General features: G+C 62.8%; 108 protein-coding genes (2 of these 108 running past the window's edge). 49 read left to right on the top strand and 59 right to left on the bottom strand.

The window, feature by feature from the left end:
- From CI15_RS24765 to CI15_RS24745, 5 genes are all read right to left on the bottom strand, one after another.
- Positions 1–912, bottom strand: the 5' portion of a protein-coding gene (locus tag CI15_RS24765; protein ID WP_062132593.1) for an acyl-CoA dehydrogenase family protein. The gene continues 339 nt to the left of window position 1, outside the view; only the first 912 of its 1251 coding nucleotides appear in the window; the start codon lies at positions 910–912; its stop codon lies off the left edge, out of view.
- Positions 913–936: 24 nt separating this feature from the next.
- Entirely contained in the window at positions 937–1701 is a 765-nt protein-coding gene (locus CI15_RS24760; protein WP_062132590.1) for an SDR family oxidoreductase, read from the bottom strand.
- 82 nt (positions 1702–1783) lie between these two features.
- On the bottom strand, positions 1784–2812 hold the full coding sequence (locus CI15_RS24755) for a phosphotransferase (RefSeq protein ID WP_062132587.1): 1029 nt from the start codon (positions 2810–2812) through the stop codon (positions 1784–1786).
- A gap of 58 nt (positions 2813–2870) precedes the next feature.
- Positions 2871–3545 (bottom strand): histidine phosphatase family protein, encoded by a 675-nt coding sequence (locus CI15_RS24750; protein WP_062132584.1) that lies wholly within the window; start codon positions 3543–3545, stop codon positions 2871–2873.
- A 164-nt stretch (positions 3546–3709) separates the two neighbouring features.
- The gene (locus CI15_RS24745) at positions 3710–4609 is read right to left on the bottom strand and encodes a LysR family transcriptional regulator (protein ID WP_062132581.1); all 900 of its coding nucleotides are present in this window, start codon (positions 4607–4609) and stop codon (positions 3710–3712) included.
- Between the two features lie 151 nt (positions 4610–4760).
- On the opposite strand from CI15_RS24745, the gene CI15_RS24740 reads away from it, so the two are divergent.
- On the top strand, positions 4761–5792 hold the full coding sequence (locus tag CI15_RS24740; protein WP_062132578.1) for an NAD(P)H-quinone oxidoreductase: 1032 nt from the start codon (positions 4761–4763) through the stop codon (positions 5790–5792).
- Positions 5793–6033: 241 nt separating this feature from the next.
- On the opposite strand, the gene CI15_RS24735 is transcribed toward CI15_RS24740, so the two are convergent.
- From CI15_RS24735 to CI15_RS24720, 4 genes are all read right to left on the bottom strand, one after another.
- Positions 6034–6744, bottom strand: a complete 711-nt coding sequence (locus tag CI15_RS24735; RefSeq protein WP_062132575.1) for an HD-GYP domain-containing protein — start codon at positions 6742–6744, stop codon at positions 6034–6036.
- 2 nt (positions 6745–6746) lie between these two features.
- A complete protein-coding gene (locus CI15_RS24730; protein WP_062132572.1) occupies positions 6747–9332 on the bottom strand; it encodes an autotransporter outer membrane beta-barrel domain-containing protein in 2586 nt (861 codons plus the stop codon).
- A gap of 139 nt (positions 9333–9471) precedes the next feature.
- Positions 9472–11190 carry a LuxR C-terminal-related transcriptional regulator gene (locus CI15_RS24725; protein ID WP_161950060.1) on the bottom strand — a complete coding sequence of 573 codons (1719 nt, stop codon included), beginning with the start codon at positions 11188–11190 and terminating at the stop codon, positions 9472–9474.
- Between the two features lie 622 nt (positions 11191–11812).
- The gene (locus CI15_RS24720; RefSeq protein WP_062132566.1) at positions 11813–12730 is read right to left on the bottom strand and encodes a LysR family transcriptional regulator; all 918 of its coding nucleotides are present in this window, start codon (positions 12728–12730) and stop codon (positions 11813–11815) included.
- 341 nt (positions 12731–13071) lie between these two features.
- Here CI15_RS24720 and CI15_RS24715 point away from each other — a divergent pair, with 341 nt between their 5' ends.
- Positions 13072–13890, top strand: coding sequence for an alpha/beta fold hydrolase (locus tag CI15_RS24715; RefSeq protein ID WP_062132562.1), 819 nt, complete (start codon positions 13072–13074; stop codon positions 13888–13890).
- Between the two features lie 178 nt (positions 13891–14068).
- On the opposite strand, the gene CI15_RS24710 is transcribed toward CI15_RS24715, so the two are convergent.
- A complete protein-coding gene (locus tag CI15_RS24710; protein WP_062132559.1) occupies positions 14069–14902 on the bottom strand; it encodes an oxidoreductase in 834 nt (277 codons plus the stop codon).
- 94 nt (positions 14903–14996) lie between these two features.
- Between CI15_RS24710 and CI15_RS24705 the strand changes: the two genes are divergently transcribed.
- Both CI15_RS24705 and CI15_RS24700 read left to right on the top strand, forming a co-directional pair.
- Positions 14997–15968 carry an AraC family transcriptional regulator gene (locus CI15_RS24705; protein ID WP_062132556.1) on the top strand — a complete coding sequence of 324 codons (972 nt, stop codon included), beginning with the start codon at positions 14997–14999 and terminating at the stop codon, positions 15966–15968.
- Positions 15969–16118: 150 nt separating this feature from the next.
- The gene (locus tag CI15_RS24700) at positions 16119–16499 is read left to right on the top strand and encodes a BON domain-containing protein (protein ID WP_062132553.1); all 381 of its coding nucleotides are present in this window, start codon (positions 16119–16121) and stop codon (positions 16497–16499) included.
- A 60-nt stretch (positions 16500–16559) separates the two neighbouring features.
- On the opposite strand, the gene CI15_RS24695 is transcribed toward CI15_RS24700, so the two are convergent.
- Positions 16560–17390 carry an anti-sigma factor family protein gene (locus tag CI15_RS24695; protein ID WP_062132550.1) on the bottom strand — a complete coding sequence of 277 codons (831 nt, stop codon included), beginning with the start codon at positions 17388–17390 and terminating at the stop codon, positions 16560–16562.
- Positions 17387–17920, bottom strand: coding sequence for an RNA polymerase sigma factor (locus CI15_RS24690; RefSeq protein ID WP_062132547.1), 534 nt, complete (start codon positions 17918–17920; stop codon positions 17387–17389). Before CI15_RS24690 ends, CI15_RS24695 begins: the two co-directional genes overlap by 4 nt.
- 168 nt (positions 17921–18088) lie before the next feature.
- Here CI15_RS24690 and CI15_RS37185 point away from each other — a divergent pair, with 168 nt between their 5' ends.
- The 16 genes from CI15_RS37185 to tagF all read left to right on the top strand — a co-directional run bounded on the left by CI15_RS37185 (position 18089) and on the right by tagF (position 39107).
- Positions 18089–18337 (top strand): hypothetical protein, encoded by a 249-nt coding sequence (locus CI15_RS37185; protein ID WP_153041187.1) that lies wholly within the window; start codon positions 18089–18091, stop codon positions 18335–18337.
- 165 nt (positions 18338–18502) lie between these two features.
- The gene (locus CI15_RS24680) at positions 18503–18988 is read left to right on the top strand and encodes an Hcp family type VI secretion system effector (RefSeq protein ID WP_062132541.1); all 486 of its coding nucleotides are present in this window, start codon (positions 18503–18505) and stop codon (positions 18986–18988) included.
- 116 nt (positions 18989–19104) lie between these two features.
- Positions 19105–20160, top strand: coding sequence for a type VI secretion system protein TssA (gene tssA / locus CI15_RS24675; RefSeq protein WP_063910581.1), 1056 nt, complete (start codon positions 19105–19107; stop codon positions 20158–20160).
- Between the two features lie 34 nt (positions 20161–20194).
- Positions 20195–20737: a type VI secretion system contractile sheath small subunit gene (gene tssB / locus CI15_RS24670; protein ID WP_062134119.1), complete on the top strand. Its 543-nt coding sequence runs from the start codon at positions 20195–20197 to the stop codon at positions 20735–20737.
- Positions 20738–20741: 4 nt separating this feature from the next.
- A complete protein-coding gene (tssC, locus tag CI15_RS24665) occupies positions 20742–22244 on the top strand; it encodes a type VI secretion system contractile sheath large subunit (RefSeq protein WP_062132535.1) in 1503 nt (500 codons plus the stop codon).
- Between the two features lie 60 nt (positions 22245–22304).
- Positions 22305–22871: a type VI secretion system baseplate subunit TssE gene (gene tssE / locus CI15_RS24660; protein WP_062132531.1), complete on the top strand. Its 567-nt coding sequence runs from the start codon at positions 22305–22307 to the stop codon at positions 22869–22871.
- Entirely contained in the window at positions 22868–24763 is a 1896-nt protein-coding gene (tssF, locus tag CI15_RS24655) for a type VI secretion system baseplate subunit TssF (RefSeq protein ID WP_062132528.1), read from the top strand. Before tssE ends, tssF begins: the two co-directional genes overlap by 4 nt.
- Positions 24748–25818, top strand: a complete 1071-nt coding sequence (gene tssG, locus CI15_RS24650) for a type VI secretion system baseplate subunit TssG (protein WP_062132525.1) — start codon at positions 24748–24750, stop codon at positions 25816–25818. Before tssF ends, tssG begins: the two co-directional genes overlap by 16 nt.
- Positions 25811–28417: a type VI secretion system ATPase TssH gene (gene tssH / locus CI15_RS24645; RefSeq protein ID WP_062132522.1), complete on the top strand. Its 2607-nt coding sequence runs from the start codon at positions 25811–25813 to the stop codon at positions 28415–28417. Before tssG ends, tssH begins: the two co-directional genes overlap by 8 nt.
- Positions 28418–28437: 20 nt before the next feature.
- Entirely contained in the window at positions 28438–28827 is a 390-nt protein-coding gene (locus CI15_RS24640) for a DUF4280 domain-containing protein (RefSeq protein ID WP_062132519.1), read from the top strand.
- Positions 28828–28841: 14 nt separating this feature from the next.
- Positions 28842–30848, top strand: coding sequence for a type VI secretion system Vgr family protein (locus tag CI15_RS24635; protein WP_062132516.1), 2007 nt, complete (start codon positions 28842–28844; stop codon positions 30846–30848).
- Positions 30849–30868: 20 nt separating this feature from the next.
- Positions 30869–32293, top strand: a complete 1425-nt coding sequence (tagH, locus tag CI15_RS24630; protein ID WP_062132513.1) for a type VI secretion system-associated FHA domain protein TagH — start codon at positions 30869–30871, stop codon at positions 32291–32293.
- A 10-nt stretch (positions 32294–32303) separates the two neighbouring features.
- Entirely contained in the window at positions 32304–33656 is a 1353-nt protein-coding gene (tssK, locus tag CI15_RS24625) for a type VI secretion system baseplate subunit TssK (RefSeq protein ID WP_062132511.1), read from the top strand.
- A 35-nt stretch (positions 33657–33691) separates the two neighbouring features.
- Complete coding sequence (tssL, locus tag CI15_RS24620) at positions 33692–35050, top strand: type VI secretion system protein TssL, long form (protein ID WP_082814314.1); 1359 nt, start codon at positions 33692–33694, stop codon at positions 35048–35050.
- A gap of 50 nt (positions 35051–35100) precedes the next feature.
- Entirely contained in the window at positions 35101–38523 is a 3423-nt protein-coding gene (gene tssM, locus CI15_RS24615) for a type VI secretion system membrane subunit TssM (protein ID WP_062132505.1), read from the top strand.
- A complete protein-coding gene (tagF, locus tag CI15_RS24610) occupies positions 38523–39107 on the top strand; it encodes a type VI secretion system-associated protein TagF (RefSeq protein WP_062132502.1) in 585 nt (194 codons plus the stop codon). The genes tssM and tagF overlap by 1 nt, the downstream gene beginning before the upstream one ends.
- On the opposite strand, the gene CI15_RS24605 is transcribed toward tagF, so the two are convergent.
- From CI15_RS24605 to CI15_RS38090, 6 genes are all read right to left on the bottom strand, one after another.
- The gene (locus tag CI15_RS24605; protein ID WP_062132498.1) at positions 39104–39931 is read right to left on the bottom strand and encodes a PP2C family protein-serine/threonine phosphatase; all 828 of its coding nucleotides are present in this window, start codon (positions 39929–39931) and stop codon (positions 39104–39106) included. The genes tagF and CI15_RS24605 overlap by 4 nt on opposite strands.
- A gap of 27 nt (positions 39932–39958) precedes the next feature.
- On the bottom strand, positions 39959–41398 hold the full coding sequence (locus CI15_RS24600) for a serine/threonine-protein kinase (protein WP_206597782.1): 1440 nt from the start codon (positions 41396–41398) through the stop codon (positions 39959–39961).
- Position 41399: 1 nt separating this feature from the next.
- Complete coding sequence (locus tag CI15_RS24595; protein ID WP_062132495.1) at positions 41400–42278, bottom strand: Tll0287-like domain-containing protein; 879 nt, start codon at positions 42276–42278, stop codon at positions 41400–41402.
- The gene (locus tag CI15_RS24590) at positions 42275–43162 is read right to left on the bottom strand and encodes a FecR domain-containing protein (protein WP_161950059.1); all 888 of its coding nucleotides are present in this window, start codon (positions 43160–43162) and stop codon (positions 42275–42277) included. Before CI15_RS24590 ends, CI15_RS24595 begins: the two co-directional genes overlap by 4 nt.
- Before the next feature lie 153 nt (positions 43163–43315).
- Positions 43316–44851 carry a phage tail family protein gene (locus CI15_RS24585; RefSeq protein ID WP_062132490.1) on the bottom strand — a complete coding sequence of 512 codons (1536 nt, stop codon included), beginning with the start codon at positions 44849–44851 and terminating at the stop codon, positions 43316–43318.
- Positions 44852–44901: 50 nt separating this feature from the next.
- The gene (locus CI15_RS38090) at positions 44902–45036 is read right to left on the bottom strand and encodes a hypothetical protein (protein WP_268991462.1); all 135 of its coding nucleotides are present in this window, start codon (positions 45034–45036) and stop codon (positions 44902–44904) included.
- 838 nt (positions 45037–45874) lie between these two features.
- Between CI15_RS38090 and CI15_RS24580 the strand changes: the two genes are divergently transcribed.
- Positions 45875–46669: an SDR family NAD(P)-dependent oxidoreductase gene (locus CI15_RS24580; RefSeq protein WP_062132487.1), complete on the top strand. Its 795-nt coding sequence runs from the start codon at positions 45875–45877 to the stop codon at positions 46667–46669.
- A 557-nt stretch (positions 46670–47226) separates the two neighbouring features.
- On the opposite strand, the gene CI15_RS36175 is transcribed toward CI15_RS24580, so the two are convergent.
- From CI15_RS36175 to CI15_RS35680, 3 genes are all read right to left on the bottom strand, one after another.
- A complete protein-coding gene (locus CI15_RS36175) occupies positions 47227–47439 on the bottom strand; it encodes a hypothetical protein (protein ID WP_062132484.1) in 213 nt (70 codons plus the stop codon).
- Positions 47436–47747, bottom strand: a complete 312-nt coding sequence (locus CI15_RS36695; RefSeq protein ID WP_075643773.1) for a DUF6966 domain-containing protein — start codon at positions 47745–47747, stop codon at positions 47436–47438. Before CI15_RS36695 ends, CI15_RS36175 begins: the two co-directional genes overlap by 4 nt.
- 222 nt (positions 47748–47969) lie before the next feature.
- Entirely contained in the window at positions 47970–48656 is a 687-nt protein-coding gene (locus CI15_RS35680; protein WP_075643772.1) for a tetratricopeptide repeat protein, read from the bottom strand.
- A gap of 1022 nt (positions 48657–49678) precedes the next feature.
- Between CI15_RS35680 and CI15_RS24565 the strand changes: the two genes are divergently transcribed.
- Positions 49679–50041, top strand: coding sequence for a BON domain-containing protein (locus CI15_RS24565; protein WP_062132477.1), 363 nt, complete (start codon positions 49679–49681; stop codon positions 50039–50041).
- Between the two features lie 26 nt (positions 50042–50067).
- Here CI15_RS24565 and CI15_RS24560 read toward each other — a convergent pair whose 3' ends face one another.
- From CI15_RS24560 to CI15_RS24535, 7 genes are all read right to left on the bottom strand, one after another.
- Positions 50068–50904: an alkyl hydroperoxide reductase subunit F family protein gene (locus CI15_RS24560; protein WP_241495918.1), complete on the bottom strand. Its 837-nt coding sequence runs from the start codon at positions 50902–50904 to the stop codon at positions 50068–50070.
- Positions 50905–51039: 135 nt separating this feature from the next.
- Positions 51040–51414 (bottom strand): VOC family protein, encoded by a 375-nt coding sequence (locus CI15_RS24555; protein WP_062132474.1) that lies wholly within the window; start codon positions 51412–51414, stop codon positions 51040–51042.
- A gap of 32 nt (positions 51415–51446) precedes the next feature.
- Positions 51447–52169 (bottom strand): helix-turn-helix transcriptional regulator, encoded by a 723-nt coding sequence (locus tag CI15_RS24550; protein ID WP_062132471.1) that lies wholly within the window; start codon positions 52167–52169, stop codon positions 51447–51449.
- A gap of 372 nt (positions 52170–52541) precedes the next feature.
- Positions 52542–53186, bottom strand: coding sequence for a glutathione S-transferase family protein (locus CI15_RS24545; protein WP_062132467.1), 645 nt, complete (start codon positions 53184–53186; stop codon positions 52542–52544).
- 100 nt (positions 53187–53286) lie between these two features.
- A complete protein-coding gene (locus CI15_RS37360) occupies positions 53287–53445 on the bottom strand; it encodes a hypothetical protein (RefSeq protein WP_162842060.1) in 159 nt (52 codons plus the stop codon).
- Between the two features lie 195 nt (positions 53446–53640).
- On the bottom strand, positions 53641–54099 hold the full coding sequence (locus CI15_RS24540) for an SRPBCC family protein (protein WP_062132465.1): 459 nt from the start codon (positions 54097–54099) through the stop codon (positions 53641–53643).
- Positions 54096–54494 carry an ArsR/SmtB family transcription factor gene (locus CI15_RS24535; RefSeq protein ID WP_241495917.1) on the bottom strand — a complete coding sequence of 133 codons (399 nt, stop codon included), beginning with the start codon at positions 54492–54494 and terminating at the stop codon, positions 54096–54098. Before CI15_RS24535 ends, CI15_RS24540 begins: the two co-directional genes overlap by 4 nt.
- Before the next feature lie 200 nt (positions 54495–54694).
- Between CI15_RS24535 and CI15_RS24530 the strand changes: the two genes are divergently transcribed.
- Positions 54695–56140: an IS1182 family transposase gene (locus CI15_RS24530; RefSeq protein WP_062132458.1), complete on the top strand. Its 1446-nt coding sequence runs from the start codon at positions 54695–54697 to the stop codon at positions 56138–56140.
- 650 nt (positions 56141–56790) lie between these two features.
- Here the strand turns inward: CI15_RS24530 and CI15_RS24525 are convergent.
- Positions 56791–57489 (bottom strand): GntR family transcriptional regulator, encoded by a 699-nt coding sequence (locus tag CI15_RS24525; protein WP_075643771.1) that lies wholly within the window; start codon positions 57487–57489, stop codon positions 56791–56793.
- A 216-nt stretch (positions 57490–57705) separates the two neighbouring features.
- Here CI15_RS24525 and CI15_RS24520 point away from each other — a divergent pair, with 216 nt between their 5' ends.
- From CI15_RS24520 to CI15_RS24485, 8 genes are all read left to right on the top strand, one after another.
- Complete coding sequence (locus CI15_RS24520) at positions 57706–59004, top strand: MFS transporter (protein WP_062132455.1); 1299 nt, start codon at positions 57706–57708, stop codon at positions 59002–59004.
- 43 nt (positions 59005–59047) lie between these two features.
- Entirely contained in the window at positions 59048–59776 is a 729-nt protein-coding gene (locus tag CI15_RS24515; protein WP_062132453.1) for a maleate cis-trans isomerase family protein, read from the top strand.
- 10 nt (positions 59777–59786) lie between these two features.
- On the top strand, positions 59787–61202 hold the full coding sequence (gene hydA, locus CI15_RS24510; RefSeq protein ID WP_062132450.1) for a dihydropyrimidinase: 1416 nt from the start codon (positions 59787–59789) through the stop codon (positions 61200–61202).
- A gap of 14 nt (positions 61203–61216) precedes the next feature.
- On the top strand, positions 61217–61969 hold the full coding sequence (locus tag CI15_RS24505; protein WP_062132447.1) for an aspartate/glutamate racemase family protein: 753 nt from the start codon (positions 61217–61219) through the stop codon (positions 61967–61969).
- Positions 61970–62153: 184 nt separating this feature from the next.
- Positions 62154–63629 carry an NCS1 family nucleobase:cation symporter-1 gene (locus tag CI15_RS24500; protein ID WP_206597781.1) on the top strand — a complete coding sequence of 492 codons (1476 nt, stop codon included), beginning with the start codon at positions 62154–62156 and terminating at the stop codon, positions 63627–63629.
- 241 nt (positions 63630–63870) lie between these two features.
- Complete coding sequence (locus tag CI15_RS24495; RefSeq protein WP_241495916.1) at positions 63871–64626, top strand: substrate-binding domain-containing protein; 756 nt, start codon at positions 63871–63873, stop codon at positions 64624–64626.
- Positions 64627–64790: 164 nt separating this feature from the next.
- The gene (locus CI15_RS24490) at positions 64791–66560 is read left to right on the top strand and encodes an ABC transporter ATP-binding protein/permease (protein WP_062132438.1); all 1770 of its coding nucleotides are present in this window, start codon (positions 64791–64793) and stop codon (positions 66558–66560) included.
- 593 nt (positions 66561–67153) lie between these two features.
- The gene (locus tag CI15_RS24485) at positions 67154–68947 is read left to right on the top strand and encodes a B12-binding domain-containing radical SAM protein (protein WP_062132435.1); all 1794 of its coding nucleotides are present in this window, start codon (positions 67154–67156) and stop codon (positions 68945–68947) included.
- A 148-nt stretch (positions 68948–69095) separates the two neighbouring features.
- Here the strand turns inward: CI15_RS24485 and CI15_RS24480 are convergent, their stop codons facing one another.
- The 8 genes from CI15_RS24480 to CI15_RS24445 form a co-directional block, all read right to left on the bottom strand.
- The gene (locus tag CI15_RS24480) at positions 69096–69380 is read right to left on the bottom strand and encodes a hypothetical protein (protein ID WP_062134106.1); all 285 of its coding nucleotides are present in this window, start codon (positions 69378–69380) and stop codon (positions 69096–69098) included.
- Positions 69381–69626: 246 nt separating this feature from the next.
- Positions 69627–70454: an alpha/beta fold hydrolase gene (locus tag CI15_RS24475; protein WP_153041185.1), complete on the bottom strand. Its 828-nt coding sequence runs from the start codon at positions 70452–70454 to the stop codon at positions 69627–69629.
- A 96-nt stretch (positions 70455–70550) separates the two neighbouring features.
- The gene (locus tag CI15_RS24470) at positions 70551–71384 is read right to left on the bottom strand and encodes a class I SAM-dependent methyltransferase (protein WP_062132432.1); all 834 of its coding nucleotides are present in this window, start codon (positions 71382–71384) and stop codon (positions 70551–70553) included.
- Between the two features lie 356 nt (positions 71385–71740).
- The gene (locus CI15_RS24465) at positions 71741–72412 is read right to left on the bottom strand and encodes a response regulator transcription factor (RefSeq protein WP_062132429.1); all 672 of its coding nucleotides are present in this window, start codon (positions 72410–72412) and stop codon (positions 71741–71743) included.
- A 192-nt stretch (positions 72413–72604) separates the two neighbouring features.
- A complete protein-coding gene (locus CI15_RS24460) occupies positions 72605–73915 on the bottom strand; it encodes an ATP-binding protein (protein WP_062132428.1) in 1311 nt (436 codons plus the stop codon).
- A 207-nt stretch (positions 73916–74122) separates the two neighbouring features.
- Complete coding sequence (locus CI15_RS24455) at positions 74123–74320, bottom strand: DUF4148 domain-containing protein (protein WP_062132425.1); 198 nt, start codon at positions 74318–74320, stop codon at positions 74123–74125.
- A 116-nt stretch (positions 74321–74436) separates the two neighbouring features.
- Positions 74437–74706 (bottom strand): hypothetical protein, encoded by a 270-nt coding sequence (locus tag CI15_RS24450; protein ID WP_153041184.1) that lies wholly within the window; start codon positions 74704–74706, stop codon positions 74437–74439.
- A 90-nt stretch (positions 74707–74796) separates the two neighbouring features.
- A complete protein-coding gene (locus tag CI15_RS24445) occupies positions 74797–75081 on the bottom strand; it encodes a hypothetical protein (protein WP_062132419.1) in 285 nt (94 codons plus the stop codon).
- 269 nt (positions 75082–75350) lie between these two features.
- Between CI15_RS24445 and CI15_RS24440 the strand changes: the two genes are divergently transcribed.
- From CI15_RS24440 to CI15_RS35665, 4 genes are all read left to right on the top strand, one after another.
- On the top strand, positions 75351–75536 hold the full coding sequence (locus CI15_RS24440; protein WP_062134100.1) for a DUF3563 family protein: 186 nt from the start codon (positions 75351–75353) through the stop codon (positions 75534–75536).
- 26 nt (positions 75537–75562) lie between these two features.
- Positions 75563–76009 (top strand): tellurite resistance TerB family protein, encoded by a 447-nt coding sequence (locus CI15_RS35670; protein WP_075643769.1) that lies wholly within the window; start codon positions 75563–75565, stop codon positions 76007–76009.
- 129 nt (positions 76010–76138) lie between these two features.
- A complete protein-coding gene (locus tag CI15_RS37035; RefSeq protein WP_161950058.1) occupies positions 76139–76300 on the top strand; it encodes a hypothetical protein in 162 nt (53 codons plus the stop codon).
- A 50-nt stretch (positions 76301–76350) separates the two neighbouring features.
- Entirely contained in the window at positions 76351–76902 is a 552-nt protein-coding gene (locus CI15_RS35665; protein ID WP_075643768.1) for a universal stress protein, read from the top strand.
- On the opposite strand, the gene CI15_RS24430 is transcribed toward CI15_RS35665, so the two are convergent.
- The 4 genes from CI15_RS24430 to CI15_RS24415 all read right to left on the bottom strand — a co-directional run bounded on the left by CI15_RS24430 (position 76816) and on the right by CI15_RS24415 (position 83481).
- Positions 76816–77481, bottom strand: coding sequence for a MarC family protein (locus CI15_RS24430; RefSeq protein ID WP_062132413.1), 666 nt, complete (start codon positions 77479–77481; stop codon positions 76816–76818). The two genes, CI15_RS35665 and CI15_RS24430, sit on opposite strands and share 87 nt — an antisense overlap.
- 83 nt (positions 77482–77564) lie before the next feature.
- Positions 77565–81197, bottom strand: coding sequence for a hydantoinase B/oxoprolinase family protein (locus tag CI15_RS24425; protein WP_062132410.1), 3633 nt, complete (start codon positions 81195–81197; stop codon positions 77565–77567).
- A 50-nt stretch (positions 81198–81247) separates the two neighbouring features.
- Positions 81248–82555: an MFS transporter gene (locus CI15_RS24420; protein ID WP_062132407.1), complete on the bottom strand. Its 1308-nt coding sequence runs from the start codon at positions 82553–82555 to the stop codon at positions 81248–81250.
- Between the two features lie 152 nt (positions 82556–82707).
- Positions 82708–83481 carry a putative hydro-lyase gene (locus CI15_RS24415; RefSeq protein ID WP_062134097.1) on the bottom strand — a complete coding sequence of 258 codons (774 nt, stop codon included), beginning with the start codon at positions 83479–83481 and terminating at the stop codon, positions 82708–82710.
- Positions 83482–83701: 220 nt separating this feature from the next.
- Between CI15_RS24415 and CI15_RS24410 the strand changes: the two genes are divergently transcribed.
- On the top strand, positions 83702–84640 hold the full coding sequence (locus CI15_RS24410; protein WP_062132404.1) for a LysR family transcriptional regulator: 939 nt from the start codon (positions 83702–83704) through the stop codon (positions 84638–84640).
- Positions 84641–84770: 130 nt separating this feature from the next.
- Here CI15_RS24410 and CI15_RS24405 read toward each other — a convergent pair whose 3' ends face one another.
- The 4 genes from CI15_RS24405 to CI15_RS24390 all read right to left on the bottom strand — a co-directional run bounded on the left by CI15_RS24405 (position 84771) and on the right by CI15_RS24390 (position 87530).
- Positions 84771–85334, bottom strand: a complete 564-nt coding sequence (locus CI15_RS24405) for a hypothetical protein (protein WP_062132401.1) — start codon at positions 85332–85334, stop codon at positions 84771–84773.
- 299 nt (positions 85335–85633) lie between these two features.
- Complete coding sequence (locus CI15_RS36165; RefSeq protein WP_062132398.1) at positions 85634–85816, bottom strand: SHOCT domain-containing protein; 183 nt, start codon at positions 85814–85816, stop codon at positions 85634–85636.
- A 152-nt stretch (positions 85817–85968) separates the two neighbouring features.
- Positions 85969–87069 carry an extracellular catalytic domain type 1 short-chain-length polyhydroxyalkanoate depolymerase gene (locus CI15_RS24395; protein ID WP_062132395.1) on the bottom strand — a complete coding sequence of 367 codons (1101 nt, stop codon included), beginning with the start codon at positions 87067–87069 and terminating at the stop codon, positions 85969–85971.
- 35 nt (positions 87070–87104) lie between these two features.
- On the bottom strand, positions 87105–87530 hold the full coding sequence (locus CI15_RS24390; protein ID WP_062132391.1) for a hypothetical protein: 426 nt from the start codon (positions 87528–87530) through the stop codon (positions 87105–87107).
- Between the two features lie 32 nt (positions 87531–87562).
- On the opposite strand from CI15_RS24390, the gene CI15_RS24385 reads away from it, so the two are divergent.
- From CI15_RS24385 to CI15_RS37180, 3 genes are all read left to right on the top strand, one after another.
- On the top strand, positions 87563–88021 hold the full coding sequence (locus CI15_RS24385; RefSeq protein ID WP_082814284.1) for a divalent metal cation transporter: 459 nt from the start codon (positions 87563–87565) through the stop codon (positions 88019–88021).
- Between the two features lie 349 nt (positions 88022–88370).
- Positions 88371–88688, top strand: coding sequence for a hypothetical protein (locus CI15_RS24380; RefSeq protein ID WP_062132385.1), 318 nt, complete (start codon positions 88371–88373; stop codon positions 88686–88688).
- 726 nt (positions 88689–89414) lie between these two features.
- Entirely contained in the window at positions 89415–89609 is a 195-nt protein-coding gene (locus CI15_RS37180; protein ID WP_153041183.1) for a hypothetical protein, read from the top strand.
- A 421-nt stretch (positions 89610–90030) separates the two neighbouring features.
- Here the strand turns inward: CI15_RS37180 and CI15_RS24375 are convergent, their stop codons facing one another.
- The 4 genes from CI15_RS24375 to CI15_RS24360 all read right to left on the bottom strand — a co-directional run bounded on the left by CI15_RS24375 (position 90031) and on the right by CI15_RS24360 (position 92735).
- Positions 90031–90444, bottom strand: a complete 414-nt coding sequence (locus CI15_RS24375) for a type II toxin-antitoxin system HicB family antitoxin (RefSeq protein WP_062134094.1) — start codon at positions 90442–90444, stop codon at positions 90031–90033.
- Between the two features lie 37 nt (positions 90445–90481).
- Complete coding sequence (locus CI15_RS24370; protein ID WP_062132382.1) at positions 90482–90754, bottom strand: hypothetical protein; 273 nt, start codon at positions 90752–90754, stop codon at positions 90482–90484.
- A 262-nt stretch (positions 90755–91016) separates the two neighbouring features.
- Positions 91017–91820 (bottom strand): transglutaminase-like domain-containing protein, encoded by an 804-nt coding sequence (locus tag CI15_RS24365; protein ID WP_062132378.1) that lies wholly within the window; start codon positions 91818–91820, stop codon positions 91017–91019.
- Between the two features lie 42 nt (positions 91821–91862).
- Entirely contained in the window at positions 91863–92735 is an 873-nt protein-coding gene (locus CI15_RS24360) for a transglutaminase family protein (RefSeq protein ID WP_062132375.1), read from the bottom strand.
- A gap of 143 nt (positions 92736–92878) precedes the next feature.
- Here CI15_RS24360 and CI15_RS37030 point away from each other — a divergent pair, with 143 nt between their 5' ends.
- Positions 92879–93208, top strand: a complete 330-nt coding sequence (locus tag CI15_RS37030; protein ID WP_161950057.1) for a hypothetical protein — start codon at positions 92879–92881, stop codon at positions 93206–93208.
- Positions 93209–93652: 444 nt separating this feature from the next.
- Entirely contained in the window at positions 93653–93919 is a 267-nt protein-coding gene (locus tag CI15_RS24350) for a DUF1488 family protein (RefSeq protein WP_062132372.1), read from the top strand.
- A 97-nt stretch (positions 93920–94016) separates the two neighbouring features.
- On the opposite strand, the gene CI15_RS24345 is transcribed toward CI15_RS24350, so the two are convergent.
- From CI15_RS24345 to CI15_RS24335, 3 genes are all read right to left on the bottom strand, one after another.
- Positions 94017–96275 (bottom strand): SLC26A/SulP transporter family protein, encoded by a 2259-nt coding sequence (locus CI15_RS24345; protein ID WP_062132368.1) that lies wholly within the window; start codon positions 96273–96275, stop codon positions 94017–94019.
- Positions 96276–96381: 106 nt separating this feature from the next.
- Positions 96382–96639 carry a DUF4242 domain-containing protein gene (locus tag CI15_RS24340; protein WP_062132365.1) on the bottom strand — a complete coding sequence of 86 codons (258 nt, stop codon included), beginning with the start codon at positions 96637–96639 and terminating at the stop codon, positions 96382–96384.
- A 61-nt stretch (positions 96640–96700) separates the two neighbouring features.
- Positions 96701–100324 (bottom strand): adenylate/guanylate cyclase domain-containing protein, encoded by a 3624-nt coding sequence (locus CI15_RS24335; RefSeq protein WP_062132362.1) that lies wholly within the window; start codon positions 100322–100324, stop codon positions 96701–96703.
- Between the two features lie 403 nt (positions 100325–100727).
- On the opposite strand from CI15_RS24335, the gene CI15_RS24330 reads away from it, so the two are divergent.
- The 6 genes from CI15_RS24330 (at position 100728) to CI15_RS24305 (ending at position 107041) form a co-directional block, all read left to right on the top strand.
- Positions 100728–101036, top strand: a complete 309-nt coding sequence (locus CI15_RS24330) for an EthD family reductase (protein WP_062132359.1) — start codon at positions 100728–100730, stop codon at positions 101034–101036.
- 366 nt (positions 101037–101402) lie between these two features.
- Positions 101403–102530: a sugar ABC transporter substrate-binding protein gene (locus CI15_RS24325; protein ID WP_062132356.1), complete on the top strand. Its 1128-nt coding sequence runs from the start codon at positions 101403–101405 to the stop codon at positions 102528–102530.
- A gap of 36 nt (positions 102531–102566) precedes the next feature.
- Positions 102567–104165: a sugar ABC transporter ATP-binding protein gene (locus CI15_RS24320; RefSeq protein WP_062132354.1), complete on the top strand. Its 1599-nt coding sequence runs from the start codon at positions 102567–102569 to the stop codon at positions 104163–104165.
- Positions 104162–105142 (top strand): ABC transporter permease, encoded by a 981-nt coding sequence (locus CI15_RS24315; protein ID WP_062132351.1) that lies wholly within the window; start codon positions 104162–104164, stop codon positions 105140–105142. Before CI15_RS24320 ends, CI15_RS24315 begins: the two co-directional genes overlap by 4 nt.
- A complete protein-coding gene (locus CI15_RS24310) occupies positions 105139–106125 on the top strand; it encodes an ABC transporter permease (protein WP_062132348.1) in 987 nt (328 codons plus the stop codon). The genes CI15_RS24315 and CI15_RS24310 overlap by 4 nt, the downstream gene beginning before the upstream one ends.
- Positions 106126–106195: 70 nt before the next feature.
- On the top strand, positions 106196–107041 hold the full coding sequence (locus CI15_RS24305; RefSeq protein WP_062132345.1) for a GNAT family N-acetyltransferase: 846 nt from the start codon (positions 106196–106198) through the stop codon (positions 107039–107041).
- 81 nt (positions 107042–107122) lie between these two features.
- Here the strand turns inward: CI15_RS24305 and CI15_RS24300 are convergent, their stop codons facing one another.
- Positions 107123–107602, bottom strand: a complete 480-nt coding sequence (locus CI15_RS24300) for an SRPBCC family protein (protein ID WP_062132342.1) — start codon at positions 107600–107602, stop codon at positions 107123–107125.
- Positions 107603–107699: 97 nt separating this feature from the next.
- Between CI15_RS24300 and CI15_RS24295 the strand changes: the two genes are divergently transcribed.
- Positions 107700–108425 carry a DUF1571 domain-containing protein gene (locus CI15_RS24295; protein WP_206597780.1) on the top strand — a complete coding sequence of 242 codons (726 nt, stop codon included), beginning with the start codon at positions 107700–107702 and terminating at the stop codon, positions 108423–108425.
- A 70-nt stretch (positions 108426–108495) separates the two neighbouring features.
- Here the strand turns inward: CI15_RS24295 and arsH are convergent, their stop codons facing one another.
- The 5 genes from arsH to CI15_RS24270 all read right to left on the bottom strand — a co-directional run bounded on the left by arsH (position 108496) and on the right by CI15_RS24270 (position 111998).
- Positions 108496–109218: an arsenical resistance protein ArsH gene (gene arsH / locus CI15_RS24290; RefSeq protein WP_062132335.1), complete on the bottom strand. Its 723-nt coding sequence runs from the start codon at positions 109216–109218 to the stop codon at positions 108496–108498.
- A 68-nt stretch (positions 109219–109286) separates the two neighbouring features.
- On the bottom strand, positions 109287–110357 hold the full coding sequence (arsB, locus tag CI15_RS24285) for an ACR3 family arsenite efflux transporter (protein ID WP_062132332.1): 1071 nt from the start codon (positions 110355–110357) through the stop codon (positions 109287–109289).
- 23 nt (positions 110358–110380) lie between these two features.
- Positions 110381–110875 carry an arsenate reductase ArsC gene (locus tag CI15_RS24280; RefSeq protein WP_062132330.1) on the bottom strand — a complete coding sequence of 165 codons (495 nt, stop codon included), beginning with the start codon at positions 110873–110875 and terminating at the stop codon, positions 110381–110383.
- A gap of 24 nt (positions 110876–110899) precedes the next feature.
- Positions 110900–111376 carry an ArsI/CadI family heavy metal resistance metalloenzyme gene (locus tag CI15_RS24275; protein ID WP_062132326.1) on the bottom strand — a complete coding sequence of 159 codons (477 nt, stop codon included), beginning with the start codon at positions 111374–111376 and terminating at the stop codon, positions 110900–110902.
- A gap of 298 nt (positions 111377–111674) precedes the next feature.
- Positions 111675–111998 (bottom strand): ArsR/SmtB family transcription factor, encoded by a 324-nt coding sequence (locus CI15_RS24270; RefSeq protein WP_062132323.1) that lies wholly within the window; start codon positions 111996–111998, stop codon positions 111675–111677.
- A gap of 156 nt (positions 111999–112154) precedes the next feature.
- Between CI15_RS24270 and CI15_RS24265 the strand changes: the two genes are divergently transcribed.
- Complete coding sequence (locus tag CI15_RS24265; RefSeq protein ID WP_062132320.1) at positions 112155–112664, top strand: hypothetical protein; 510 nt, start codon at positions 112155–112157, stop codon at positions 112662–112664.
- Between the two features lie 78 nt (positions 112665–112742).
- Here the strand turns inward: CI15_RS24265 and CI15_RS24260 are convergent, their stop codons facing one another.
- Positions 112743–113993, bottom strand: the 3' portion of a protein-coding gene (locus tag CI15_RS24260; RefSeq protein ID WP_153041204.1) for a glycosyl hydrolase family 28 protein. 858 nt of this gene lie beyond the right edge of the window; the window shows 1251 of its 2109 coding nt (coding positions 859–2109); its start codon lies beyond the right edge, outside the window — the gene reads right to left on this strand; it ends in the stop codon at positions 112743–112745.

Here is a 113993-nt window from a genome sequence, read left to right as displayed (position 1 = left end):
CGATTTCGCAATCCATTCGCCGACGGTGCCGTGCTGATGGAGGAACTTGCCGAACGACTTGCGTTCCACGGCGCGCTCGACCATCAGTTCGAGCGCGAGCTCGGCCGCGCCGATGGAGCGCATGCAGTGGTGAATCCGGCCCGGGCCGAGGCGTGCCTGGGCGAGCGCGAAACCGCTGCCTTCTTCGCCGAGCAGGTTCGCCGCCGGCACCCGGACGTTTTTGAACGTGATTTCGCAATGCCCTTCCGGCGACACGTGATTCATCACCGTGATGTTGCGCACGATCGTCACGCCGGGCGTGCCCGCCGGCACGAGAACCATGCTTTGCTGGCGATGGCTTTCCGCATCCGGATCGGTCTTGCCCATGACGATGAAGAGCTTGCAATTCGGATGGGCTGCATTCGTGATGAACCACTTGCGCCCGTTGATCACGTAGTCGTCGCCATCACGCCGAATGGAAGTGGTTATGTTCGTCGCGTCGGAGGAGGACACATCGGGCTCGGTCATCGCGAAGGCCGAACGGATTGTTCCTTCCAGTAACGGTTCGAGCCAGGCTTCGCGCTGCGCGGGCGTTGCGAACATGTGCAGCAATTCCATGTTGCCGGTGTCGGGAGCATTGCAGTTGAACACTTCGGACGCCCACGAGACGCGGCCCATGACCTCGGCGAGCGGGGCGTATTCGAGGTTCGTGAGGCGGGTGCCGGGCTCGCCGTCCTTGAGATGCGGCAGGAACAGATTCCACAGGCCTTCGGCCTTGGCCCGGGCTTTGAGGTCTTCCATGAACGATACGGGGTATTGGCCCGCGTGCACTTCCTCGAGCCACTGCCGCTGGCGCGGCACGATGTGTTCGTCCATGAAGCTGCGCACCCGGCGCAGCAGGTCTTCGACTTTGGGGCTATTGGCAAAATTCATGATGGTTTCCTTGTTCGCGGTTGACTAGATCGTCAGCCCGCCATCGACGACGATGCATTCGCCGTTCGTGTAGCTGGCCGCGTCGGACACGAGATAAAGCACTGTGCCGGCCATTTCTCTCGGTTCGCCATGACGGTGCAGCGGGATTTCGTTGATGAGGCGCTCGTAGATCTGCGGGTTTTCGAATAGCGCACTGGCGAACTTCGTCTTCGTGAAACCGGGCAGCAATGCGTTGACGCGAATGCCCAACGGCCCGCATTCCTTGGCGAATGCTTTCGTCATGTGAGCCACGGCGGCCTTCGAGATCGAATAGATGCCCTGCATGTCGCCGGGCTGCAACGCGTTGACCGACGCGACATTGACGATGGCGCCGCGGCCCTGGCTCTTCATCAGTTTTCCGGCTTCGACCGACATGAAGAAATACCCGCGGATGTTGACCTCGACGGTCTTGTCATAGGCGGCGAGGTCCGTATCCAGGATGTGGCCGAAATACGGATTCGCTGCCGCGTTGTTGATGAGAATGTCGAGGCGACCATGCTGTTCGCGGATATGAGCGAACGTGGCGGCGATGTCTTCCATGCGGCCGACGTGGCAGGCGAGGGGCTCGGCGCTGCCGCCGGCCGCGCGGATGCTTGCTGCCACCGTTTCGCAGTCTTCGAGCTTGCGGCTCGACACGATCACATGGGCGCCCTGTTCGGCGAGCAGCCTGGCGATGGCTTCGCCGATACCGCGGCTTGCGCCGGTCACGAGGGCGATCCGGCCTGTGAGGTCAAAGAGGTTCGTGCTCAATGTCGTTTCCTTTGTTCCAGTTGAATGGCACTGCGCACAGGGTGCGCATCGTGCGTCTCGTGCGTCTCGTGCGTCTGGTGCTTCAGTCGATCAGTTCCACCGCGAGACTGGCGAGTGTCTCGACCATCCCGCCCACCTCGAGCGCGCTCGCGTTCGAAGCGTTGCCCTGCAGGGCGCGAGCCTTCACCCCTTGGGCAATCGAGGCGAGGCGAAAGAAGCTGAACGCCAGATAGAAGTTCCAGTTGTCGATACCAGGCAGGCCGCGCAATTCGCAGTACTGCGCCACCATTTCCTCCTCCTCGGGAATGCCGAGCGTCGACCGGTCCTGGTCGCGCAGCCCCGAGATGTTGCCCGTCGCCGGCAGGCGCAGGCACATCGAGAAATACGCGAGATCCGCGAGCGGATTGCCGAGCGTCGACAGTTCCCAGTCGAGCACGGCGCGCACGCGCGGCGCGCCGTTGGCGAACATCAGGTTGTCGATGCGGAAGTCGCCGTGCACGAGCGAGGGGCGCTGCGTGTCGGCGGGGCAATGTGCCGGCAGCCATTCGATCAGCGCTTCCATCGGCCCGATCGGGTCCGTTTCGGCAGCGCGGTATTGGCGCGTCCAGAGCTCGATCTGACGCTGGAAATAATTTCCAGGGCGTCCATAGTCGGACAGGCCAGCCGCGTCGACGTCGACGTCGTGGAGCGCCGCGAGCGTCGCGACAATGGATGCGTAGTAGTCGCGTCGCGCGTCGCGGTCGACCTCCGGCAGGGCGGGGTTCCAGAAGATGCGTCCTTCTTCGTAGCTCATCAGATAGAACATGCTGCCGATGACTTCGCGGTCTTCGCACAGGTGCCATGCACGTGCGACCGGCACCGGGGTCTGGCCGAGCGCGCTCAGCACGCGGAATTCCCGATCGACGGCATGGGCGGACTTGAGCAACTGCCCGGGCGGTTGACGGCGCAGGACGTAGCGGCCGCTCGGCGTGTCGAGTAAAAAAGTCGGGTTGGACTGGCCGCCCGCGAACTTCGTCGCCTGCACGGGGCCATGAAAACCGGGGACGTGCTGCTGCAGGTAACGGGCGAGCTTGTCTACGTCGAGGGCGGGGCTGGTTGATTCGCTGGTCATATCGTTGGCTGGCCTGACTAATCTGACTAATTTGACTAATGGGACCCGAGGGCGGGACTTAACCGTAGGTCTGAAACGCGTGGCGTTGCGGGTCTTCGAGGTGCGAGACGGCGTTGAAGCTCGACAGCTGAAACGTTTCGCGGTTGAAGAAGCAACGGGTGACGCTGCTGTTGCGGATCTGCATGTTGAGCGCTATCGCTGTCGCGGCCGGTGCTTGCAACGCCTGCTGCGTCAGCGCGCCGATCACGCCGCCCGAAGTGACGGCCAGCACGTGCTGCGCGCCGCTCTGCTGGATGGCCACGCGCACAGCGGCGACGCGCTGCTGGAAGGCACCCCATGTTTCGGGCACACGTTCGTCGAGCTCGCCTTCGGCCCACAGTTGCAGGACTTGGCGCAGGGCCTTGAAGAACTCGCGCGGATCGCTCGTCACGGATTCGGCGAGGTTGCGATGTTCAGCGTCCAGCGCACGAAAGAGCGCATGGAAGTCGTACTCGTCCAGGCCGGGAAGAATTTCGCATTCGACGGGGACGTCAGGCAGCGCGCGGCGGATCGCATCGAGCGTTTGCGCATGGCGCTGCAGCGTGCCTGTTACGACGCGATCGAAACGCAGGCCGTTTCGTGCGAAATGCTCGGCGAGCCAGATGGATTGCTGCTCGCCCTTTTCCGATAGCCGGTCGTAGTTATCGGAGCCAAGCGACGCCTGCCCATGTCGCACAAGATAGAGTTCTGCCATCGCAAGCTTCCCGGTGAAAACGTAGGGCCAGCATAGCGATGCCTCGGGTATTGATGAAGTTTATTTAATTAATGCGCCGGCATTCACGTTTGTGATGGCGTCGATGGGCCGTTGATTCCGGCGCTTTCACTGCGAGCGGGCGCCGCGCGAGGCGGCATCCATAGCTAAGTCGTGCGTGATTTTTTCTCGTAGGTCGAGTGACCTTCGAATGCGGCGACGATAGCCTCGATCATTGCTGAGACACGCGCGGTATGCCGAAGGTCTTGATGCGTGACGAGCCAGATTTCGTAGACCGCCCCGCGTGCGGGTTCCGGCCATATCTGCACGAGGCCGTCGTGTTCAGCCAGATGGATCGGAAGCTGACCGATGCCGATGCCGGCTCTTACCGCGGTTCGCAGCATGAGGCTGGAATTGAAGGTCGATACGATGCGCCCCGCGTGGATCGGCTCGCCGCCAAGCGTAGGTGCCCGGCTACTCGTCCAGTTTCCCTGATAGACGACCAGATCGTGGCCCGCGAATGCCGAGCCAGCGGTAGGCTTGCCGTGCTGTTCGAGATAGGCATTCGATGCAAACAGTCCCATCGGCCAGCGCACCAGGCGCCGCGCGACCAGATCGGGATTCTCCGGCCTGACTGAGCGGACCGCGATATCCGCTTCACGCTTTGCCAGATTGAGCATGCGCGTCGATGTGTCCAGCAGGACGCGCACTTCGGGATGCGCGGCATGCAGGCGTTCGATGGCGGGAAGCAGGAATTCGAGCGCGATCGAATCGGTGCTGGTGACTCTCACATCCCCCGCGAGCCGTGTATCCGCACCTTGAGTGCGTCTGACGAGTTCGTGCGCGGAGTGTTCCATTTTCTCCGCTGATTTCAGCGCGGCTTCGCCGGCGGCGGTCAACGCGTAACCCTCCGAGGTGCGTAGAAACAGCGTTGCGCGCAGCGCGTGCTCCAGTGCTGCAATCCGTCTGCCGACCGTCGCCTGATCGAGATTGAGCGTCCGGGCCGCTCCACGGAGCGTTTTTTCACGCTCCACCGCGAGAAAGACTCGCGCGTCATCCCAGTTCATCGTGCCACCCTCCTGATGCAAATTTGCAGCCATAAACGCGAATAATGCTGCACGCATTCATCGATGTCGAGGCCTAAACTGCCTGCAAGAGTTCCTCGTTCAGTGATCCGTCCGGATCAATCGAGCCTCAGCAATCGAAGGAGTGGTATCCATGTCTGCTTCAACTTATCGCGTGCCGTCGTCGATGACGGCCATTGAGATCAAACAGCCCGGCGGTCCCGAGGTGCTGGTGCCGACTACGCGCCCGGTGCCGATGCCGGCCGCCGAACAGGTTCTGATTCGCGTCCACGCGGCTGCCGTGAACGGCCCCGATGTTTTCCAGCGCAAAGGACTGTATGATCCGCCCCCCGGCGCTTCGGACATTCCTGGGCTCGAAGTGGCGGGTCAGGTGGTTGCGGTCGGCTCCGACGTTTCCGGGTTCCGGATCGGCGAGCTGGTGTGCGCATTGATTCCCGGCGGCGGTTACGCAGAGTACGCAGTCGCGCATGCCTCCAACACGATGCATATCCCCAAAGGCCTGACGTTGGTGGAAGCGGGGGCGATGCCCGAAACGTTCATGACGGTATGGCTGAACCTGTTTCAGCGCGGCAAGCTGGTTGCCGGCGCATCGGTGTTGATCCATGGCGGCGCGTCAGGTATCGGCACCACGGCGACCATGCTGGCGAAGGCATTCGGCGCCGCGAAGATCATCACGACGGTTGGCTCGCAGGCGCACCGGGAGGCCAGCCTCGCGCTAGGCGCGGATCTCGCGATCGACTACCGCGAGGAAGATTTCGTCGCCGAAACGAAGCGCTCTACCGATGGAAAAGGCGTCGACGTGATTCTCGACATCATTGCTGGCGACTACGTGGCCAGAAACTATGACGCCGCGGCGATGGACGGACGAATCCTCCAGGTGGGCGTGATCAAGGGATCGGCGAAGGATCTCAATCTCGCTCCGATGTTGATGAAACGTCTGACGCATATGGGCTCGACATTGCGATCGCGCACAGCCGCGGACAAGGCGACGATCATCGATGAATTGGAGCGGCAGGTCTGGCCGCACATCGAGAGCGGGAAGATCAAGCCGGTCGTCTACAAGACTTTTGCGCTCGCCGATGCTCGCGGGGCTCACGAGCTGATCGATTCTGGTACGCACTTTGGCAAGATCGTCCTGACGACGGGCGCCGAGTTGGTTGGGTGAAGGCAACTGGAGGCGGGCTTGCCGCGAGGGCGGCAAGCCTCGTGTTGGCAGGTTCTCCGGCTCAGCTGTAGAAAGGTGGATTTGGCCGGACTTGCGATGTCGGATCGTCGGGCTCAGTTCGGCCAATAGTTGCCGTTCGCGCAACACTGACTGCCGTCATTCCAATGGCCGGTCTCCCTCGAAGCCTGCTGGATGCCCGTCGCCGAGCGCCTCTGCACACGGCTGGCAGAGTTAACATACTTCAACATTTGCCACGGACCACGCTTGGGGAACGCCACCATGCCGAATTCGTGAGTTCCACCTCGTGTTCAATCGAAAGGAAGGTCTTCACGAGTGCGGGGTCAAAGGCACTGTCCGCGTCGGCTTCTATGATGCCGCAGGCGTGACCGTGGCTGCCGGCAGATTTGTACGGCCTGGGACTGACGATAACGTCGTAGCAGTCCACTATCGCCATCATGCGTGCTGCCAGCGGAATCGATTGGCCGACCAGCGCATGAGCGTATCCGTGGCCGTCCCATCGTTCGTGATGGAGCGCGGCCACTTCAAGTGCGCACCGCAATGCAGGGTCGGGTATGCGCATGACCCGTAAGGCTCGACGCGCCAGCACGCAACCCCAGGTGACATGGGACTGAACGATGGTTCGCTCGTCTGGGGTCAATGGGCGGGGTGCAAGTAGCAGTTCGGCAGGGACGCATAGTTTTCCGATGTCATGGTAGACGGCCGCAAAGGCGAGGTCGTTCACTTCGATGGGTAAGCCGGTACAGTCGCGTACTGCTTTCGCAAAGACATGCATGCAAAGTCCGCATCGGAGTCCGTGCTCGAACATTTCAATCGCGGCTGCGCGCCGCCGGGCAGGCAGCTCGTTCAGGCAAGCCGCCCGTGTGTTTGCGATTTCAAGCACTGCAGCCCGCAGAGCCTTGTGCGCCGATCTGAGTTCGCTGACGGTTTCCATGATCAGAACCGGTAGAGGAAGCGCGCCTTGACGCCATGGCTTTGGTTACCCCCGCCGATCTGTCCGCTATACCCGACGCCGACCCTGGCATTCTTCCCGACGATTGCGTCGATGTTTGCCTCGACGACGGCCGCGTTACGTGCGATCGGGACGCCCGTGACGCTGTACGGCGCGCTGCCTGCGAACACCATCGTTTGCGCGGGTACGAGCGTCCCGTACGCATGACGCCAGCCCAGCGTGCCCGTGGTGGTCAACATGGTCGGGCCGAGCGCGAAGTCCGATGCGCCACGCAGGCCTAGCGTCGAGAACGCCGTGTTGCTGCTGCTGGACTGACCAGACAGCGCCCCGGCGCCTCCGCGTTCACGGAACGCATCGGTGTGCAGGTTCACGAGCGCCGCGTTGGCAAATGGCTCGATTACGACGGGCCCGGCGCCAAGTTTGTAGCCAACATCGCCAAAGACCTGCGCGGTAGCACCGCCGTAATTGCCACGGAGCGTGTCGGCATAGCCGGGAAGGACGACGGAACGGTCCATTGCAAGTTGATGCCACGTATAAGCCGCGCCGCCGCGAATGCCGAGCTTGCCCAGATCCGTTCCTGCATACATACCGACATGGTAGTTGTCGCTATTCGCGCTGGACGCGCGGGTGTTCAGATCGAGCGTCGAATGGCTGTAACCGCCCATGGCGCCGATCGTGACGGCATCGCGGATCGTGCCATCGGCACCGATGAAGACGCCGCTCACCGACGTGTCCACCGCCGCGGCGCCGTTGCCGCCGCTCATGCTGCCCCAGTCGCCAAAAGCTTGTGTCCAGACCTCGACGGGCGTGGCGGCGGCAGGTGTCGCGTTGCCGGAACGGGCGGCCTTGTCGCGCAAACGCTGGTTCATCGCGTCGCGCACGAAGCGGCTGTCTTCGATCATCGCGGTTCTGGCGGTTGCGTAGCCCTCGCCGGAGAGCTGGTCGAACGCCTGCGCGGCGCTCGCCGCGCTGGTGGCGCGAGCCACCGATTCGTACGCCGCGTTGCCGAATGTCAGCGTGTCGAGCGCCCGTGCGGTCACCGCCTGATTGGCCGTCTGCGCGGCAGCCGCGTATGAGGTGCCGTTGCGGTCGATGATCAGGTTCACGTCGTTCAGTCCATAGCTCAGGCGCGGTGCGAGGAACAGATAGTCTGGGTGATCCCACGTTACCTGCGACGCGTCGAACATCGTGCCGCCGAATCCGCCGGAAGCCGTCATGATCAGATAGGGGTGGCCAAGCTTGTAGGCATCGGTTGCGCTGACGCGCACGCCGCCTGCCAGTGTCGCCACGCCGCCGACGGCCACGCGGTCGGACCCGTCCGCCGCCGTGACCTCGACGCCATACATGGAACTCGGCGACAGCGTCAAATTGCGACCTACGCCGATCACGCCGATCGAATTGCCGGGACTCAGATTGCCACTGCTGACAAGATCGCCGGCGATGCGCCAGTTGCCGCCCATGTCCGAATGCGCATCCGCGCTGACGTTGCCGCCGACCTTGATAGGGTTGGCGACCGAACCGCCCGTTGTGGTCGACTGAACAAGCGATACGTCTCCGCCAATCTGCGTCGTGTGGGACGGATCGGCGCTAAAGCCCAGCACTGCGTTCGATCCGCCGACCGCTTGCCCGATCGTCGTGTCGCCCTGGAAGGCAACAACGGCGGGATTATCGGCCGTTCCTTTCGCGGACAGCGAGCCACCAATCTGCGCGCCCGCCGCCACCAGCGTGGGTGTGCGCGGCGTGCTGGCGCTGGACACGGCAACCACGTTGCCAGCCGTGCTGCCGATCGTCTGGCCGCTCTGGATCAGCTCACCAGAAGCGAGATCCGCCCAGTAGGTCTGAAACGAAGTCACGCCGTTGTTGCGTCCCTGCAGATACATCTTCCAGAACTGCTGCGGCAGGCTGCCGTCGTCGCCGGAGGGGTTGGCCCATGTGTAGACCAGCGAACCGTTGAGGTAATACTCGATCTTGCCCTCACCGGGAAGCAGTCGCATGTCGATTGAATTCCATGACCCGTAGTGGATCAGTCCAGCCGTCTCGGGCAGATCGACCCAGCCGCTGTCGGGATTGACCGTGGTGTCCCATACCTCGAGTCGTCCGACACCATCCTTGTTGGTGAAACTCATGATCGGCATGGACGTTTTGCTGTCCACGTATTTGCCGCTGGCCACGGTATCCGAAGGCATGGCGGCACCCCACATGCCCGTGCGGACATAGTCCGTGCTGCTGCCCGCCTGCCACGCCGGATTGACCCACAGGTCGCCGCCGATGAAGCTGTTGCCGGCGGCCGCATGCGTACTCGTGTTGTAGCCTTGCCAGTTGTAGAACGAATGCACTGACGCGGGCGGGTCGATGCCGAAGCTGAGCACGTTGCCGCGGCCCTCGTATTGACCGAGATTGATCAGGTTTCCATACGGTGCCTGTCTGTCGGATGACCAGTCGGACACGTTCGTGCTGATGGGATGAGCGACATAACTCGCATCCGTTTGCGCAAGCGCCGGCAAAGTGACGGCGCCAAGACTGGCCAGGATGCAGAAGGTGAGAGGGCGAAGGTTGAAGCGGGCGGTCATGATGCACTCCTGAGCTGAATTGACTGGGCCGCAAGGGCCGGCGAATTCACAATAGGAGTGCGAGGGGCAGCGTTCTATAGGCGAACACTGCGGCTAGCATAGGAAAATACTGCGGCCCACTTGGACCGCCTGGAAACGTCTATTTGTGGACGGGTATCCGCAGCGTGATCGATGTGGATAAGGCGCTTGGCGCGCGATGCTGCATGGAGCCTTTGAGCAGTTCGACGGCTGCGCGGCATAAAGACAGATTGAGTTCGATTGCCGGGGCTGCGAGAGGGTCTACGCGTTTGTCGCCGTGTGTGGCGTCGAACTGGACGGCAATATCACGCTGGCCGTCACTGCGCGTGACCGTCATGGCGGACATCGCAACCTCGCCCCCAGGATGGCCGACGACGCACTGACGCAGCAGCGCGCGCAGCAGACGTCCGACATGCACGGGGTCCACCATGATGTCCTCCTCAGGCAGATCCGTCCGCGACCGCAAGGCGACGCCGAGATGGGACGCGTACTCAGCAAGTGATCTCACTGTATCGTCGATCAGGGCACCCACGTTTGTCGGCCGCGGCGACAGACTCAGTTCGCCTTCTTCGAGCCGCATCATGTCTTCGATACCGTCGATCAATCCACTCAGCCGATCGATCACCTGCGCCGCAGCGCCGATGCGGTCGTTCGACCCAGTGGGCGAGCCCCCCTCACGCAATTCGGCCAGCATGTCGGATAGGACGCCCACGGCAGGACGCATCTGGGCGCAGATCTCAAGGAAAAGCTCGCTCTTGCGCCGGCTCGCCGATGCCGCTTCCTCGCGCTGGAGCCAAAGCGCACGGGCCATATCGGAGCGGCCGGTTACGTCGACCGACCCGCACGCCACGCCGAGCAGTTCGCCCTGTGCATTCCGGAACGGATGGGCCCATGTATGCAGAATGACCCGCTGGCCATGGCGCGTGATCTCGACATCCGCCTGCATGGCGCTGCCGGAGGCCAGCCGGTTCATATAGCGCGCATGCAACGACTGCGCGATATGAGGAGGAAACCAGTCCACGTCCGTCATGCGTTTGCCGACGACCGCGTCTAGTGTCGTGCCGTGCAGTTCCAGAAACGCCGCGTTGCAGGCGATCAACCGTCCTTCGAGGTCGCGGATATGCAGCGGTAGCGGCGCGCCGTCGAGCATGGCGTGCATGGCATCGATGTCGGCCGTCGAAAGATCGATTTCTGGCGACGGCTTCACACTTGCCGGCGCAACGCTTTCCATCAGCCCGTGCTGTCTGGCAATCTCAAGAAGGTCCACCAGCGAATGTGCATGCAACTTGCGCCGCAGATGGCTGCGATGCGCGCTCACGGTTTTTTCGCTGATCGACAGTTCACGCGCAATCGCGTTGTTCGGCATGCCGCGCGCGAGGTATTTGAGGATGGTTAGCTCCCGGTCCGAGAGCAGCGCAAACGGTGACCCGCTGGTCGGGGCGTCGAGAGTGGCGGAGTCGGGCAGCGGAAAATAACGCCGGCCCGCCAATGCGTCTGCGATTGCGCGGTGCAGTATGGCCGGGTCCTGATTCCGAGGTACGAGGGCATCCGCGTCGGCGTCCATGCAGCGTTGCACGAGCGCTTCCGCGGCGCTGGCGCCCAGGATGATAACCTTGACCGGCAGTTTTCGCGTGCGGATCCGCTTGAGCACCTCCAGGCCGCTGAGCCGGGGTAGATCGAGGTCGAGCAGCATGACGTCGGCGGCGACCCCGCGCGCAAGCTGATATGCCCTGTAGCCGTCCTCGGCTTCACCGACGACTTCATGCCCGGCATCGACGAGCCACCGGCCTAGCGCCATCCTCGCTAGGGGTTCAACGCTCGCCACCACCATGCGCGCCATCGCAATCCTCCAACGGTCCGCCTCAGATTGGGGCTCAGAGACTAGCTGAACGCAGTGGGGCGATTGTACTGGACCTGCGGACGGCCGCCGCGGCGTTCCCCCAAGCGAGAGCGTCGGCTTTTGCCGAACTGCTGTCCCCTGAGAAGTCGGCTGGGATGACCGGATCACTCCGTTAGCTGCCCTTGAACCCCTGACAGTGCGACCGGCGGCAGTGAGTCGGTCAGAGCCGACCGAATCGGGCCGAAGTCGGCCATGAAGGGTCACTCGCGTTTTGTGCCACTCTGACATTCAGACGGCGGCGCAGTCCGGCAAAGCGGCCATTCGATCTCTGTCTCTCACATTGTTAGAGTAAGGCGAGGCCTTGCTGTCACGCGTCAATCGGACGGCGCCGGGCTTTAAGTGCACCGAGCACGTCGCCGTGCCCCACGCGACGCATGTCGTCCTGTCGAAATAGAATATCCCGCGCGGGATGCCGCGTTCGATGTGACCACGGCCTACTCACGGTCGGCGCCTGCCGGTGCTTCGCGATTGGCGCAGATCGATATCCGGCCACGAACGGATGCTTCCAGGACGGCCCTTCCCAGCACAAAATCGCCGGGGCAACGGGGCGCGCGCCCATTACCTAGACGGCATATCGGATGATGCTCTGATCTTGAACGTTTGCGACCAACTCGTCGGCACGAGATAAAAGCCGAAGGAGCAATGGAGTCGTATTTGCGTTGTTGTATCCCAGGACGAGATCAATTGTCGGAGGCACGTCGTCAAGCGCCCGGGCAACAACATTCGGTGTCAGCATATTTTGCGCATACAGGGGGATAAGCGTAACGCCACCCGTGGACGTGACGAGTGACATTGCCGACGGCAGATTCTCGCCTTCATACTCCGCCCTGAGCGTGATCCCGACTTTCGATGCGTAATCCTCAATCACGGATTTCAATACCGGAGACGTCCTCGCTGAACTGACGTAAATTTCGCGAGCAAGATCCTGCGGCCGAATCTTTTTGCGTGACGTCAGGCGATGATCCGCCGGCAGCACGGCGATCAGAGGCTCCTTTGCCAGGAACTTGAAGGACAGGCCAGAGGTTTGCGTCTCCGGGCGAAGAAAGGCAACGTCCAGTTTCCCTCGCATCAGCCCGAGAGCAAGTTCTGGGGAGGACTGACTGCACAGCGTTATTTCGGCCTCGGGCGCCTCCTCCCGCAGGATGCGCAGCGCATGGGGTAGCCACACAACTTCCTGCCCGGCAAGGAAACCCATGGACAAGACAGGCTTTTCCGGCTGTTCCGCCCGCCGCGCGCCGTCAGTAGCCGCTTCAACTTGCAACAGCGCCAGGCGCGCGTGATCAAGGAAAACTCTCCCAGCGGCGGTGAGCGCCACGCCACGTGCCTGGCGCTCCAGCAACTTCACACCGACTTCGGATTCCAGGTCGCGAATCTGCCGGCTCAACGACGGCTGCGACGTGTGCAGTCTCCGCTGAGCGGCCGTCAATAGGCTGCCTTCCTCCGCAACGGCAACGAAATATCGCAAATGTCGAAGTTCCATTGGATCTCCGATATGCCTTGAAGGCATAGGTAAAGTCTTACAAAGCCTTTGTCCTCAGGAAAAGGGACGCCTATCTTTGCAGTAGCTTCCGTCTATGCATCGACGTAAGCACCGCAGTCAAACCGGTCGAATCCTGGAAGGAGAGGGCAATGTCTATAGATTCCAAGCTTAGCATCGTGTTCTGCCACGGCATTCCATCGCAGCGTTGTCGGAGTGCGCTCCGCTCGCACGTTTTCAGATGCGCACTGTGAAATAAGACTGCGAAAGAAACCGCTGGCAGCATTCTCGATGCCTCGCGGAGCGCCAACACATCGATCAATCTCTTATAGGAGGTACCAGCGATGCCTACGATCACCACTCCGGACGGCGTAAAGATCTTCTACAAGGACTGGGGGTCCGGTCAGCCGATCGTCTTCAGCCATGGCTGGCCCCTGTCGGCCGACGACTGGGACGCCCAGATGATGTTTTTCCTTCACCACGGCTACCGGGTGATCGCCCATGACCGGCGTGGGCACGGTCGGTCCGAGCAAGTCGGCACCGGCAACGACATGGACCACTGGGTCGCCGACCTCGCTGCACTGACCGAACACCTGGGCGTCCGCGACGCGATCCACATCGGGCACTCCACCGGCGGCGGCGAGGTGGCCCGCTACGTCGCGCGCCACCAGGAGCGGGTCGCCAAGGCAGTGCTGGTGGCCTCGTTGACGCCGAACATGGTGAAAACCGACGCGAACCCTGGAGGTCAGCCGCGGGAGTGGTTCGACGCGGTTAAGTCAGGCGTGCTTGGCAACCGCTCGGAGTTTTACCGGGCAGTCCCGGAGGGGCCGTTCTATGGATTCAACCGCCCGGGCGCCAAGCCGTCTGAGGCGGTGATCGCGAACTGGTGGCGCCAGGGCATGGCCGGCAGCGCCCAGGCCCACTACGAGACCGTATTCTCCTGGCTGGAGGACTACACCGAAGATCTGAAGAAGATCACTGTGCCGGTACTGGTCATGCATGGCGAAGACGACCAGATCGTCCCGTTCGCCAGTTCGGTGCCCCGCGCGGTCGAGCTGCTCGCGAACGGTGTGTTGAAGACATACTCTGGCTTTCCGCACGGCATGCTGACTACCCACGCGGAGGTCCTCAACCCCGACCTTCTGGAGTTCATCAAATCCTGACGGGACGCCACCCCGAACCAGAACCAGGCAATTCGAGTGGCGCGCTCCACGGGTGCGCCACTTGACCTACGTGTCCGCTTAGCGTCGATCGCCGCTCTTCGTCCCGGGAATGGCGGCCCGCGACCAGATGTGACGGTGACCGTCGGGTCGCGTCTCGACTAATACCTCCCCTCGGTCTTCACCCGTCCGTCGAAACAGTGGTGGTCTCCCACGCACCGATTTCAACGTTCAACGCCGCCAATTTGTCTCGCACGAGCCCGAGTGCGTCGCTGCCGAGCAAAAGATGCGCGGGCGGATGATCTGCTGCAATGGCGGCCAGCATTGCGCGCGCCGCTTTCCTCGGGTCTCCCGGTTGCTTGCCGCTTTTCTCCTCGCGGGCCTGGCGGATCGGGTTGAAGATATCGTCGTAATCGGCAATCGAGCGGGGCGTTCGCGTCATCGAGCGGCCCGCCCAGTCGGTGCGAAACGAGCCCGGCGCCACGGCTGTCACGGCAATACCGAACGGCTTGACCTCTTTGCCCAGCGCTTCGGAGATGCCCTCCAGCGCAAACTTGCTTCCGCAGTAGTAAGCGATTCCAGGCATCGTGATGTAGCCGCCCATCGACGTGATATTCAGAATGTGGCCACGGCGGCGCGCGCGCATGAATGGCAGCACGGCCTTCATCATGGCGACCGCGCCAAATACATTCACCTCGAATTGTTGGCGCATTTCCGACAACGGCGATTCTTCCATGATGCCCTCATGGCCGTAGCCGGCATTGTTGACCAGCACATCAATGGGTCCGACGCCAGCCTCGATTTCCGCCACGACGCCGTCGATCGCGTCGAAGTCGGTCACGTCGAGCACACGCCCCCAAGCGGCATTCGCGCACAGAGACTCGAAATCGCGCTTTGCCTCGGCACTTCTCACCGTACCGACGACTTTGTGGCCTACCGCCAGCGCTTCCTGGGCGAGCGCGCGGCCAAAGCCGCTGCTGACCCCGGTGATGAGCAGAGTTTTACTGGATGCCATTGAAGCTTCTCCCGGATGTCGATCGAAGAGTGCATACTAATCTGACCATCAAGGCAAACTAAGCCCAGTTCCGATAATTTTCTTGCATAAAACTATGAGCACGATACGTGTTCCGGGGCGGCGTCCGGACCTGTCCTCCCGAAGTCAGAAACGCATGGTTGCCCTGCTGCGTGCGTTGGCGCCCGACGAGGGCTACAACCTCACGGCACTGCCGAGCGTCCGCATCTTGCGTTCGAACCGCGCACTGTCGCGCACGCCCGTTCTGTACGACCCAGGTATCGTGATCGTCTGCCAGGGACGCAAGCGAGGCTATTTCGGCGAGCAGCTCTATCTGTACGATGAGCGTCACTACCTGGCTGTGTCCGTGCCTGTGCCGTTCAGCATGGAGACCGACGCGACCGAGGAGCGCCCGCTGCTCGCGCTGTATCTGCACCTCGATTTCACACTGGCCGCGGAGCTTGCGGAGCAGATCGACCGCGCAGGTGCAGCGGAGCACGCGCAGGCACCTCAAAGCATGATGTCGACGCCGATGGACGACGCGATGCAGACGTCCGTGTTGCGCTTGCTCGAGGCGATGCTTCGGCCACTCGAAGCCGCCGTGTTGGGCGCCGGGCTGCTGCGCGAACTGTATTTCCGGGTACTCACCGGCGCCCAGGGCAGCTCGATGCGCGAGGCGTTGGCGATGCGAGGACAGTTCGGCCGGATAGGTCGATCACTGCGCCTGATCCATGCGAGCTATGCGCAGCCCCTCGGCGTCAGCCAACTGGCCGACGAAGCGGGTATGAGCGTCCCGAGCTTCCACAGCCACTTCAAGGCAATTACGCAGGTGTCGCCCATGCAGTACGTGAAGTCGACGCGGCTGCACCAGGCTCGCCTGTTGATGGTGCGTCAGGACTTGACCGCCGAGGCGGCGGGACACGCAGTGGGTTACACGAGCCCCTCCCAGTTCAGCAGGGAGTTCAAGCGTCTGTTTGGCTTGACGCCCGCTGCGGAGGCGAAGCGTATGCGTGAGAGCTTCGCGATCCCCCCAGGCTTCGCCGATACGGTCTATGTCTCGTCGCACTGAGATTCATAAGCCGGCGTCGGCGCATGTCGGCAGTCTTTGTCGGAGCGAACAGCATTTCGACGATTCCCGGTTATTCTTCAAGGAACCGCAGGGCTCCATCCAATTCTTCCGCTTTTCACTGCGAAGTTCACGATACCCAAAGGAGGAAGCATGAACGAAAACGGTGCGCGCAGAATAATCGGCGCGATGTTGGCCGCGGCCATCGGGAGTTGCGTCATCTATGCGAACGCGCAAACAGGTGTGAGCGCAGCGGCTTACGGGGCTCCGCAAATGTTGGCGGTTTCGACGTCGGCGCCTGGAAGCCGGCCGGATACCTCGGTGGTTCGAGACGTTCGTCGCGCCCTCAGACGCGTACCGGACATGGACGATTCAGGGATTCACATCAGAGTGAGCCACGGCGTCGTCACGCTCACAGGAGAGGTTCCGGAGACCTGGCAGATCTCGCGCGCTGGCAACGCGGCAAGATCGGTGCTCGGCGTCAGGGGGGTGACGAACAGATTGACGGTGCGAGAGGGAGACGGCGAGCATTGAGCGACGTCTCGCGGCGTCGGTCAGATCGCCGCGGAGACGTGCCGCCCCCCACGCGCAAGCCTAGCTTGCGCGCGACCCCTCTCCATCGGCGCGGCTGTAGAGCGGCGCGGTCTTCCCACCGGCAATGCTGTTACCAATCGCCTCCAGGTCGAGCGAAGGGTCTTTCGCGAGCAACACATAGGCGAGCCGATTCGCGCGCCACGTGACCGTCTTCATCTGTCCAACCTGGCTCGAGCGCACCGGCGCGTCGTGCTCGTTTTCCTCGATCACGCACAGAGCGACCGGATCGCCGCGCTCCGGCAGATACACCATCTGGATCAGCGGGTGGTCGTGGTAATTCAGGCGCTGCACACGCTTGAACTTCAGGCCCACCTGACGCAGATCGGGAACATCGATCGGCATGCCGTCGCGCTGATGGATATCGGCCATCACCTGTTCGGTGCTGGCCTGATCTTCCCTGAGATTGGCGACCGTGTCGCGTCCGTAGAGCACCTGATAGTCCGCCACGCTCTGCACCCACGGGTCGGTACCCGACCTCAACGGATTGATGCCGCCGAAATAACCGGTGAGCACGCCCGAGCAGATCGCACCGGCGACGAAGGCCGCCACCGCCCATTGCATCGAAATACGCCGGCCGCCGCGCGGTGCGCTGCGCTCCTGCGGCGTGCTGACGCTCACGAGCTCTTCGATGCGGCGCGTGAGGCTTTCCGGCACGGGCGGTACTGTCTGCCGGTCATACGCGGCACGATACGGCAGGACCGACGCCTGCAGCGCCGCGGCCCGCGCCGCCAGTTCGTCCGAGTGCGCGATCGCCGCCTCGATTTCCGCGCGCTGCTCCGGCGAAAGCTCGCCGTCCACATAGGCCATCAGCAGCGAATCATCGATATTCATAAGGATTCTCCTTTTCTTGTCCCCGCAGGCGCCTGCACGCTAAATTTCTGACCGATCGTCAGCCGCGCGCGCGACAGCCGGCTCATCACCGTGCCGATCGGCACATCGAGCACTTCCGCCGCTTCCCGATAGCTCAGGCCTTCGATCGCCACCAGCACCATCACGACGCGCTGCGCTTCGGGCAACGCCTCGACGGCGTCGATCACCTGCCGATGCAGCAGATCCAGCTCCGGATTGTGCGCCGCGGGATCGGCAAACGATTCGATTTCCTCGTCCTGCCAATCCATGCTGCCGCGGTTGCGAATCGAGCGAGCGCGCAGTTCGTTCATCCACGTCGAATGCACGATCGAGAAGAGCCAGCTGAGCGCCGAGGTGCCCGGCTGAAGCTGATTTCGCCGCTCCAGCGCCCGCACGCACGCCCGTTGCACGAGATCCTCCGCGTCGTGCGGATTCTGCGTCAATCGCAGCGCGAACCGCCATAGCCGCGGCAGTAACGTCGGCAGGACGGTCGTCAGGTCGTCGTCGTTCATCGGGGCAGCTCCTGGAATGGGCGCGCTCATGATTGACAACACTCCAGACGGGGATCTATTCCACGAATTTTTCGAATTTTTTTGCGGAATAAGCCGCCGAGGGCGGCTGTTTTCGGGTCACGGATCGCGCAACGACGCGCACTTGAACCAACGAATAGGAGACAGATCATGGAGGCCCTCCTCGACCGCGCCCGGCAGGCAGGCATGGCGGTGATGCTGGACGCGTGCATCGGACGCGAACGTTTTCATAGCATAACCGGCTCGGCGCTCACACTCGAACGATTTGCGCAGCTTTGCGAAGCACCGGCGGTGAATCGCGACACGCTCGCGAGCTGGGCGGCACTCTGCGAACGCGGCGACATGCCGGCCGTGGCGGCGGCGATCAAGCGGGCGCTCGGCGAACGAGCCAGCACATGATACCGGGCTGATGCGTGACGACGAAATACGCATCGAAGCAGCATGGAAGTTTAGTCGAACGAAGTAACGCGGGTAATCGACGGAAAGCTCGCACACCACGCGTCGCAATCCAACGCGACGCAAATTGACCAGTGCCGCAAGGCGCGCATTTTTTTGGAGACTGACATGGCCGTAGATATGTTTCTCAAGCTGGGCGACATCAAGGGTGAATCACAGGCGGCGGGTCACACCGACGAGATCGACGTGCTGAGCTGGTCGTGGGGATGCTCGCAGACCGGCACGACGCACAGCGGCACGGGCGGTGGCACCGGGACCGCATCGGTGCAGGACCTCACGATCAGCAAGTACGTCGACAAGAGTTCGCCCACGATCGTGCAGTCGTGCTGTCAGGGCGTGCACATGCCGGAGGCCGTGCTCACGCTACGCAAGGCCGGCGGCAACGAGCCGGTCGAGTATCTGAAGATCACGCTCAAGGAGGTGCTCATTAGCCGCCACTCGGTGGGCTCCGGCGGCGCGGATCAGGTTGCCGAGAACATCACGCTGAACTTCGCGCAATTCAACATGGAGTATCAGCCGCAGGACAACAACGGGGCCAAGAAGGGCGGCGTCGTGACCGGCAAATGGAATATCCCGAAGAACACGGCGAGTTGAGTCGTGACCCGAGGCCCGGCGCCAGCCCCAGCGCCGGCCCGGGCTCCGGCTCGCGTTCATCGCCGCCGCCGCGGTCTTAGTCGGCCTTCCTTTCAATGTTCGTCGTGGACACCGCCATGAACCTCGCAGATGTCGCAGTCTGGCTTACCGCCCTCGCGCCGGAATCTCCGTGCGGTGCGGACGAAGAGTACAGCCCTGAGTTTCGGGCGCTGGAACAGGCGGTCGCCGGTAAGCCCGACGCGGAGTATGGCGGCACGTTCATCGCCGCGACGCCGCCCGACTGGGCACTCGCGCGCTCGCTATCGATGACCCTGCTCGAACGCACGCGTGATTTGCGCGTGGCGGTGCTGTACGCGCGTTCGAGCATGGTGCGTGAGGGCTTCGCGGGCCTCGCGTGCGGCCTCGCGCTGATCGAAGGTCTGCTCGAACAGCACTGGAGCGCCGTGCATCCCCAACTGGATGCCAGCGACGGCGACGATCCAACAGCGCGGGTCAACGCGTTGTCGGAGCTCGTCGACGGCGCGGGCCTGGTGGGCGAACTGCGCGACGTGCCTTTCGTCGTGCCGCGTGGGCAGCGCGGTTTTGCGCTGCGCGATCTCGACGTGCTGGGGGGGGAGGCGCCGCTTCGCGAAGGCGACGAGATGCCGACGCTCGCGGCGATCGATGCGGCGTTCGCGCAAGCCGGCATAGAAGAAGGACGAGCGATGTGCGAGGCGCTCACGTCGGCGCGGGCCTCGCTCGCGAAGATCGAGAACACGCTGACCGGGCGCGTGGGGCCGGCGCGCGCACTCGATTTCGGACCGCTCGCGAGGCTACTCGGACGCATCGGGGAGTTCGTGGCGGCGCGCATCGCGGTGCTCGATCCGGACACGGGGGGAAGGGGAAGTGCGATGGAGACCAGCAGCAGTGAAGAGGGCGCGGGTTCCGGAGCGGCGACGCAGCGCGCCGCCGCGGCGGGACCCGCCAAGCCCCAGGGCATCGCGAGCGCGCGTGACGTGAGCGACGCGCTCGACGCGATCTGTGCCTACTACGCCGAGTGTGAACCATCGAGCCCGGTGCCGGTGCTGTTGCAGCGCGCCCGGAGGCTGGTCGGCAAGAGCTTCATGGAAATCATCGAGGACGTCGCGCCGGACGGCGCGCATCAATTCAGGCATCTGGGCGGGGTCGTCTGACCGGACTCAGGCAAAACGCAAAGGAGTGGACATCGTGGCAAAGGAAAGCAGTCAGAAATTCATCGCGCGCAATCGTGCGCCGCGCGTGCAGATCGAGTACGACGTCGAAGTCTACGGCTCGGAGAAGAAGGTCAATCTGCCCTTCGTGATGGGCGTGCTGGCGGATCTGTCGGGACAGCCCGCCGAGCCGCTCGCGCCCGCCGCCGAACGGAAGTTTCTCGAGATCGACGTGGACAACTTCGACGAGCGTCTGAAGTCGATGAAGCCGCGCGTCGCGGTGCAGGTGGCGAACACACTGACGGGCGACGGCAACGTCGCAGTCGATCTGACCTTCGAGAGCATGGACGACTTCACGCCCGCCGCGATCGCCCGCAAGGTCGAGCCGCTGCGGCAACTGCTGGAAGCGCGCACTCAACTGGCCAACCTGCTGACTTACATGGACGGCAAAACCGGCGCCGAAGCGCTGATCGCGCGTCTGCTGGAAGAGCCCACGTTGATGGAAGCACTCGCCGCGCAGCCGCGCGCCGACGCGCCATCCGACGATACGTCCAACCCCGCCCCCACTACCGGAGCATGACGCGATGAACGATTTCAGCATCCAGCAACAGACGAGCGAGTCTGTGATCGAAGCGGCGCCCGAACTCGACGATTTCTCCGCGCTGCTGCAAAAGGAATTCAAGCCGAAGTCCGAGCATGCTCGCGACGCGGTCGCGAACGCGGTGCGCACGCTCGCCGAGCAGGCGTTGCGTGACACTGGCGTGATTTCCGGCGATGTCCTCGCGACCATCGAGGCGCTGATCGCGCAGATCGACCAGGCGCTCACCGGGCAGATCAACCTGATCCTGCACAGCGAGTCGTTCCAGCAGGTCGAGAGCGCATGGCGCGGCCTGCATTACCTCGTGAACAACACGGAAACCGACGAGTCGCTGAAGATCCGCGTGCTGAACATCTCCAAGGCGGAACTGCACAAGACGCTGAAGAAGTACCGCGGCGTCGCGTGGGACCAGAGCCCGCTCTTCAAGAAGCTCTACGAGGAAGAGTACGGCCAGTTCGGTGGCGAGCCCTACGGCGCGCTGGTCGCGGATTACTACTTCGATCACAGCGGCCCCGATGTCGATCTGCTGACGCAGATCGCGAAGATCGCGGCGGCCGCGCACGCGCCGTTCATCGCGGGCGCGGACCCGGCTGCGCTCCTGATGGAATCCTGGCAGGAACTCGCGAATCCGCGCGACCTGACCAAGATCTTTCAGACTCCCGAGCATGCCGCGTGGCGCTCGCTGCGTGAATCGGAAGATTCGCGCTACGTTGGCCTCGCGATGCCGCGCTTTCTCGCGCGCGCCCCCTACGGCGCGAAGACCGACCCGGTCGAGGCGTTCGATTTCGAGGAAGACACCGCGGGCGCGAACAGCAGCAAGTACGCGTGGGCGAACGCATCGTATGCGATGGCGGCGAACATCACGCGCTCGTTCAAGATGTCCGGCTGGTGCTCGCGCATCCGCGGCGTCGAATCGGGCGGCGCGGTCGAGGGGCTGCCGGTGCACGCGTTCCCGACCGACGACGGCGGCGTCGACATGAAGTGCCCGACCGAAATCGCCATCAGCGACCGGCGCGAGGCCGAGCTCGCCAAGAACGGTTTCATGCCGCTCGTGCACAAGAAAAACTCGGACTTCGCGGCATTCATCGGCGCGCAGTCGCTGCACAAGCCGGCCGAATACGAGGACCCGGACGCCACCGCCAACGCGAATCTCGCGGCGCGGCTGCCGTATCTGTTCGCGTGCTGCCGCTTCGCGCACTACCTGAAGTGCATCGTGCGCGACAAGCTCGGCTCGTTCAAGGAGCGCGACGACATGGAGCGCTGGCTGCAGAACTGGATTCTCCAGTACGTCGACGGCGACCCCACCCACTCTTCCGACGACACCAAGGCGCGCAAGCCGCTCGCCGACGCGCAGGTCGTCGTGGAGGAAGCGCAGGGCAATCCGGGCTACTACACGTCGAAGTTCTTCCTGCGCCCGCACTACCAGCTCGAAGGTCTGACGGTGTCGCTGCGGCTCGTGTCGAAGCTGCCGACCGCCAAGACCGCCTGAGCCTGATCGTGCCCACCGCGCGCCCACCGCGCGCCCACTGATCCTGTTGGAGAGCCGCTCATGTACGAACCTTCCGCCCGGGACCGCCTGCAGCCGTCGTTGCTGGACCGCCTGACCGATCTCGAACCGCACGCGCGTCATGAATCCCGCGAGCGTCGCGTGATCTCGGCGCGCGCGCTGCGCGCCAGCGTGCAGCGCGACATCGGCTGGCTGCTGAACGCGAGCGCTCGCGGCGCGGGTACCGACGGAGCGGAGTTGCCGCATGTCGCGACGTCGGTGCTGAACTACGGTCTGCCGGACCTCGCCGGGCGTGAGGTCGCTGCGCTCGCGGCGGGTACGCTGGAACGCCTGATTCGCGACGCTTTGTGGGCCTTCGAGCCGCGGCTCGCGCGCGAATCGGTGCGCGTGACGGCGATCGACGATGCGAAGGGCGCCAAGGGCATGAAGGGTATGAAGCGTGCGGGCGGCGGCCACGTGATCCGCTTCGAGATCGAGGCCGACATGTGGTCGCAGCCGTATCCCGAGCGACTGTTCCTGCGCACGGAACTGGATCTCGAAGCGGGCGAGGCGCGCGTGTTCGACGCATCGAGCCTGCGCGCCGCATCGGCCGGGGAGCAGCAGGCATGAACCCCGAGTTCCTCAAGTACTACAGCCAGGAGCTCCAGCACGTTCGCGAGATGGGCGGCGAATTCGCCGCCGCGTTTCCGAAGATCGCCGGGCGGCTCGCGCTGGACGGCGTCGAATGCGCGGACCCGTATGTCGAACGCTTGCTGGAGGGCTTCAGCTTTCTCGCCGCGCGTGTGCGGATGAAACTCGAAGCCGAGTTCCCGCGCTTCACGCAGCATCTGCTGGAACTGGCGTATCCGCACTATCTGGCGCCGACGCCGTCGATGGCGGTCGTCCAGCTTCAGGCGGATCACGCGAACCCGCAGCTCGCCGCAAGCGCTGACGGGATCGTCGTGCCGCGCCATACGGCGCTGCGCAGCATGCTCGACAAGTCCGGCTCGACGCGCTGCGAATATCGCACCGCGCATGCGTTGACGCTTTGGCCCGTCGAGATCGCGCACGCCAGGTTCTTCACGCATGCGGGTTCGCTGAACGCGGCTTCGCCGGCGTTGCCCGCGGGCGTCAAGGCCGGATTGCGTCTGCGGCTGCGCGCGACCGGCTCGCTCGGCTTCGACCGTCTCTCGCTCGATCGTCTCCCGCTCTATCTGCGCGGCCCCGACGGCCTGCCGGCACGGCTGCACGAGCGGCTGCTCGCGCATTGCGTCGGCGTTGCGGTGATGCAGCCGAGCAACGGCGCGAACGCGGCGGTCACGCTCGGCCTGTTGCCGAAGAGCGCATTGCAGCCGCTCGGCTTCGCCGAGGACGAGGCGCTTTTGCCGGTCGGCCAGCAATCGTTCGACGGCTATCGGCTGCTGCAGGAGTATTTCGCCTTCGCGCCGCGTTTCATGTTCGTCGAACTGGCCGGATTGCGCGGCGCGCTGCGTCATTGCCGCGGCCAGGAAGCGGAGCTCGTGATCCTGCTCGATCAGGCGGACGCGTCGCTCGAACGGGGCGTCGATGCAGCGAATTTCGCGCTCGACTGCACGCCCGCGATCAACCTGTTTCGCCGCCGTACCGACCGCGTCGCGCTTGCGGAAACGGAGTTCGAGCATCACATCGTCGTCGATCGCACGCGGCCGATGGATTACGAAATCCATCAGATCGACGAAGTCACCGGCTACGGCTCGGGCGCGGCCGCGCAGAAGCAATATCGCCCGTTCCACTGCGCGAAGGACCTCGACATGCCGGGCGAGGGAGGCGCGTTCTATCAGTTGCGCCGTGAGGCGCGCCGCGCATCGGCGCGTCAGCAGCAGAACGGCGCACGCAGCAGCTACCTCGGCAGCGAAGCCTTCATCTCGCTGGTCGATGCGGCGAGTGAGCCAGCGGGCGGCGAAGTGCGTCAGCTCGGCATCAGCGCGTGGTGCACGAACCGCGACCTGCCGCTGTCGATTCCGCTCGGTGCGGGCTCGACCGACTTTACGCTCGATGCCGAAGCGCCCGTCACCGCCGTGCGCTGCGTCGCGGGTCCGAGCCGGCCGCTGCCGTCGTTCGCCGAAGGGCCGGCTGCATGGCGGCTGCTCGATCATCTTTCGCTGAACTACGCGTCGCTCGTCGATGCGAACGAGCAGGAGGGCGCCCGCGCGCTGCGCGAACTGCTCACGCTGTACTGCCCGGCCGATGACGCGGCCGCGCACCGCCAGGTGGAGGGACTGCGCTCGGTGTCGTGCGCGCCCGTCGTGCGGCGCTTGCCTTCGCCGGGGCCGATCGTCTACGGGCGCGGCCTCGCGATCACGCTGCGCTTCGACGACGCCGCGTTCGAGGGCGCGAGCGCATTCCTGCTCGGCGCGGTGCTCGCGCGGTTCTTCGCGCAGTACGTGTCGATCAATTCGTTCACCGAGACTCACGTCGCGACGCTCGCGCGTGGTCCGATCATGCAATGGCCTGCGAGGACCGGACGATGCGCGACGCTTTGACCCTCGACGGCGTGCTCGCGCGCGACGCGCGTCGCTTCGACTTCTTTCAGGCGCTGCGGCTGATCGAGCGGGCGCATGCCGAGCGTCCGCGCCTCGGCCGCTCGCTCGCCGCGCGCGACGACGCCGTACGCCTGTCGCAAGACACGGAGCTGATCTTCCATCCGACCACGCTCGGCGACTACGTGCCGGGCGAGGACGGACAGCCCGGCCGTCTCGCGGTGAATTTTCTTGGCCTGCTCGGACCGAACGGCCCGCTGCCGACCCACCTGACCGCCTATGTGCGCGATCGCGCCCGCAACGCGAACGATCCGACACTCGCGCGCTTTCTCGACGTGTTCCATCACCGGATGCTGTCGCTGTTCTATCGCGCGTGGGCCGACGCCCAGCCGGTCGTGAGCGCCGAGCGTCCGCACGACGACCGGTTCGCGGATTACGTCGGCAGCCTGTTCGGTCTGGGCGCACCCGGGCTCGCCGGGCGCGACGCCGTGCCGGATTCGGCCAAGCGTCACTTCGCGGGCGTGCTCGCCGCGCCGACGCGCCACGCTGACGGACTGCGGCTGATTCTCGCGCGCTTCTTCGGTGTGAACGTGTCGATCGAGCCGTGGCGCGGCCATTGGATCGCGCTGCCGGAGGACGCCCGCACGCGTCTCGGCGGCGCGCGGCTCGGTGTATCGACCGTCGTCGGCACGCGGGTGTGGGACTGCCAGCACAAGTTCCGCATTGCGATCGGACCGCTGGGCTACACCGACTTCGTACGCTTCCTGCCCGGTGGGCAGAGCCTCACAAAGCTCAGGGACTGGGTTCGCAACTACGTGCGCGATCCGCTCGACTGGGACGTGACGCTGCATCTGAAGCGCGACGAGGTGCCCGCGCTGCGCCTGCAAGGGACGGCCACGAACGCGGCCCCAAACGCAGTCCCAAACGCGGCCCCAAACGGCTCACGCCTCGGCTGGAACAGCTGGCTCACGAGCGGCGTGCCGGTTCATGACAACCATCGGGTCGTGATCGCCGCGCAGGCGGGAGCGAGCCATCGCAAGGAGAGTTCACATGACTGAGATCAGTCGCACGGCGTTGTTCGGCAAGCTCGATTCGCTTGCCTATCGCGCGATCGAAAACGGCGCCGCGTTCTGCAAGCTGCGCGGCAATCCCTATGTCGAGCTGGCGCACTGGATGCATCAGATCCTGCTCGCGGCCGATTCGGATGTGCGGCGTCTCGTGCGTCATTTCGAGCTGGACGAGACCGCGCTCGAACGCGATCTGACCGCCGCGCTCGATCGCCTGCCACGCGGCGCGACCTCGGTTTCCGACATCTCCGCGCAAGTCGACGAAGCTGTCGAGCGCGGCTGGGTCTTCGGTTCGCTGATGTTCAATGCAGCGAAGGTGCGTACCGGACATCTGGTGATCGGCATGTTGCGCACGCCGAACCTGCGCAATGCGCTTTACGCGCTGTCGCGTCAGTTCGAGAAGATCAGCTTCGATGCACTGTCCGGCCGTTTCGACGCGCTGCTTGAAGGCTCACCTGAAGCGCATGCCGCCAGCGCCGACGAGTCGGCGGCGCCCGGGGTTGCGCCGTCCGGTCAGCAGGACGCGCTGAGCCGCTACACGGTCGATCTCACCGCCGAGGCGCGCGAGGGTAAGTTGGATCCCATCGTCGGACGCGACGTGGAGATTCGCCAGGTCATCGACATTCTGATGCGCCGGCGCCAGAACAACCCGATCCTCACGGGCGAGGCCGGCGTCGGCAAGACGGCGGTGGTGGAAGGTTTCGCGCAGCGGGTCGTCGCGGGCGAGGTGCCTCCCGCCTTGCGCGACGCCGTCGTGCGCACGCTCGACGTCGGTCTGCTGCAGGCGGGCGCGAGCGTCAAAGGCGAGTTCGAAAGCCGGCTGAAGCAGGTGATCGAGCAGGTGCAGGCGTCGGCAAAGCCGGTGATTCTTTTCATCGACGAAGCGCATACGCTGGTCGGCGCGGGCGGCGCGGCCGGCACCGGCGATGCCGCCAACCTGCTCAAGCCCGCGCTCGCACGCGGCACGCTGCGCACCATCGCCGCGACGACGTGGGTCGAATACAAGAAGCACATCGAGAAGGATCCGGCGCTCACGCGGCGCTTCCAGGTGGTCAAGGTGCCGGAGCCTTCGGAGGCAGTCGCGATCGCGATGATGCGCGGCCTCGTGGGCAAGATGGAGCAGCATCACGGCGTGCAGGTGCTCGACGAAGCGCTGGAGGCCGCCGTGAAGCTCTCGCATCGCTTCATCCCGGCGCGCCAGTTACCCGACAAGGCGGTGAGCCTGCTCGACACGGCCTGTGCACGCGTCGCGGTCAGCCAGCAGGCGCTGCCGCCCGCCATCGACGATGCGAAGCGCCGCATCGAGACGTGGCAGACCGAAAGCGAGATCGTGACGCGTGAAGCGGCGCTCGGCATCGACACGCAGGAACGCGCCGCCGATGTCGCGGCGCGCCTCGATGCCGAGCGCGCGCGGCTCGCGGATCTCACCGCGCGCTGGGAAACGGAGCGCGCGCTGGTCGTGCGCATCCTCGCCGCGCGACGCGCCATCGAGGCGGGCGGCGAGGGCGAGACGCTTTCGCAATTGCAGGCGTTGAGCGCGGAGCTCGCGGAACGTCAGGGCGAAGCGCCGCTGATCTTGCCGAGCGTGGATGCGCATGCGGTCGCGTCGGTGGTGCAGGACTGGACCGGCATTCCGGTCGGCCGCATGGTCCGCGACGAAGCCGCGAGCGTGCTCGATCTGGCGGTGACGCTGAATCACCGCATCGTCGGGCAGCGTCACGCGATGGAGATGATCGCGCGCCGCGTGCAGACCGCGCGCGCGGGGCTCGACGACCCCTGCAAGCCGGTCGGTGTGTTCATGCTGGCGGGCACCTCGGGTGTCGGCAAGACCGAAACGGCGCTCGCGCTTGCCGAGGCGCTGTATGGCGGCGAAGACAACGTCGTCACCGTGAACATGAGCGAGTACCAGGAGGCGCACACGGTGTCGCTGCTCAAGGGCGCGCCGCCGGGATACGTCGGCTATGGCGAAGGCGGCGTGCTCACCGAGGCGGTGCGGCGTCGCCCCTACAGCGTGGTGCTGCTCGACGAATTCGAGAAGGCCCACCCGGACGTGCACAAGCTGTTCTTTCAGGTCTTCGACAAGGGCCGCATGGAAGACGGCGAAGGCCGCGAGATCGATTTCAGCAACACGCTGATCCTGCTCACGACCAACGTTGGTACCGAACTGATCACGCATCTGTGCGGCGGCGGGCGTGAGACGCCGTCGCCGGAAGAGATCGCGCGAGCACTGCGCACGCCGCTTCTCGACGCGTTTCCTCCCGCGTTGCTCGGACGCGTCGCGGTGATCCCGTACTACCCCCTCGACGACGCGATGCTCGATGCGGTGATCCGCCTGCAACTCGCGCGCATCAGTCGGCGCGTCGCGCAGCAGTATCGCGTGAGCTTCACCTACGACGACGCGGTGGTCGGCCAGATCGCGCGACGCTGCACGGAACTCGCGAGCGGTGGCCGAATGATCGACGCGATTCTCACCAACACGCTGCTGCCGCGCGTGAGCAAGGAATTCCTCGGCCGTCTGGTCGAGGGCCGCACGGTCGGGAAAGTCGATGTCGGCGTCTGCGACGGCGACTTCACCTATGCCTTCGACTGATCTTGAACAAGGAGCCAGCCATGCCACAACAAGTCAGCATGGGCGCGACATTGCAATGCTCGTTCGGCATGACGCCGTCGACGCTCGTCGTGCTGCCCGTGAAGCGGGTGTGCTGTGAAGGGCCGCTCGCCGCGAACATCATGGATCACGTGCCGCTCGTGAACATCATGCCGTTCGGCATGTGCACGTCGCAGGCGAATCCGGAGGTCGCCGCGGCCACCGCCGCCGCGCTCGGCACGCCGACGCCGATGCCGTGCGTGCCGGCGACCGTATCGCCGTGGGCGCCCGGTGCGCTCGACGTGCTGCTCGCCAACCAGCCGTCGCTCGACAACGTGTCCACCTGCCCGTGCATCTGGGGCGGCGTGGTGACGATCGTCGATCCGGCGACCTGCGAAACGCAGATTCCCTGACAGCGAGGCCGGCGATGATGCTCACCGATACCGATCGGATCGCGCAGGTGACCTGCGTGCTCGGCAAGAACGCGCTGACGCTCTATCGCATGCGCGGCGTTGAGGAACTCGGGCGGCTCGCGCAATGGGACGTCGAGCTGCTCGCCGAGCAGTCGAACCTCGACGTCGCCAGGATGCTCGGCAGCGACTTCTCGTTGTCGCTGGAGATTCCCGGCGGCGGCACGCGCGAGTACAACGGCATCGTCACGGCGTTCGAACTGGCGCGTGCGGCGAGCACGCAGCCCAACCGCCCGGCGATGTATCGCGCCACCGTGCGCCCGCGTCTGTGGCTGCTCACGCGCGCGTCGCATTGCCGTTTTTTTCACCAGATGAGCGTGCCCGCGATCATCGGCAAGGTGCTGGCCGACTATCACATCGACTTCGAGAACAAATGCTCGGCGACGTATCCGAGCCTCGAGCATTGCGCGCAATATCGCGAGACGGATTTCGATTTCGTGAGCCGGCTCGCCGAGCGCGAAGGCATCTACTACTTCTTCGAGCATCAGGGTGGCAAGCATCGGCTGATTCTCACGGATTCGTCGCAGGTACACGGTGCGACGCCGCATTGCGCCGCGCTGCCGTTTCGTCCGCAGCCGGCCACGCCGCACGAGCACGAGTGGGTCTATGCATGGTCCACCGGCGGCGAAGTGGCCACGGGCATCGTCGAGATCAACGACTACGACTTCGAAAAGCCGTTGCAGTCGGCGCAGCAGGGGCTGGTCGCGCGGGCGTTGCGCAGCACGCGTTTCGACCCTGCCGTCTACGCGATGCAGGAGCACGCGCCGGGCTATACCCAGCACGAGGACGCCGAGCGACTGGCGCGCGCGCATGTCGAGGCGCATCAGGCGTCCAACGTGTTCGTCAACGCGCGCACCACCGCGCGCGCCATCTGGCCCGGCGGCCTCATGCGGCTGAGCGGGCACCCGGTCGAGCAGCAGAATCGCGAATACCTCGTCGTTTCGGCCGAGTACGCGATCCATTCGGATGACTATCTTTCCACGCTCGACCCGCACGACCGGCCGCCCGTCTTCGATTGCGCCTTTCGGGCGCTGCCGCGCGAGACCGGATTTCGCGCCGCGCGGACTACTGCGCGAGCGCGCGTCGCGGGGCCGCAGACAGCGGTCGTCGTCGGGCCGAAGGGCGAAGAGATCCACACCGACAAATACGGGCGCATCAAGGTGCAGTTCCATTGGGAGCAGCTTGCGCCGGAGGCTTCGCGCGACTCTTTGCAGCGCTGCTGGGTGCGGGTCGCGCAGCCGTGGGCCGGCAAGGGTTATGGAGCGTTCTTCCTGCCGCGCATCGGTCAGGAAGTGCTGGTGCATTTCATCGAGGGCGACCCGGACCAGCCGCTCGTGATCGGCAGCGTCTACAACGCCGCGCAGACCACGCCGTACGAACTCGCCGCGAAGATGGCGCGCACCACGCTCAAGAGCAATTCGACGAAGGGCGGCAACGGCTTCAACGAAATGCGTTTCGACGACACCAAGGAGGCCGAGCAACTGTTCTTCCATGCCGAGCGCGATCTGGAGACCTGGGTGAAGCACGACGCACTGACGCGCATCGGCAACGAGCGCCACGTCATCGTCGAGCACGACGATCTGGCGCGCTGCGGCGGCAATCGCAGCGATGCCGTGCAGGGCAACCAGAGCGTGCGGATCGGCGGCAAGTATTCGCTCGATGTCGGCGGTGACACGCAACACAAGAGCGGGGCGAATATTTTGGTGGGTGCGGGTGTTAACGTCGATGTGAAGGGCGAGGCCAACGTGACCATCGAGGCGGGCGTGACGCTCACGCTCAAGGCGGGCGGCAACACGATCGTGCTGGGGCCATCCGGCATCGCGATCAATGCGGCCGGGCCGGTGACGATCGATGGCGTGGTGGTGCAGATCAACTGTGGCGGCGCGGGCGGCGGGGCGGGTGCGGCGAGCGCGTCGCCCGATGCGCCCGCCGATCCCCGCCAGGCCGACGACGGCTCGAAATGAACGCGCAAGCAGGAGGCAAGATGTATTTGACGCTCACGGTCGACACGTATCAGGGCAGCGCGCCCGATGCGCCGCTCGCATGCCGCTTCGGTGCGGCGGGCGGCACCATCGGTCGCGGCCCCGACACCACGATGGTGCTGCCGGATTCGGCAAAAACCGTGTCGCGTGTGCATGCGCGGATCGACTGGACCGAGGACGGCTGGCGCTTCGCCGACCTCGGCAGCAATCCCAGCCGGCTCAACGGCCGGCCGCTCGCGAGTGGTCAGACTGTGCGGCTGGCCAACGGCGATTTGCTCGAGGTTGGCGGCTATCGGCTCGATGTGAGGACGTTGGAGCGCGCGCCCGCCGAAGCCTTCGACGCGCCCCTCGGCGTGCATGATCGCCGTGATGTCGATCCGCTCGACCGCTGGTCGGGCCAGCGCGAAGACGCGCTCACCAAGGCGTTTGCGCACGATCCGCTCGCTCGCGCGGCGGTGCTCGCGGATTCCCCGTTGCCGGGCCCGCGCTTCGATCCACTTGCCGCGCCGCTTGGCGACGCGCAGGCGGCGCACGAAGCGTCGAGGCGCTTCGACGGGCACGCGGCATTCGCCGGCTCCGGGAGCGATCACGTGTCACCCGAGCAGTTCGCCTACGTGCCGCCTGTCAGCGCGATGACGCATGCACCGGCGGGCGGCATTCCGCACGACTACGATCCGCTCGACGATGTCGCGCTTGCTTCTTCCACGAGCGCCGCGTCCCAGCCGCAGCGCGAACCGGTGCCGCGTCCCGCGATCCCGGCTGCCGCGCCGTCCCGCGCCGCGCCGGCGAACGGCGTGGCGCCCAATGATGCCAACGCCGAAGCCGCCTTCGCGGCGCTGCTCGACGGCCTGGGCCTCGATGCCGGCGCGCTCGCCGGGCGCAATGGCGTCGAGGTCGCGCGTCTGGCGGGGGCGATGCTGCGCACGGCGGTGCGCGGCGTGGTCGACGTGCTGCTGTCACGCTCGATGCTCAAGCGCGAGATCAGCCTCGACACGACGATGCTGGTCCAGCGCGACAACAACCCGCTCAAATTCTTCCCCGACGGTGACGGCGCGCTCGCACAGATGCTGCGCGGCGCGAGCGCCGGATACCTGCCGCCGCAGACAGCCCTCGAAGGCGCCTTCGACGATATCCGCCGCCACGAGCTCGCGGTCCTCGCGGGCACGCGCGCGGCGATGCAGCACCTGCTCGGCCGCTTCGACCCACAGGCCATCGCCGATGCCGACACACGGCGCGGCAAGTTCGACTGGCTCCCCGCCTACAGAAAGGCGCGCCAGTGGGACCGCCTGATCGCGCTGCACGCCGAGCTCACGCGCGCGAGTGCCGACGACCTTCAGGCGCTGTGCGGCAGCGCCTTCAACGACGCATACGAGCAGCAGGTGAACGGCTGCGCCGACGCGATCCCGCTGGCTCCTTCAATCCGATAGTGAGGCGACGATGTCCTGGAACAACAAGGTGATCTGGTCGGAAGGCATGCTGCTTCAGCCGCAGCATCTGCAACAGCATGACCGCTACCTGCGCGCGCAGATCGACGCGCGCTGCGCCGCGCTGCGGCCCTATGCGTTCGGATTCTCGGAACTGGCGATCGACGTGGAGCAGTTGAAGCTCGGCCGCATCGCGCTGACCGCCTGCGCGGGCGTGTTACCCGATGGCAGTCCGTTCCGCCTGCCCGCCGACGACGATCTGCCGTTGCCGCTCGCGGTGCCCGAGGACGCACGCGATCTGACGGTCGTGCTGGCGCTGCCGGTCGCGCGCCGGGGTGTGCCTGAGGCCTCGCATGGCGCGCAGGCAGAGGGCGCGGGCGGCCATGATGGTTTCGCGCGTCACCGCATCGCGGAGACCGAAGTGCTCGACAGCAACGACGGCGCTATCGGTGCGGCGCTCGTGCAGGTCGGCAAGCTTCAGCTGCGGCTCGCGTTCGAGCGGGACGTGGTCCATGCGCACACGTCGCTCGGGATTGCGCGCATCGTCGAGCGCCGTGCGGACAACAGCCTCGTTCTCGATGCCGCCTACGTGCCGCCTTGTCTCGACTATCGCGTGTCGCGACGCCTGTGCGGCTTCGTCGACGAACTCGTGGGCCTCATGCATCAGCGCGCCGATGCGCTCGCCGCGCGTCTCGCCCAGCCCGCCGCGACCGGCGCGGCCGAGATCGCCGACTTTCTGCTGCTGCAGGTCCTCAACCGGGCCGAGCCGCTGTTCGCGGGGATCGCATCGACCACCGGCCTGCACCCGCATGATCTGCATCAGCCCGCGTTGCAGCTGGCCGGCGAGCTCGCGACCTTCAGTCAGGCCGGCAAGCGTCCCGCCGCCTTCCCGGTCTATCGCCACGAGCGGCTCGACGAGACCTTCACGCCGCTCGTCGATGCGCTGCGTGGCGCGCTCAGTGCCGTGATGGACCCGCATGCGGTGCCGATCGCGCTGGAGGAGCGCAAATACGGCTTGCGCGTCGCGATCGTGCCGGACCGCGAGCTGTTCGCCTCGGCGAGCTTCGTACTGGCGGTGAAGGCCGAGCTCGCGCCGGCCGCGCTGCTCAACGGCTTCCCGCAGCAGGCCAAGCTCGGGCCGGTCGAGCGCATCCGCGATCTCGTCAATCTCCAGTTGCCGGGTATCGCGTTGCGTGCGCTGCCGGTGGCGCCGCGCCAGCTGCCGTTCCATGCGGGCTTCACCTATTTCGAGCTGGAACGCGGCGGCGAGTTGTGGCGGCAGTTCGCCACTTCGGCCGGTGTCGCGCTGCACGTCGCGGGTGACTTTCCCGGTATCGAGCTCGAGTTCTGGGCAATCCGCCCATGAGCGCGGCCCGGGCACATTCGACGAAGGATCTCACCGTGAACGCACCGACATTTCCGCAAGCCGGCCTCGACCCGGACGAGACCATCCTGATTCCGCAACCGGGCGGGCACACTGCGGCGCGTCGGCGCAATGAGGATCGCAACGAGCAGCGCAATGACGAGCGCGAAGATGCGCGCGAGCGACCGGCGCCACGCGACGCCCGCTCACCGGCGCTGGCGGTTGCGGCCGGTCTGAACCCGCTCGTGCGCGCAGCGAATGCGCTGCTCGAACTCGCGCTGCCGCTGCGCCAGCGCGCGGCGATCGCCGATATCGAAGGACTGCGCGCCGAGCTCGCGCGGATGGTGCGTACCTTCGAGCACGACGCGCGCGCGAGCGGGATCGATACCGAAAAGCTCGCGGCGGCGCGCTACTGCCTGTGCACCTGCATCGACGAGGCGATCTCGGGCACACCATGGGGCAGCGGCGTATGGGCTAGCCGCAGCCTGCTCGTGACGTTCCATAACGAAGCGTCGGGTGGCGAGCGCTTTTTCCTGATCCTGCAACGACTCGCCCAGGACCCGGCGCGCAACGTCGACGTGCTGGAACTGCTGTACGTGATCCTGTCACTCGGCTTCGAAGGGCGGTATCGCCTGATCGACGGCGGGCGCAGCCAGCTCGAATCCGTTCGCGAGCGGCTCGAGCGCATCATCCGCAATCAGCGTGGCGCATTCGAGACCGAGCTGTCGGTGCACTGGCGGCCCGCCGAGCGCGCGCGCAAGCCGCTCGGCCAGCGTATGCCGCCGTGGGTTTGCGCCGCGCTCGCGGCGGTCGTCGTGGTGGCGACGCACGTCGTGCTCGCGCAGAGCCTGAACCGCACGTCCGACCCCGTGTTCGACGCGCTCAACCGCATCCGGGTGAGCGAGCGCCCCGCAGCGCAGGCGAGCGTGATCGCGCCTGCCGCGATGCCCGCCGCCGCCGCGATCCTGTCGACGTTTCTTGCACCCGAGATCCGCCAGGGGCTGGTCTCGGTGCGCGAGACGGCGGACCGCTCGATCATCACGATCACCGGCGACAACCTGTTCGCGTCCGGCAGCGCAACACTCGATCCGGGCTACGACGCGTTGATCGGCCGCATCGGCGAGGCGCTGAAAAGTGTGCCGGGCAAGGTCGTCGTCACGGGCCACACCGATGACCAGCGGCTGCTGTCCGCGCGCTTCCCGTCCAATTGGCATCTGTCGCAGGCGCGCGCCGAAAGCGTGCGCGCGATGCTCGCGTCGCTGACCGGCGCACCCGCGCGTTTTTCCGCCGAAGGGCGGGGCGACGCCGAGCCGCTCGCGTCGAACGACACGCCCGCCGGCCGCGCGAAAAACCGCCGCGTCGAAATCACGCTGCTCGCGCCGGGCGCGTCCTCGTGACGCGCGGCGCGGCCTAAATACTCAGTCGAAGAAGAAGCATGGAGACACCGATGAAAAAGATCGCAGGTTCGCTGACGCCGCCGCAATGGCTCACGCTCGCGGGCGTGCTCGCGCTGCTCGTCGTCGTGTGGTTCGAGGGGCCGCTGTTCGCGTTCAACGGACACGCGCCGCTCGAATCGCCGCGCGCCCGCTGGATCGCGATGGCGTTGCTCGTCGCCGCGTGGGTGCTGGCCTGGGGCGCGCGCGCGGGCCTCGCGCGACTCGTCAATCTGCGCTTCGTGAGCGGTGTGGCGGGGCAGGGTCAGGCGGCGGGCAGTGCGGAACTCGCGGTGCTGCGCCAGCGCTTCGAGCAGGCGCTGGCGATCCTGCGGCAAGCGCGCATGAAAGGCATCAACGGCCGCCAATGGGTGTACCAGCTGCCGTGGTACATGTTCATCGGCGCGCCGGGCACCGGCAAGAGCACGGCGCTCGCACACTCGGGGCTGCGTTTTCCGCTGCGCGAGAAGCTCGGCGACGCGGCGATCGGCGGCGTCGGCGGCACGCGCCACTGCGACTGGTGGTTCACCGACGACGCGGTGCTCGTCGATACCGCGGGCCGCTACACGACGCAGGACAGCGACGCGCAAGCCGACGGCTCCGCGTGGACGGGCTTTCTGGAACTGCTGCGCAAGTACCGGCCGCGCCGGCCGTTGAACGGTCTCATCGTGACGGTCTCGGCGGCGGATCTGGTGCGCCAGGACGAGGCGGCGCGCGACACGCACATCCGCACGATCCGAAGCCGGCTCACGGAGCTGAGCGAGCGGCTCGGGGTGCGCTTCCCGGTCTACGTCGTCGTGACGAAATGCGATCTGCTGGCGGGCTTCACCGAGTTCTTCGACGACCTCGGCGAAGCGGAGCGCAATCAGGTCTGGGGCATCACGTTCCCACTCGACGAGTCGCCGACCGCCGGTGCCGCGCTCGCCGAATTCCCTGCCGAATTCGATGCGCTAGGCACGCGGCTGCAGGCGCGCGTGCTGCATCGCATGCAGCGTGAAACGGACCTCCAGCGGCGCGCGCGCTTGTACGGCTTCGCCCAACAGTTCGCGGGGCTGCAGCCGGCGCTGGGGAGTTTTCTCGACGGTGCGTTCCGCGGCACGCGCTTCGAGGCGTCGCCGCTTCTGCGCGGCGTGTACTTTACGAGCGGCACGCAGCACGGCCGGCCGATCGACCGCGCGATCAGCGCCATCGCGCAATCGCTCGGCTTGCGCAGTGACGTTGCGTACCAGCGCGACGCGTCGGGGCGCGCGTACTTCATCAACCGGCTGCTGAAGGACGTGGTGATCGCCGAGGCCGGGCTGGTGGGCGCGAACGCGCGCTTCGAGCAATGCCGCGCGTGGCTGCGGCGCGGCGCGCTCGCGCTGGTGGGTATGACGCTGATGCTCGCGCTCGCGGGCATGGCTGTCAGCTATCAGCGCAACCGTGCCTACGTCGCCGAGTTCGAGCGGCAGACCCGGCACGTCGAGCAACTGGCGCGAGAAGCGAACGCGACCGCGAACCCGCTCGCGGTGCTGCCGTTGCTCGACGCGGCGCGCGCGCTGCCCGGCGGCTACGCCGACGCCGGCAAGCAGGTGCCGTGGCTCACCCGGCTCTGGCTCTATCAGGGCGACAAGCTCGGCCAGCAAGCGCGTGTCACCTACCGGCGCCTGCTCGATCAGACCTTGCTGCCGCTCGCGCTCGGCAAGCTCACCCAGGAGCTGCGCGACGGCACCGCGGAGAATGCTTCGGAAACCGAAGCGTATCGCTATGAAGCCTTGCGCGCGTATCTGATGCTCGGCGACGCGGCTCATTTCGACCCCGCCGCGCTGCGCGCCCATCTGGTTCCGGCGCTCGCAGGCAACGCGAGCCCCGCGCAAAGAAGCGCGCTCGATGCGCACCTCGCCGCGCTGTTCGACAGGACGCAGTTCGATCCGTCGCTGCCGCTCGACAGTGCGCTCATCAAGGCGGCACGCGCGCGCCTCGCCGAATTGCCGCTGTCGCAGCGCATCGGCAACCGGGTGGACGGCGAACTCGCGCAGGCGAATCTGCCCGCATTCAACCTGAGCACCGCCGCCGGACCGAACGCGCCGCTGCTGCTCAGGCGCGCGAGCGGCGCGCCGCTCACGGCCGGCGTAGCGGGCGCGTACACGCGCGCCGGCTACGCGCAATACACGCGAGCGCGCGAGGCCGCGCTCGCCGATGTCGCGAAGGACGCCTGGGTGCTTGGCCGCGACGACGTCGCCCTCACGCCCGAGGGCATCGCCGCGTTGCGCGCCGCGCTCGACGAGCGCTACTTCGACGCCTATATCCACGCATGGGACGGCCTGCTCGACGATGTGACCATCGTTCCCGTCAACGGTCTTGCCGATGGCGCGCGTGTCGCGAACGGGCTTTCCGCGCCGGATTCGCCGCTGAGGAAGTTGATCGTCGCAGCCGCGCGCGAGACGACGCTCGCGGCGAACGGATCCGGCAAGCAGGACGCGACGACGCGCGTAGACGAGCACTTTCAACCATTGCACGAACTCGCGGGCAAGCCGGGCGACGCTGCCGCGCTGGAGCGCGATCTTGCACCGCTGAAGGACGCCGCCGTGTATCTCGACGCGGCCGACGCCGCGCGCAGAATGGGCCAGCCCGCGCCGGCCGGCGATGCCCTCGGCAAGCTGAGGCTCGCGAGCCAGACGGCGGGGGCGCCGCTCACGCCGGTTGCGGCATCGCTCGCGACGGCAGGCACCGCGCTCATGGAAGGCGGCGAACGCGCGCGCCTCGACGCGCAGTGGAACGCGAGTGCGGGACCGTTGTGCCGCCGCGCGCTCGATGGCCGTTATCCCTTCGTGCATGGCTCGACCCGCGATGTCGCCGCCGACGACTTCGGCAAACTGTTCGCGCCGGGCGGCCTCATCGACGACTTCTTCCAGAAAAATCTCGCCACGCTGGTCGACACGAGCGGACCTGTGTGGCAATGGCGTGCCGGGACTCCGCCGGCGGGCATGTCGCGTGACGCGCTCGCGCAGTTTCAGCGCGCCGCGCAGATCCGCGACGCGTTCTTCCACGACGGCAGCCGCGACATGTCGATCCGTTTTCGCGTGAAGGCGCTTTCCCTCGATCCGGCCGTGACGCAGGTGAATCTCGACATCGACGGTCAGCAGCTTGCGCTCAGGCAGGACGGTCTCCAGTCGATGCTGCTGCAATGGCCGAGCGGCAAGAATACGGGCCGCGCGGCCGCGCAGTTCGATCCGCCCGCCGCCGCACAGACCGCGCCGCTGGATGCGAGCGGCCCGTGGGCACTGCTGCATCTGATCGACACCGGCAGGCTCGAAGGCACCGCGCAACCGGACCGTTACCGGCTCACGCTCGATTCCGCCGGACGCAAGGCCGTGCTCGAGCTGGATGCGACGAGCGTCGTCAATCCTTTCCGGCGCGCGCCGCTCGAACAGTTTCGTTGTCCGGAGCACCTGTGATGGCATCGCCGGGCGTCGCCGGATGCTTCGGCAAGCTGCGCGGCAACGGCGACTTCGTGACGCGGCGCCTGCCGGCGTGCTTCGTCGAACCTTGGGACGCGATGCTGCAAGCGGCCCTGCTCGCGAGCCGCGCGGCGCGCGGGCCTGCGTGGCTCGATGCGTATCTGACCGCGCCGCTGTGGCGCTTCGCGCTCGGCGGCGGCGTGCTGGGGGAGAGCGGATGGGCGGGGGTGCTGATGCCGAGCGTCGACAGCGCGGGCCGGCATTTTCCACTCACGATCGCCGCGCCCGTCGATCCGCTTGCGTGGTCGCTGTGGCGTGCGCATGCGGACGCATGGTTCGAGCGCTGCGGTGCACTCGCGCTCGCGACGCTCGAAGAGCGCGCGCGTCTAGCGGATTTCGATGCCGGATTGCTGGCACTTTCGCACGCGCATGACGCGGGTGGCGTTGCGACGCCATTACTGGCCGGTGCGCGGGGAATCAGCGTCTGGTGGCAAGCGGAAGGGGCGCGCACGAGCGCAGGTCTGCCCGATGCCGCGTTCGTCGCCGGGTTGTTCGACAATGCCGCCGGTCGCGAGGACTAAGCGGCGTCGAAGCACACGATGACCGCCGTGATGTTGTCCTTGCCGCCCGCATCCAATGCGAGCGCCACGAGGCGCCTGCATGCGTCGTCGATGCCGTGCGGCGTTATCGCTGCGAGCACCGCCTCGATCTCGCAATGCGAGACTTCGGCGTGCAGGCCGTCGCTGCACAGCAGATAACGGTCGGCGGGCAGCCACGCATGCGCTTCGATGGCGGGGGCGATCGACGGCATCGGCCCCAGTGCCTGCAGCAGCGCGTTACGCGGCGGCAGATGCTCGATGACGCCGTGCTCCAGCGCCTGCTGATAAAGCGTCTGGTCGCGCGACAACTGCGTCAGCGCGCCGTCGCGATAGCGGTAGAGCCGGCTGTCGCCGATATGAAACGAGACCAGCCGCGTTGAGCCGGACGGCTGCCAGATGCCCGTCAGCGTGGTACCCATCGATCGAGGCGCGAGACGCTCGCGCAGGTTGATCGCGTGCAGGATCGCGTTGGCGTGGTCGAGCGCGTCGGCGGCGGCGCGCATCGCGCACGCCGTTGCGTCGTACACGGTCGCGTCGGGATCGTCGGTCAGCGTGGCGTCGGCGTGAGCGCGTGTCATTGCCTCAGCGGAGAGCCGCGCGGCGATGCAGTCGAGCGCGGTCGCGCTGGCGCGTGCGCCGAATGCGTGACCGCCCATGCCGTCCGCGACCGCGACGAGGTTCGAGGTCGGATCGATCAGGAAACGGTCCTGATTCTCGCGGCGCACACGCCCCGCGTCGGTGAGGCCGAACGCCGAGCACGCGCCAAGGCGGATCGGTGCGCAGCGGGTGAGCGTGTCGGAATCCATCGGTCGTGCTCCTTCTGTTGCGTGTCGCTAGAGTCCGACGTCGCGCTCGAAACGCGCGCGGTCGGCTTCGTTGGAGATCTTCGCCGCGAGCCGCTCGTGCAGCGCACGCAGGCTGGCCGCGTGGCATGCTTCGCGTCTCGCGACGATCGTCGCGATTGGGCCGAGATAAACGGCGAGCCTGAGCGCGGCGGCCTGCACCTCTTCGACGCCAAGCGATGAAGAAGGGGATGTCGCTCCGGTTGCGCCCTGCCGCGACGCCGCGGCGCCATGCGTCGTGCCTGCACTGGACCCATCCGCGAAGGCGGCGATGAACTGCGCGCGACCCTTGTCGGAAGGAACATGCGGTGCGAGCAGCGCGATCAGCGCGGGCAGGTCCGGCGCATTGGCGATGCGCGCCGCGCCGCGCCGCACGAGCAGACGCGCCACTGGCCCGATCTGCGCGGCGAGCTGAGTCTCGACCGTGAGGAGCAGGGCGGCGGGCCACATCGTCAACGACGGCAACGAGTCGCCGCGCCAGGAGCCCGTTCCTGACGCGAGCGGCCCGGTGGGTCTCACGGCCTGTGCTTCCAGAATCGTGCGGTCGTCTTCCACTGCGTCCGCGCGTTCGGGCGGCAGATGCTGCGCGCCGTCCGACGCATCGGCAAGAGCCCGGCGCAGCGCGTCCGCCGTCTGGAAACGCGCCGCGGGACGTCGGGATAACGCGCGCATCAGCACGTCGTCGAGCGCGGGCGGCAGCGCCGGGTTGCAGGCGGAAGGCGCTCGCGGTGTCTCGTGCATGACCTGCCGCATGACCTCGACGTGCGACGCCCCCGCGAACGGCCGAACACCCGTCAGCATCTGATACAGCACGATCGCGGCGGAAAAGAGATCGGAGCGCCCGTCGAGGGGCTCGCCCGCGAACTGCTCCGGCGACATGTAGCTCGGCGTGCCGATCATCGCGCCCGCCAGCGTCAGCGTGGACGACTCGACATGCGCGACGCCGAAGTCCGCGACCTTCAACCGACCTTGCGCGCTGACGAGCAGATTCGCAGGCTTGATGTCGCGATGCACGACCCCGTGCTCATGCGCGAAGCCGAGCGCGGCGAGCAGTTGCCCGACCCAGTCGAGCGCGGTGGCGAGTTGGAGCGGACCGCCCGCGTCGAGCAGTTGCTTCAGTCCCTGCCCGCTGACGAGTTCCATCGCGATATAAGCGGTGTCCGTGGTCTCGCCATAGTCGTACACGGCGACGATGTTCGGATGCGCGAGCCGGCCGGCCGCCTGGGCCTCATTGCGCAGACGCGCCATCAGGCTCGATCGGTCACCGCCCTCGAACAGCTCGTGGCGGACCGTCTTCAGCGCAACATGCCGCTCGATGTGCGGATCGAACGCGCGATAGACGATGCCCATCGCGCCCGCACCCAGCATCCCCTCGATGCGGTACTTGCCGAGCTGCGCGATGCGTGGCGGGTCCGTCGCGGCGGCGGTCACCTCATGCCTCGATCATCTTGAATGCTTCGACGAGGCTCGTCTTCATCCGCGCGAACGACGCGGCGAGCGAAGCGATCTCGTCGCGCCCGCCCTCGGTGAAGGTCGCGCTCTCGAGGTGGCCGAGACTCGCCTGATCGGCGGCGCGTGAGAGCGCACGGATGCGCCGCGTGACGAGCAGATGCACCATCACGTTCAGCGCGATCAGCAGCAGGACGAACACCGCGAGCAGCGACCCGAGGAAGGTGCGCAGCACCGCGTCGCTGCGCGCGACCGGCATCGACATCGGCACCGAGACGAAATCGGCGCCGATGACTTCGTGCATCGCCCAATTGAAGCCGTTGTCGGGACCGTACTTGTCGATCAGCGTCTTCGGCGCGCGTGACGGGACGCTGTGGCACTCCATGCAGGCGGCGTCGTTGATGCGGTTCGGGCGCGCGATATACAGGTTCTGCCCGGACGGCGTATCGCGCAGGCCAACGACTTCCTTCAGTTCGGGCTGGTCGTGCAGATGCCGGATCACGTCCGCTTCCCAGTCCGAGGGACGGTCGCGCGGATTGGTCGGGTTCAGCATCGTCGAGCGATAGGAATATCCGGCCAGATGTTTTTCCAGCGTCATCAGCGTCTCGACCGCCGAGAACGCCGGCACCGACTGCGGCACGAAGCTGTATTTGAGCTGCGTTTGCAGCAGCGGCGTGACTTGCGTCGCCGTGTAATTCTGCGCGGCGCTCGCCGCTTCCATCAGTACGCGCGCATTCTGCACCGTCTCTTCGATAGCCGCGCGGCGCAGCAACTCGCGCGCGGCGAACCCGGCCGACACGAAGCCGACGACGAAGACCACGAGAAACACCAGATTGAATTTGACGGCGAGCGACAGTCTCATGACTCCACCTCGGTTGACTGAGCCTGCATGGGCACGACCGCGCGCCGGCGCTGCATGGCGGGAGGCGGGCACAGGACGCGCCTCCATTCGGGAAGATTGCGCAGGTTCTGCCGCACTTGCGAGCGGAACGGCTCGCCTTGCGCGAGCGGCCGGAAGCGCGTGACGAAGCTGCGACGAATGCCGAGCGGCGCGACCAGCCAGTCCGCGAGATCGGCGAAGGTCGCCGGGCGGCCTTGCGACGGGACGGCGAGCTTCGCCTTCGTGGGCGCGGGGACTGACGCGAGCGGATCGCGGAACGGCAGTGGCATCGTGGCGATGAACGAGGGCGCGGGGCGCGCGCTGACATCGAGCGGCTTGCCCGCTTCACGCCCGACGTAGTGCTCTCCGTCGAGCGACCGCTGAGCGTCCGCATGCTCAGGCAGGGCGAGTGTCATGCTCCCCGTCTCGAGGAAAAGGGAGGTGGCGTCGCGGCTCGCGTGCAGCACGGCGGCGCCGTCGCGCATGACGGCATCGAGCGCGGCGGTGTCGAGCGACAAGGGCGCCGTCGCGGCGGCCGGCGTGCGCGCGATCTTGATCCAGCCCGAGAGCAGTGCAAGGGAATCGCTCCCCCGCGCGGCATCGACGGCGATGCGCGTGTCCGCGCCGAGCGCGACGATCGTGCCGTCTGCTTCGATTTGTGCGCTGCTCTGCGCCGAGGTGGCGAGCAGGTCGCCTTGCTCCAGCGCGATGGGTGCATCGACGTTGAACACCGTCGTGGCACGAATCAGCGTGACGGTTCCTTCGGGCAGCAGGACGAACTGGCCCGCATGCGCGCTCTGAAATGCGCACAGACACGCGATAGCGATGCCGAGGCGCAGAGCTTGTGGCAGGGTTCGGACGTTCATCGCGGTCATTGCCTCGAAAACGTAAAGGGATTGCGACGATAACAACTGGGTGCCCGCTTCTATTCCGAGGGTGTTTTCCCTGAGCCCGGTGGAACGGAAAACGGCAACGCCTTCGCCAATGCGAAGGCGCCGGATGGGTTGCGCGCGGAGCCGCTATGCGTTCAGGAAGCCGAGAACGGCCTTGCGCAGCTTCAGGTCCCAGGTCTGCTCTTCCGTGTGACTCTTGGCGAGGGTGAGCAGTCCCTTGATCGTCGCATCGTCCGATTTGAACGCGAAGCCCGCATCGTCCAGATAGCTCGATCCCCAGACCTTGAGGTTGTCGATGTACTTGCAGCCGGCTGTGAATTCCGCCTGCGTGACGATGGTTTCGTTGTCCTTGAACATCGTGAGGAAATGCATCTTGTCGCCGCAGATGCCCGTATTCAAGGCCAGCACCGAGAGCGCCGGGATCGGCACGGCGTAACGCTTGAACCAGCCGTTGAAGGCGATCGGCCGCGTATGTAGCGCATCGCGCTGCATACGCGCGCCCCAGTAGTCTTTCGCCTGCTCGCAAAAGCGCTTGATGCGCTTGATCTCGACGATCTTCCAGATCACCTTCGCGAGCGTTTCCATGATGGAGACGACGGCATCCACGATGGTCGAAGCGCCCTGACTCGCGAACTGCAGGCCGAGGCTCGCGCCGCCCTTGACCATGTCGTAGACGCCCGCGCCGATGCTCAGCTTCATCGCGCTCCTGATCGCTTCGACGATGGTGCCTGGGTGTCCGGTGAGCAGCTGGACATCGCGGCCCTGTACCCACTCGCGATACTTGGTGAGGCTGGTGTCGACGGTGTTGGCGATGCCCTTGGCGAGATCGAGGCCCGCGCCGATGAACGGCGCAAGGGTGGCGAGCAGCTTGGTGCAGAGGAAGTCGACGAGCTTGCGCAGCAGCCCGGGCATGGTGTCGAGCGCGAAGCCGCCGGGATCGTTGCGGATATCCGCGACTTTTTCGCGAATCATGTCCCAGAGCTTTTTCGCGCCTTCCTCGACCTTGGCGCGAATCGCTTCATAGAGACGCTGCGCCGCGCTGCTCAACGCCGGCAGCGTGATGCTGGAGGTCATCAGCTGGCCCGAACTCGTGAGCGTGGGGTCCTTGCGCTTGCTGATCTTTTTCTGCACCTGTTCGAGCGCGACCGACGCCGACTTCTGCACGAGACTGTTGTCGAGCACGTCGCTGGCAATCGATGCGGCCTCGTTGCTGTCCGGTGCGAGTCCGAGACCGGCGTTGGTGATCTCGAAAGCGCCTTCCAGCAGCACCTGGAATATGTCGTCCTCGATCTCGAGGTTGCCGAAGAGATACAGCACGCCGAGCCGCGAATTGATGAGCGCCGGCGTCATGAAGTCCTGCGCGCCGGCTGCGGCGTCGGTGTCGCCCTTGCCTTGCAGTTGCTGATCGAGCAGCGTGAAATAGTTCGAGCTGTTGCGCGAGACATCCTTCCAGACATCGCCGGGGCCGATGGAGTCTTGCCAGTATTCGAACGCGCTCACCAGAAGATGGAACTGGTATACGGTGCGGTCGCGGTGGTATAGCAGGATCTGCTCGTCCAGGTTCTTCAGCGCCGAGCTGCGCACTTTTAGCAGCACCGAAGTTCCTCGCAACCATTCATCGTAGGGGACGATGTCCGGCAGGCGGGCGTAAGCGTAAGTCATGGGTGGGTCTCCTCGGGTCTGAAGTGATCGATAGCCGCGCCGCGTGCGTCCTAGCACCACGCGACGTCGCTGAATGTCACGTAGTGCGTTTCGATCAGGCGGCCGCTTCGGCTGCGCAGGTCCACGCGATAGAAGCAGCCGAGGTTGAAAAAGCTCTGGTCCTGGATATAGATGGCGCGGTGCATGATTCCTCCTGCGTGGCCGGTTCGCGGGACGAATCGTGCCGTGTGGGGCCGCCGCAGGTTGCCGCGACCGTCACTAGCAAAACAGCGGGGGGTGGAGGATTGTTCCGTGCGGAAGCGGCGATTTATTTTCGTGGGAAGGGGGAATAAAAGCGGTGGCTGGAGTGTCCGCGGCAGTTGTGCATCCGCCGATCGCCGCTTCGGATCACGCCCAAAGCGCAGTGTCTGCCGCCGATAGGGGGCACAGATCATTCAAGCCGATCGAGCATTTCCGTGGGCGGGAAATCGCGACGACAGGAGACGGGTTTCTCGCTTCTTTCGACGGACCCACAGCGGCGAGTCGAGCCGTCACATTTTCAAGGGGAGGCATCAGAGTGGAGTGGTCATTTGGCGGGGTCAGTTGAGGGCAAGTCATCGGCCGTTGTTGACATTGACGGAGGCTAGGTTTCATGTCGGCAGTGTCGCGGATTGCTGACGGTGGCGGCGTTGACCAGCCGGGCGGCAGCTTTCTGCGTCAGTGAACTCATACTCCCGACCCACTGCGGACGGCCACATTTCTCCAAAGCGGTCGTTCAAACGCCGCCCCTGTTTGCCACGGGACGTCCTCATGACAAGGCCGAGGTGCACTCACTGGCCCCCGTGTCGCTTGCTCGGCGGCGTTGTATTGGAAACGCACGACGACGAGCACGTCTTTGCAGATCGCCACCTTCTCGTAGACAATGCGTCAATTGGGCGTCAGACGGAAGGGCGCCGCGAAGCCGGACCTGCTTAGCTCGTAAGAAAACTTCCATGGCGCACAGTCGGTTTGGTCGTCGCAGCGATTAATCAATACGGGATGTGAATGGCAACTTCTAGCGAAAAATCTTCGGGACAAGCACGTTACGCGAGCTATCCCAGTCTGGTAGACCGGGTCGTGCTCATTACGGGCGGCGCGAGTGGCATTGGCGCTTCGTTCGTCGAGCACTTCGTTGCACAAGGCGCACGTGTGGGCTTTCTCGACATCGACACGAACGCGGGAACAGCGCTTGCCAAATCGCTCGGTAACGCGCGCCATCAACCGCTCTTCGTCGCCTGCGACGTCACCGACATTCCCGCGTTGCACGCGGCCATCGCCGAAGTGCGGGCAGCATTCGGACCGATCGAGGTGCTCGTGAACAACGCGGCGAACGATCGCCGCCACGCGCTCGCCGACGTTACGCCCGAGTCGTTCGATGCGGGCGTTGCAGTTAACGTGCGGCATCAGTTGTTCGCAGCGCAGGCCGTGGTCGAGGACATGAAGGCCGCACGCGCGGGCTCGATCATTAATCTCGGCTCGCATTGCTGGATGCTCAAGAGCAGCCAGTTCCCGGTTTACGCAATGAGCAAGGCGGCAGTACAGGGCCTGACGCGCGGGTTCGCCAAGGACCTCGGCGCGTATGGGATCCGCGTGAACACGCTCGTGCCGGGCTGGGTGTTGACTGAGAAGCAGCGCAACCTGTGGCTCACCGACGAAGGCCGCGAAGAGATACGACGCGGCCAGTGCATCGACGAGGAAATGGAGCCCGGCGATCTCGCGCGCGTGGCGCTCTTCCTCGCGGCCGACGACAGCCGCATGATCACGTCGGAGGATGTCATGGTGACGGGTGGCTGGTCGTAATAAGGCCGATTCTCGCCCCGCGGTTTCGCCCATTGACGAGCGGTAGTGGCGTGGCAACTTTCGAGGAAAGGTTGGCCGATGGTGGAAAGCGCGTTCGCGACCTCGCGCAACCCAGCGAGGCCTCGAAGATTGTCGACGATTTCACCCGGATCGTCGACTGACCGCTGATGGCCGACTGCTGCCCGATGCGGCCGGCTCAGGTCGACCCATAAGGGACCTTCAGCTCACCCAGCAGCGGCCATTCAAATATTGCATCATTGGCATCATCATCAACAAAAGTGATTTATTACTGACCGATCTATGTCCCCAGATGAAATCAACGCAGGATGCTCCGAGCTATTTGATGCGTGGTGCGAACGTCGTGCCGTTCGCCCTTTGCGACATTTGCTCTCCGCATGGCCACTGACAAGTAGGCTGACGGACGATTGGGGTGCACTTCGCGACGCTTTACGAACAGTGCGAGCAGATTGTCGTGCGGAGATTCCCAATACGGAACTTGGTCGAGTTGAGGACTTGATCCGCGCTGTCGACTTCATCGTCTTTCGACAATGAATTGTCTATTGACCAGCGTCGCCAGAAATCCAAGTTCTAACGACCACATCAACAGTGGCTGCAACAGTATTCCAATCGTCAGGATCGAGGCCGTGCGCGTCGATCCCGTTCAGCGCTTGGGCAGCCAGTTGCTCCGAGCGGACAGCCGACATGTTAAAACGCTCTTGGATGAGCCTCGCCGTTCTTTGCAAGGTTTCCGGACTGTAACGCTGAGTCATTGCCATTCGCCCGTTCTGAGTCTTCTCGCAAGGTCGTAAATTTCGCTACGAAGTGTATCGAAACGCTCGTTGTCGCCCACATCGAGCAGCACGCCGACGCCACCTTTACTTCGCTGCAGAACGACGTCGTTCAGGCTGCCCATTCCTCCGTACGCGGAAAGCAAATGTTCGAGGCCATAGCCATCCAGAGAGCGAATCAGCCTCGCATCCTTGGCCAACCATTCCGCCCATCGGACCTGTCCGTCGGAGCGAAGCAATGCTTCCGCCTGATCGAGCATTTGGGCAAGAGCGTCTATTTCTGAAGGCATTAACCTTCCTCGACATTGATGGTTGCTGAGAGTGTGATGTTTTATCCAAACGCAGGAGCAAGCCGATTGTCGACGATCTGGGCCACGTTGGCGAGTGCCCGCTTTTGGCCGACTGGTGTCCGACGCGGTCGGCCGTAGCCGGCCCGTTGCGGTCGGTCAGAGTTCTCAAAAGCCGACGTTCGGCGCTTAGGATCAGTGGAAAAAGTCCGGCTTGAGATCCATTTAGTGAACGTTATTTTGTTGGGCAGAGTTGACTGGGGCACGGCAGAGAGGGAAAAGGCATTTTCCATCGTGTAAATCTAGCCATGATTGAGCAGCCCTGCCGCTGGGTCCGTTTTTATCCACCTCTACGGCTTTTCTCCACCAATACACTGCTTCATTGACATTTTGGCGTACACCTTTACCCTGGAGATACAGTAGACCAAGGTTATTCATGGCTTGTGCATCTCCCGCTCGCGCAGCTTCCAAAAATAATCTTGCAGCCTTAACGTGATCAGCCGGGGCGCCCATAGAGCCGTCCCCGTTGTACATAACCCCCAGCTGGGTTATTGCCGGAACATAATTTAAACCAGCTGCTCTTTCGAACCAAGACCTTGCCCTTGAATAATCTTTTAGCTGGCGACCGGGAATATCATGAGCACCAAAGTATATCCAACCAAGTTCATTCATTGACTTGGCATCGCCAAGAGCAGCCGCCTTTTCATACCAGCCAATTGCCTCTTTGAATTCGAGGTGCGCCTCCGCATTTTCAGCATTTGTTACATACTCCTTCGTTTCAGCGCCGGTATCTCCATGCACCAGTTGCCCAGAGGAAGTCGCGCAGCCAGCGAACCCGAAAAGCAGTAAAACAAGTGCAATTGAGCGCGTTTTCCAAAATGTGGCGTAGCGCTTCCGAGGTGAGTCTGTCATGGCCGTTCTTCTCCCCGATCCAGGCATCGTCTGTCGTTGATTGTGAGTCTATTGTCGAAGTTTCAAGGCCTAATGTCGAACGTCTTCTCGGGTCCCCACTGCGTCCCACCGCTCGTGGGGACCATCGTCTCGGACTTTCCGGTGCGAAATTCATGCAAATCGCTTAAAACGACCCACAACAGCTGTTCAGCTTTCGGTATAACGGACATTCGATTTATCATCGCGATCACGATCGAATCCGAGCGGATGATGAACCCGAGCAGCGTATCTTTGCAGCCCTCGGCCCTACGCGCCAGCGTGGCTTATTTGCTAGCCGTGACCGCAGCGAGCACCTATATTGTCGTCTCCAGGTTTCCGCACGTGATTGCACAAAGGGCATCGAGTGGACTGCTGCACCCACTCTGGCAAACAATCTTGGTTCTCCTCTCAGACTGCCTTTTCATCGTCATCATTTGGCTTCCAGCGGCGTTCTTTTCCGCTCTGCCATGCGTCCTGCTTAACCTACTTGCTTCCCGTTATCACCTCCGGAGCCCGCTTTTTTATGTTTTCGTGGGATGCGGCCTTGCGCTTCTCGCTGTCGTCCCGTTTATCTCCGTAATGTCTGGATGGACGTGGTACACCGATCCTCCCAATCCCTCACCACCGCCTGGGTTTTGGCCGGAGTTTCACTCTGTCGCGCCCGTGTTCGGGGTGGCGGGTGCCGTTGCAGGTCTGACGTATTGGCTCGCGGCCGGTCGACACTTTCCGAGGAAGTCTGCATAGACAGAACCTCGCGACGGGCGTGGAGGACCGATTGTTGACGATTCTCGCAGGATGTCGAACGTCTCAAACTGGCCGTACTGAGCCCCACGGCCTGCCCCGTCGGATCGCCTCGCCCGCCTCGCTCCATGCAGAAGACATAGGCGACCCCTTGAGTCATTCACCGATAACGACGAATCTAAACGAAGACCGCCCGCAAAACTGCGGACTTGTGGGTCTAAGCTACGGACTTGTGGGTCTATCGTCTTTTGCTGAACGGGAGCATGAAAATGAGTGGTGCGAGCGTCAAAATCTGCGCGGTCCTGGTTATGGTCCCCCTGAGTTGTGGCTCGATCCAGGCTGGCGCGTACACGGGTACTGGCGCGATAGCGCATCGGGTGGCGTACTCTTCATCGCGGCTTGAGAACAGGCCGGATGGTGCGGTGAGTCGTGACGTCCGCAGCGCCCTCAGGCGGATACGGAGTCTGGATGCTTCAGGGATTCGGGTCAGGGCGCGCCTCGGCGTCGTGACGCTCACGGGATGGGTGCCCGAGCACAGGCAGATCGCGCTCGCCGGCAATACGGCAAGGTCGGTGCGCGGAGTCAGGTCGGTGGTGAATCAGTTGACCTTGCGCAACAGCCGTTAGCCAGCGATTCGACATTCAGCGCGATCTTACGGCCCACGCGCCGCGCGCAGTGCCGCTCTCATGCTCATTTCTATATCGTGAAGTTTCGCGCCGAGTTCCGCGAAGCTGCTGCGCCCCTCGCCGAATATCTCGCCGTTCATGTAGATCGTCGGCACAACGCTAATATCACGCGCCGACACCTCGCTTTGAAAAATTCCTCCGTCGATCGTAACGTTGTGAATCCGTGGATTGATCACCGCCATCATATTCAGCGCTTGCACGACGTCCACACAGCTTCCGCAAGAGAGTGAAATATAGGTCTCGAAATAATAGTCACGTTCTAGCATTCGGATCTGTTCAATGGTCGTACGGTCGGCTATTACCGGATGTCCTCCCACCTGGAGTATTGCGAGGACAAGAGACGAAAATTCAGGTCCTGTTGGAGTGGCGGCAAACTGAATGCCGGCTTTGGCTCCGACCTGCCTGATTGAAAATGATGGCTTGCGTTCGCCGCCTTGCGGCTCCTCGGCTACCGTCACCAGATCTGTCAACGACGCGATTTCGTTCAACATCGCCAGCATCTCGTGCGAGGTTTGTCCACCACCTTGAGACACGATCAATTCGACCGGTCTGCGGATGTTTCGCAGATACGTCTGCAGTTGTGACCTGAGACTGATGTTTAACATGATTCGATCCCGTACCAGCCTGCACAAGGTTATGTGAAGAAGCGCCAGGAACTGAAGGAAATCTGAACAGAACGTATCGCGTGAGTTTGCCATCGGAATCACCCGAGGGCTTTCCGCCGTATATTGCAGTGCCGCAATATTGCTGCTCTGTCTGAATTGCCCAAGAACAAGAATATATGCCCACGGCTGACGTGCCAATCCGCCGGGTCGGGGAGACGTGGATATTTTCGAAGGCTACGGGTGCCGAAGGCAGCGACTCCGCCGTACCGATTCTGGCGAACATCGCCCGTTGTAACGTCACGACGCGGCGGGCAGCCGGGACGGCGGGTCTCCTCAACGCTTGGGGCGAGAAAATATGTTGACGAGATTCCCGTCAGGATCGCGCAGCAGGAGCGAGCGATTGCCCCACGGCATCAACGTCGTCGGCATCACGACGTTTGTCCCGGACGCATTCATCCGTTCGAACACCACGTCAACGTCCTCCACTTCGAACTCCAGGATCGCCGAATGATTCGCCGCCGCAGTGGCAGCGCCGACATTGAAAAGCTCGATCAGATGCTCAGACGAAATCGCAAGCGTTGCTCCTTCGAACCGCATTTCGGCAAATCCATCGGCCGGACGTACAGCCTCGATACCGGAAAGCCTTTGATAAAACTCCACCAGCCCATCGATATCCCGGGTAACAACACGAACCGATGCGAACTTCATTTTGAGCTCCTCGTCAAGAAAGGGAGCTCAGTCTAAAGGTCGATACTGTCAGATTCTGGCAGTATTGTGCGGCTGGCGACATGATTGAGCCTACGCCACTCACGAAGCAGTGTTGACCGCCTTTTGGGGTAGCGCTCTTCCAACTGCTCGACGTTAGAGATCCGGTCCGAACGGAAATTCCGAAACTCAGCTCGAAGCTCGCACCAGCACATCAGGACTCGCGCCTGGTCGAAATACACCAAGGCAAAGGGCCAAACGACACGCTGCGAGTGAATACCGCTCGCGTTCACGTAGGTAATATTGAGCTTCTGCTCTGCTCGGATTGCAGCACGCAGAATGTCAGGCGAGACTTTGTGGGCAGGTCTCTTCAATGGCGCGCCGACTAGCAGCGAGGACTCCTCCAGTTCGCGACGCAGTTCCGTGGGCAGTATGGCGGCTATCTTCGCAAGCGTGCTCAGCGCACCGGACGATAGCGTCTTGTCGCAGCGATCGGCTACCCAGCGCATGCCAAGAATCAGGGCGTCGAGTTCCTCTGAGCGAAACATCATGGGCGGTAGCATGAAACCCGCTTTCATAACGTAACCCACGCCCGGTTCCCCCTCGATCATTGCTCCTTGCGCCTGCAAACTGGCGATGTCCCGGTATAGCGTGCGGATGCTCACGCCGAGTTCCTCGGCGAGGGCTTGGCCACGCACAGGACGTCGATAACGACGTAACACTTGCAGGAGATGGAGGAGACGTTCGGAGCGGGACATACTTGAGTCCTGATATCGGCACTGAAGCAAATCGACGACGCTATCGGTGACTTCAAGTCGAATGCAATAGGTCGCGTTCAGAGAGACGTTGCATTGTTGACGATCTATGCGGCTTTGTCTAACGTCTCAATCTGGCCGATATCACCAGTTCGCTGAGCCTTCCACTGAGAAGACCTTGGAATCTTCAACGGCCTGCCCCAATCTTGGGCCGGCCGCTGCGACCTATGACGTTCATTGAACAAGCCATTAACGAGCCCCGATGCAACTCATTATCGATGGCTTTCCAGCGCGGCCACCGCGCGTCTACAGACTCAACGCTAGCCGATCACCAAGGTCATCAATGCGACGATCGCCCAGCACATGATCCGGCCTTCAGACTTGTGCCGCGACCTGAATAGGCCGTGCGGGAAACGGATTGCGCCATGCTTCGAACGCGTTCAACTGATCGTGCCAGCGCCGCACTTCTGAAAATTCGTCGAGCGGGATCGCGGCGCTTTTCGCGTACGGCAACGTCACCGCGACGGAAAAATCCGCGACCGACAGATCGTCGCCGAGCAGCCACTTGCGCCCCTTCAGATGCTGATCGAGCACGCTCGCATGCTTGCGGAAAAGGTCCTGCGCTTCCTCGACTTTCGACGGATCGGGTCCGCCCATGCCGAGCCACTGCTTGATCAGATGCTCAAAGTAAAGCGCGTTCCCGTGCCGGTACAGGTGCTGATTGTTCCAGCTCAGCCAGCGCACGACATCGATCTGCTGCTGTGCATTGCGCGGCCACAGTCCGGTTTCAGAATGGTGCGCGAGATGGCAAATGATCGCGTCGGCTTCCCAGAGTTTTATGTCACCGTCGACGAGGCTCGGCACCGTGCCGTTCGGATTGATCGCGAGATAGTAGGGCCGCCTTTGCTCGCCGTCGCCTCTGCCCAGATCGACGAACACATGCTCGATGTCCATTTTCAAGTATCTTGCAACCGCGCACGCTTTCCGAGGCGCGAGCGTTTCAGCATAGTAGAGTTTCATTTTCGACCCCGGTATTCGTTGACATCCTTCCCCTCACTTTGCACACCTGAAGTGCGCTCCCTTACGCAGTGGTTGGGCGCGCCGGCCGGCTCAACGGCTTTTAATCGCTCTGCTCGATGCCAAACAGCGTAGCGAGTGCTTTACGCCTGCGCTTCGATTCGCGGCTACGCGCCTCGAACGAGTAGTCCGAATCCAGCGGCAGATGAGGCGACGCAAAAAGGTCGCCGATCTTTTTGAGCAGTGCAAGTATGAAGCTCATATTGACTCCGGGTTGACTACCAAATTTGCCACGGTCCGCCCTCGGGTCTTACGGGGCGAACCCCTTGAAAAACGCGTCGACTCGATGTCTGGTTCCGTTATCTGAATTTCGCAACCCTAAATATTTGAGGTGGCGAAAAGCTCACATAAACTACCCAAAACAAAAGCCACAGCGCGTGTCTTGCGAACAGTGGCTTCAATCACCAACGTCCGCGCCTTCCAGTTCGGCGACGAGACTGTCCAGCTTTTCGAACGCCCCGCTCCAACCTGCGTGATGACCATCACGCGCGGCTTCATCAGAAAATTGGGCGTGCGTGAACGTCATCTCCGTGCCCGCTTCGAGCGGCCGCAACTGGATCGTTACAAGGGAGCGTCGCTCCGGGAGCGTGACCCATTCCCATGTGAAGACGAGCTTGCGATCGACCTCGACCTGTCGGTATTCGCCGCGGCAGTCGTGTGTTTCGCCGTCCAATGTCTGGAACACCACGCGAAAGCCGCCACCCACGCGTGGATCGGCTTCGGCGCTCAGCACCGGGCCGGCGTCGGGACCCCACCAGCGCGCCATCAATTCGGGACGCGTCCATGCCGCGTAGACTCGCGCCGGCGATGCCTTAAGGCGCCGCACGATCTTCAGACTGGGTTTCTCCTCACTCATTCATCTTCCCCTTCGACAAAATTGGCAAGCCGGTCGAAACTCGCGGACCAGAAGCGCTGATAGCGCGACAGCCACGCCATCGCCTCTTCCATCGGAGCGGCGACGAGTTCGACCGATACGGTTCGGCCACTCTTCGTGCGCGCGATCAGACCGGCATCGCTGAGCACGTCGAGATGCTTCATGACCGCCGGCAATTTGAGCGGCAGCGGACGCGCGATTTCCGTCACCGACAGGCCGGGCTCACGTTCTAGCCGCGCGAGGATGGCCCGCCGCGTGGGGTCCACGAGGGCGGAAAACGTACGATCGAGTTGACTGACTGGACACTTCACCATGTGGTGAACTATAGGTCGGTCGGCAGGGTGAGTCAAGTTTTTCATGTGCTCGGCCATAACCATTTCAAGAACTCGTGAAATGATGGCTGTTTGTTGGTTTTTGGTCGGTCTATGCGGCGCTCCGACTCGAGCGGTGGCGCGACCGCCGTCGCGCATACACCGGCCATTCGGTCAATGGGAGCGTATGTCGCATGTGGGTCGAGCTTGTGTGAAAACACGCCGATCACCTAGACTGGATTAACTCATTCAGCCTGGGTGACCGGATGAAGCGATTCATAGAAGGCGAGGACCGCAAGCAGATGACGCTGCTTCCAGAATGCCTCGATGACTTCGTCGCCGAAGACAATCCGATCAGGATTATCGAGGCGTTTGTTGAAGAGCTTGACCTTGGATCACTGGGCTTCGATGGAGCGACGCCGTCGACTACAGGTCGTCCGTCCTATCATCCCGCTGTCCTGTTGAAGATCTATATCTACGGCTATCTGAACCGGGTTCAGTCGAGCCGCCGGCTGGAACGTGAATGCCAACGCAATGTTGAATTAATGTGGCTCACGGGTCGTCTGGCGCCGGACTTCAAGACCATCGGTGACTTCCGTCGTGACAACGGCACCGGCATTCGCAACGTGTGTCGCCGCTTCGTCGTCCTATGCCGTGAGTTGAAGCTGTTCTCGCAGGCACTTGTTGCTATCGACGGTAGCAAGTTCAAGGCAGCCAACACTCGCGATCGCAACTTCACAGAGGGCAAGATCGACAAGCGCCAGAAGCAGATCGAGGAGAGCATCCAGCGGTATCTGAACGCTCTGGAGACCGCCGATCGTACGCAGCCCGCTGAACTGGAAGCAAAGACGACTCGATTGCAAGACAAGATCGCACGCTTGCGCGAGCAGATGCGCAAGCTCGATCAGATCAAGGAGCAACTCAAGGCGCAGCCTGATGGGCAACTCTCGATGACTGATCCCGACGCGCGTTCCATGGCGACGAGCGGCAAAGGCTCGGGCATGGTGGGTTACAACGTACAGGTGGCAGTAGACGCCAAACACCACCTCATTGTTGCTCACGAGGTCACAAACTCTGGTAGCGACCGGGGACAGTTGAGTCCTATCGCGAAAGCCGCACGCGATGCGATGGGTAGGACCAGACTGCGGGCAGTCGCCGATCGCGGTTATTACAATGCTCCGCAGATCAAGGCATGCGCAGATGCGGGCATTGCAGTGATGCTACCTAAGCCAACGACATCAAGGGCAAAAGCTCATGGCCGATTCGACCGGGCAGACTTCATCTACATTGCCCGAGACGACGAATACCAATGTCCAGCAGGCAAACGCGCGATTTACCGCTACACCGGAGAAGAACATGGCATGCAAATGCACCGTTACTGGAGTAGTTCATGCCCTCAGTGTTCGATGAAATCCCGATGTACTCCGAGTAAGTATCGGAGAATTAGCCGATGGGAACATGAATCGGTACTGGAAGGAGTCCAACGTCGACTCGACCAGTCCCCAGAGGCAATGACAATACGCAGACGGACGGTCGAACATGTCTTCGGGACGTTCAAGCACTGGATGGGTTATACGCACTTCCTGACACGCAGGTTGCCAAACGTGGGTACTGAGATGAGCTTGAACGTACTTGCCTACAATCTGATGCGAGTGCTGAGAATTCTGGGGTTCAGGAAGACACTGAAAGCTATGCGGCTGGCGGGTGCATAAGCACCCGTAACGCTAAAAGCAAACCTTGAACAGCTGCGTATAAAGCATTAGAACCGTCTAATGATTCGGTGTTGTCGAATCGATTGCAAACGCAGTTAAACACGCCGGTCGGTGTGACGCCGCGAGTCGCGTTTGCCGCTCTCTGGGCGTTTCCACACGACCTGGGTCGTGAGTACGCGTTCGCTGACAACGACACCTGACATTCGTGGCCACCGTGATGGGGAGGGCAGGAGAGTGCCTTAAAGCTGCCTCACGGGCGGCGACACCTGAACGTCAGCGATGGCGCGAATTGTGCGCGTCGCTCGTCCGTCAGGTTCCGAGCCAGGAGCAGCCGTTAGTCAGTCGATTGCCGGAACATTCGATCGGCGGCCGCGCGCCAGAAAGCCGCCGTTTAAGTCGCCAAATATTGTGGTCAATTGGCGTGATCGCCCAATCGCAGTGAATCGATGTTCGGCAGGGACCGGGGCGGCGATTAGCTCGATGTTCTTTCAGCCGGACGCAAAGCAAACAACAGCCGACACTTCGAGAGGCGTTTGCTCACGCGGCGTACGACAAATAGAAATCGAGCGGACCGGGTATCGCAGATGGCTTGATCCGGGGTGAGGACGAGGGGAAAAACCGACGGTCAGCACAAGTTTGAAAGGCCTTCGCTAATTCCCGCTCGTAGCCTTCAGCACTTTCATCACTTCCGCTGCCGTGTGTTCCGAATGTTCGCGCAACAACCGGCCGAGGGATGCTCCATCGCGCTTCGCCAACGCATTCAATATTTCACTGTGTTCGCCAAGCGACTCGGCCCAGCGGAGCACATCGGCATTGGCCGCGCCTCGCGCACGGTGGATCTTGCTCATCAACGCCGCGTACATGTCGGATAGCACGGAGTTACCGGCGACATCGACGATCTGCTGATGCACTTTCTGATTGGCGCGGTAGTAGGCCGTGCGCTTGCCCTCGCGATGGTAGGTCTCCATGGTGCGATGGCGCTCCAGCAGGACCTTCATCTGCTTGTCGTCGATGCGCTGGGCAGCCAGCCGTCCCGCGGTTTCCTCGAGGCCATGCAGCACTTCGAAGATGGCCGCAATCTCGTCCTTGTCGATCGGCGCGACCTGAAAGCCCATGTGCTGGCGATGAGTCACATGCCCTTCAGTCACCAGGGTCTTGAGCGCCTCGCGCAGAGGCGTTCGGGAGATGTCGAACTGTTCGCACAGCGCTTTCTCGTCGATATGCTGGCCGGGCGCCAATTCGCCTTCGAGAATCATGTCGCGCAATTGCTGCGCGATGGCCGCATACATTCCCGTGCCGCGGAGGCTGATCCGCTTGCGGGCTTCTGCTGTGAGTGACTTCGTGTCCATGTCGCGTGGTTCCATTCGGATGTTCCGCTTTTGCTTAATTGTCTTACAGCTTCGTTGGACTATCCACAAAAATAAAAACGTATAAAAATCAACGATATGTAGCGCTTGTAATTCATAATTAGGCATCATATACTGCGTTGGCGCACACAGCGCACCGGGCCGGGAACGGTCACGGACAGGAAACCGAAGCCGATCAGGCGAACGGAGGAGACATAGATGATGCGGACCGTAAATGCGGCAGTGCAGACCGAGGTCAGGACCGGCGTACGCTGGCGAATCTTTCTGATCATGTTGATGCTGATCTCGATCAACTACGTGGACCGGGCTTCGCTGTCCGTGGCCATGCCCCTCATTGCCAAGGAGTTTCATATCGCCCCTGCCGTGCAGGGGCTGATTCTCAGCTCGTTCTTCTGGACTTATGCGTTCATGCAGATTCCGGGCGGCATGCTGGCCGACCGATTCAAGCCACGCATCGTGATCGCGTGCGCCACGTTGTTCTGGGGCTTCTTTCAGGGGATAGCCGCCCTCTGCACGACGGCCACCGCGCTGATCCTCACCCGTCTCGGCCTTGGCGCCGCGGAAGCACCGATCTACCCCGCAGGCGGCAAGCTCAACGCGATGTGGCTGACGCGGCACGAACGTGGCCGCGGCGCGACGCTGCTCGACGGCGGTGCACCCCTCGGAGCGGCACTCGGTGCGGTGATCATCTCCGGGTTGATCAGCGAATTCGGATCGTGGCGCACGTCCTTCGTGGTGGCGGGGGCGGGCACCATGCTGGCCGGCCTGTTCGCCTGGTACTACATCCGAAACAACCCGCGCGAGCATCCGTCCGTCAATCAGGGCGAAGCCGACTATCTCGAAGCGGCGCTGCAGGAAGAGCACCGCAGCGAGCCGATTCACGCCACCGGCCGCAGCATGGACTTTTTCCGCTATCGCTCGGTGTGGTGCATGTTCTTCGGCTGGATGTGTTTCAACTCGGTGTTCTATGGGTTGCTGACCTGGATGCCGAACTATCTGAACAAGGTTCACGGCTTCAATATCCAGCAGATGGGCGGCGCCAGTTTCGCCATTTTCTTCAGCGGCTTCGTCGGTGAACTGATCGGCGGATGGATCGCCGACAAGTGGAAAGCAGCGGGCGGCTCGCCCAATCGCGTGATGCGCACGCTGTTCAGTATCGCCGCCGTGGCAGCCACCGCGTCGATCTTCTCGGTCGCTTACGTCAGCAATCCGACGACGGTGGTGGTGTTGCTCGCGTCCACGCTGTTCTTCCTGCGCTGGTGCGGTCTCTACTGGTGTTTGCCTTCGATTCTCGGTACCCGCAACAAGGTCGGCTTTCTCGGCGGCTTCATGAACCTCGGCGGAAATATCGGTGGGGTCCTCGTTCCGATCATCGTGGGCTTGATCGTGCAAACCACGGGCTCGTATTTCCTGGCGCTGATGTTCTTCGCTGCCGCTGGCGTGGGGCTCTTTGTCTGTTCGACGCTCATCGACTACGAACGCAAGCTGCCGGTCTGAGCCAGGCGTTCATTACCTTTACCATTTGATTGTTGATTTCATCATGAGCAAACGCGTCAAGCTCGGCATGCTTACCCCGTCATCCAATACCGCGCTCGAACCGATTACGAGCGCGATGGTGGCGCAGTTGCCCGGTGTCAGTGCCCATTTCTCGCGCTTCAGGGTCACTGAAATTTCGCTATCCGATCAGGCACTCGGGCAGTTCGACACGACCCATATCATTCAGGCCGCACGGCTGCTGGCCGACGCCAACGTCGATGTGATCGCATGGAACGGCACTTCATCCGGCTGGCTCGGCTTCGAGTCCGACCGCCGCTTGTGCCGTGAGATCGAAGCGGCGACCGGCATTCGCGCGACCACGTCGGTGCTGGCATTGAACGAAATTCTGGCCGCGACCGGCGTGAAGAAATTCGGTCTGGTCACGCCGTACCTCAAGGAGGTGCAGCAGAAGATCGTCGCCAACTATCGCGAGAACGGCATCGACTGCTCTTCCGAAAACCATCTCGGCCTGAAAGTGAACTTCCAGTTTTCCGAAGTCAGCGAAGACACGCTGCGCGCGCAAATTCGCGAGGTCGCCATGCAGCGCCCGGAAGCGATCGTCACGTTCTGCACCAATCTCCATGCCGCCCATCTGGCCTCGGAAGTGGAGCAGCATCACGGCATCCCGCTCTACGACACGATCTCCACCGTCGTGTGGAAATCGCTGAAGCTCGCCGGCTACGACACGACCCGGCTCGCGGGCTGGGGTCGCCTGTTTTCCGAAGTTGTGTGAGGGACCTGCCATGACAACCGTATACGACCTCGTAATCCGCAACGCCGACGTGGTCACCGCGTCCGAGCGCTTCAACTGCGATATTGGTGTGAAGGACGGCATCGTCGTCGCGCTGGGCCGCGACCTCGACGCCGGCCGGCGCGAGATCGACGCCACTGGCTTGCTGGCGTTGCCCGGCGGTATCGACGCGCACTGCCATCTGGATCAACCCATGCCGGACGGGTTGAAGATGGCCGACGACTTCCACAGCGGCACACGCGCCGCCGTGTGCGGCGGTACCACGACGGTGATCCCGTTCGCCGCGCAGGCAAAGGGGCAATCGCTCAAAGCCGCGGTGGCCGACTACCACCGCCGCGCCGACGGTCGCGCAGTGACCGACTACGCATTCCATCTGATCGTCTCCGATCCGACGCCGGAGGTGCTGGAACGCGAGTTGCCAGAACTGATCGCAGCCGGTTACACCTCGTTCAAGATCTACATGACTTATGACGATCTGAAGCTCAGCGACCGCGAGATCCTCGAGGTGATGGATGTCGCGCGCCGCAACCAGGCACTCGTGATGGTGCATGCGGAGAACTCGGACTGCATCGCGTGGCTCACCGACAAGCTCACTGAAGCCGGCAAGCACGCACCGAAGTATCACGCGCTGTCGCGGCCGGCGGTGGTCGAGCGAGAGGCCACACACCGCGCGATCGCGTTTTCCGAACTCGTCGACGTGCCGATCCTGATCGTCCATGTGTCGGGCCAGGATGCGATCGAGCAGATCGAATGGGCGCAGCAACGCGGCCTCAACATCTACGCCGAGACCTGCCCGCAGTACCTCTATCTGACCGCGGAAGACCTCGGTCATGAGGACGGCTATCACGGCGCCAAGTGCGTTTGCAGTCCGCCGCCACGCGACACGTCGAGCCAGAAAGCGGTGTGGAGCGCGTTGAAGCGTGGCGTATTCAGCGTGTTCTCGTCCGACCACGCGCCGTTCTCATTCGATGATCCCCAAGGCAAAAAGCCGGGCGGTGAAGAGGTGTCGTTCGAGCACATCCCGAACGGCATCCCCGGCATCGAGACCCGGTTGGCGCTGCTGTTCGATGGTGTGAACCACGGCAAGCTGTCGCTGCACAAATTCGTCGAGCTGACGTCGTTGAATCCCGCGAAACTGTACGGCCTCTATCCGCGCAAGGGGACGATCGCGGTCGGCGCAGACGCCGACATCGTTCTGTGGGACCCGCTCAGGCAAGTGACCATCGCGAACGACGCGCTCCACCACAACGTCGACTACACGCCGTACGAGGGACGTACCGTTCAAGGTTGGCCGAAGTACTGCCTGTCGCGCGGCGAACTGCTGGTCGAAGGCGGCCGCTATCTCGAGCCGGAAGCGGGCCGGGGGCGGTTTCTCCCTGCTGGCAAACCGCAGTACATCGACCTTTGATATCGGAAAGAAGCATGAAGATCCTGGTCATCAATCCCAATATCTCCGAAAGCGTCTCGACGCTCATTCAGGCGGAGGCGCAACGCAGCGCCTCGCCCGGTACCGAGATCGCGGTCGCGACCGCGCCGTTCGGCGTTGCGTACATTGAGACTCGCTTCGAAGCGCTGGTCGGCGCTTATGCCACCGCATGCGTGGCGGCCGAACGCCATGGTTCCTACGATGGTGTCGTGGTCGCCGCGTTCGGCGATCCGGGTCTGCAGGGCATCAAGGAGTTGATCGACGTGCCGGTGGTTGGACTGACCGAGTCGTCGCTGATGACTGCGGCGACGCTCGGGCAGCGCTTCTCGATCATCGCGATTTCGCCGCGCATCAAGGCGTGGTATCGCGAGACTGTCGAGCGCAGCCACCTGGTGAGCCGGCTCGCGAGCATCCGCGCGCTCGAGGAACCGTTGCGCGATATCGGCAGCGTGCAGCAGGACTACGCGGAACGACTGAAGGCACTGTGCAACGAGGTGGTCGAGGTCGATGGGGCCGACGTCATCATCATCGCCGGTGCTCCTCTGGCAGGGCTCGCGCGTGAGATACGTGGCGAATTGTCCGTGCCGGTGGTCGATGGCGTGTCGAGTGCGATCGCCCAGCTCGAGGGGCTGATCCGGTTGAGCCCGAAAAAAGCGACCAAAGGCAGTTTCGCCGCGCCGCCCGTCAAGCCGAACCAGGGCCTGCCTGAACCGCTGGCACGGCTGCTGAACCGCAGGTCGCCGGGCTAGCCTCGTCAGTTGTTGCGTGTTGAAAGCCGATTGGTTCGAGTGTCGATTATTTAGTTAGGCATCCGAGGCAATCGAAAATCAGGGGCTTGTGGGGCAGATGACGTTCGACTGCTTCGTCAAACTATAGAGTGCCGGTCGTCTTGCTGATCCAGCAGGACCGACCGGCTTTTACGGAGACGTGATCGTGGATAGACAGCACAAATATCTGGCTGAACTGGACCCCACCGGTCGGCTGTACAACGAAGATCTTGCGCCCGCCATTGAACGGAAGTGGACGTCCTATAGCTTCTTTGCTGTCTGGATGTCGGCGATTCATAACATCGGCACCTATACATTTGTTGCCGGACTGTTTGTACTCGGCCTGACAGGATGGCAGGTCCTGACGTCCATTCTGATAGGAACAGGCATCTTGTTCTTCGGCATGAACTGGGCGGGGCGAATGGGACAGCAGACAGGCGTCCCTTTTCCCGTCCTGGCGCGCGTCAGCTTTGGGATCTGGGGTGCCAACGTACCTGCATTGATCCGCGCAGTCATAGCAATCTGCTGGTACGGCATTCAGACATACCTGGCTTCGACCGCGGTGGTCGTGCTCCTGCTGCGTATCAATCCGGGGCTGCAGCACTGGCAGGATCAGAGCCTGCTGGGCCTGTCGTATCTGGGGTGGTCCTGCTTCGTGTTCCTATGGCTGATGCAACTGCTCGTGATCACCCGAGGCATGGAGGCGGTCCGTCGGTTCCAGGACTGGGCCGGCCCGATCGTCTGGGTTGTGATGCTGCTGATGGCTGTCTGGCTCCTGGCGATGGCCGACTGGCACATACCGATGAATCTGTCCGTGAAGCCGTTATCGGGCAGCGGGGCGGTGCTGGGCATTCTGACCGGGGCGTTTCTGTTGGTCTCCACCTACGCAACGATGCTTCTCAACTATTGCGACTTCACCCGGTTCGCGAAAACGGAGCGGGCGGTGGTCGTCGGCAACTTCTGGGGGATTCCGATCAATTTTGCGGCGTTCGCGGCGATCAGCATCACGATGACTATCGGCACCGTCGTGGTCTTTGGCAAGGCGATCACCGACCCGGCATTGATCCTCGCAAAAGTGCCGAACACGTTCGTGCTGGTCGTAGGTGCATTGATGTTCATCGTCGCGACGATCGGTGTCAACGTGGTGCTCAACTTCGTCTCGCCGGCCTACGATCTTGCCAATGTGTGGCCCAAACGGATTACTTTCCGTCGCGGCGGCGTCATCAGCGCGGTGCTTGCACTTGTGGTCATGCCGTGGAACCTGTACTCGAATCCCGTCGTCGTCAACTACTTTCTAGGCGGCCTTGGAGCGTTCCTGGGTCCGCTGTTCGGGATCATGGCCGCCGACTATTTTCTGATCCGTCGTGGTGCGATCAAGCTCAATGATCTGTATCGGTCGGACCAGCACGGTGAATACTTCTATCGAAGAGGATTCAACACCAGAGCTCTGGCGGTGTTCGCGCCGACGGCAGGTGTCGCCGTTGTGATTGCACTGGTGCCGGCGCTCTCGGCAGTCGCGGCATTCGCGTGGCCGATCGGCTTCATCGCTGCCGGACTCGTATATTTCCTCGTGATGGGCGGCATGGCGAAGCGGGCCAGCATCCAACCGGAAGAGAGCGCAGAAATGGGGGCGCTCGAATAAGGTGACAGGTGGCGCGTCCCGTGGCAGGCAAAACGATGAGGTGGGTCTCGTGGGCGCAAGGGGTACGACGGCAGTTCGAGGGTCGTCGCGCCCCAGCCAGCGCGAGTCCACCGCTGCGATCAAATGCTTCCCAACATGACTGGCATGCGGATAAGCTGCATCTCAAGGCTGGGCCAGCCAATTGAGATGGGGCGGAGCAGTGACTATCCACAAGCTGAGGGTTCGCGCACTCGCGTTCTGCTTGACGCTCGCGTTGCTGGGTAGCAGCGCGGTATTTGCGGACCAAGTCAAGGTCATGATGTCCGGCTGGTTTGCGCCGGCGTATCGCGAACTGGGCCCGCAATTCGAGGAAGCGACCGACAATACACTGGTCACCATCTGGGGGCCCGCCGAGGGCAAGGCCCTGAATGCCATCCCCGTGCGGCTTGCTCGTGGCGAGTGGGCCGATGTCCTGATCGTGGTCAGCGATGCGCTCGACGATCAGATTAAAGCCGGCACGGTAGTGCCTGGCAGCAAGGTGGACTTCGCACGCTCGCCCATCGGCGTGGCGGTTCGCGGGGGTGCGACGAAACCGGACATCAGCTCGGTGGACGCATTGCGCCGCGCGCTGCTCGCGGCGAAGTCAATCGTCTATCCGGACAGCGCGAGTGGAACCTATATCGGCAACGAACTGTTTTCGCGTCTGGGCATCGAAGAGCGCGTGAAAAGCAAGAGCCGCATGGTTCCGGACGAGCGGGTCGCAACTCTCGTCGCGAGCGGTGAGGCGGAGCTCGGATTGCAACAGGTCGTGGAACTGTTGCCGGTAGCGGGGGTGACCGTGGTCGGCAGTTTGCCGGCGGAACTACAAAGGTACACGACGTACTCCGGGGGGATCGCGACCACTGCGAAAAATCCAGCCGGCGCCGACGCTCTAATCCGTTTTCTGTCGTCGCCGGAAGCGGCACCGGCGATTGCGCGGACCGGACTCGAACCGCTCACAGCGGCGCCCGCGAACTGAGCGCTCGGACTGACCGCACCTTACAATCGTCTCCATATCCACTGGCTGCACCTGACGAGGCTCAGGCGCGCTCGCGAAAGCTGCCTCAAGAACGTAATGCACGCACGAATCGGACCATGACCCCATGCACTCGGTCCCTATTCACTAAGCGTTAAGGGGCGTTCATGAGCAATCCGTCTTCCGAGCCTGGATCCGGTCAACCAGACGAAATCTCGGCCTGGAGCCTGATCAGACCGTACTGGGTCTCCGAGGAACGCCGAACAGCGTGGGGCCTGCTGATCGCGATCATCGTCATGGATCTGCTTCTGGTCGGCATCAATGCCCGCTTGAACACGTGGAATCGCGACTTCTACAACGCCCTCGAAGACAGGAACCTCCGCGAATTCCCGCAACTGATGCTGCTCTTCAGTGCGCTCGCGTTCGCGTTCGTCGCCATTTCCGTCTACAACCGTTATCTGCGGCAGATGCTTGGTTTCCGGTGGCGCCAATGGCTGACCACACGCTATCTCGAGGCATGGCTGGGCGACGGCACCTTCTACCGCATCGAACGCGACCGCCTCATCGACAATCCTGATCAACGGCTCGCCGTCGACCTCGATTTATTCGCCAACATCACACTTTCGCTCGCACTTGACCTGCTCTCGACGCTCGAGACACTCGTCTGGTTCTCGATCGTCCTATGGAGCACGGCTGGCGCGCTGACACTGACGATGGGTGGCACGCCCTTCCAGATTCCCGGCTATATGCTCTGGGCCGCCATCATCTATGCGATTGCCGGCTCGCTTCTGACGAACAAGGTCGGTCGCCCGCTTGTGTCGATCAACTACCAGATGCAGCGCGTCGAGGCGGATTTCCGGTTTGGCCTGATCCGTGTGCGCGAAAACGCCGAGCAGATTGCTTTCTACGACGGTATGCGGGCCGAGGCGTCGAACGCCCAGGACCTGTTCGGCCGGATTCGCGACAACTGGTGGCGTGTGATGAAGTACACGCGGCGTTACAGCTTCGTGCTCAATTTCTACGGTCAGATCGCCGACATCTTTCCGATCGCAGTGGCATCGCCCCAATATTTCGCAGGGGTGTTCAGTTTCGGCACGCTGATGCAGATCGCCGACGCATTCGGTTCGGTTAGCGAGTCGCTTTCGTGGTTCATCAACAATTACGACACGCTGGTCGAATGGCGCGCAACGGTGGACCGTCTGCGCGAGTTCAGGCGCGTCACGCAGCTACCTCATCTGACTGGATCGGTGTCGCCCGCAATCGGGCATGTCGGCATCCACCGGCGCTACGTCGGCGAGAGCCAGTTCGCCACGCACGAGCTCACGCTTGCGCTGCCCAACGGCGAGACGCTCGCGAGCGTGCGCGACGTTGCCGTCAAGCCCGGTTCGCGCTGGCTCGTGCGCGGGTCGTCCGGCTCGGGCAAAAGCACGCTGTTGCGTGCGCTGGCTGGTCTCTGGCCGTTCGGAAGCGGTTCTGTGGACACACCTGTGAATGCGCGCATGATGTTCGTCCCGCAGCAGAGCTACCTGCCGGTTGGGACCTTGAAGACCGTGCTGACCTACCCCGCAGTGACCGCCAACTTCAGCAACGAGGAATGTTGCGAGACGCTGCGTTTGTGCGGTCTTGCAGCCTACGCTGACCGATTGCACGAATCCAGTGACTGGTGGCGCGTTCTTTCTCCCGGTGAGCAGCAGTCGCTCGCGGTAGCGCGCGTGCTGATGCACAAGCCGGACTATCTGTTCCTCGACGAAGCCACGAGTGCGCTCGACCATGAGAACGAAGCGCATCTGTATCACCTGCTGACTGAACGACTGCCAGATGCGGCGATCGTCAGTGTCACGCATGGCAAGTCGCTCGCAGAGTTCCACCAGGAGACGCTCGATATCGCGAGTGCGCGCGTGCACACGGTGGCATATGCCCGATTGCCGTCGGCGTGAGCGGGGTCTTAGGCCCGGCACGAGCCGACCTACGACGGTGGGCGAATGTCCGTCGCAATTCGGAACCTGCGCTCAGGCGAACATATTCAGGAATGCGGCATAACCCCGTGCCGCTTCGGCATAGAATCCTCTGAGGAGGTTCCAGTTATGGCAGCTATCAATCGCAACGATCCGGGCCATCCCGCCTTTCAGGCCGCGCCGCATAAGACAACCCGCTACCCTGCGGAGCACGTTACGTTGACGGCCGGCTCCAGGAAGAGGCTACGTTCCCGTGTGCCTCATTTCAAGGCCGGGCGCGGCAAGGTCGGCGTCGGTGGCGTCAGGTAGTTGTAGGCCGTCTGCGTCAGTAGGGACCACTGCTCGATGCACATGCGACGTCACACGATTGGCGCGGCAACTCGCCACGAAGCCCGCCATGTCATAGTTCTCAATCCTCGAAACCTGGCGCCTGCGGCAATGTAAACACAACAGAGGGCCAGGCGCGTAGGATGCGGGTTGTTGTACTGCTTGCCAGTTCACGATCCATCTCCGATCTTTGACGACGGACGATGTCCACGGTTTTGTGACTTCCAGACAAGGATGCAGAGCAGACTATGGACACGACCTACTCGGTTTCGGACAGTTGCCGCTTCTCTCTCGTCCTCATCAAGCCAACCCATTACGACGACGACGGCTACCCGATCCAGTGGCTCCGCTCGGTCATGCCCTCCAATACACTCGCTTGTATGTATGCGCTCGCTGATGATGCGCGAAAGCGAATGCTGCTTGGCCCTGGCGTCCACTTCGAGATCGAAACATGCGACGAAACCAACCAGCGAGTGTGGCCGGAGCGCATCATTCGTGACCTGAAGGCAAAAGGCGGAAGATCGATGATTGGTCTGGTCGGCGTGCAGTCGAATCAGTACCCGCGCGCACTCGACCTCGCCCGTCAGTTCCGTGCCGCGGGCTTGCCAGTTGCGATCGGTGGCTTCCACGTTTCCGGCTGCATCTCCATGCTGCCCGAGATGCCCGCTGAACTTAAGGAAGCACAAGCAATGGGTGTGGCGCTCTTCGCCGGGGAGGCCGAGGAAGGGCGTCTCGATGAAGTCCTTCTCGACGCGTGGAATGGTGCAATGAAGCCCTTGTATAACTTCATGGAGACGAAACCTTCGCTCGAAGGTGCTCCCCAGCCCTTCTTGCCGCGCAAGCATATCGAACGCACGGCAGGGACCTATACCTCGGTTGACCTCGGTCGTGGTTGCCCATATCAGTGCTCGTTTTGTACCATCATCAACGTGCAGGGACACAAGAGTCGCTTTCGCACCCCCGACGATCTCGAGAAGATCATCCGCCAGAACGCAACGCAGGGCATCAACCGGTTTTTCGTCACGGATGATAATTTCGCGCGCAACCAGGACTGGGAGATCCTTCTCGACCGCGTCATCGAACTTCGGGAAAAGGAAGGCATTCACTGCGGCTTCACGATCCAGGTCGACACGCTCTGTCACAAGATTCCAGACTTCATCGAGAAGGCAACGCGCGCAGGTGTGCGACGCGTGTTCATCGGGCTTGAGAATATCAATCCCGAGAATCTGATCGCGGCCAAGAAGCGGCAGAACAAGATCACCGAATACCGCGCCATGTTGCAGAAGTGGCGCGCCCACGGCGCGATTACTTACGCTGGCTATATCATCGGATTCCCGGCGGACACGAAAGAATCGATCCTGCGCGACATCGAGATCATCAAGCGTGAATTGCCCATCGACATTATCGAATTCTTCGTGCTCACCCCACTTCCAGGCTCCGAGGATCATCAGACGATGGTAAGGAACGGTGAATGGATGGACCCGGACATCAACAAATACGACACCAACCACCGGGTCACGCACCACCCGAAAATGTCGGACGCTGAATGGGAAGAAGCGTATCGGTGCGCATGGAGCGCGTTCTACACCTACGAGCACATCCGCACGATCGTGAAGCGGGCAGCGCAGATCCCGAACGGCCGACCGAAGACGATCATGCGTACGATCGCCTGGTTCAGACTGATGATCGAACACGAGGGTGTGCATCCGCTCGAAGGGGGCGCCCTGCGGATGAAACACCGCCGTGATCGCCGTTGGGGGCTACCGGTCGAATCGCCGCTTCGCTTCTATCCGCGCTACTGGGGTGAGACCGCTGTCAAGATGACAAAATATCTGCGCTTCTACCTCAGGACAGAGGCTATCCTCAGAGAAGTCCTGAAGGCACCGGAACGTTACGCCTACACGGATATCGCCATCGCGCCGCTGCAGGAAGAGGAGTTCGAGCAGCTTGGGCTCTTTCACGCCACGAGCGGCGGCGAGGCAGCGCTGGCTGTCCATCACCGGCGTGTCGCCATCCGCTCATCGGGTCCGTCTGCGGCGTGATGTCGTCGACCATGTCATGCAGTTTTCCTACTGCACATGCGGCACGAAACAGTCGATCAGTCTTGTCGCGGTAACAGCACGAACGACTGATGTTCGGTACTCGCAGCGGGCCATTGAGGTGAATGTGACAATGGGTGCCGAACGGTCGTCAGTTGCAACCGTGACTGTTCGCGGTCCGGTAGCAGGTTTTTCCGTCGGCGCCGTGAACCACGCCTTTGCCGTTCATCGTCTGCGCCTCGCCGCCCCGGTTGGTCTGTGTCGTGTGCACACCATTCTGATTCGTCTGCGACGTCCAGGCTGTACCCGTGCTGCGGTTATAGCCGCCGGCCGTCTGTCCGTTGCCGCAGACCGTCTCGCCACGGGCGTTCCTGGCACATTCTGCAAACGCGTTCGCGGACAGCATTACGCATGCCAGTAGTATCAGTGTCTTCATGAACATTTTCCCCAGGGGCTGCGGCAGCCGATGTACGCCCCGCGTCAATTGAGTCTTGGCCTAGGGGCACTGACCAGTATCGCAAACTGGCTGCGTTGGATAGTAGTTTAGGTCTTACCAGACCATTTTTCTCCCTGAAGATAGCATTCACGCTGGCGAATTCGGACGGAGCTTGCCCGTTGCAAGATGTCGGGTAACACTGCAAGAAGCAGGCTTATCGAATGCACATGGTCGTTGAGTGATCTGTTAGCTGGTACAGATCGTCGAGTCGACCTCGGCAATATGCCGCACGATGGCCGCGTTGACCTTGTCGGCATGCGTGACAGGTCCCATATGTCCCGCACCCTCGACCACAGCGAGACGCGCTGCTGGTAACAACATCGGCAAATGCTCTGCAATCGCGCGAGTCGGAACGGGCGCGTGTTGACCACGCATGATTAACACCGGAATACGCAAAGCGGTGTACGCGCTTGCGGGCGTACGCTCATCGATCAGTGCACGGAAGTCGAGAGGCGCCTTAGGAGCCCAGCGCGTGAGTGCGGCCTGCACGGACGGTCGCAGTGCTTGCCACGCACCCCGGCCGCCCCAGTAGTCAACGAATGATGCTGCGGCCCCCCGATAGTCGCCACAACTCACGCTGTCTGCGGTGCGTTTCGAAATCGCGATGATCTCTGCAAGCGCGTGCGCCCCGTACGACCCCATCGTCTTGAGCAGATGAAACGCCGATGGTTCGTAAAGCGTCAGACTTGCGACGCGCTGGGGGCGCTCGAGCGCTGCACGCAACGCCACGCCACCGCCATAAGAGTGACCTACGAGATGTACCTTTGCGCACGAGGCGTCGATGATTCCGACGGTTCTCGCTGCCTCGTCGGCGAGTGTGAAGGCGCGCTCGCCGCTCCACGGGCCCGTGCTCTCGCAGCCGTAATGCTCAGGGGCGATGAACTCGTGACGCGAGCCAAGCGCATCGCTGAGCTTTCGCCATTGCGCCGAACCCGAGCCGGAGCAATGAAGTGCAATTACCGGCTCGGTCGATGAGAAGATTTGCGCTAGGGCCGTGGTATTCATGTCGTTCATGGAGTCTGGGGCGCCGTGTGGCGCGGATGGCTTGCGATGACCGGGGCGTCGGTGCGAGAGCTTCGGCGGCATCGACGACAACCCGCCTTCACGCATTCAGCGTCGTTCAATCACGACTTCGAGATACTCGCTAGGCAGGACGAGTGTCGCGTCGTTCGAGCGGTTACGGCTCTCGATCAATGCCATCAGATCGCGATGAAACGCCGCCTGCGGCTCGCCATCGAGGGCCGCAAACGCCTTGTTCATCGGCCCATAAAACGTGCGGAACACGTCGATGAAATGCGCCGGCGAGCGATAGCGGAACACGAAATCGCGGTTGATCGCGGTGATCTTCCGCGCACGGTCGCCGAACAGCGCTTCCAGGCGCGCCTTCGTGCCCCAGAGCGCTGGCGACTTCACGCCTGTCGGCGGCGGAATGTACTTGCCGATCGTCTTGAACAACTGCCCGATGAAACTGTCCGGCGTCCAGTTGGCGAGGCCGATCCGTCCGCCAGGCTTGCATACGCGCACGAGTTCAACGGCGGCTTTTTCCTGGTTGGGCGTGAACATCACGCCGAAGGTCGACATCACGATGTCGAATGTGGCATCGGCGAAGGGCAGCGCTTCAGCGTCCGCCTCCTGGAACTGCACGGTGAGCCCCTCCGCTTGCGCTCGCGCCCGGCCCGAATCGAGCAGCGCAGCAACGTAGTCAGTCGACGTTACGTCGCACCAGCGGCGCGCGGCGGCGAGCGTCGCGTTGCCGTTTCCTGCGGCGACGTCCAGTACGCGACTGCCGGCGCGCACGTCGAGCGCTTCGCAGAGGTTCTCACCGACGATCTGAAGCGTGGTGCCGACCACGGCGTAGTTGCCTGTCGACCATGCGGCCTGCTGGCGGCCCTTGACGGCGGCGAAGTCTGCAACGGATGGGGAAGCGGAATCTACAGTGGACATGGAGAACTCCTCAAAAGCGATGGATGCGCGACGCAAGCGCGTGGCCGCGCTGCATATTTGGCGTTGAATCGTTCTTTGCTGCAGCGGCGTGAGTGCCAGTATCAGCACGCATGTCGTATTGAGGAATGACCGAGCGTCCAGATTTTTTGCGCAGGACGCCGAAACTGATAGGCGATCTCCTGAATGCTTACTCAGATGTTTTTCGTGTGATGTGCCTCGCAGGCGCGGTTTATCTAAACACCGTCTTAACTGTGCCATGGCGTGTTGTCGGGGAAGTCACGAAGATTTGTGCGCTACCTTCCTGCCGTGGAACTAGCCAGGAACAATTGCTCGATCCGAGCATGTCACCCCAACCCTCAATCCCTGGCGTCGCCCAGCATCACGGTCCAGCCGAGCCCGCGCACATTGCGGATCACCGACTGCCCGAACTTCTTGCGCACCGAATGAATGAGCACGTCGACCGCGTTGCTCTCGACTTCCTTACCCCAGCCGTATAGGCGGTCTTCGAGCTGATCGCGCGACAGAATCGTGCCGGGGCGCTCGAGAAACGCCAGCATCAACGCGAACTCGCGCGCCGATAGCACCAAGGTCACGCCATTGCAACATAACGTGCGTTTGTCGAGATCGAGATTGAGGGAATCGTCGCCGAGTCGCGACACCGCATAACCCGCCTTGCGGCGCAATACCGCGCGAATGCGGGCAAGCAGTTCGGGCACGTCGAAGGGTTTCAGGACGTAGTCGTCGGCGCCGACGTCGAGACCTTGCACACGAGCCTCCAGATCGTCGCGCGCAGTCAGAATCAGCACCGGCACCTTGTTGCCGGCCGCTCGCGAGTTTTTCAGCAGATCGATCCCGCTCATGCCAGGCAGGCCGAGATCCAGCAGCACGACCGTGTAGTCCGCAGTCGCGATCGCGGCGCTGCCGGCGTTGCCGTCGCGCACCCAATCGACGCTGTAGTCCGCATCCTGCAACGCACGCAGCAGGCTTTGTCCGATCTGCAGGTCGTCTTCAACCAGTAGAACTCGCATGATGTCGATTCCACAGCGACGATTGATGTCGTTGGCCGCGGCACGAGGAACGAAACACGAGTGCCAGGGAGGAGCCCGTTAGTGCTGCCGTCACGCGGGCACGGGCCACTGGATCACATCATAGCTGACACGCGGCGCGCTGCCACGGGACTCATGGCGCGCGCCATCCAGACGGTTGCTTGACGCCGCCTGCTAGGCCGACGGAAATCCGACCGATGCGACGATCCCCGACTGGCCATCATGGCGATTGCGAAGACTCGCCGAACCGCCGTATTTAGTCGCGATCGCTTTGACGATCGACAATCCCAGGCCGCTGCCCTCGATCTGCGTGTTTGCCCGAAAGAAACGGTCGAACGCGCGCGGCAGCAGTTCTTCCGCCATGCCGGGCCCGGTATCGGTCACGTCGATCCAGACCATGTCGTCACGTACCTGGACGCTCAGATCGACCTGTCCGCCGTCCGGCGTGTAACGGATCGCGTTGCTGACCAGATTGCGCACCGCAATACCGACGTCGGCTTCGACCGCCTGGACAAACGCGCTCGCCATTTCGTCGGCGCCGATATCGATGCCACGCTTCATCGCGATCGGCAATACTTCGGCCACTGCGGCGACGACCACGGCGCCCACCTCGACGCGCGTCACCATCTCGGCTTGCAGAGCCGCATCGGCGCGCGCCAGCCGTAGCAGTTGCGCGATCAGACCTCCGCTGCGGGTAATGCCACTACGCAATTCGCGAAAGCGCTCCTGGTTGCGTGGTGCGATATGCGGCTGCAGATTGTCCGCCTGCAATTGAAGTGCGGTGAGCGGCGTGCGCAGTTCGTGGGCGGCGTCGGAAATGAACTTTCGCTCCGACTCGATCGATTGTGCAAGCCGCTCGATCATCAGATTGATCGAATCGACAAAAGGACGGATTTCGATCGGCACGCCCGTTGTCGACAAGGGCTGAAAGTGGCTGACGTCCATCGCCTGCACCTGAGCCCCCAGGCTGTTCAACTTGCGCAACGAGCGGCGTACGACCAGCAGCACGGCAATCCACACCAGCGGCACGAGTACGACCATCGGCCAGAGCGTATTGACCGCACGTTCTGTCGTCAGCTCATGCCGCACCGCCGAACGCTGCGCGACCTGAATGACCATCGACGGCTCACGCAGCGTGTAGATGCGCCACTCGTCGCCGCCCACGGCGGTCGTCACGAAGCCCGCCGGTGCGTCGCGGGGCAGCGGCAGGGACGGTTCGGTCGAGCGGTAAGGCGTGGCCTGCTCGTCTTTCCAGATCGTAATGACAATGTCGCGTTCCGACTGTGAACCGCGCGCGGGGATGCTGGGGAGCGATTCCGCGAAACCGGCGCGCATGCGGGTGGCAACCTGTTCGAGCCGAAGATCGAGCAAGGCGCTCATGCCCGCCTTCGACAGTTGATACGAACTGACGCCTTGCACCACGCCGACGATGCTGGCCAGCACGCATAGCGCAAGGACAAGCTGGTTTCGTAGAGACTTGATCATAGAGGCGCAGAAAGCGTGCATCGTCGAAGGACGGATTCGCGGACGCCTGGCCAACCCGTGCCACTCGAAGGCGGATGAGACAGGCGTTTTTTTCGGGCGATTCTACACCTGCACCCAGGGGCCTTCTGGCGTCCGAAAGACAGCGGGGGACCCTTTGTTGCGCTCCCCCTTTCGCAACGAGCGGTGGTGATCGGCTCCGACCATCGCTCAGTGCTTGGTATAGATCGAATTCAACCCAAGGTCGTGGGGCGAATCAATCTCAGCGCCGTTGTAGCCGGCCTGTTCGAGTGGCGTGACTTGAGTCTGTTGTTGCGCGCGTGTCGCAGGCCGATGCGACTGGGCGAACGAAGCGATCGGCAGCGCAAGCAGCACGGTAACGGCAGCGGTTCGGATCAGTGATTTCACGATGTTTCCCTCCTTCGGGTATCAGCAGGTGATTCGGTGAGTCAGGCGTTTTCCGCCATGGACCTCACTGTAAAGAAGAACAATTAGCGAAGAATGAGCAGCCGTTGGGAGGCCGCTCAGCGGGTCGCCGCTTCGGCGGCAGCCTGCATTTCGTAGCGCGCCTCGCGCATCAACTGGATCGCACGTCCAGCGTGGCCGCCCATGTCGTAGTCATTCGCCAGTTGCGCCGCTCGCATCCGTTCGATGGCTTGCTGCGCGTTGAAGTCCGCTGCCTCGATGTTCGGATGGCGGCTCATGAAATAGCCATCGTCGGCGACCGCACAGCCCGATATAGCGGACAGCCCGAGGGCGGTTGCGGCGACCAGCGTCATATGTCTTTGCTTCATGATGCATGCTCCATGGTCTTGATGAATGTCGGGTGCTCGGGGGTTTCAGCTGTCCGTCGCGCATGTTTCAGCGTGGCGCGGCTGTCCGCGCTAGCGCCAATAGGCGTACCCATATCCGTAGTGCCGGTATCCCCAGCCCGGGTGTCCGTAGTAGCCGACCACCACGGGCGGCACATAGACGGGCGGCGGCGGAGCGTAATACGCAGGCGGCGGTGCATAAACCGGCACGGGTGCGACGGGCACCGCTGTCACCACCGGCACCACGGGCATCACCGGCGCCGTGATGCCGAAACCGACGAACACATGAGCCTCGGCAACACTCACAAGGCCAACGCTTAGTGCGGCGGCGACTACCGCCTGGCGAATCGCTTTCATTTTTTTCTCCTTGACCTCCGGTGCGGCGAGTCGGCCGCATCGGTTGAGAGGCATTCTGGCCGCCGAGAATGAGGAAAGAATGAGCAACGGGGGCTACGCACAGACCTCATTTCCACCTAATTCACCGCGCCTACGATTCGACCGTCGATGCGCAGGTTCGAGTTCGAACCTCAGGTCAGGCGCGAAACAACGCGTGTGGCAGGCATCGCACTGAAGCGACGATGCGGACCGCCGGCCCGATAGGCGTCGCGCCACGCAAGGAGCACATCATGTTTGCCGCATTTTCTGAAAAGCTGCACACGTTTTTCTCGCCTTCTCACTTCGACGAACGCGAAGCGTATCTGGCGTCCTCGTCCGATCTCGTGGATCTCGAACGTCGCATGCGTCACCTCGATAACGGCAGCTATCCGTTCAGTCTGCACGCGAGCGTCATGCCGCGCGAGAACGAGCTGTGAACGAGCAACGGACAAGGAGAATTGCCATGCGTCACTATCCATGCAACAGCCCTGAAGCGGCCGCACGCATCGTCGCGGCTTGCCTGCTATCCGATGGACACGCAGGAGCCGATGAGATCGAAGCACTCGATCGCCACGGCATCGAGCAACGATTGTCGTTGCAACCGCGTCAGTTTCTGGCCGTCGTGCAGACGCTGTGCGAAGACCTGAGCTGTGCCGCGCACCTGAATTGGGGCGACGCGTGCAGGCTTGATCCCGCCGTCGTCGGCCAACTTGCGGCCGACGTGCGAGACGGGCAAATGCGGCGTGACGTCATCTGGCTATGCGAGGAAGCCATCCACGCGGACAAACACATCTCCGCCGGAGAGGCCAGATTTTTGCACCTGTTGTGCACCGCGTGGGGGTGGCCTGCACAGGCGGATCGGGCACGTCCACGCGAGGTGATCAGCCTCGGTTTTGCTGGGCGCCGATGAGCCGCCGAAACGGCGCACTCATTCATCGCTAAGTCTCGATCGATACGATTCACTGCATTGGAGCGATGCACTCAGCCGATCACGGCGTCGAGACCTGTGTCGCATCACCGACGGGAGAGGAGACGCATCATGATCGAAGTGCTCGATTTTCTGATCGATGTATCGCTCGCTGTGCTGAGCGCGGCGGTCACCGGTGCCTTCTTCACGTTGCTGATCGGTCAATTCGCAATCGCGCAAAAGCACATCGCCAGACATTGGAAGGCGAGCCGGTCGATCCACGCCGCTCGCTGAACGCTTCAAATTCACGCATGCATGCACTACACGAATTAAGGAGTCTTGAAATGTACAAACATATTCTCGTCGCGGTAGGTCTCAAACCGGATCTGACGACATTGAAGTCCGCCATCGAGATCGCACGGGAATCCGGTGCTCGCGTCACCGGACTTCACGTGGTCGACCCGCTACGGCATTTTCCCGCACTGGCCGATGACGAGTTCCACGGCATGCTGGAAGCGTTCGAAGCGCACGGACGCACCGTGGTCGACCGCACGAGCCGCGTTCTGGACGAAGCGCAATGTCAGGGCGAGGCGCAAATGCGGAGGTTGCCTTCCTGCGGTGGCACGGTCGGGCAGGTGATCGCCCAGACCGCCCGCGAGCTTGGCGCGGATCTCGTGATCCTCGGCAGCCGCGATCCGGGATGGTTCCGCCTCTATTTGCAGAACGTACAGAAGGACGTCGTGCGTCGCAGTACTTGCCCTGTGCTGGTGATCACTCCGCCTTGCGTGCCGAAGGCGCGGCAGGCGAGGTCAATGAAAATGCACCGAGTTGAGCAGTTCGGCCAGGCCCAGCCAGAAAATCTGCACGCCAATGCAGAAGATCGCGAACGCGAATAACCGCATCGCGATCTGGACACCGGAGGGGCCGAGCAGCCGCGCGATATGGCCAGAGAAACGTACGCACAGATAGATGCTGACGCACACCAGCGCCAGCGCCACGCCGACACCGATGAAATGAACCGGTTGCAAACCTGCGCGCGGCGAGCCGGTGCCGAGTGCAATCGCGACGGATATCGCACCCGGGCCGACCGTCACCGGCATGGTCAATGGATAGAACGCTTTGCGGCGCAGCGAGTCCTCGCGGGCACTGAGTGCTTCCTGCTTCGCGACGTCCTCGCTCTCGTCATCCGACGCCTGCAACAGGTTCCAGCCGGCCGAGGCAATCACGACACCGCCCGCGACGCGCAGCACGGCAATGGAAATGCCGAGGAACGACAACAGATAGGCGCCGATCGAAAGCGACACCAGCAAGATCACAAAGCTGTTGATCGCGACGCGGCGAGCCAGTTCCGCACGTTCGGCTGGTGACGCGTGCGGCACCAGGCTGAGGACGATAAAGCCGGCTGCCGGAGGGTTGATGATCGGCAACAGCGCGGTGACAATCAGCAGTACAGTCGCGGTCAGCTCGTGAAGCATGATGGGGAATCCGGTAGCCAGCCAGAATAATAGCAATCTCGAGCTATGGGCTACCGGACAAAAGCGCTTCGCTGGGTACTGGATTACGCTTCCCCGAAACCCCCGCCCCCTGGCGTCTCCACCACGAACACGTCGCCCGCGGCCATCTCGACACTGGCGATATGGCCCAATGCGACGATCTCGCCGCCCGCGCGCTCGACGCGATTGCTGCCACGCCTTCCCGCGCCTCCACCTGCCGCGCCGAAGGGCGCGTGAATGCGGTTGTTCGAAAGAATCGAAGCGGTCATCGGTGCGAGAAAGCGGATGCGCCGGATCGCACCGTTTCCGCCGCGCCAACGTCCGGCGCCACCCGACTCCGCGCGGATCAGGTGCGATTCGAGCCGCACGGGATAGCGCCATTCGAGTACTTCGGGATCGGTCAGACGCGAGTTGGTCATATGCGTCTGGACTGCATCGACGCCGCTGAAACCTTCGCCCGCGCCGCTGCCGCCTGCGATCGTCTCGTAGTACTGGTAGCGCGCGTCGCCGAACGTGAAGTTGTTCATCGTGCCCTGACTCGACGCCACGATGCCCAGCGCACCATAGAGCGCATTCGTAATCGCGGACGACGTCTCCACGTTGCCGGAGACCACCGCTGCCGGATAGACCGGATTGAGCATCGAGCGGTCCGGGACGATCACCGACAACGGCTTCAGACAACCCGCGTTGAGCGGGATGTCATCGCCGACGAGCGTGCGGAACACATAGAGCACGGCTGCCATGCAGACTGCCTTCGGCGCATTGAAGTTGTTCGGCAGTTGTCCGGAAGTGCCGCTGAAGTCGACGGTCGCGCTGCGCGTCGTCGCATCGACGCGAATGGCAACCTCGATCACCGCGCCGTTATCGAGCTCGTAGCGGTACGCGCCATCCTTGAGCGCGCCGATCACGCGGCGCACCGCTTCTTCGGCGTTGTCCTGCACGTGTTGCATGAAGGCGAGTACCACGTCGCGGCCGAATTGCGCGACCATGCGGCGCAACTCGTCCACGCCTTTCTGGTTCGCCGCGATCTGCGCGCGCAGATCGGCCATGTTCTGCGCGACGTTGCGCGCCGGATAGCGGCCCGACGCGAGCAGCGCACGGGTTTCGACATCGCGCAGCGCGCCCGCCGAGACGAGTTGCCAGTTATCGATCAACACGCCTTCTTCTTCGATATGCGAAGAGGCAGCCGGCATCGATCCGGGCGTGATTCCGCCGATATCCGCATGATGGCCGCGTGAGCCGACGTAGAAGAGCGGTTCGGCCGAAGCGTCGGCGAACACCGGTGTGATGACCGTCACGTCGGGCAAATGCGTGCCGCCGTGATACGGATCGTTGAGCATGTACACGTCGCCGTCGCGCATCGCGCCGCGATTTCGCTCGATGACGGTCTTGATGCTCTCGCCCATCGATCCCAGATGCACGGGCATGTGCGGAGCGTTCGCAATCAGATTGCCCGCGGCATCGAAGATCGCGCACGAGAAGTCGAGACGCTCCTTGATGTTCACCGAATAAGCGGTGTTTTGCAGACGCAAGCCCATCTGCTCGGCAATCGACATGAACAGATTGTTGAATATCTCGAGGCGCACAGGATCGGCTTCGGTGCCGATCGAGCGGCGTGTCGGCAGCGGTTGCACGCGCGTCATCACCACATTGCCTTGCTCCGTCAGTGCCGCCTGCCAGCCCGGTTCGACTACGGTCGTGCCGTTCTTTTCAGCGATGATCGCCGGCCCGTCGAGCACGTCGCCAACGCACAGCGTGTCGCGCTGGTAGAGCGACGCATCATGCCAGCGGCCGCCCGAATACATGCGCACGACCGTCTGCGCATGGGGTAGGTCGCCTGCCGCGCGCCGCGGCAGGTTGCCAGCGTCGACGGGTGCGTCGGAATGGCCGATTGCTTCGACGGAGGCGAGTTCCGCGATGAGCGGCGTCTCCGCCATCAGGAACGCGTAGCGTTGGCGGTACGCTGCTTCGAAAGCGGTGCGCATCGTCTCGACGCTGCCCGCCGGCACCGCGAGCGCAGAGTCGGTGCCCTGATAGCGCAGATGCACGCGACGCTCAGTCGTGATACGCGCGGCGTCCACGCCCTGTTCGAGCAGTGCGCTGGTCGCGGCGGCCGCGAGCGCATCGAGTGCGGCTTCCAGCGTGGCAAGCGAAGACGCGTCGAGCGCGATTTCGAGCGCCCGCTCGCGCATCGCGGTCTGATCCGCGAGCCCCATCCCGTAAGCGGAGAGCACCCCCGCGAGCGGATGCGCGAAGACCCGCGTCATGCCGAGCGCGTCGGCCACACCACAGGCATGCTGTCCGCCCGCGCCGCCGAAAGTCGTCAGCACATACTGCGAGACGTCGTGGCCGCGTTGCACCGAGATTTTCTTGATCGCGTTGGCCATGCTACCGATCGCGATCTCCAGATAGCCTTCCGCGAGGTCTTCCGGCGTGCGACGCTGACCCGTTGCCGCGAAGATTTCATCGGCGAGGGTCCGAAAGCGTTCGACTACGACCTCGCGATCCAGCGGCTCGTTCGCGTGCGGCCCGAAGACGCGCGGGAAGTAGTCGGGCTGGATTTTGCCGAGCATCACGTTGCAGTCGGTGACGGCGAGCGGGCCGCCGCGCCGATACGCCGCGGGACCCGGATTGGCGCCCGCCGAGTCGGGGCCGACCCGCAGCCGGGCGCCGTCGAAGCCAAGCACCGAGCCGCCGCCTGCCGCCACGGTATGGATGCTCATCATCGGCGCGCGCATCCGCACGCCTGCCACCTGTGTTTCGAAGACGCGCTCGAATTCGCCATTGAAGTGCGAGACGTCCGTCGACGTGCCGCCCATGTCGAAGCCGATCACGCGCTCGAAGCCCGCTGCCTGTGCCGCGCGCACCATGCCGACGATACCACCCGCCGGACCGGAGAGAATCGCGTCCTTGCCTTGAAAGACATCGGCGCGCGTCAGTCCGCCACTGCTCTGCATGAACTGGAGGTTCACGCCCGGCATTTCGCTGGCGACCTGATCCACGTACCGGCGCAAGATCGGCGACAGATACGCATCGACCACGGTCGTATCGCCGCGCGAAACCATCTTCATTAGCGGCGATACTTCGTGCGAAACCGAGATTTGCGTGAAGCCGATGCGGCGCGCCAGAGCCGCGAGCTCGTTCTCATGGGCCGTGTGGCGATAGCCGTGGATCAGCACGATCGCGAGCGCACGGATGCCCGCATCGTAGACTTCACGCAATGCGCGCTCCGCTGCCGGACGATCGAGCGGCGCGACCACGTCGCCTTGCGCGCTCACGCGTTCGTCGATTTCCACGACGCGCTCATAGAGCGCCTCCGGCAACGCGATATCGAGATCGAACAGGCGAGGGCGGTTCTGATACGCGATTCGCAACACATCCCGAAAGCCGCGCGTGGTGACGAGCGCCACAGGTTCGCCCTTGCGTTCGAGCAGCGCGTTGGTCGCGACCGTCGTACCCATCTTGACCATCTCGACGTCGCGCGGCGTGATGGGTTCGCCGGCTCGCAGACCCAGCAGATGGCGAATCCCGGCGACGGCCGCATCGCGATACTGCTCAGGGTTCTCGGAAAGCAGCTTGTGCGTGGTGAGCGAGCCGTCCGGGCGGCGGCCGACGATATCGGTGAAGGTGCCGCCGCGGTCGATCCAGAACTGCCAGCGGGACGGCGTGCAAACATCGGAGGCGTGAGCGTGATTCATGGTGTCGTGTTCGTGATGCGAAAGTGGTGAGGGAGTGCGCCGGGCGAGCATCAGGCCGATTCGAGTTCGCGGCCGCGCGTCTCGGGCAGCGTGAGCGCGGCGATGATCAGCACGCCGTATGCGGCCACGGCAAACATGCCGATGCTCGTGCCCAGGCCGAAACGGCTCGACAGCGCGCCAATCAGCACCGGAAACAGCGCTCCGACTGCGCGGCCGACGTTGTAGCAAAAGCCCTGGCCCGAACCGCGCACACGCGTCGGAAACAGTTCGGTGAGAAATGCGCCCATGCCGGAAAAGATCCCCGACGCGAAAAAGCCGAGCGGAAAGCCGAGCCACAGCATCGATGCATTCGTGAGCGGCAACGACGTGTACGCGAACGCAATCGCCATCGAGCCCACCGCGAACAGAATGAAGTTCGGCTTGCGGCCGAGGCGGTCCGTGAGCCACGCGCTGCACAGATAGCCCGCATACGAGCCCACGATGATCGTCGCCAGATAGCCGCCTGTGCCCATCACCGTCAGATGACGTTCGGTCTTGAGGAAGGTCGGCAGCCAGGTCGTGATCGCGTAGTAGCCGCCTTGCGCGCCTGTCGTGAGCAGCGCGGCGCGCAGCGTCGTCGGGAGCAGTCTGGCAGAGAAGATCTCGGTGAAGCGCGGCTTGTCGTGCGCGTCGCGCTGTTGGAGCCTCGCCTGCTCGAACACTTCCGGTTCCTTCACGTAGCGGCGGATCACGAGCACGAGCAGGGCGGGGACGAGCCCGATCAGAAACAACGCGCGCCACGCGAATTCAGGGGCCATCGTGGAGAACAGCACCGCGTAGAGCAGGGCCGCGATGCCCCAACCGAGCGCCCAGCCCGACTGCACGAGACCGACCGCCTTGCCGCGGTCGCGCGCGCGAATCACTTCACCGATCAGCACCGCGCCCGCCGTCCACTCGCCGCCGAAGCCGAAGCCCATCAACGAGCGGGCCGCGAGTAACTGGCCATAGTTTTGAGCGAGGCCGCACAGGCCCGTGAAGACCGCAAACCACAGGACGGTGAGTTGCAACGTGCGCACCCGGCCGATGCGATCGGAAAGAATCCCGGCGATCCAGCCGCCGAGCGCGGAGGACAGCAGCGTCATGGTGCCGATGAAGCCCGCGTCCGCAAGCGAGATGCCCCAGGTGGCGACGAGCGTCGGGATCACGAAGGAAAGCATCTGGGTGTCCATGCCGTCGAGCATGTAGCCGACCTTGCAGCTCCAGAACGCGCGCCGTGCGCGCGGACCGGCTTCGGCGTACCAGGAGAGTTGCGGGCTTCGCGTGGTTGCCGGCAGGTCGGCGGTTTCGTCGATGCTTGCCGTGAGTGTCTTGCTGTCCATCTGCTGCTCCTGTGAGATAGACGCATCGGTAACGATTGAAGCCACGCAGGAGCGTAGGGATGCGTCATTCCCTCCGGGCAGCGCGGCCGGATGGCTTCAAGGTGTGGTGAATCGCTTGTTGCGGGACGGCGCGGCGCGCGCCGCCGGGACGGTCAGAAAATAGCCAGCGACGCGTTGGTGATATCCGTCATCAGCATGTGGCCCGGCGCGTGCGCGATAGCGAGCGGCAGCTTCGCGGCCATCAATGCCGTTTGCGGCGTCACACCGCAAGCCCAATAGACAGGCAGTTCGCCGGCGCGGATCGTCACCGCGTCACCGAACTCGGGGCGCGCCAGATCGGCAATACCGAGTTCCGCCGGATCGCCGATATGCACGGGCGCGCCATGCACGCCAGGAAAGCGGCTCGTGATCTGCACGGCGCGGATCGCGTCGGCGCCGCGCAGCGGCCGCATCGACACGACGAGTTCGCCGCCGAATACGCCCGCGCGCTGGTTCGGGATGGTGGTGCGGTACATCGGCACGTTGCGGCCTTCTTCGACATGGCGCAGGCCGATGCCGTCCTTCGCAAGCATGTGCTCGAACGAGAACGAACAGCCAATCGCGAACACGACGAAATCGTCCTGCCAGAGCGCTTCGATCGATTCGACGCGCTCGCTCAGATTGCCGTCGCGATAGACGTTGTAGGCGGGGACGTCGGTGCGGATGTCGATGTCGCGCCCGAGCATCGGCACGCGGAAGTCACCGGGCTCGCCCACGCCGAGCAGCGGACACGGCTTCGGATTCGCATGGCAGAAGCGCAGGAAATCGTGCGCATGCGCGGCGGGCAGGATCGCGAGATTGGCTTGCGCATAGTCGCCGCAGTGTCCGGCCGTCGGGGCACGAAAGTCGCGATGGCGTACGGCCTGGCGGAATTCGAATGGCGTCATGGTGTCAGCGGTGCTCGGGCGGGTTTGCGTCGGTTGATCGGCGGTGGCGGCGATGCGTTTTGTCACCGTCAGGCGAAGCATAGAAAAGAAGATTTTTTTACGCCAACTAGTTTTCTTTGCGCCTGATGGATAGAATTTCTTAACGAAATCGCGGGTTTTCCCCGATCACGTTGAGTTTTTTGGAGCGGTCTGACCCGTTAGCCTCACCTGTCTTTGGGCTATGAACACACGCTTTCTCGAAACCTTCGTCACGCTCGCCAAGCTGCGCAGCTTCCGGACCACGGCGACGGCGCTGCACGCTACGCCTGCCGCGATCTCGCAACGTCTGAAGGCCCTGGAAGACGAATTGCATACGGTGCTCGTCGATCGCGAGAGTCGTGAATTCCGGCTCACGCCGAACGGCGAATATCTGCTTGGCTACGCCAAAGCGGTGGTCGAGGCGACGCGTCAGTTGCAGGCCGCCGCCTCCGCCTCGCATGAAGGTGCGATGCGCGGCAAACTGCGGCTCGGCGTGATCGAGACCGTGGTGCATAGCTGGCTCGCCGATTACATGCGACGACTCTCGAACGATTTTCCGCAGCTCGAAGTGGAGCTTGCGGTGGATGTGAGTGTGGTGTTGCAGCGGCGTTTGATGGCGGGCGAACTCGATCTGATCATCCGAGTGGAAGGCAGCGACGAGGAATCCGTGGTCTGCGATGCGCTGGCGAACTATCCGGTGCACTGGGTTGCGCGCGTGGGGCTGCTGCCGCTTTCGCGCAGCGGACTCGCGAAACGCGTGCTGCGTCATCCGATCCTGACATTCGGGCGCGGGACGGCACCGCATCGCGCGCTGGAGGACATCGTCAGCAAGCTCGCGCTCGCCAACGGCGTGCCGCTCGCGGATACGCGCATCACCGGGTCACCGTCGATTTCGGTGATCGTGCAGCTGGTGCGTGACGGCTTCGGGGTGGCGGCGATTCCGCGGTTGTTCGTCGATCATTTGATCGCGCGCGGGGAGGTGGTGGAACTGCCGTTGCAGCCTTCGCCGCCGTCCATTGTGGTGTCGATGTCCCGGCGTGCGGACGCGCCGCTTTTTGTGCACGGCGCGGCGAATGCGGCGCGGGCGGCGTGTCATGAATATTGTGAGTTGGGGGATCGGCGGTTGATTGAGCGGTTGTGACAGCCCGGCTGTTGCAGTGGGCGACATGCGGCCAGCAACCTGCCGTTCAGCAAAGTGGGACAAGGAAAACGGCAGGAGCTTGCGAGTCGACGACGCCGGCTTGTCCCGAGGCCGGTAGTTACGCGATGAGTTAGCGTGGATTGATCTGCTTGACGACATCGGCCACGATGGCGCGGGTCTGCCTGTCGGTAGTCGGTGCGAAGATGCCTTCCCATGCCGAAGACTTGGTGTTGTAGGCGCGCTCCCCGAATACCTGGTCAGTCTGCAGATCGCGGAAAGTCACCTTGGCTTGCATGAAGGCATTGCCCGTCATGATGCCAAATGCGATCCGTGCACCTTGCGAGACGAAGTGATAATCGTCGACATAGACGTCAACGACGGTGCCGGCGCCGCTCTGGGTTGCCATTCCCGCGGTTTCATCGATGAAGGTCAGTCCTGCCGGGTTCGAGGCGCCTTGCATGGCTTCCCGCCATTCCGTCTGCACCCGCGGCCAGTCCGACGAGGTCGTCGCTACCTTCGATCCGGTCATGCGCAGGACAACCGTATGGGTCGAAGCAGGCGGCACGACGATGCCGGCGTGTGAGGTCCTTTCGCCCGACGACGGATTGTCTTGGGTCTGCAGCGTGGCGGCGCATCCGCCGAAAAGAGCGGTGCTTGCGCTGACAATAAGAATCGGGAGTAATCGTTTCTGCATGTGGGTGTTCCGGGTGATGAAACCGATTTGTCGAATGGAATGACAGACTCTTTGTCGGCATGAGGTCGTCAAACTTGAGCACCATTCGCCGCTAAGCGAAGTCGCGATGATCCGGACAAATACCTGTGGTGAACTCGTAGTCGTTTGCGGCCAGGTGACGACTCGTCAGGAATGGCGCAGTGCATGCCCCGCCCATTGGGGACGCGCAGGGCGGGGAGCTTGAATGTGGATCGGCCGAGCCTTTGAGTTTGTGTTGTGCGGAAGCAAAACTTCCAGATCGCCGAATGCCATCGATGAAATTAAATTTGGCTGATTATACGAGCCTTGATCGTCTCGAATTCGGTGTCGCTAATCAGACCTTCATCCAGCATCTGCCTGGCTCGCTTTAGCCAGGAGGTGGAATCCTCGACATCGTCAACTTTCGTTTCGACGCTTCCCAACGTCCCCTGAACACTAGACGTGAATTTGGGGATGCTGCTCATGGCACTTCCTTATTCCTGATCTGACAGCTGAGTTTTTAATCGAAATCTGCGCCAGGTCTGAACTGGCGCGAGAAACCGGTCTCTATCAATGACGTGTCAACTATAGAGCGCCGTAAGCTGTCTGGATGTGACATCCGGTCGCCAACGAGCGTTTATTCAGAATCAGTCACCCCGCCAGGGCGCGAATGCGCAAGGAAGAAGCGCAACATTTCCGCGCTCGCGTCCGGTCCGGAAGGATCGGTGTAAGAGCCCCGCGGATTGCCGCCCGACCATGCATGCGGCGCCCCATGGATGGTCCAGAGTTCCGCAGGCACCCCGTCGGCTGATGTCAATCGCCGGACGGTGTGCTTGCGCCCGGCGGCGATCCCGCTCGACGGCTGGCCACGCGCCGAAGTGTCTTCGGTGAACGCGCGTACCAGGTCGCCTGCGTTCGTGTAGTGGACGGTCGTATCCGCGTCGCCATGGAACACGATCAGCGGGCACCTGGGCGGTTCAACGAAACGCGCGTCTGCGCGACGCTTACCTCCGCGCATAGCCGCGAGCGCGGAAGGCAAATCGTGCGCGCATCCGGCGGCGAGGCCAGAATGGATGCCCGCCGCGGCGTACAGGTCCGGATAGTTTTGCGCCATGACCGCAGCCATCGCGCCACCCGCCGATAACCCAGCGATGTACACGCGGTTCCGATCCACACGGTGGGTCGCCATCACCTCGCGAGTAATGCCTGCAATCAGCGAGGGCTCGCCCTTCTCGCGTGTCTGATCGACACGCTTGAACCAGTTCCAGCATTTAGACGGATTCGCGCCTTGTGGCTGGATCGGATAGACGACGAGGCACTTGTGGCTGTCGGCGAGCGCGTTCATCTGCGTACCGGCGGCGAAGTCGTCCGCGTCCTGGGTGCAGCCATGCAGCATGACGATGAGCGGCACAGGCTCATCGGTATAACCCTTCGGTACGTACAGCTTGTAGTTGCGCTGGCCGGCGGCGTTCGCGTAGCTGCGCATGCTGAAGTGTCCGCAATCTTCCGGCTGAGATTTTGCCGGGCGGGGGCGCGCGCGGTGAACAGGCTCTGCGCGTTCGGCGACGTGTACCGGCGTTGACTCCACATCCGTGAATTCACGCGCTGTCGAAGCGGCGTTCGCGGCCTCGCCGCGCAACGCACGCTGAACCGCATCTGTCGCGGCGGCGGCGTCGCCTTCGCGAAAGCGCGCGAACGCTTCTTTCATCGAATCGAGAAAGCCTTCATTGAGTTTCATTGGGTTTCCTGTTGATAGGGTTCGAGCCCGCGGCGCTACCGGATGCGATCCGCGAGCGCCGCCTTGACGGCGGCCGATGCGTGCAACGCGCCGCGTACGAGGATCGACTCGATCGTGGCGAGGGCGAGTTCCGGCGAGACGTCGGTGGCGATGCTGGCCAACCCGAGTACCTGGATGTTGAGCCGTTCGTTTGCCGCGCGTACCGCTTCAAGATCCCGCTTCGAAAAATGCTGGAGGCCCAGCACCAGTTCGCGGCGCGTGACTGTCTCGTTGACGACCAGCGCGTGAACCGACAACTGGTTGCGGATTGCCGTGCGGATCAGATCCGTACGGTTCGAATAGAAACCTTCTTCCACGAGCAGGTCGATCTGGCCCAGATCAACTGGACCCAGATTGATCGTGATTTTTTCGGTTTCACCGCCTCGGGAACGTGCTGCCTCGGAGGTTGTGTCTTTTGCCATTACGGTTGTTGTCCCATCTGTTTACCATCCATATGGATGGTTATAGGCTGGTTATTGGATGCGGTCAACGACAAATTGGTAACAGCGCGCGGCCCGCACGCGTGAGCGGCCACGGTCTTGCGACCAACACCAGGCCTCACTATCCCGCGTGGCTGCTCTACGGTTCCGTCGTCCTGCTTCTCATCACCAATACGATCAACATCGCGGCCGACCTCACGGCGATTGGGGCAGCGGTCAACCTGGTGATCGGCGGTCCCGTGCACATTTATACCGTTGCATTTGCGTTGGTTTCCGTGCTGCTGCAGCTCTTCATTCCCTATCGCGTCTACTTGCGCGTACTCAAGTGGCTGACGCCCGCGCTATTTGCGTATGTGGCCACGGTGTTTGTCGTGCAGATCCCGTGGCAGACCGTGCTGGTTCGTACCTTTATTCCGCATCGGTCATGGAAAAGCGCGTACATCACGACGGTCGTCGCCATACGCGTCAATTAAAACCCTGTATCTGCAATGAGAGAACGGTATAACCCACTGAAGCGTATGGACAAACCGATCGGTCTGACTTGATACAGGGTACCGGGCAGCCGGTAGACAAACTTCTCCGCACGCAGGACATAGAAAACTCCGTCTTTTGAAATTTAAAAAACCGGATTGATTGGATTAGTGCTGATGGAATATTGCAGTGTCGCGTTGCTACCCGGGACCCGCTCGGCAGCACGGTCGCCGTCCACTTGCCGGACACTGGAGGCGAGCGGAAGATTGCTCGATGAACGGACCGATAGTTAGCGATTTCCGTGCAAAACAGGACTACACTGAAAATAGGACAAATTCCGGGAGCAGTACCATGGTTGACGCTACCCCTCAGAGCACCTTTCACGGCCTTCCATTGACTCCCGAGCAGGATGCAGAAGTCAGGCACTATATAAAAAGGAAAAAACAGCGTGGCGCGCCGTGGAACACGCCAGAGCTGGAAGCTGTGCTTGAAGACATGCTTGAGCCCCCGGCTGACGACGACGCAGGGGTCGGTGCAGATGTCAACGAAACGAGGTCAGCCACGGAACGCGCGACAGCGTCCGTCGACGAAACGATGGAACCCATCGAGGCAAGCGAGGAGCGCAATGCTGCGATGGAAGCAGAGGGGATGAAGGGGCCCCGACACTAGAGACTAACTGTTAGCGACAATGTCGCTCAGGACGGCCGCTTTCTTATTCGATCGGCCGCCGTAGAAAACGATCCGACTCGGCGCCCCGGGGACGCCTCTTCCTTGACCGCTACGTCGTTCCTGGCTCGTCCACCAGCCAGGACCTTCGCGGCGGCCGACGGCCATGCGAGCCCGTTGCGCTTGCTCGTATAGATGCTCTCCGGGACCAGTTTCGGCTCATACCGCGGCATCCTTAGCGTCCAGACGAGGGTAGTCGTTAGATACCCAACGCTGGTTGCAAGCGCCTCGAAATATTTTTGAATCGACGCATGCCTGCGTAGCAATTGGCATCGCGTCGTCCTCTGTGAGAGTTCTACATAAAGGGAGTCCATCATGAGCAAAGCTCACGACGCCAGGAAGACAGAGAAGAAAGTCGCCACCAAAACGCCGAAGGAAAAGAAAGACGCGAAGAAGTTGAAAAAGGAGGCTTCGAAGCGTCAGTGATATCGCACTGCCAGGTGCGTCTATGGATTCAAGGCTGGTCCAGCGGCGTTTTTGCCATCGGGACGGGCACTCATCTGCTCGATACAGCGGATGCTCCGAGAGCAGAGAAAAGACGCGTCAGTTATGCCACGGTCGACTCCAACGCCACTAAATGGCGCTACTCGGGCGTGTGTGCGCAAAGCTGATTGTGGTTTCAATTTCTCCAATCCCGTCCGTGGCTCGTACGGTCCGTTGCCCGAGGTAATGCGTGAACCGATTGAAAAGGATGATATGACGTATGCAATGTGGGGCATCGCGATCGGGCTGACGCTGATGTTCGGCGTGTCGCTGTGGCGATACAGGCGCAGCTTTCTGTACAAGCGGGAGATCCGTTGGATGGACGAACACCATGAATTGGACCGGCTACGCGAGCAATTGGGATTGCCGCTCCAGAAATGATACGCGCTGGGCAGACTGGACAGGCGTCACGACGGCCTTCGTTATATCGGAGATGTCTGCGATGCTGAACCGCGAACAGGCGGGGAATTCGAGCGACTCTTACCCGATTTGAAGACGTTGTGACCGAGCGTAAGCGCGTCCCGTTCCGTCCAGGGGACTGTCGGGCGGTGGCGTTGCCTGCTATCAAGCGCGCTCGACTTCATCGAATACATTGAGCAGTCGGGTTACACGCCTGTTTCTATCGGGTAGCAGACCCTGCAGCGTCGATAGCGAAGAAATGCGACGTCGCCAGTACGATAGCGCGGGCGGATTTCCGCGCACCCGCAACGGAATAATCTGTTCGAGGTGCGTCAGGTCTGTTTCGAATTGGTGGCGCGACATCAGCCTCCCTGTCCGCGAACATCTGCCAGGAAGCCATCGTCTAGAGCAATGGCCCTTCGTCCAGGTTTTCAAGTTCGCGTACGGCAGCCAGCGTAAAGAACGTAGAGCGTGTCGAGTGCCGCTTTTTTGCTGCAGCATCGATTCTCTGCAGCAGACTCTCGGGCAGACTGAATTGAACGTTCACGGCTTTCGAGGTAACCCGCGTCAGATTGATCTCAATGAACATCCAGATTCCTTGCTCGTCGTCCATGTCGAGCGATTGCAATTCCGAAGTACTGCAGGTTGGAGCGGGTATCAGCTGTTCGCTGCGGTCATACATCAGTTCGACAACCTCCTGCGCGTTGCGTTTCAAATCATCGAGCGAATGGCCGCGCACAACTGCTCTGGGAAGATCGGGAAAACTGGCACGAAAGCCGGCAGTCCCATCGCGGCGCACATAAAGCGGGTATTGCATGATCTGCTCCACTTTGGGCTGCATGACATTCGATCTGTCAGAGTCCGGTCGGCTCAATCTTGCCATCGACGATGTCTTTGCCATATTGCATCGCGCGCTCGATGGCATCACCCGAGGTGGTCGGACTTCCCGAGTCGAATAACGTTGCATAGCGCCGGGCCTTGACCTCGCGGGACGGAATAGTGTCTATTCGCACGACGGACGAAAACTGCCGTGGACCCTTGGCATACGGGTCACGATGCAGGGGGAATTCCTGGTGAGAGTACGCACGTAGTTCGTGCCCTCTGTATTCAATGGTGGGAATGGTCATGATGACGCGCTCCGTAAGCGGTGCTGACCGTCATTGAAATCTATCTATCCGGATGCTGAAAATGGCGGCCAGAGGTACATCTGGATTACTTCACAATGCGCTTAATGGCTCTGCAAAGCAATCTTAATCTTGCGGACGAAAAAGTAGAGAGCAGCGACTTACCAGCCTCTCGTCGGACGGCGAGACCATCGAGCGATCTGCTTCCTCCGGAGCGTGGCCCTTGTGCTTGAGTACGCAAAAACACTGGGATGACCGCACGAACTCACTCGGGCGCGCAGTGGACGTCGAATTTGACCAGCTTCGTCGGACCAAATGTATTGCTGATCGCAACATCGGCTGCATCGCGGCCGCGCGCCATCAGCACACGTCCAGTACGTGGCACGTTGTTGCGCGGATCGAAGGTCTGCCATGAGCCGCCAACGTAGGCTTCGAACCAGGCTGCAAAATCCATCGGACTCCACGGCGGCGGCACGCCGACATCGCTGATGTATCCCGTGCAATAGCGCGCCGGAATGTTCATCGCGCGGCACAACGCCACGGCCAGATGCGCGAAGTCGCGACACACGCCTTTGCGTTCCTGCCACGCCTGAAAAGCGGTCTTGGTCGGCCGCGCAAATTCGTATCCAAACGTGATGTGCTGATGCACGTAATCGCAAATCGCCTGCACCCGGCGGCGCCCCGGATGCGAACTGGAAAACAGATTCCACGCAATGTCGGACAGCAGATCGGTTTCGCAATAGCGGCTGCCGAGCAGGAACATCAGACATTCATCAGGAAGCGTTTCAATGGCGTGCTGATAGTCGAGCGTTTCGCGCTTCTCGGGTTGATCGGAGATGTCGAGCAGCGCGGTGGTGGAGAGCGAAATCAGCCCTGGCGGCGCGACGATGCGGCTGCAGAGATTGCCGAAGGTATCGCGATACTGTGTGATCGCCACCGGTGGATCGACCGCCAGCAGATCGGCGGACAGCACATCCTGCGCTCGGGAGAAATGCGTGTTCAACATCAGCATCATCGGCGTCGGCTGCACGCATTCATATATCAGTTCATAGCCCACTCGAAGTTTCATCGAACCACCCTTGCATTGAAAGAGTCGTGACGCGCTGGGCGCCTAGACGTCTTCCGTCACGCTTACGTCGACCTCGAGACCGAGGAACGAATACATCGCACCATGCCACGTGCCCCAGAGCGGCAGCACCTGCTCGTAATTCCACGCCACCGCGACACGAATCAGATGGCGGTTGCCGACGATACTGTTGGTCGGATCGAAATCCACCCAGCCTGCACCGGGAAGGTAGATCTGCAACCATGCGTGGGTCGCGCCGCCCCCCAAGGTGGCGTCATAGTCCGGCACGAAGATATAGCCGCTGACAAACCGGGCCGCGAGGCCAAGCGAGCGGACAGCATCCATCATCAGTACCGCGAAATCGCGGCAACTGCCGCGGCGCATGCGTAACGTGTCGGCAGGACGATTGACACCCTTCTCGGTACGCCGCACGTACATGCAGCTGTTCTTGATCTCGAGCGTCATACTGCGCAACAACGTCATCGTGCTCGTGATGCCGACGGGTTCGATAAAGCGTTGCGCCCATAAGTCGACCTCGGCGTCCGGGTACTGACGGCTTCGCGCGTTCACCAGATCGGAGGCCTCCTCGCTCGTATAGGCGAAGGGCCACGTCGACGCATAGGGCTCCAGCGAATAATCGGGCAACGGCGCTTCCCAATGTTCGAGCGTCACCTCGCTTCGGAACAGCAACTCGGACGCTTCGACGGAAAATGTCGCGACTGCGACCGAGTTGTCGAAGACATCGTGTAACCAATGCAGCCGTTCGGGTGTGGGTGTAATCAGCAGTTGCGTGGTGAGAAGCCGCAAATCATGACTCGCACGCGGGCGGAACATCATCCGATGCTCACCAAAGCGCACAGGCTCCGAGTAGCGGTAGACGCTCTGGTGCCGTACGGTCAGCCTGTGAGGCGCGCTCATTTCGATTCGCCGCGAACAAATTTGCTCACCATTTCGTTCCCAAAAAGAAAGCTCACCGCCACAGGACGGACTGGGCGGCAATCGTCAACAACTTGGATACGCACTGAATGCGGCTATCGACGAGGGCAACGAGGCGTACTTCGATGGCAGCGACGCGGGTTGCCGGGCAGATTTGTCGGCCTCTGCCGACATTTTGCGCACCTGAAGCGCAACACCCGCGCGTTCACATCGCGACGGTCGCTTACTTCTTTTTCGTCGAATCGCTCAACACCGAAACCTTCGGGGCGAGTGTCCTGAACCGGTCTGGGCTGGGAGATGGCGGCTTTTTAGGTTGTTTAGGCTTCTTTGCCTCGCGATTACTACGCTGTTCGCCTTTTGGCATTTCACTCCCCCTTTCGGCAGCCACGGATCGGACCGCTCTCCGTCCCATTCTGGGCGTATTTTTAATGGATGTCGCGATCTATTTGCCGTAAAGGCCCGGTCGCCGCTTTGCCGATTGTTCTTGCTTTGTTGCGTCATGCGGCGCACTCTCGAACAATCAACGTGTGTATGCACCCCGCTTTCATCGGTGCGCAGTTCGTGTTTGGATCGACAGTCCCCGCACGAATATGTGTTGAATCCTGCACGCGAGTGAGCATCGCGGCCTTGATGTGGCCGCTGGGGTGCTCAGGCGTGCTTTCTGGCCTCAGGCCATTGCCTTGACGTTGCACTCTCTATTTGCGGGCATCCAGATGCTGAAGCGCCCCCCGATGAGCTCGACCTCGCCGAGCAGACAGGAAGACCCCGTTGCGACCCGGAAGGCTCGTGCCGACGCCTTGCGGCAGGCGGAAGCAGACCGCGCCCAGAAGCGGCTTGACGGTGATGCGCGCATTGATGTCAATGCCGCGAAGTGGCGCTACGTCTCGTCGGGAAAATAGATGGCAAAGAAGATGGTCGGGCTCAGCTTTCCCAATCCCAGTCGCTCCTACGACGCATCAAGGCGTTGCGTGTGTTTTTGGGGTTACGACAATGCTCGCGAGATCGCGTTTCTGGTCGATGGCCAGATGCTGATGAAGCTCAATCCCGGAACCCGCAGTGAGGAAACCGATCTGCTCGCCGCGTTCGATCGCAGTCTCGACCAGATACGTGAGCTGGCCAAGACGTTATATAAGGGCGACCAACAGATCCGGTACGTGATCTCCTGATCCACGTAAGCGTGGCCCCCACGCGCGCAAGCATCTGCATTTGCCGGACATCCACCACGGCCATAGTCGACGACCTCACGTGATTTCAATGTCCCCATCACTGCGCCACCCGAATCTGCTCGTCCGCCGCGGCGAGCCGCGCCGCCAGCACGCGCGCGACGAACATGTGCATGCGTGCAGCGAGCGCGGGATCGTCAGATTCCATGCGCTGGAGCGTTGCAAGGGCGAGCCGTAATACCACGGTCGGCTCATCGGCCACGACGTCGGCGCTACGCCGCGCACAGTTGTACGCCCCCATCTCGCCAACGATGGTTCCGGCGCCGAAGCTCCTCAATCGCAAAGTGCGTTCCTCGCCCACGGGCAGCGCCACGGTTAGTCGACCGGTCTGAACGAAGTAGATCGAGTCTCCCGGATCCGCTTGCCGAAACAGGTACTCGCCGGGCGCGAGCGAGACAGTGTCCAGATGGGGCCGCAGTCCATGGAGTGTGTCGGGCAAATCCGAGGCGATGGCGCTTGCGCCTGTCACTCGCGTCGCGCCCAGAAGTTGCGTTTCGATCCATTCGAGCCCGCTATCCAGATCGGCTGAAAAGCGCGGGCCGCAGGGGTTGCCCGGCTCGGCAATGCCTTCGGTAAACCACTTTTTCAGCACCGGCGAAAGGCCAGTCAAGACGAGTTGCGCGTTCACGCGAGTGCAGGCCTCGCGCAGGCGCGCGAAGCTCGCGATGCTCGATGCGTCCACCCCGTGCACGCGCGCGAAATCCACCAGCACGAATCGAACGCTGACGTGAGGATTCCCCGCAGCGGCTGGCGTCTCGATGCGCGCGCGGATATGAGTGAGGATTGCGTACGCGGTGCCAAAGAAGAGAAAGCCCTGCAGCGCGACGCCGTAGAGCGCATGCGCCTCGCCATCGAGCATGCGATTTTCGTCAATGGTGCGCTCGAGGTTCGAGCGCCGCCCGCGCCCGTCGAATTCGAGGCGCAAGCAGTTGACGCGCCCATAGCGCACGACGAACAGCAGAGACGCCGCGATCACCCCCAGCACCACGCCTGCGACGATGCCATAGACCGCCATGCACACCATGATCGCAGGAATCAGCAGGTAGTCATGCCACGGCAGCCGTCTGAAGGAATCGACGAGCCATTCGATCAGCATTGCCGCGCCGATAAAGAGCTGCAGTCCGACCAGTACGGGCTTGGGCAGGAGCGCCATCAGGTTGGGAAAGAACGCGATCGCCACGAGCGAGAAGACGGCCGCGAGCACACCGGCGCGCCGTCCGCGTACGCCCAGGCGCCAGTTGATTATGGTACGGGTCATCGATTGCGCGCCGACCAGTCCGCCCGCGAGTCCGGTCACGAGATTCGCGAGGCCGGCCGCGCGCATCTCGCGGGTGAAGTCGATGTCGTGCGAGGTCGTCACCCCGATGCTCGTCGTGTTCAGAAGCACCGTCATCGACGAGACCGCGGCGATCGCGACGATTTCCGGCGCGCGGGAAGCGAGCACGGGCAGCCAGGCTTGATGAACGAGCGAGAACGGCAATTGCACGGTATCGATCGGCTTGTAGTGAAACAGCAGGCCCATCTGGTGCGCGTCATCGATGCTTTTGCCCGACAGTGTCAGCCCGACGTAGAACACCGCGATACCGAGCGTCATGACGGAAGGCAGCACGACTACAAAGCGCGAGCCCGGCGTGATACGCGTGAGCACCAGCAGACTCACGCCTACGAAAAACGCGGGGACGGTGGCAAGCAACGGCAGCCGCATCAGAACGCCCGGCATCGCTGCGCCGAGGGGCACGCCGGTGAGCACACGCAGTGCGCCTTCGAGCAGTAGCAGACCGGTACCCGCAAGAAAGCCGCCGATCACCGGAAACGGCACATACTGGATTACGTTGCCGCGCTTCCAGTTGGCGAGCACGAAGAGCAGGGCACCGGTGGTGAGCGACGACACGGCAATCAGCAACAGCACAGTGGAAAGCACGGCGCCGTCGCTGCCGCCGGCGGTGCGAATGGACAGCGCGGTAGCCGCGGCCAGGCCGGTGAGCAGCGCGGTCCCGTTCGAATCGGGGCCGGCGATCATGAAGGGCTGCGAGCTCGCGAGCGTGACCACGAGGGCGACGATCACGCAGCTCAGAAGCGCCGTCGGCATGCCGGTCGGAAGCCATGTCGAGAGCCCCGCCGAGAAGATCATCGCACCGTAACCCGCGGCATAGGAAAGCGCGATTAGCGCGGTGAGCAGGCCCGCGAACGTATCTACGCCGAGCGACGAAAGGGCGGTATGCCCGCGCGATGCAGGCTCCGCCGACGGGTCGGGGTGAGGTTGCACGAGTTTGTCGTCGTCGCTCGCGTTCTCGCTCATGATGACCCCGCGGGTCCGCTACATCGGAAGTCAGGCTCGCCTCGCTGATCGCGAAGGCGCAGGGGCGATCGTTAAGCCTTTCTTGTGCCCTGCAGAAATGCGCGGGCTACGCGTACATTTCCGGGCGCAAATCACTGACTTCGACGATCGCATCGGCGGGTATCTGGCAACGCCGCGCGGCAGACAATATCGCTTCGGCGTTCGGCGCCTCGTAAAGGCAGTACGTCTTCTTCTTGTCGGCACTGAGAAACGAAAAGAGCCACTGGACTCCTTCCTCGTCATTGATCTGTTTGATCCCTTGTGCGGCTTCGTTTGTCATTTCAAGCTTCTCAGCGAAATTTCGCTCGATCATGAAACGTGGCATGGCGATCTCCTTTTCAGACGGGACGCATTACTGCGCGTGGGAAAGACATCAAACCTGTTTCTCAAGAACTTCTGACCTGATTGCCGGAACTGCCGTTGATGCGTTGTAGCAAAGCAAACATTCCTAAGCTTTTGGCCGTCTCCGCGGAGGCTGCCAGCAGTTGTGCTGCCCGGACCCTGTCACTCTCGTGATTGCGGGCGGCCAGCATCACGGCAAATTCGTGCTGGGTATGCGCCAACCACGGCAAAGCCTGAAGTCGGGCGTCCATCTCCAGCGCATACTCGAAATAGTGGTGGGCCGTCGTCCATTCACCGAGGACGCTCGCGAGCATGCCGAGATAGCGTGCCGTCGATCCGCAGCACAGGGTGAACGCCGGAACGGTAACGGCCTGATGCTGGTATGGCTGGAGCAGTTCATGGATGCGCGCCGCCTGCTCGCGTTCCTCGAGCCGCGCAGCGACTTCCGCCAGATACGTCAAGGTGATAAGCCGCTTGCTGTCGACAGGAAGTGCCGATCCGCTGAGATCCATGCGATCGAGATCGTCACGGGCTTGCGCATCAAAACCGAGGTCGGTCCAGATCAACATGAGCCCCGGCCGCCAGATCGAATCGGTGGGGTGCTCGCTGACAAACCGCTTGAGTACCGGCGCTACCTCGGCGAGGCGTCCCTGTTCGCGGCGTATCGTAAACATCTGCACCCCGTAGACACCCGCCGCGAACGCCCCCTTACCGCTTTCCGCGAGTTTCAGTGATTCCGTTGCCTTCGCCTCGGCCGTCGCGAAGTCGCCGAGGAGGATGGCTCGCATGGCCTGGGCAGCAGTAGCGCACCATTGATCGACGAAGTGCCGGCCGCTCGTGGCGATTTCGCGGTATCGCTCGAGCGATGTTTCAAAGCCTTCCAGCTCACCTATCTCCAGATAGCCGGTCAGACATCTCGCGCACGCGTGCCCGATGGAATGGTCATCGCCGAGTTCTTCGGCAATCTGACGAAGTTCCTGCATGACCTCGCGACGGGCAGCAAAGGCATGCGCAGGTAGCGGCTGGGCGCCGACATACATCAGCTTGCAGGCCAACGCGTCGAAGAGGCTGGGCCGGTCGTTCAGACGTCGCGCAAGCGCGATCGCTTCGATGGAAAACCGAAGGCCACGAGTCGACTCCCCAGTCATGTGAGACGTCCGCACGAGCCGGCTCAACAGGCGGCAGCGCTCGATGCTGTCTTCGGTTCCGAGTTGACCGAGCGCCTCTTCGAGCAGCGCGATGGACTCCTTGCCCGTGCCTTCGAGAAAGGTTTCTGCCCTGTCGAAGCCGAGCGCGGCCTGAAGCAGGTATCCCGGCAACTTCTCGTCGCGCGCCAACTCTGCGGCATGGCGAAACGTGACCATGGCCTCGCGCCGCCCCAATCTCTGTTCGGCCTCGCCGCGGATCAGAATCAGAGGCAGCATGCGATTGACGCGAGCGTGCTGGTCCACCTGGAGACTACGGGCCAGTTGCAGTCCACGCTCCGCGTGAACGATCGCCTCACTGTAGGCGGCGCGCGTCAGGGCGCGCTCTCCAGCCCGTTGCCAGTAACCGATGGCGGGTTCATGCAACTCGGCAGCCGTGAGATTCTGGGCGATCAGTTCCGGTTGCTGTTCCACCACCTGCGGGTACTGCTGTTCGAGCACGGTGGCGATCATGGCGTGGTAATGCCGGCGCCGCGTAATCAGCAGGGACTGGTAGGCGATCTCCTGAATCAAGGCATGGCGGAACAGGAAAGCTTCCTCTATCGTTGGCGCCCGCGGGGCGGGCAGGATGATCTCAGCCGCTATCAACTGGTTGAGGGTTTGCTGCAGTTCGCTCTCGGGGATCGTCGAGATCAAGGAGAGGAGTCGGCGGCTGAATTCGCGTCCAATCGTCGATGCGATCAGAGCGGCCTCCTTCACTGCCGGCTCCAGCCGGTCGAGCCGGGATAGCAGCGAGCCCTGGAGGGTGTCGGGAATCGCGATCGTCTGCGAAGTCGGCTTGAGTTCGTAGTGGCTTCCCGCGTCGCGGAGAAAATCGCCATGAATGACCGCCTTGGTCAATTCCTCCACAAAGAGCGGTACTCCGTCGGTCTTTGCGACGATCATCTCCACTACCACTTGCGGCAGCGGCTTGCCCGGCGTCATGCGCTCGATCATCGCGTTGCAGTCGCTGCGCGAGAGCCTGTCGAGATTGAGCTGGACAACATGCGGGTAGGTCCACCGTGGCTGGAATTCGGGGCGGGCGGTGATCAGGACCATCAGCTTCGCGCACACCAGGCGCTCGAGCGTCAGCGTGACGAAATCAAGCGTGGATGGATCAACCCAGTGCGCATCCTCGATGACGACCAGCAGTGGCCGAGTACCGGCCGACTGCGCAATGAGCGCGATGAGCACGTTCAGGTAGCGACTCTTGATATCTGGCGAAGACGCGTCGAGCGAGGGGTGATGATCTTCGGTGGTAACGCCCAGCAGCGAAGAAAGCACAACCAGCGTTTCTTCGTGATCGACGTCCATGGCCCGGATGCTCGCCTCGAGCCGTTTGGCATCGTTCCCGTCACCGGCCTTCTGACCGATGCCGAGCGTGTGTTGCAACCACTGTACGACCGGCCAGAAAGGACTGTTGCGGTAGTACGCCGAGCAATGCAGCAAGACCACCTCGTGCGGCTCGGCATCGATGGCGCTGGCAAAAGCGCGCAGTACGCGAGACTTACCGATTCCCGGGTCACCCGTCAGCAGCACACAACGCATTTCCCCGTCGGTGCTTTGCCTCCAACGCTGCCGGATCATTTCCAGCTCGGGTAACCGACCGATCAGCGAAATCTCCGCTCGGGCTCGTGCCTCGGACTGTTCGAGCACGCGATGGACCAGAACCTGCTCGGCAATTCCCTTCAGTTCCCGGCAGCCAAGCTCTTCGAGTAAGAACGCATGCTCGACCAGCCGTTTTGTGGCCGGTCCGACCACGAGCGAGTCCGAAGGTGCGATTGCCTGCAGACGCGCCGCGACGATGGGCGTCTCGCCGACGATCGCCTGGCGGTCCAGTGACGAACCTGCGCCGACTTCTCCCGCGACGACGAGACCGGTTTCAATGCCAATCCGAACGTGCAGGCGTCCGAGACCGCCGGTGACGGCGTCCGGACTGGCGCGCCCGAGCGTGGCGAGAATCGCGAGGCCGGCCGTGACTGCCCGCACGGCGTCGTCCTCGTGCGCCCGGGGGTAGCCGAAGTAGACGACGAGCCCGTCGCCCAGGTACTGCGCGATATGACCTTCGTGCGTCTCGATGGCGTTCGCGCAGACCTGGTGGTAGCCGCCCAGCAGCCGGCGCGTGTCCTCTGGATCCAGATGATGGGTCAGCTCTGTCGAACCCACGAGGTCCACGAACATGACCGTGACCTGCCGTCGCTCGGCGGGCGTGGATTGAATTGGCGAGGCGGGGCGGGGTTCGTTTGTCGCGTCTTTCGGAGCGGTGGGCTCGCATGACGCTGCGCCGGAGGTGTTCAACTGCGCAAGCGCTTTCAGCAGGCGTTTTCGCTCGCCAAGCTGGAGGCCCAGCTCTCTGAGATCCTGCTCGGACAGCTCGCCGATCACGTCCCAGTCGATGCCTTGCGCGATAAAGTTCGCAGCGTGCGCACCGAGACCGATCTGCGTAAGCCAGGTCGATAGGTCACCGGGAGTTGAATCGTCCATTCTTCACCGTACTTCCGCACGTCCCGACGTTTTGCCCGCAGACACCACAGCCCTGAGCCTCGGGCGTGGGCGGCCTTGCATTTCCATCTCGTCTGCTCAATGCGCATCGCTTTCGAACATAGTCTCCAAATCATGAAAGCGCAATGTCAGGATGGTCGGAATACCCTCGGGCAGGCCGAAAAATACGCGGTTCTGTCGTGGAGTCAGCCCGGACGCGACTCACCACGCCCCAACGACGTTGCCGGCGGTGCGTTATACGAATAACGCGTGGCTGATTGAAACTTTGTTTTGGCCAATTGTCTTTGTATGGTGGTCTTCACTATTTACACGCCGCGGCCATCGACCCCATCCAATCATCAACGGTGACCCGCCTCGGCCGGATCGACCTACAGGAGACGAAACCATGGCCCAGCTCGTCGCGCTTTACAAGAAACCGTCCGATGCCAAGGCGTTCGATGAATATTACGCGTCGACCCATGTGCCACTGGCGAAGAAACTGCCGGGCCTGAGAGACTACGAGATTAGTGTAGGGCCGGTTGCGATGGCGCAAGGCGACTCTCCCTATCATCTGGTCGCCGAGCTTCGCTTCGATTCGGTCGATGCGATCAAGGCGGCGCTCGGTTCGCCCGAAGGCCAGGCGACCGCGGCAGATCTGGCCAACTTCGCGCAAGCCGGTGTCGATCTTCTGATCTTCGAGACGAGAGAGGCGTAGTCCGCCGGGCGACGGCTGAACTTCGTCGAAACGGCCCCCCGATCCCCGTGCGCGCCGCCTCCGTTCACGGCAGCCCAGTCCTTATCCACCAAGGGTTTCAGCCCGCTCGCCCGGTGCGTTGGACTCACTGGTAAACCACTATCGCGCGCGGATTGGTATGTCAGTAGTGTCAGACGGAAACGCGTATGCGCATGCCCTTCTTTTGCTTCGAGGAGGCGCCATTGAAAAGCTCCTTCTGCAAGTCCGATCCAGTCCCGCTATAGCAACTCCGCAAGGTTCCGTGCTTCACGCACACCGTGCCGGCAGTCCACGACCAGCGATGTGCGCAGGCAATCGGTACGTCCAATCGAACAAAAAGGAGGCAACATGCTTTCACGAATCCACGTGCTTCGAGCGGCGGCGAGCGCCGCATTGACGCTCTGCGCAAGCGGGGCCTTCGCGCAGGTTGCGGTCGTGTCCGGGCCGTCCAGCGACCCCACCTGCATGGTCCCCTGGAAGAGCGACACGAAGTTCATCAAGTATCCGAAGAAGAACGCGCCTTACCGGGTCGCACTCGTGAACGGCTATATCGCGAACACGTGGCGTATCCAGATGATCAGGACGGCCAAGGCCTACACCGCGCAACCGGCCGTCGCCGCCAAGCTCAAGGAGTTCAAGGTCGTCTCGACCGGCGAGGACGTTCCGGCGCAGATCTCGGCCGTCAACAACTTCATCGATGCCGGTTATGACGCGGTCATCGTGAACGCGCAGAACCCGTCCTCATTCGGTCCCGCGATCCGCCGCGCGAAGAACGCCGGTGTGGTGCTGGTCGCGTTCGACAACACGCTCGACAGCGAAGACGCGATCAACGTCAACGTCGACCAGTATGGGCTCGGCGCGCTGTGGGCCAAATGGCTCGCGGGCCACCTGCCGAACGGAGGCAAGGTGCTCGAGGTTCGCGGGGTGGCGGGCACGTCGGTCGACACGGACCGGCACAACGGTTTCACGAAAACGCTGGACGACACCGGCAAGAAGTGGAACGTCGTCCAGGTCTACGGCAAGTGGGACGACGGGGTCGCGCAAAAGGCCGCCGCTGACGCGATTGCCGTGCAGGGTCATTTCGATGGCATATCGGCGCAAGGCGGCGACACGGGCGTCGTGCGCGCGATGATCGATGCGAAACATCCGTTCGTGCCTTTCGGCGGCGAGACGGAGAACGGTTTTCGCAAGTTCTGCGCGCAGTATGGAGCCCAAGGCCTGAAGTGCACGTCGGCGGGCACCGGTCCCGCGCAGGTGGCCGTGGCGATCAAGACGGCACTCGCTGCGCTGGACGGCCAGACGATTCCCGTGGCGATCAAGCTGCCGCTCGACGTCACCGACGATTCGATGCTGAAGTCGGGCGTCAATTATTTCCCGAACGACTCCGACAACTTCTTCGTCGGCAACTCGTTTCCGACGTGCGGCATCAATTTCTCTGCGCAGGAAATCATGAAGCAGAACCAGGGCAACCAGTGATCGGATGATGGCCCGCGCTGTGACCGGAGACGAAGCATGCTGCAGGATGCAGAGCAGCCGTTCTTTCAGATGTCTGGCGTGTCGAAAAGCTACGGCGGTGCCGTCGCGCTGGATCACGCGGAGCTCACGGTGCGCAGGGGCCGAATTCACGCGATCCTCGGCGAGAACGGCGCGGGCAAGTCCACGTTGCTGAAGGTCATGTCCGGCGTCGTGCAGCCGGACGAGGGCACGATGCATTTCGATGGCCGGGAGGTCTCGTTCGCGTCGCCCGCCGAGGCGAACGCGGCCGGCATCGTCTGCGTGTATCAGGAGCTGTCGCTGATCCCCGACTTGAGCGTGGCGGACAACATCTTCGCCGCGAACCCGCCGCGCCGTTTCGGGATGATCGACCGACGAGCCCAACGCCGCCAGGCCGAGGAGGCGCTCGCGCGAGCGGGCGCCGCCGACATCAATCCGCTTGCCAAAGTCCGGGACCTGCCGCTGTCGCGCCAGCAGATGGTTGAGCTCGCGAAGGGACTGGCACACGCGCCACGCATTCTGATCCTCGACGAAGCCACTTCGGCGTTGACCGCGGCCGACGTCGCGCGCGTGATCGAGGTGCTCAAGCGGCTGCGCGAAGAGGGACTCGCGCTGCTGTTCATCTCGCACCGCATGCACGAGGTGAAGGCGCTCGCGGACGAATGCACGGTCTACCGGAACGGTCGTCATGTGATGAGCTTCGAGGCGGGTACGCGCTCCGACAATGAGGTCGTCGAAATGATGATCGGCCGGAAGTACCAGCATGCGTTTCCAGCAAAACCCGCGGCAAAACCCGCTGCCAAACCCGCGGCCGAACCGACGGACCAGCCCGCGGACGCCCATAGCACCGCCCCGGTTCTCGCCTGTCGTGATCTCGCGTGGAGCGACACGCTGCGGGGCATCAGCTTTTCATTGCAGGCCGGAGAAATCCTCGGGCTGGGCGGCCTCGACGGACAAGGGCAGCGCGAACTGCTGCTCGCGCTATTCGGCGTGTTGCGCGGCTGCGCGGGCAGGATCGAGATCGACGGCAAAGCCGTGTCGATCGGGAGCCCGACGGCCGCGCGCGCCGACGAAATCGGTATGGCGCTGATCCCCGAGGACCGCAAGACCGAAGGCTTGATGCTGCCGATGTCTTTACGCGAAAACCTGTCGTTTGCCGCGCTCGATCGCATGTCCACCGCCGGCATCATCGATCGCGATCGCCAGCAGTTGCTCGTCGAGCGGATGATGGAGCTGCTTGCGATCAAGTCGTTCAGCGTCGACGCGCCCGTGGGCTCGCTGTCGGGCGGCAACCAGCAGAAGGTAGTCATTGCGAAGTGGCTGATCCGGCAGCCGAGGATCCTGCTGCTCAGCGACCCGACGCGCGGTATCGACGTCGGCACCAAGCAGGAGCTCTACCAGCTGCTCAGGCGCCTCGCCGACGAAGGCGCCGCGATTCTGTTCTATTCGACCGACTATGACGAGCTGATCGGCTGCTGCGACCGCGTGCTCGTGCTGTACGAAGGCAGAATCAAGAAGGAACTCGTCGGCTCGGCGATCACCGAGCAGAACCTGATCGCCAGCGCACTCGACCTGCCCGTCGGACAGATTTTGCCTTCCACGGGAGTCGCGCTATGAGCGGGCTGCGTTACTGGTATGCGGAGAATCGCGGAGCGGTGTTCGCGTTCGGTCTGTTCGTGCTGATGTTCGCGATCTATCTGGTCAACTATCCGTCGGCGTTGTCGGCCAACGTATTTCAGACGGCAGCGAACAAAGCGGTCCTGCTCGCGCTCGTCTCGATGGGGCAGGCGCTCGTGGTGCTGACGGCCGGCATCGACCTGTCGATCGGCATGACGCTGGTGCTGACGAATTGCATCGGGTCGTGGATCGTCACGGGCGGCTCGCTACACAGCGCGCTCGGCATCGCCGGTGTGCTCGGGGCGGGTGCACTGTGCGGCGCGCTGAACGGCGTGATCATCATTTTCGGCCGGCTGCAGCCGATCGTGACGACGATTGCGACGGGTGCCGTCTACTACGGACTGGCGCTGCTGCTGCGCCCCGTGCCCGGCGGATCGATCAACGAGGCGCTCGCCGACGCACTGACCGGCAAAGTCGCCGGCGTTCTGCCAGCGAGCTTGCTGATTCTGCTCGCCACCATCGTGATCGTCTGGATTCCTTTCAAACGCTCGGCGATCGGGCGCGCGGCGTACGCGACCGGGTCGTCCGAACCGGCGGCTTTCCTGTCCGGCATGCCGATCCGCCGCGCGAAGTTCGCGAGCTATACGCTGGCCGGCCTGCTCGCGGCAGTCGGCGGGCTGTTTCTGACCTTTTTCACGGACACCGGCGAAGCGAGCCTCGGCAGCGCGAACTCGTACACGCTGTTTTCGATCGCCGCGGTGGTGATCGGCGGCGTGTCGCTGCTCGGCGGCAAGGGCAGCGCGATCGGCGCGGTCTTCGGCGCATTCGCGTTCCGTTCCATCGGCGATCTGCTGTTCGTGTTCAACGTCGATGCGCTGTGGCAGCCGCTTTTTCAGGGCGTAATTCTGCTGCTTGCCGTCGCGATCGGCGCGTGCGGATTGTTCAGGGTGCGCAACCGTCTGGAGTGGTTTCAATGAGCCACGCTTCCGCGACCGGCCGGACCACGTTGGTGTCGAGGCTCACTCGCAGAATCGACAAACCGATCGTGATCGCGTTCGCGTGCATCGTCGCGCTGCTGCTGGTCGGCGGGATGTTTTCGCGCAACTTCACGTCGCCGGAATACATCCTGCTGCAACTGAAGGTCGGCGCATTCCTCGGCATCATTGCGACCGGCCTGATGATGGTGATCCTGCTCGGCCACATCGACTTGTCGCTGCCGTGGACGATCACCGTCGGCGCGATGATGGCGTGCGCGGTCGCGGGGCACGGCGAACTCGGGCGCATCCTCGCGATTCCGGTCGGGATCGGTTGCGGCGTGCTGATCGGCATCGTCAACGGCATCCTCGTCGCCCTGCTGCGCATCCCGTCGATGATCGCGACGCTCGCGACCAACGCGGTCGCGCAGGGCATCATGATCGTCTATACCGGCGGATCGTCGCCGCAGGATTCCGCGCCCGAGGTGATGCGCTGGCTCGCGGCCGGGTGGCTCGTACCTGGCATGCCGAATGCCGCCGCGCTGTGGGTGGTGATCGGCGGCGCCACGATGTTCCTGCTGTCGCGCACGACCTTCGGCCGCACGCTTTACGCGATCGGCAATACCGAGCGCGCGGCGTATCTTTCCGGCATCGATACGCGGCTCGTCACGGTGACCGCCTTCGCCGTGTGCAGCGGGTTCGCCGCGTTCGGCGGCGTGCTGCTCGCGGGCTATGCGTCGAAGGCCGCGCAGTCGATGGGCGATGCTTACCTGTTGCCGGCGATCGCGGCGGTGGTGCTCGGCGGCACGTCGATTCTGGGTGGACGGGGCTCATACCTCGGCACGGTGGCCGGCGCGATCCTCATCACACTGCTGCAATCGATCCTCTCGGTCGCGCAGATGCCGGAGGCGGGGCGTCAGATCATCTACGGCGTGGTGATCGCGGCGATGCTGCTGCTGTATGGGCGTAGCAAGCGGGAGGTGTAGGGCGAGGCGCCGGGAAGCGCGCGGCAGCGTTCGCGGCGACAATCTCGAATCGCCACGACTGAGACGAACCATGGATCAAAGCGAAGACTTCATCGTGCGCACCATGTCGGCTGACGAGGTGGCCATGGCGGTCGAATGGGCGGCTGCCGAGGGATGGAACCCCGGCCGGCATGACCCCCGCTGTTTCAGAGCAGCGGACCCGGACGGCTTCTTCGTCGGCGTCTGGCGCGGTGAGCCGGTCGCATGCCTCGCCGCTGTCGCCTATGACGAACGCTTCGGCTTCATCGGTCTCTACATCGTCAAACCCGGGTTTCGCGGCCAGGGCTTCGGCATGCGAATCTGGCAGCACGGTATGCGTTATCTGGGGGACCGCAACGTCGGGCTCGATGGTGTCGTTGCCCAGCAGGCGAACTACCGGAAGTCCGGGTTTCAGCTCGCCTACCGCAATATCCGCTATCAAGGGCACGTGAACGGCATTGGGTGTGCGCACGTGGCGGCAGTGGCCGATGTGCCGTTCGAGCAGTTGCTTGCCTACGATCGCCCATGTTTTCCCGCGACGCGCGAGCGTTTCGTTTCCGCGTGGATCGCGCAGCCGGATGCCGTTGCGCTCGCGACGGTCGCCGCTGGCCGTCTCGCCGGCTACGGCGTCGTGCGCCGCTGCAAGGCGGGCTGCAAGATCGGCCCGCTGTTCGCCGATGACGCGGGCGTCGCCGCTGGGCTGTTTCGCGCGCTGGCGGCGAGCATGCCTGGCGAGCTGATCGTTCTCGACGTGCCGGAAACGAATCCTGCGGCCGTTGCGCTGGCGGAACAGCATGGCATGACGAGCGTCTTCGAAACCGCCCGGATGTACACGAAAGACGCCCCCGCGATGGCGATCGATCGCGTGTTCGGGGTCACGTCGTTTGAGCTGGGGTGAAAGAGGGCGGACGCATCTGAGTTACCGGTCGGCATCTGAACCTCAAGCCGCTCGACATATTCGAGGCAGGCTTGTCTCACGCTATTCGATATCGATAAGACGTGCCTCGAGCAAGCGCGCGAGCGCCACGCCGCCTTCGCGCATGATCGAATCGTGATTCCAGCGGAAGACCAGCCGCGCGAGCGGCGTGCGAGCGAGCGCGCTCATCCACGCACTGGCAGTCCTGACGTGCCAGTCGTAGCGCACCACGGTGCGGCTACCGTCGGCTGCGAAATGCCAGCGCCCCACGCCTTCCAGCGCGCCGCTCGCCTCTCCCTCCAGCGCGACAAGCGGCGCGACGCGCGTGACGCGCACGTCGATGATCACCCGATAAGGCAGCACGCCCTTCCACGTGTACCGATGCACAGCGCCCAGACCGTCGGTCTCGCCCGCCTGCAACTCACGCACTGCCTCGACATTCTTCCACCACCTCGGCCACTTGGTCGAGTCGTGGATCGCGTCCCACACCGGCTGCACCGGTGCCTCGAAGCACCACACGGTGGTCAAACGGAATTCCGCCATCGTTTCCCTCGTCCTTGTATGCGATACGGCTATGCGGGTACGCAGGCCGACCCGCGCAGGCAGGTGGACTCGCGTGCGCATTGCGTGGTGCGAGGCAATGTTCCAGAATCACCCATCAGCCACGCCCGGCTACGTTCGAGTACTTTCGAGTATAGGAGGCGGCGATGCGCAAACCGGCAATCGAGGTCACGAGTCGGCAACGGCACACGTCTGTGCGATGACGGACGCCCCGCTACCGGACCGGGATTTCGTGGCCGATGCGCAGGCGCGCTTCGATGCGCTCGCAAACTATCAGGTCACGCTGAAATCGACCTCGGCGGGAGCGGAACCGGTCGAGGTGCTCTACGGCTACCGCAAGCCGGGCCTCGTGCGGATGGACTTCATCCGTCCGCATGCCGGCGCGACACTTATCTATAGCCCTGCATCAGGGAAGGTCAAGCTTTGGCCATTCGGTTTCGGCACGTTTCCGATGCTGATGCTGAGCCCCGACAGTCGCATGATCCAGGGCCCGCAGGGTCATCGCATCGACCGGTCCGACATCGGCGCTTTGCTCGCCAATGTCCGTGCGCTTCAACAGCATGGCGACACGCAAGTGGTCGGCGCCGAGACTATCGGCATGCACCGAACGTCGCATGTGATCGTGACGGGCAAGACCGGACACGTGGAGGCCGGCGTTTCCCGCTATGAATTGTGGTTCGATGTGAGCCACGGGCTACCCGTCAAGGTCGCGAGCGAAGGCGCGTCACGTGAGCCGATCGAAACGGTACTGATGGAGGATCTGCGCATCGACGTACCGGGGTCGCAGCTTCGGCCGTTCGGCTAGTCGCGCTGGCGCGCGATCGCACGGCCATGAATTGCCCCGGGCGACGGGCGAGATCGGAAGCCGGCGTGAGTCAGATACGGGTTTGGTTCACGCGCTTCATCAGTTCTTCGGCGCTTTCCTTGCGTTCGCTGTACCGGTCGACCAGATAGGGGCCAATGTCGCGGGTCAGCAACGTGAACTTGACCAGTTCCTCCATCACGTCCACGACGCGGTCGAAATAGGCCGACGGCTTCATGCGCCCGGCTTCGTCGAATTCCATGAATGCCTTGGCCACCGAGGACTGGTTTGGGATGGTCAACATCCGCATCCAGCGTCCGAGCACGCGCATCTGGTTGACCGCATTGAACGACTGCGAACCGCCGCTCACTTGCATCACCGCGAGCGTTTTGCCCTGCGTCGGCCGGACTGCGCCGACCGAAAGCGGAATCCAGTCGATCTGCGACTTCATGATGCCGGTCATCGCGCCGTGCCGCTCCGGCGAGCACCAGACCATGCCCTCCGACCACAGCACCATGTCGCGCAGTTCGGCCACTTTGGGATGGCTGTCGGGCGCATCGTCCGGCAGCGGCAGGCCGCTCGGATTGAACGTGCGGACCTCGGCGCCCATGGCGGCCAGCAACCGCGCTGCTTCTTCGGTCAGCAAGCGACTGAACGAGCGCTCTCGCAAGGAACCATAGAGAAGCAGAATACGCGGCGGATGCAGCGACGCTTTCGCAGGCTGCAAACGAGCGATATCGGGAACGCGAAACAGCGCCGGGTCGACCTGCGGCAGGTCAGTCGTGAGATCGGACACGCTGGCCCTCCGTCGTGTCCGGGTTGCGATAGATGATGACGTTGTTCATGTGGATGATTCCATAACTCTCAGGCGCATTCGTACCAGTCTTTTGAACGGTTGACGATGCGCACCACCAGCAGCATGACCGGCACCTCGATCAGCACGCCCACGACCGTCGCAAGAGCAGCGCCCGAGTCGAAACCGAACAGGCCGATCGCGGTGGCGACGGCCAGTTCGAAGAAATTCGACGCACCGATCAGGGCCGACGGGCAGGCGATGTTGTGCTTTTCACCGACCGCGCGATTGAGCCAGTACGCCAGCGCCGAATTGAAGAACACCTGGATCAGGATCGGCACGGCGAGCAGCACGATAACCAGCGGCTGCTTCAGGATGGCCTCGCCCTGGAATGCGAACAGCAGCACCAGCGTCGCGAGTAGCGCCGCGATGGACCAGGGACCAATTTTCGCCATCGCCGCATCGAATGACGCTTGCCCCCTCGCGAGCAGCGCCTTGCGAAGGATCTGCGCGAGGATCACGGGAATCACGATGTAGAGCACAACGGACGTGAGCAGTGTCGCCCACGGCACCGTAATGGCCGAGATGCCGAGCAGCAGGCCGACGAGCGGTGCGAACGCGATCACCATGATGCTGTCGTTCAGGGCCACCTGCGACAGCGTGAAGAGCGGATCGCCGCCGGTCAGCCGGCTCCAAACGAACACCATCGCCGTGCACGGGGCTGCCGCAAGCAGGATCAGGCCCGCGACATAGCTGTCGAGTTGCGCGGCGGGCAGCATCGGCGCAAACAGATGCTTGATGAAAAGCCAGGCAAGAAACGCCATCGTAAATGGCTTGACCAGCCAGTTCACCACGAGCGTGACACCGATGCCTTTGATGTGCTGACGGACTTCATGCAACGCGCCGAAGTCGACCTTGACGAGCATCGGGATGATCATCACCCAGATCAGCAAGCCGACCGGCAGATTGACCTGGGCGTATTCCATCCGGCCAATCGCCTGGAAGAGGTTGGGCAGCAGCTGGCCGAGTGCGATGCCGGCGACGATGCATAGTGTGACCCAGACGGTCAGGTATCGCTCGAAGAAGCTGATGGCCGGCTTCGAAGAGGTCTCTCTCGAAGCGGCAACGTTGGGCGTGTTCATGGGACGATTCGACGAAGAATGGCTCAGCTTTGCAGGATGTCGTTCAGCGCCTGTTGAAGCTCGGTGTCGCTCAGACGATCCAGCGGCAATTCAAGCAGTTGCAGCATGCGATAGCCGATCGCCTGGCGTGTGAGTTCGAACGCCTGCCGTTTGCCTTCGTCGCCGCCCGGTGCGTTCGACGGGTCGGCATAGCTCCAGTGAACCTTCACCGGGCTTCCGGGCCAGAACGGACACGGTTCGGCAGCCGCGCTGTCGCACACCGTGATGACCACCCGCATTGGCGGAGCGCCGTCCGCCACGAATTCGTCCCAGCTTTTGCTGCGATAGCCTTCGGTATCGATGCCTGCGTTCGACAGGGCTTCGAGTGCAAACGGATTGATGCGGCCGCTCGGGGCGCTTCCCGCGCTATAAGCGCGGACATCCTTGCCGAGCTTGCGCGCCCAATGGTTCAGCATGCCTTCGGAGAGCACGCTGCGCGCTGAATTGTGGGTGCAGAGAATGAGTACGTTCGTGGTCACGATTTCGTTAGCGATGACGTTTGCTCAGCAGCAAGCCGAACCGGCAGGTTTGACGGGAATGCCAAGCGGTTTTCCGCTCGGCGCGCAGCAGGACGTTGCCCCTTTCGATGACGGTTCATGGCGACTCTCGCCGTAGACCGGAGCGCTATCGAGAGTATGGAAATGCTCCCAGGCGATGCCCTGCGGATCGACGACCCAGTGTTTGTCACTGCGCGCATAGCAGCACGTGGTTTCGCCCTGATCGAGCAGGGCCATGTCCGCGGCCCTTGCCCTTTCCGAAAGCTCGGCAAGCTCGCTGGCGTCGTCCACCTGGAAACCCAGATGGTCCACACCGGATCGGCTGCCGCGCGTCGAAATCGCAAAATTCACGCGTGGATCATCCAGCATCCATTTCGCGTAGTCCGCTTCGACACGCGTGGGGTCCGCGGCGAACAGCTTCGTGTAGAACGCGACGCTGGCCGCAAGGTCATCGACGTGGACGTGAAGGTGAAACCGCTTCATGGAGAGTCTCCGTCAGCATTGGCAAGAGCTAGGGCCTGTTCACGCTAATAACGGGCTTGCGAACGTGCCTTTGCGCTCGCAGTGCAAGGAGCGAGGAGCGCCGTTTGGCCTCGCCAAACAAGCGACGAGCGACGCCGCAATGCGGGCGCAAAGGCACGTTCCCCTGACTTGAAATCATTCGCGGGGCTGGCCGCCAGAAGGGCCGATCGCCGCGTCATGCTCCTCGCGAATACGTTGAGTATTCGCTTCGTCGCAATCCTTGCGCTCGGCCCTTCTGGCGGCCAGCGCAAGCCCGTTATTAGCGTGAACAGGCCCTAGCGCCAGGATCAAGGCAAGCCTGGCCCTGGCAGCAGTTTTCGGTCAGAAAACCGAGAAGAGCGTTCATCTGCTCGAAGGAGGTTCGATAGATCAGGCTGCGCCCGTCGCGCTTCTGCGTGATCAGCCCCGCGTGCATCAACTCCTTCAGGTGAAAGGAGAGCGTCGCGTTAGGAACATCGAGCTGCTCAGCAAGGGCACCGGGGGTCAAGCCAGCGGGACCGGCCACGACCAGCATTCGGAACACGCGCAGGCGAAGCTCGTGAGCGAGCGCCCCCAGGGCGCGGATGACATCGTTCTCTTTCATATTTCCAATATATTCGAAATGATGTTTGAACGCAAGGTTTGGAATGCGCTATGCGGGACTCGATCCGCAAGTTCATGGGTGTAGTGAATGGCTCCGCAGGCGTACGATGAACAGCATCGTCCCGTTGGTGGACTGCCTGATTGACGGAGAGTCGAGATGAGACGTCTTTATTTCCTCGCACCTGACACGACGACGGCAAAGGCGATCGTAGACGACTTGCTGCGGGCGCGGATCACATGGCGACATATCCATGTTCTCGCGAACCACAGCGTCGCACTCGAACAGTTACCCGAGGCATCCTTGCTGCAAAGCAGCGATGTCGTGCACTCGCTCGAACGCGGCGTGGCGCTCGGCGGTGCGACCGGGGCGCTTCTCGGCCTCGTGGCGCTCGTGTTTCCTCCCGCGGAGCTCGCGATTGCGGGGGGCGCCGTCGTCGCATTGACGCTGGCGGGCGCCGGCTTCGGGGCCTGGACGGCCGCGATGATCGGCGTCGACGAACCGAATGCGCGACTCGAGCGCTTTCGCGGCGCCATCCGTGACGGCCAGCTCCTGATCATGGCCGACGTCCCGGGATCGCGAGAACAGGAAATCGAGCAGATGGTCGCGCAACATGTTCCGAAGGCGGATCTCGAAGGCGGGGAGCCGACGACGCCGATCTTCCCCTGAGCTTCCCCTGAGAACCAGTCGAGACGAGGGCGCTCAAGCGCACAAGGACGCGGTTGCCCGCGCCCTCGTGCGCCAGCCTCAGGTCGCCGGAGCGGTCAGCGACGTGTTGTACGTGGTGCCCGCAATCACCACGTTACTCAGCTTAATACCGCTCACATTGCTCACGAAGATCGGACCCGGCGCGGTCTGCGCAGACGTTGAGGGCGTCGTTGGAGACGCGCCTGTACACACCGGGTTGCCGAGGTTGCAGTTCGAGATCGTGACGCCGCTGATCGGACTCACGGTCGGCACCGGCACCGATCCGTTGTAGTCGACCGCCTCGGGGCCCTGCATGACGAGCGCCTGGAAGCACGAGTTCGTCCCGGCGGTGAAGCCCGAAGGCATCGAGTAGGACACGGCGCCCGACACGTTGCTCGCGTTCACGTTCGTGATGTTGATGTTGCTGATCACCGACGGACTCCAGCGCACTGAATCGCCGGACGGGCTGTAATCGCAGTCGAACGTGATCAATCCGCCCTGACCGGTCGAGGGATTCGGTGCGAGGCCGGTCGTGCCCGAACCGGTGATCTTGTACTGTGAGCCCTGCGAACTCAGCGAGCCGCCGCCGTACTTGCCCGCCAGATTCACGCCGTTGGCCAGCGTCACGCCGTCGATCCAGACGTTGTTGATGAACCCCCCGCGGTTCATATTGGACTTGAAGCGCAGCGCGATGTTCAGCGGATTGCTCGCCCAGTTCTCGTTCTGCATCGTCAGATTGCGCGCGTAGACATTCTGCACGCCCGCGCTCATTTCGCTGCCGATCGTGAGGCCGCCGTGGCCGCTTTGCATCGTGCAGTTCTGCACGACGATGTTCTGCATCGGACCGTACTCGGTGTCGAGATACTTGCCGGACTTCATCGCGATGCAGTCGTCACCGGTGTTGAACTGGACGTTCTGCACCAGCACGTAGTTGCACGCGTCGGGGTCGAAGCCGTCGTTGTTCGGTCCCACGCTGTCGGCAAACACGCCGTCGATCACCACATTCGTGCAGTCGGTCGGGTGGTGCTGCCAGAACGGCGTGTTCTGCGTGTGATAGTTCTGCAACAGCACGTCGGTGCAGCCGATGAACTCGACCATGCACGGACGCAGAAAGTGGCCGTTGCCGAACACGCGGTTCACCACCGGCACGCCGAGTTCGGACAGCGCCGGCAGATAGTTCTGATCCTGATTCCAGCCCGTCCCAGTGAGCAAGGTCATCAGTGTCGTCGTCACGCCGTACTGGTTGGTGAACGACACGTTTGCCTTCGGATTCCTGATCTGCGAGACGGGGAGGCTCGTCAGCGCAACGTT

The organism is Paraburkholderia monticola, assembly GCF_001580545.1.
GTDB classification, from domain to species: Bacteria; Pseudomonadota; Gammaproteobacteria; order Burkholderiales; family Burkholderiaceae; genus Paraburkholderia; species Paraburkholderia monticola.
The sequence above is the reverse complement of the archived record's forward strand: the minus strand, read 5'-3'. Positions and strand labels throughout refer to the sequence as shown.

What these genes read in the sequence shown, in the direction of transcription:
- CI15_RS24755 (WP_062132587.1), bottom strand. Translation starts at nt 2,812, where the DNA reads ATGACCAGCGAATCAACCAGCCCCGCCCTCGACGTAGACAAGCTCGCC.
- CI15_RS24750 (WP_062132584.1), bottom strand. Translation starts at nt 3,545, where the DNA reads ATGGCAGAACTCTATCTTGTGCGACATGGGCAGGCGTCGCTTGGCTCC.
- CI15_RS24745 (WP_062132581.1), bottom strand. Translation starts at nt 4,609, where the DNA reads ATGAACTGGGATGACGCGCGAGTCTTTCTCGCGGTGGAGCGTGAAAAA.
- CI15_RS24740 (WP_062132578.1), top strand. Translation starts at nt 4,761, where the DNA reads ATGTCTGCTTCAACTTATCGCGTGCCGTCGTCGATGACGGCCATTGAG.
- CI15_RS24735 (WP_062132575.1), bottom strand. Translation starts at nt 6,744, where the DNA reads ATGGAAACCGTCAGCGAACTCAGATCGGCGCACAAGGCTCTGCGGGCT.
- CI15_RS24730 (WP_062132572.1), bottom strand. Translation starts at nt 9,332, where the DNA reads ATGACCGCCCGCTTCAACCTTCGCCCTCTCACCTTCTGCATCCTGGCC.
- CI15_RS24725 (WP_161950060.1), bottom strand. Translation starts at nt 11,190, where the DNA reads ATGGCGCGCATGGTGGTGGCGAGCGTTGAACCCCTAGCGAGGATGGCG.
- CI15_RS24720 (WP_062132566.1), bottom strand. Translation starts at nt 12,730, where the DNA reads ATGGAACTTCGACATTTGCGATATTTCGTTGCCGTTGCGGAGGAAGGC.
- CI15_RS24715 (WP_062132562.1), top strand. Translation starts at nt 13,072, where the DNA reads ATGCCTACGATCACCACTCCGGACGGCGTAAAGATCTTCTACAAGGAC.
- CI15_RS24710 (WP_062132559.1), bottom strand. Translation starts at nt 14,902, where the DNA reads ATGGCATCCAGTAAAACTCTGCTCATCACCGGGGTCAGCAGCGGCTTT.
- CI15_RS24705 (WP_062132556.1), top strand. Translation starts at nt 14,997, where the DNA reads ATGAGCACGATACGTGTTCCGGGGCGGCGTCCGGACCTGTCCTCCCGA.
- CI15_RS24700 (WP_062132553.1), top strand. Translation starts at nt 16,119, where the DNA reads ATGAACGAAAACGGTGCGCGCAGAATAATCGGCGCGATGTTGGCCGCG.
- CI15_RS24695 (WP_062132550.1), bottom strand. Translation starts at nt 17,390, where the DNA reads ATGAATATCGATGATTCGCTGCTGATGGCCTATGTGGACGGCGAGCTT.
- CI15_RS24690 (WP_062132547.1), bottom strand. Translation starts at nt 17,920, where the DNA reads ATGAACGACGACGACCTGACGACCGTCCTGCCGACGTTACTGCCGCGG.
- CI15_RS37185 (WP_153041187.1), top strand. Translation starts at nt 18,089, where the DNA reads ATGGAGGCCCTCCTCGACCGCGCCCGGCAGGCAGGCATGGCGGTGATG.
- CI15_RS24680 (WP_062132541.1), top strand. Translation starts at nt 18,503, where the DNA reads ATGGCCGTAGATATGTTTCTCAAGCTGGGCGACATCAAGGGTGAATCA.
- tssA (WP_063910581.1), top strand. Translation starts at nt 19,105, where the DNA reads ATGAACCTCGCAGATGTCGCAGTCTGGCTTACCGCCCTCGCGCCGGAA.
- tssC (WP_062132535.1), top strand. Translation starts at nt 20,742, where the DNA reads ATGAACGATTTCAGCATCCAGCAACAGACGAGCGAGTCTGTGATCGAA.
- tssE (WP_062132531.1), top strand. Translation starts at nt 22,305, where the DNA reads ATGTACGAACCTTCCGCCCGGGACCGCCTGCAGCCGTCGTTGCTGGAC.
- tssF (WP_062132528.1), top strand. Translation starts at nt 22,868, where the DNA reads ATGAACCCCGAGTTCCTCAAGTACTACAGCCAGGAGCTCCAGCACGTT.
- tssG (WP_062132525.1), top strand. Translation starts at nt 24,748, where the DNA reads ATGCGCGACGCTTTGACCCTCGACGGCGTGCTCGCGCGCGACGCGCGT.
- tssH (WP_062132522.1), top strand. Translation starts at nt 25,811, where the DNA reads ATGACTGAGATCAGTCGCACGGCGTTGTTCGGCAAGCTCGATTCGCTT.
- CI15_RS24640 (WP_062132519.1), top strand. Translation starts at nt 28,438, where the DNA reads ATGCCACAACAAGTCAGCATGGGCGCGACATTGCAATGCTCGTTCGGC.
- CI15_RS24635 (WP_062132516.1), top strand. Translation starts at nt 28,842, where the DNA reads ATGATGCTCACCGATACCGATCGGATCGCGCAGGTGACCTGCGTGCTC.
- tagH (WP_062132513.1), top strand. Translation starts at nt 30,869, where the DNA reads ATGTATTTGACGCTCACGGTCGACACGTATCAGGGCAGCGCGCCCGAT.
- tssK (WP_062132511.1), top strand. Translation starts at nt 32,304, where the DNA reads ATGTCCTGGAACAACAAGGTGATCTGGTCGGAAGGCATGCTGCTTCAG.
- tssM (WP_062132505.1), top strand. Translation starts at nt 35,101, where the DNA reads ATGAAAAAGATCGCAGGTTCGCTGACGCCGCCGCAATGGCTCACGCTC.
- tagF (WP_062132502.1), top strand. Translation starts at nt 38,523, where the DNA reads ATGGCATCGCCGGGCGTCGCCGGATGCTTCGGCAAGCTGCGCGGCAAC.
- CI15_RS24605 (WP_062132498.1), bottom strand. Translation starts at nt 39,931, where the DNA reads ATGGATTCCGACACGCTCACCCGCTGCGCACCGATCCGCCTTGGCGCG.
- CI15_RS24595 (WP_062132495.1), bottom strand. Translation starts at nt 42,278, where the DNA reads ATGAGACTGTCGCTCGCCGTCAAATTCAATCTGGTGTTTCTCGTGGTC.
- CI15_RS24590 (WP_161950059.1), bottom strand. Translation starts at nt 43,162, where the DNA reads ATGAACGTCCGAACCCTGCCACAAGCTCTGCGCCTCGGCATCGCTATC.
- CI15_RS24585 (WP_062132490.1), bottom strand. Translation starts at nt 44,851, where the DNA reads ATGACTTACGCTTACGCCCGCCTGCCGGACATCGTCCCCTACGATGAA.
- CI15_RS38090 (WP_268991462.1), bottom strand. Translation starts at nt 45,036, where the DNA reads ATGCACCGCGCCATCTATATCCAGGACCAGAGCTTTTTCAACCTCGGC.
- CI15_RS24580 (WP_062132487.1), top strand. Translation starts at nt 45,875, where the DNA reads ATGGCAACTTCTAGCGAAAAATCTTCGGGACAAGCACGTTACGCGAGC.
- CI15_RS36175 (WP_062132484.1), bottom strand. Translation starts at nt 47,439, where the DNA reads ATGACTCAGCGTTACAGTCCGGAAACCTTGCAAAGAACGGCGAGGCTC.
- CI15_RS36695 (WP_075643773.1), bottom strand. Translation starts at nt 47,747, where the DNA reads ATGCCTTCAGAAATAGACGCTCTTGCCCAAATGCTCGATCAGGCGGAA.
- CI15_RS35680 (WP_075643772.1), bottom strand. Translation starts at nt 48,656, where the DNA reads ATGACAGACTCACCTCGGAAGCGCTACGCCACATTTTGGAAAACGCGC.
- CI15_RS24565 (WP_062132477.1), top strand. Translation starts at nt 49,679, where the DNA reads ATGAAAATGAGTGGTGCGAGCGTCAAAATCTGCGCGGTCCTGGTTATG.
- CI15_RS24555 (WP_062132474.1), bottom strand. Translation starts at nt 51,414, where the DNA reads ATGAAGTTCGCATCGGTTCGTGTTGTTACCCGGGATATCGATGGGCTG.
- CI15_RS24550 (WP_062132471.1), bottom strand. Translation starts at nt 52,169, where the DNA reads ATGTCCCGCTCCGAACGTCTCCTCCATCTCCTGCAAGTGTTACGTCGT.
- CI15_RS24545 (WP_062132467.1), bottom strand. Translation starts at nt 53,186, where the DNA reads ATGAAACTCTACTATGCTGAAACGCTCGCGCCTCGGAAAGCGTGCGCG.
- CI15_RS37360 (WP_162842060.1), bottom strand. Translation starts at nt 53,445, where the DNA reads ATGAGCTTCATACTTGCACTGCTCAAAAAGATCGGCGACCTTTTTGCG.
- CI15_RS24540 (WP_062132465.1), bottom strand. Translation starts at nt 54,099, where the DNA reads ATGAGTGAGGAGAAACCCAGTCTGAAGATCGTGCGGCGCCTTAAGGCA.
- CI15_RS24535 (WP_241495917.1), bottom strand. Translation starts at nt 54,494, where the DNA reads ATGGTTATGGCCGAGCACATGAAAAACTTGACTCACCCTGCCGACCGA.
- CI15_RS24530 (WP_062132458.1), top strand. Translation starts at nt 54,695, where the DNA reads ATGAAGCGATTCATAGAAGGCGAGGACCGCAAGCAGATGACGCTGCTT.
- CI15_RS24525 (WP_075643771.1), bottom strand. Translation starts at nt 57,489, where the DNA reads ATGGACACGAAGTCACTCACAGCAGAAGCCCGCAAGCGGATCAGCCTC.
- CI15_RS24520 (WP_062132455.1), top strand. Translation starts at nt 57,706, where the DNA reads ATGATGCGGACCGTAAATGCGGCAGTGCAGACCGAGGTCAGGACCGGC.
- CI15_RS24515 (WP_062132453.1), top strand. Translation starts at nt 59,048, where the DNA reads ATGAGCAAACGCGTCAAGCTCGGCATGCTTACCCCGTCATCCAATACC.
- hydA (WP_062132450.1), top strand. Translation starts at nt 59,787, where the DNA reads ATGACAACCGTATACGACCTCGTAATCCGCAACGCCGACGTGGTCACC.
- CI15_RS24505 (WP_062132447.1), top strand. Translation starts at nt 61,217, where the DNA reads ATGAAGATCCTGGTCATCAATCCCAATATCTCCGAAAGCGTCTCGACG.
- CI15_RS24490 (WP_062132438.1), top strand. Translation starts at nt 64,791, where the DNA reads ATGAGCAATCCGTCTTCCGAGCCTGGATCCGGTCAACCAGACGAAATC.
- CI15_RS24485 (WP_062132435.1), top strand. Translation starts at nt 67,154, where the DNA reads ATGGACACGACCTACTCGGTTTCGGACAGTTGCCGCTTCTCTCTCGTC.
- CI15_RS24480 (WP_062134106.1), bottom strand. Translation starts at nt 69,380, where the DNA reads ATGAAGACACTGATACTACTGGCATGCGTAATGCTGTCCGCGAACGCG.
- CI15_RS24475 (WP_153041185.1), bottom strand. Translation starts at nt 70,454, where the DNA reads ATGAACGACATGAATACCACGGCCCTAGCGCAAATCTTCTCATCGACC.
- CI15_RS24470 (WP_062132432.1), bottom strand. Translation starts at nt 71,384, where the DNA reads ATGTCCACTGTAGATTCCGCTTCCCCATCCGTTGCAGACTTCGCCGCC.
- CI15_RS24465 (WP_062132429.1), bottom strand. Translation starts at nt 72,412, where the DNA reads ATGCGAGTTCTACTGGTTGAAGACGACCTGCAGATCGGACAAAGCCTG.
- CI15_RS24460 (WP_062132428.1), bottom strand. Translation starts at nt 73,915, where the DNA reads ATGATCAAGTCTCTACGAAACCAGCTTGTCCTTGCGCTATGCGTGCTG.
- CI15_RS24450 (WP_153041184.1), bottom strand. Translation starts at nt 74,706, where the DNA reads ATGAAGCAAAGACATATGACGCTGGTCGCCGCAACCGCCCTCGGGCTG.
- CI15_RS24445 (WP_062132419.1), bottom strand. Translation starts at nt 75,081, where the DNA reads ATGAAAGCGATTCGCCAGGCGGTAGTCGCCGCCGCACTAAGCGTTGGC.
- CI15_RS24440 (WP_062134100.1), top strand. Translation starts at nt 75,351, where the DNA reads ATGTTTGCCGCATTTTCTGAAAAGCTGCACACGTTTTTCTCGCCTTCT.
- CI15_RS35670 (WP_075643769.1), top strand. Translation starts at nt 75,563, where the DNA reads ATGCGTCACTATCCATGCAACAGCCCTGAAGCGGCCGCACGCATCGTC.
- CI15_RS37035 (WP_161950058.1), top strand. Translation starts at nt 76,139, where the DNA reads ATGATCGAAGTGCTCGATTTTCTGATCGATGTATCGCTCGCTGTGCTG.
- CI15_RS35665 (WP_075643768.1), top strand. Translation starts at nt 76,351, where the DNA reads ATGTACAAACATATTCTCGTCGCGGTAGGTCTCAAACCGGATCTGACG.
- CI15_RS24430 (WP_062132413.1), bottom strand. Translation starts at nt 77,481, where the DNA reads ATGCTTCACGAGCTGACCGCGACTGTACTGCTGATTGTCACCGCGCTG.
- CI15_RS24425 (WP_062132410.1), bottom strand. Translation starts at nt 81,197, where the DNA reads ATGAATCACGCTCACGCCTCCGATGTTTGCACGCCGTCCCGCTGGCAG.
- CI15_RS24420 (WP_062132407.1), bottom strand. Translation starts at nt 82,555, where the DNA reads ATGGACAGCAAGACACTCACGGCAAGCATCGACGAAACCGCCGACCTG.
- CI15_RS24415 (WP_062134097.1), bottom strand. Translation starts at nt 83,481, where the DNA reads ATGACGCCATTCGAATTCCGCCAGGCCGTACGCCATCGCGACTTTCGT.
- CI15_RS24410 (WP_062132404.1), top strand. Translation starts at nt 83,702, where the DNA reads ATGAACACACGCTTTCTCGAAACCTTCGTCACGCTCGCCAAGCTGCGC.
- CI15_RS24405 (WP_062132401.1), bottom strand. Translation starts at nt 85,334, where the DNA reads ATGCAGAAACGATTACTCCCGATTCTTATTGTCAGCGCAAGCACCGCT.
- CI15_RS36165 (WP_062132398.1), bottom strand. Translation starts at nt 85,816, where the DNA reads ATGAGCAGCATCCCCAAATTCACGTCTAGTGTTCAGGGGACGTTGGGA.
- CI15_RS24395 (WP_062132395.1), bottom strand. Translation starts at nt 87,069, where the DNA reads ATGAAACTCAATGAAGGCTTTCTCGATTCGATGAAAGAAGCGTTCGCG.
- CI15_RS24390 (WP_062132391.1), bottom strand. Translation starts at nt 87,530, where the DNA reads ATGGCAAAAGACACAACCTCCGAGGCAGCACGTTCCCGAGGCGGTGAA.
- CI15_RS24385 (WP_082814284.1), top strand. Translation starts at nt 87,563, where the DNA reads ATGGATGGTTATAGGCTGGTTATTGGATGCGGTCAACGACAAATTGGT.
- CI15_RS24380 (WP_062132385.1), top strand. Translation starts at nt 88,371, where the DNA reads ATGGTTGACGCTACCCCTCAGAGCACCTTTCACGGCCTTCCATTGACT.
- CI15_RS37180 (WP_153041183.1), top strand. Translation starts at nt 89,415, where the DNA reads ATGCGTGAACCGATTGAAAAGGATGATATGACGTATGCAATGTGGGGC.
- CI15_RS24375 (WP_062134094.1), bottom strand. Translation starts at nt 90,444, where the DNA reads ATGCAATACCCGCTTTATGTGCGCCGCGATGGGACTGCCGGCTTTCGT.
- CI15_RS24370 (WP_062132382.1), bottom strand. Translation starts at nt 90,754, where the DNA reads ATGACCATTCCCACCATTGAATACAGAGGGCACGAACTACGTGCGTAC.
- CI15_RS24365 (WP_062132378.1), bottom strand. Translation starts at nt 91,820, where the DNA reads ATGAAACTTCGAGTGGGCTATGAACTGATATATGAATGCGTGCAGCCG.
- CI15_RS24360 (WP_062132375.1), bottom strand. Translation starts at nt 92,735, where the DNA reads ATGAGCGCGCCTCACAGGCTGACCGTACGGCACCAGAGCGTCTACCGC.
- CI15_RS37030 (WP_161950057.1), top strand. Translation starts at nt 92,879, where the DNA reads ATGGCAGCGACGCGGGTTGCCGGGCAGATTTGTCGGCCTCTGCCGACA.
- CI15_RS24350 (WP_062132372.1), top strand. Translation starts at nt 93,653, where the DNA reads ATGGCAAAGAAGATGGTCGGGCTCAGCTTTCCCAATCCCAGTCGCTCC.
- CI15_RS24345 (WP_062132368.1), bottom strand. Translation starts at nt 96,275, where the DNA reads ATGAGCGAGAACGCGAGCGACGACGACAAACTCGTGCAACCTCACCCC.
- CI15_RS24340 (WP_062132365.1), bottom strand. Translation starts at nt 96,639, where the DNA reads ATGCCACGTTTCATGATCGAGCGAAATTTCGCTGAGAAGCTTGAAATG.
- CI15_RS24335 (WP_062132362.1), bottom strand. Translation starts at nt 100,324, where the DNA reads ATGGACGATTCAACTCCCGGTGACCTATCGACCTGGCTTACGCAGATC.
- CI15_RS24330 (WP_062132359.1), top strand. Translation starts at nt 100,728, where the DNA reads ATGGCCCAGCTCGTCGCGCTTTACAAGAAACCGTCCGATGCCAAGGCG.
- CI15_RS24325 (WP_062132356.1), top strand. Translation starts at nt 101,403, where the DNA reads ATGCTTTCACGAATCCACGTGCTTCGAGCGGCGGCGAGCGCCGCATTG.
- CI15_RS24320 (WP_062132354.1), top strand. Translation starts at nt 102,567, where the DNA reads ATGCTGCAGGATGCAGAGCAGCCGTTCTTTCAGATGTCTGGCGTGTCG.
- CI15_RS24315 (WP_062132351.1), top strand. Translation starts at nt 104,162, where the DNA reads ATGAGCGGGCTGCGTTACTGGTATGCGGAGAATCGCGGAGCGGTGTTC.
- CI15_RS24310 (WP_062132348.1), top strand. Translation starts at nt 105,139, where the DNA reads ATGAGCCACGCTTCCGCGACCGGCCGGACCACGTTGGTGTCGAGGCTC.
- CI15_RS24305 (WP_062132345.1), top strand. Translation starts at nt 106,196, where the DNA reads ATGGATCAAAGCGAAGACTTCATCGTGCGCACCATGTCGGCTGACGAG.
- CI15_RS24300 (WP_062132342.1), bottom strand. Translation starts at nt 107,602, where the DNA reads ATGGCGGAATTCCGTTTGACCACCGTGTGGTGCTTCGAGGCACCGGTG.
- CI15_RS24295 (WP_206597780.1), top strand. Translation starts at nt 107,700, where the DNA reads ATGTTCCAGAATCACCCATCAGCCACGCCCGGCTACGTTCGAGTACTT.
- arsB (WP_062132332.1), bottom strand. Translation starts at nt 110,357, where the DNA reads ATGAACACGCCCAACGTTGCCGCTTCGAGAGAGACCTCTTCGAAGCCG.
- CI15_RS24275 (WP_062132326.1), bottom strand. Translation starts at nt 111,376, where the DNA reads ATGAAGCGGTTTCACCTTCACGTCCACGTCGATGACCTTGCGGCCAGC.
- CI15_RS24270 (WP_062132323.1), bottom strand. Translation starts at nt 111,998, where the DNA reads ATGAAAGAGAACGATGTCATCCGCGCCCTGGGGGCGCTCGCTCACGAG.
- CI15_RS24265 (WP_062132320.1), top strand. Translation starts at nt 112,155, where the DNA reads ATGAGACGTCTTTATTTCCTCGCACCTGACACGACGACGGCAAAGGCG.